This is a genomic window from Rathayibacter sp. PhB1, from assembly GCF_004362935.1.
GTDB lineage: Bacteria > Actinomycetota > Actinomycetes > Actinomycetales > Microbacteriaceae > Rathayibacter > Rathayibacter festucae.
In genome coordinates, this window is sequence record NZ_SNYD01000009.1 from 56,927 (window position 1) to 151,505 (window position 94,579).

Sequence of the window (94,579 nt, forward strand, 5' to 3'; positions counted from 1 at the left end):
CTCCGGCGGCGAGCGCGCTCGGGAGGTAGAGGGCCAGGGCGACCGCGGCTCCGACCGCGCCGCCGACGAGGACGGCGCCGATCAGCAGTGCGGCGGTCACGGACATGATCCGGGCGACCGGGCGCGCGGATCCTTCGGGTTCGAACATCGCGGCTCCATCGACGCGGACCCGCGGGTCGTTCCGCGGGTGGACTTCGGACACTACGCCTCCGACAGCCCTCGCGGGGTCGGCGCGGCGGAGTCCTCGCGGTGCGGCCAGGTCCGCCGGGCCGACGCTCGGGAGCGGTGGCCGATGCTGCGTCCTGCGGCGTCGCGGAGTGAGTGACGCCGGTCCGGCGGCGCGGACTCGGCGGCGCGGACTCGGCGGCGCGGACACCGCGGCCCGGACACAGCCGCGCGGACTCAGCCCCGCAGGCTCAGCGCCGCAGGGTCTCGCTCGGCAGCTCGCCGAAGCGCTGGGTGTAGTGCTGGGCGAACCGGCCGCCGCTGATGAAGCCCCAGTGCGCGGCCACGTCGCCGACGACGAGGGTCTGCGGGCCGCCGGCGACGAGCTCGTCGTGGGCGAGGTCGAGGCGCACGCCGCGCAGGTACTGCCGCGGCGTCATCGAGTAGGCGCGCTGGAAGGCGAGCTGGACGCCCCGCACGGTCAGTCCGGCGGCGTCGGCGATGTCGGCGACGCCGAGCGGCAGGTCGGCGTTCGCGTGCACGAACTCGACCGCCCGTCGCAGCCGCCGGGCGCTGACCGAGTGCGGTGCGGAGGGCAGCGGGACGACCCGGTGCGCGAAGGCCTGCAGCACGGCCGCGGCGGCGACCTGCGACGCGGACTCGCGCTGCAGCAACGAGGGCGCCTTCACTCCGGTGAGCGTGTCGCGGAGCACCCGCACCGCCGCCCACCAGGGGGCGGGCGAGTGCGCGAGCGGGGCGAAGCGGATCGGGCCGGGCGCGGTGCCGTGCCGCTCGGCGGCGGCGCGCTCCAGGTAGGCGGAGTCGAAGTGGACCAGCGCGTCGCGGTACTCGCTCGTCTCGAAGCCGAACGGGCGGCCGGAGGGGAACATCGCCGGCCGGCCGGCGACCAGCCGGTTCTCGTCGCGGCCGAGGTCGAGGCTCGCGCGCCCGTCGTTGAGCCAGAGCACGACGTAGACGCCGGTGGGCTCGACCGTGCCGCGGACCGAGCCGAGGAAGGAGGCCGCGTGCAGGCTCACGGGGCCGGGGCCGGTAGACGCGTAGCGGTAGGCGAACGGGACGCGGGTGTGCTCGGCGCGGAAGCCCGACCCGTTGTAGCCGCGGGAGTAGAACGCGCGCGCCTCGTCGAGGTCGCGGCCGCGCGTCTCCGAGTGCCACACGGGCGACGGCGCGGACGCGGGCTTCATCTCGACATCCTGGCAGCGACGACCGACATCGAGCGCGCCCGGGCGGTCGGCGCGCTCACGAGCCGAGCCCCCGGTCCAGCCAGAACAGCCCGAGCGCGGCGACGTCGGAGGTGCCGACGATCGCGCCGGAGCGGACCATCGCCGCCACCTCGGCGTCCGGGAACCACTGCTGCCGCATGTCCTGCTCGGTCTCCTCGCGCTCGGGCTCGCCGTGCTCGAGGTCCTCGGCGAGGAAGACGTCGCACGACTGCGCGACGAACCCGTCGGCCTCGCTGAGCCGGCCGAGCGGTCGGAGTCGTCCGGCGCGCAGGCCGGTCTCCTCGCGCAGCTCGGCACGCGCGAGCGCCTCGGCGTCGCCGCCGGGCGAGTCGTGAGGCCAGCCGCCGGACGGGAACTCCCAGGTGCGGCGGCCGATCGGGTAGCGGTACTGCTCGACCAGCCAGAAGCCGTCGCGCTCGCGCGGGACGATCAGCGCGTAGTCGGCGCGCTCGACGACCGAGTAGACGCCCTCGACGCCGCCGGGCCAGCGCACCTCGTCCTCGCGGACGCGGATCCACGGGGTCTCGTACGCGACACGGGTGGAGAGCTGCTCGACGCGGCCGTGCTGCCCGGAGTGCTCCGGGAACGCAGGCTGCTCCGGAAGCGGAGACCGCTCCGGGAACGCAGAAGCCGCGGGGTCGCTCGACTGGAGCGGCCCCGCGGCGGAGGAGGGATCAGGCACGCTTCTGGTGCTGCTCCTCGACGAGGTCGGTGTCGTCGCCCTCGTCCTCGTCGTCGATCCACTTCGAGTAGTCCGGCTCGTCCGGGTGGCTGAGCTCGCGCTCGAGCGCACTGTAATCGACCGTTGGGCTGAACGACTTCAGCTCCCGAGCGATCTTGGTGTTCTTTGCCTTCTGACGGCCGCGCCCCATGGGTGACCCCCTCACGATGACAGGCCAGACGGGCAGTGAGCCGGCTGGAGAAAAAGAAGCAGACAGGAAGTATGAAATCTAGCCGGTAGTTTAGCAGACGAGGCACCGGCCCCCCTGTGCGCGAGCAGCGGAGTGAGCGGCGCCTCCCGACCGCGTGGGGAGCACCGTGGACAGTGCGCTCGATCCGCGGCCCGTCGTCGTGGTCGGCGCCGGTCAGGCGGGGCTCTCGGTCGCCTACTACCTCCGCCGTCTGGGCCTGCGCCCGGGCGTCGACTTCGTCGTCCTGGACCGCGGGCCGCGCGCCGGCGGCGCCTGGCAGTTCCGCTGGGAGGCGCTCCGGCTCGGCTCCGCGCACCGCGTGCACGACCTCCCCGGGATGGACCGGCTCGGGCTGTCGTTCGCGACCGCGGACCGCCGTCGGCCCGCCCGCGACGTGGTCACGGAGTACTACGAGGCCTACGAGAGCGCCTACGAGCTCGCCGTCCGGCGGCCGGTGGCGGTGCGCGGCGTCAGCAGCGCGACGATCGGCGACAGGACGGCACCGCTCGTCGTGGAGACCGACGGAGGCAGCGAGCGCGCGCGGATCCTGGTCAACGCCACCGGGACCTGGGGCTCGCCGTTCCTGCCGTACTACCCGGGCCGTGACGGCTTCGAGGGCGTCCAGATCGACACGACCGAGTATCTGCGCGCCGCCGACTTCGCCGGGCAGCAGGTGATCGTGGTCGGCGGCGGGACCTCCGCGATCGGCTTCCTCCTCGAGCTGGAGCGGGTCGCCCGCTCGCTGACCTGGGCGACGCGGCGACCGGTGGTCTACCGGGACGGCGAGCAGCTCGCGCTGGAGTCGGCGGTGGAGGCGGTGGCGGAGCAGGACCGCGCGGCGCGGGCGGGCCGCGCGCTGCCGAGCATCGTCGGCGGCACGGGGGTGCAGCGCACGCGCCGGGTCGTGGCGGGGATCGAGCGCGGCGTGCTGCACGAGCGCGGCATGTTCTCCTCGATCGAGCCGCACGGGGTGCGCTGGCCGGACGGCTCCTACACCCGCGCCGACGCGATCATCTGGGCCACCGGCTTCCGCCCGGAGCTGCGGCACCTCGCGCCGCTCGGCCTGCGCGAGCGCGAGGGCGGGGTCGCGGTCGAGGACGGCGCGTCGCTCACGGACCCCCGGGTCTTCTTCGCGGGCTACGGGCCGACGGCGTCGACGATCGGCGCGAACCGCTCCGGCCGGCGGATCGCCCGCGCGGTCGTGGCGCGGCTGTCCTGACGGCGGGGGCTGCCGACGCGGGCGGATCTCGACACGGCCGCTGCGCGGCCTCCTCGATCAGCATGGACCGCTGCGCGGGCTGCTCCATCCGCATGAGGCGGCGCCGCCCGGTGAGGCGGTGCGCTTGCATGCTGGTCGAGTAGCCCCGGAGGGGCGTATCGAGACCCACCATGGTCGGGACGGTGGTCTGCCGGCCCCGTGTCCTGGTGAGGGTGGATCTCGATACGGCCGCTGCGCGGCCTACTCGATCAACATGCCGCCCGGGGAGGCGGCGCCCTTCCATGCTGGTCGAGTAGCCCTGCAGGGGCGTATCGAGACCCTCCGTCGTCAGGACGGTGGTCTGCAGGGTCTGTGTCCTGGCGATGGTGGATCTCGATACGCCCGCTGCGCGGGCTACTCGATCAGCAGGATTCGGGACGTCCCGGTGAGGCAGTGCCTTTGCATGCTGGTCGAGTAGCCCCGCAGGGGCGTATCGAGACCGGCCGTTGTCAGGACGGTGGTCTGCAGACCCGCGTCCTGATGGTGGTGGATCTCGATACGCCCGCTGCGCGGGCTACTCGATCAGCATGGGCGGGCCCGCTGCGCGGGCTGCTCGATCAGCAGAGGGGACGGCGCGGTCCGCTGCGCGGGCCGCTCGTTCGGTGAGGGCTGCTGGGTCGGCAGGAAGAGCGGAGCCTCCGCCGCTCAGTGGGCGTCGCGCCAGTCAATGGGGACGACGGAGCCGCGGTAGCGGATCCCGTCGACGCGGATCGAGCCGGCGAGGGGCGGCGTGATCGGCGCGACGACGAGCGTCGAGCCGCGGGGGGCGAGGCCGAGGGCGGCCGAGAGCACCGCGATCGAGGCGGCCGCCGACCACGCCTGCGGGCGGCAGGCGGCGGGGTACGGCACGGGGGCCGCCACCTCGGCGGCGGCGTCGCCGGAGTGCAGCTCGGGCATCCGGTAGCCGAAGCCCTCGGCGGCGGCGAGCAGTCCGCGGGAGAGGGCGGTCGCCTCCGCGCCGAAGCCCTCGCGGGCGAGCCCGGTCACGGCGATCGCGGTGTCGTGGGCCCAGACCGAGCCGCCGTGGTACGAGAGCGGCCAGTAGCCGCCGGAGTCGGTCGAGAGGGTGCGCAGCCCGTAGCCCGAGTCGAGCTCGGGGGAGCCGAGCAGCTCCGCCACGCGGGCCGCCTGCTCCGGCTGCAGGATTCCGGTGCCGAGCAGGTGCCCGATGTTGCTGGTGACGGTGTCGACCGGGCGCTTGGCCGCGTCCAGCGCGATCGCGGGGTGCCCGCCATCGGCGTCGTCGATCCAGAAGGCGCCGGTGAAGCGGTCCTTGAGCGCGGCGGCGTACGCGCGCCACTCCGCTCCGTCGCGGCCGAAGTGCTCGAGCAGCGCGGCGCCGCCGACCGCCGCCTCGTGGGCGTAGGCCTGCACCTCGCAGAGCGCGATCGGCCCCTCGGCGAGGCTGCCGTCGCGCCACTGGATCGAGTCGCCCGAGTCCTTCCAGCCCTGGTTCGCGAGGCCGTGGCCGGTGGTGTCGACGTACTCGAGGAATCCGTCGCCGTCGGAGTCGCCCTCGTCGCGGAGCCAGCGCAGCGCCGCGTCGAGCGCAGGCAGCAGCGCCTCGACCTCCTCGTCCGCGAGGCCCCAGCGCCAGGCGTCGTGCAGCAGGCAGATCCAGAGCGCGGTCGCGTCGACGGTGCCGAAGTAGAGCGGCGGCAGCGAGACGCCCTCGCCCGGGATCTCGAGGGTCGTCGAGCGCAGCTCGTGCATGATCTTGCCCGGCTGCTCGGCCGTCTCGGCGACGTGCTCGGTGCCCTGCAGCCCCGCGAGGACCCGCAGGGTCGAGGCGGCCAGCTCCGTGCCGAGCGGGAGGAGCATCCGCGCTGCCCAGATCGAGTCGCGGCCGAAGAGGGTGAAGAACCAGGGCGCGCCGGCGGCGAGGAAAGGCTCGTCCGGCCGCTCCAGGGTCACCATCCGCAGCGCGTCCAGATCGTCGAGCGCGGCGCGGCACCAGGAGGCGAGCCGCGAGTCGCCGGCCTCGACGACGGCGCCGGCCCACTCCGCGGGACCGGGGGCGGCGCCGACGACGGCCGCGGAGTCGGTCATCGCGATGCTCCAGGCGACCTCGACCGAGCCGCGGGCCGGGACGACGACGTCCCAGGAGAGCGTCCCGCCGGGGGAGACCGCGGCGCCCTCGGCCCGCACCTCGGCGCGGGCGCCGGTGTGCGTCCAGACCAGGGAGGAGCCGTCGACGGCGGTCGCCACAGCGGTCTCGTCCCGCAGCCCGGCCTTCACCACGTGCACGAGTGAGAAGTCGGGGTCGAGCGCGAGCTCGACGGTGGTGGCGACGGCGTCCGGCAGCGCCGACTCGAGCCGGATCCGCTCCTCGAGCCCGCCGGCGGTGACCGTGCGGAGGCGCACCACGCGCAGCCGCGGGTCGGCGGCGTCGTCGTCGAGGTGGCGCGCGAGCGCGGTGAAGCGGGCGGAGGAGGCGCCGTCGCGGCCGACCGCGATCGACTCGAGCGGCTCGCCGCCGACGAGCAGGCGCAGGCCCGCCAGGACGCGGACGTCGCCGTGGTAGAGCCCGTGCGCGGGCAGCGCGCCGAGCTCGCCGGCGTCGTCGCTCCAGAGCTGGGTGGGCGCCCGGAGCAGGACGACGGCGTCGTTCAGCAGGGGCTGCCGGGGCGGGCGGGGGTGGTCGTCGTGGTCGGTCGTCACGGTCGACTCCTCACTGGATCGTCGGTACTGGAGCGTACGGCCGGTTGACAGCGCCGTCGCCGCAGGTAACATTACCCAGGAATTTGATCGATCAAATAACGCGCAATGCGGGGATTTGAACGATCAAGATCCCGCACCACCACCGCACACCCGTCGAGGAGGACGCATGGCACTGCCGACCGTCGAGGACGTCGCCCGCGCAGCCGGTGTCTCGCGCCAGACCGTCTCGAACGTGCTGAACAGCCCGCAGATCGTGCGCGAGAGCACGCGGGAGCGGGTGGAGAAGGCGATCGGCGACCTCAACTACCGGCCGCACGCCTCCGCCCGGCGCCTGCGCACCCGCAAGTCGGGGACGATCGGCGTCCGGATGGACCGGGTGCTCGATGGCATCTCGGGCAGCCTGCTCGACCGCTTCCTGCACGCCGTCACCGAGCAGGCCGACGCCCGCGGGATGCGGATCCTGCTCTACACGGCGGCGAGCCCGGAGGAGGAGATCGAGCGGATCGGCAAGCTCCGCGACGGCGCGGACGTCGACGCCTTCGTGCTCACCTCGACCTTCTACGGCGACCAGCGCACGGCCTGGCTGATCGAGCAGGGCGTCCCGTTCGTCACCTTCGGGCGCCCCTGGGGGCTCGACGACCAGGGCGACCCCCAGCACCTCTGGGTCGACGTCGACGGCGCCGCGGGCGTCGCGCAGGCCACCGCGCATCTCGCCGACGAGGGCTGCTCGCGGATCGCGTTCTTCGGCTGGCCGGACGGCTCGGCGACCGGCGACGACCGCCGCAGCGGCTGGGAGCGGGTGATGGCGGAGCGCTTCGCCGGCGTGCCGCTGCTCGTCGCGGAGGCCGAGGACGACGTGCAGCGCGCGCGCTCCGCGGCCATCGCCTTCCTCGAGGCGCACTCCGAGGTCGACGGGCTCGTCTGCGTCTCCGACTCCCTCGCCCTCGGCGCCTCGATGGCGGCCGTCGCGGTCGGCCGACCGAGCCTTGCGATCGTCGGCTTCGACAACACCCCGGTCGCCGGCGCCGTCGGCCTCTCCAGCGTCGAGCAGGACCTCGGCGCGGTCGCGGCCGGCGCCCTCGAGCTCCTCCTCGGCGAGCAGGGCGACGACGTCGTCCACCGCCCCCTCGCACCGGGGGAGGCGCATCGCCTCATCACGCCGCACCTCGTCGTGCGCACTCTGCTCCACCACTCCGAGAGCTGACGCCGCACACCGCGCGCCTCCTTACCCCACGACTCCCCACGACTCCCTCCCGAAACCCATGAAAGGTCAGAACATGACGCACAGCACCAGAACGGCACGCTGGGGTGCCGCGGTCCTCGCCGGCGGCCTCGCCCTCTCCCTCGGCGCCTGCTCGAGCGGCGGCGGCGGCGGATCGGACGACTCCGCCGGGCTCACCGTGATGATCGGCTCGTCCGGCGACGCCGAGACCACCGCCGTCACCGACGCCGTGAACTCCTGGGGCGAGGCGAACGACACCGCCGTCGACGTCGTCGCGGCCAGCGACCTCACCCAGCAGCTCGGCCAGGGCTTCTCGGGCGGCAACCCGCCCGACCTCTTCTACATGAGCTGGGACCAGTTCCAGACCTACGCGAGCAACCGCTACCTCGAGCCCTACGCGCAGGACGCGGACGACGCCGACGCCTTCTACCCGGCGCTGCGCGACGCCTTCACCTACGACGACCAGTTCTACTGCGAGCCCAAGGACTTCTCGACGCTCGGCCTCGTGATCAACACCGACCTCTGGGCGGCCGCGGGCCTGACCGACGCGGACGTCCCGACCGACTGGGCCTCGCTCCAGTCCGCGGCGCAGAAGCTGACTGCGAACGGCGTGACCGGGCTCTCCTTCGGCCCCGAGTACGCGCGCATCGGCACCTTCATGAACCAGGCCGGCGGCTCGCTGCTCTCCGAGGACGGCACCACCGTCACCGCGGACACCCCCGAGAACGTCGCGGGACTCACCGAGGTGAAGACGCTGCTGAGCGACGGCGTGCTGAAGTTCCCGGCCGACCTCGACTCCGGCTGGTCCGGCGAGGCGTTCGGCAAAGGCGCGGCCGCGATGGTGATCGAGGGCCCGTGGATCAACGGTGCGCTCGAGGCCGACTACCCGGACGTGAACTACACGGTCGCCGAGCTGCCCGCGGGCCCCGGCGGCAAGTCGACCTTCACCTTCAGCAACTGCTGGGGCATCCCGGCCGGCAGTACCACGGCTGACCAGGCCGAGTCGCTCGTCGCGTCGCTGACCTCGGACGAGCAGCAGCTCGCCTTCTCGGACGCGTTCGGCGTGATCCCCTCGACCGAGTCGGGCGCGGCGGAGTACGCGAGCAAGTACCCCGAGAACGCCGCCTTCGTCACGGGCAACGACTACGCCGTCAGCCCGGTCGCCTTCGCCGGCGCCGCCACCGTGATCACCGACTTCAACTCGGCCCTCGAGGGCCTGGCGTCGGGCGACCCGGAGGCGATCCTCGCGGACCTGCAGACCAACCTGCAGGACGCGCTCGACACCGCGAACGCGAAGTAGCGCGGGACGACGCCGATGAGCACCGCCACCGCCTCCCGGAGCCGCCGCTCCGGCATCCGCGGGAACGAGGCCCGCTACGGCTGGCTGTTCACCCTCCCCGCGATCCTCGTCGTCGGCGTCTTCCTGGTCGTCCCGATCGCCCTCGCGCTCTGGGTGAGCGTCAGCAACTGGAACGGCCTCGGCTCGCCGCTGGGCCCGACCGCGCAGTTCGTCGGCACCGACAACTACCGGGCGGTGCTCCTGGACTCCGGGCTGGCGCAGAAGGACTTCGGCACGGCGATCCGCAACAACGTCTACTACGTGCTGCTCGTCGTGCCGCTGCAGACCGCGCTCGCGCTGTTCCTGGCGGTGCAGGTCAACCGCCGGGTGCTGCGCGGGCGCGGCTTCTTCCGCACCGCGTTCTACTTCCCCTCGGTGACGTCGTCGATCGCGATCACCGTGATCTTCCTGTTCCTGTTCTCGGCCTCCGGCGTCGTCAACGCGGTGCTCGGCTGGTTCGGTGCGGACGGCCCGACCTGGATGGCGGACCCGACTGGGGTGCTGCACTCGCTGCTCGGGCTCGTCGGCGTCGACGGCGCGTGGTTCGCGGGCGGCGCTCCGCTGGGGCTGACCTGGTGGGACTGGCTGTCCGGTCCGTCGGTGGCGATGTGCGTGCTGATCACCATGGCGATCTTCACCACCTCGGGCACCTTCATGCTGCTGTTCCTCGCGGCGCTGCAGAACATCGGCGCCGAGATCGACGAGGCGGCGCTGATGGACGGCGCGGGACCGCTGCGGAAGTTCTTCTCGGTGACGCTGCCGATGCTGAAGCCGACGCTGTTCACCGTGCTCACCCTGGGGCTGATCGGCACCTGGCAGGTGTTCGACCAGATCTACCTGACCGGAGGCGGGGCTCCGGGCAAGACGCTGCTCACGCCGGCGTACCTCGCCTACGAGTCGTCGTTCACGGACCTCCGCTGGGGCCAGGGCGCAGCGATCGCCTTCATCCTGTTCTTCATCATCGTCGTCCTGACGCTGCTGCAGCGCGCGATCCTCCGCGAGAAGGGCGAGCCGAGCGCCCGCCGGACCCGCCGGGCCGCCCGCGCGGACGCCGCGACGACCCTCACGACGGGAGGAGTGCGATGAGCACCCTGGTCGACTCCGCGCCGCGCACCGAGGCCGAGCCGCCGCCCCAGGCGCCGCTGCCGCACCGCCGCGTGCAGCTCGGTGCCCGCGGCCGCGCCTCGCTGATCGGCGGCTACCTGCTGCTGATCGGCCTCGCGCTGGTCTACATCTACCCGTTCCTGATCTCGGTGGCGTCGTCGTTCAAGACCGACGCCGACGCGACCTCGAACCCGCTGTCGCTGCTGCCGGCGACCTGGTCGTTCGCCTCCTACGAGCGGCTGTTCACCGACGTGCCGCTGCCGCTCTGGACGCTGAACTCGGTGATCGTGACCGTCTTCGTCACGGTCGGGCGGGTGTTCTTCGACTCGCTCGCGGGCTACGCGCTCTCGCGGCTGCGCTTCCGCGGTCGGGGGCTGCTCTTCGCGCTGTTCATCGGCGTGATGAGCGTGCCGGCGGTGGTGCTGCTGATCCCGCGGTTCCTCATCCTCAAGCAGCTCGGGCTCTACGACAGCTACGCAGGAATGATCGTGCCGCTGATCGTCGATGCGGCGGGCATCTTCATCATGAAGCAGTTCTTCGATTCGATCCCCCTGTCGATCGAGGAGGCCGCGCGGATCGACGGGGCCGGCGTCTTCCGGACGTTCCGCTCGATCGTGGTGCCGATGGCGCGGCCGGCGATCGTGACGCTGTTCATCCTGTCGTTCCAGGGCTCGTGGAACGAGTTCTCGCACTTCGTCGTCTCGCGGCAGTCGCCGGAGCTGAACACGCTGACCACGGGCGTCGCCTCGCTGGTCTCGGGGCAGCTGGGCACCGGCAACCAGTACCCGCTGCAGCTCGCGGCGGCCGTGCTGATGTCGATCCCGGTCGCGGTGCTCTTCTTCGTCTTCCAGCGGCGGATCATGAACACCACGGAGGGCGCGGAGAAGGGCTGACGCCGAGGGCGCGCACAGCGCGCTGTGCCTCCGGGTCTCGATACGCCGCGTGCCGCGGCTACTCGACCAGCATGAAAGGGCGCGCGATGCGCGCTGTGCTTCCGGGTCTCGATACGCCGCTCCGCGGCTACTCGACCAGCATGAACGTCGTCGCGCCCGTCAGGGCTGATGGGGCAGCGCGCGCAGCGCGGCCTCCATGCTGATCGAGTAGCGCGCACAGCGCGCGTATCGAGATCCACCATGACCGGGACTGCTGGTGAAAGCGGGTCTCGATACGCCGCTCCGCGGCTACTCGACCAGCATGCAAGGGCGCGCACAGCGCGCTGTGCCTCCGGGTCTCGATACGCCGCGTGCCGCGGCTACTCGACCAGCATGCAGCTCATGCTGATCGAGTAGCGCGCGCAGCGCGCGTATCGAGATCCCGGGAACGCAGAAGGGGCGCCCCGCCGCAGCGGGACGCCCCTTCCTCCGTGCTACTTCTTCAGGAACTCGAGGACGACGCGGTTCCACTCCTCGGCGTGGCTGACGTTGACGCCGTGCGGGGCGCCGGCGACGACGTGGAGCTCGGAGCCGGGGATCGCGGCGTGCGTGCGCGCACCGGAGCCCTCGAAGGGGACGGTGCCGTCGCCGTCGCCGTGGATGACGAGCGTCGGGACGGTGACCTTCGGCAGGTCCTCGCGGAAGTCGGTGCCGGCGAACGCGGCCATGCAGGCCAGCGCGGCGTGCTTGGACGACTGCTTCGCGAGCGCGAGCGCGTCCTGGCGCTGCGCCTCGGTGACCTTGAGCTCGCCGTTCACCGAGAAGAACTCGGTCGTGAACTGCTCGTAGAACGAGTCCTCGTCCTTGGTCAGGCCGGCGGTCATCTCGGCGGCGGCCGACTTCTCGAGCGGGCCGTCCGGGTTGTCGTCGGTCTTCATCAGGTACGGCGGCACGGCCGACGCGAAGACGACGCTGTGCAGGCGCTCGGTGCCGTACTTCGAGAAGTAGCGGGCGACCTCGCCGCCGCCCATCGAGAAGCCGACGAGGGTGACGTCCTGCAGGTCGAGCTCGGTGAGCAGCGTGTGCAGGTCCTCGGTGAGGGTGTCGTAGGTGTAGCCGGTGAGCGGCTTGTCGCTGCGGCCGAAGCCGCGGCGGTCGTAGGTGATGACGCGGAAGCCGGCCGCCGCGAACGCGGGGACCTGCTCGCTCCAGGACTCGCCCGAGAGGGGCCAGCCGTGGATCAGGACGACGGGGCGACCCGAGCCGCCGGTGTCGTCGACGTGGAGGTCCGTGTCCTTGAAGAGGCCGTGGTGGGCGGTGATCTCTGCCATGAGTCGTGCTCCTTCCGGCGCCGAGGATCGGCGTCATGCGTGGTTCGAAGGAGTGTGGCGCTGCGGATGGGGAGCGAGCCGTGAGGGGAGGGGCCCTTGACAGCCCCTCCCCGTGCTGGTTAGGAGAGCGCGTCGACCGCGGCGAGGATCGCCTCGGTCTCGGTGCGCGTCGTGTAGTCCACGTGCACGTCGGCGAAGCGGACCACGCCCTCGGCGTCGATCACCAGGACGGTCGGGAACGGGATCGCCGGGGTGTCGTCGGCGTTCGAGTCCTTCACCGCGAAGCCGAGCGCCGTGTGCGCCTCGATCGCCGCGTCGCTGGGGGCGGTGACGATGCCGAGCTCCGTGGCGAGCGCGTTGCCCGGATCGGTGACGACGGTGAAGCCGAGCTCGCCGCCCAGCGTGGCGGAGGCGTCGGGCGTCTCCGGGCTGACCGCGACGAAGGCGATGCCGCGGCTCGCCAGCTCGGGGGCGAGGGTCGCGTCGTAGTGGCGCAGCGTGATGTTGCAGTAGGGGCACCAGGCGCCGCGGTAGAAGACGAGCACGGCCGGGCCGTCGCCGAGGAGGGAGGAGAGCGCGACGCTCTCGCCGCCCTCGGTGACCACGGTCGCGCTCGGCAGCCGCTCCCCGGCCGCGACGGCTCCGGCGGGGACGCCGTTCTCGACGAGGTCGGCCTGCTCGCTCGCGAAGACCGTGGCGAGCTCGTCGCCGATCGTCTCGTTGAAGCCGGTGGTGAAGTCGGCGGTCTGCGCGCCGATCGTCGCGGTGGTCTGCTCGGTGGGCATCGTCGTCTCCGTCCGGGCGGCCGTGGATCGGACGCTCCGGCGCGATCGTAGGGACGCGGACTCGGAGCGGACCTGGGCGACGTCACGGTTCGTCATGAAGAGCCTCCCGGCGCAGACGAAGACGCCGCCCCGGACCGCGAGATCGCGACCGGGACGGCGTCCGTGCTCCCGTGCGGGAGCGGAGAGGCGCTGCTGCGGACTACTGGAATCCGCCGCCGCGGTCCTCCGGGTCCTCGACGGGGTCGGAGTCGGGGGCGTCGAGCGCGTAGGTCACGTGGACCGACTCGCCGACCTCCTTGGCCGAGACGGACGTGTAGACGAGGTGCGTCTCCTGGCCGTCGACGGCGGCGTAGACGTCGACCGACTTCTCGTAGCCCCCCTCGGTGCTGACACGGGTCTCGGTCTGGCCGTCGAACGGCCCGCCCTGGAAGAAGGCGAGGTAGCTCTCGCCCTCGGAGAGTTCGCGGATGTCGTTGCTCATGGGACAGGTCTACCACTCGGCGTCGGGCGTCCGCCGGGCGGCCCGTGTCCGCGGCTCCCGCCGGGCGGCGAGAACGTAGGATGACGGGGATGACGATCGGACGCCGCCTCTTCCTGTCGGGAGCCGCCTCGGGCGCCGGTCTCCTGGTCCTCGCGGGCTGCACTCCGCCGCGGCCGACCCCCACGCGCTCCGTCACCGAGGCCCCGGTGCCCACGCCCAGCACCACCGCCGTGCCGACGCCGGCCGCGTTCGTCCGCTCCGGCTGGGCCGAGGACCCGTACGCGCTCGGCGCCGTCTCCTACCTCGCGGTCGGAGCCACCCCCGAGCACCGCGACGACCTGGCCGGGAACGTGCTCGACCGCCTGTTCTTCGCCGGCGAGGCCACCGACTCCCAGGAGCCGGGCACCCTGCAGGGCGCCTGGAACTCCGGGGTCCGCGCGGCCGGCGAGATCGCCGCGATCGCCGAGGAGGGCGAGCGGATCGCGATCATCGGCGCCGGTCTCGCGGGCGCCGTCGCCGCCCGCCGCCTGCTCGACGCCGGCTACGACGTCGCGCTGGTGGAGGCGCGCGACCGCGTCGGCGGCCGCATCGCCACCAGCACCCCCGACGGCTGGCCGATCGCCGTCGACAGCGGCGCTTGGGCGCTCGTCGGCGCCGGCCCCGCACTGCGGGAGAGCGTCCTCGACGCCGGGATCACCACCTCCACCGTCGACCTCGCGACCGTCCTCTCCAGCACCGAGGACGGCGACCGGCCCGACGTCGGCGACACCGCCGCGAAGGCGCTCACCCGCGCGCTCGAGTGGGCGGCGGAGCAGCCCACCGACCTCCCGCTCGCCGACGCCTTCGCCGAATCCGGCGCTCCCGACCCGGCGGCCGTCGAGCCCGGCAGCGGGGACGGCGACGCCGCCCGCCTCGCCGCGTTCCTCGCGGGCGGCCCGGTGCTGCGCACGGGTGCCGCGCCCGCCGAGCTCTCCGCCTGGTACGGGCTGGGCGACGCCTCGGCCGCCAGCACCGCGGAGGACGTCGCCGACTCCTCCGACGAGGCCGCCGCGGTCCTCACCGACGGCCTGGCGCCCCTCGTCGAGACGCTGCTGACCGACGTCGAGATCTCGCTGCGCGCGGCCGTCAGCGGCATCGGCTACAGCGACACCGGCGCGAGCATCCGGCTCGCGACGGGGGAGTCGTTCACCGCCGACCGCGTCCTCGTCACGGTGCCGATCGGGGTGCTGCAGAGCGACGCGATCGCGTTCGATCCGCCGTTGCCGTTCGCGCACCGCACCGCGATCGCGGCGATCGGCTCCGGGGTCGTCGAGACGCTCTGGCTCCGCTTCGACGAGCCGTTCTGGGACACCGATCCGGCCCTGCCCGCGCGCTGGTCGCTGGTCGGCTCCGCGGCCGGGATCACGGAGTGGCTGAACCTCGAGCCGACCACCGGCGAGGCGGTGCTCGTCGGGCTCGTCGGCGCCGATCAGGCCCTGTCGCTGCAGTCGCTCAGCGACGACGAGCTGCTCGTGGTCGCGCAGTCGGCGCTCACGCCGTTCGCCGTCGCGGCCGGCTGAGCCGCTCCCGCAGCCGGGCGAGCGGGCCCCGCCACTCCGTCGCGCGCGCCGCACCGAGCGGCCGGACCCGGCTGAGCGCCAGCATGAAGGCGGCGATGCCCGAGATCAGGCCGAGCACGATCACGTCGTAGACCACGAACATCACCGGGCCGTCGACCTGGGCGGGGTCGAGGAAGAAGTAGGGGTACCAGCCGATCAGCGCGCCGCGCACCAGCGTGATCACACCCCAGACGATCGGGAAGCCGAGCACGGTGAGGGTGCCGCGCCAGGCGACGGGGCGGCGGCCGGGGGCGAGGAGCCAGTCGAGCAGCGCGAGCGTCGGGATGACGAAGTGCAGCAGCGCGCTCGACCACGGCACGTCGACGCGGACGCCGCGGTTGTTCGCCTCCACCGCGATCAGCCCGAAGACGATGCCGGAGACGACCATGTAGGTCAGGACCAGCGCGCGCAGGGTGCTGAGCCAGCGCGGCTCGCGCTCGCGGGCGAGGGCGACGATGCCGGAGAGGCCGAGGACGACGACGCCGGCCATGTTCGACTGCGTGGTGAAGTACGCGAAGAAGTTGTCGATCTGGAACAGCCGGAAGCCGAGGGTGTAGAGGAAGTCGCCGACGAGCCCGACGGCCCCCAGCCCCGCGAGCGCGAGACGGAGGATCGCGAACGCCTTCCGCACACCCGCTCCGATCCGTCGCCTCGACCAGCCCGGAGGGCCGGACGTCCGGACGATTCTACGGTCGCCGCGCTCCGAGCTCCCCGGGCGGGGGCCGTGCGGGGGGCGTCCGGTACCGCCGGAGCGAGGTGCGCACGGGATACCGTGCACTATGCCGTTCACGCCGAGCCACGCCGTCGTCGCTCTGGCGTTCACGAACAGCCGCATTCCCGCCGCGGCGGTCGCGATCGGCGCGATGGCCCCGGACATCGGCCTCTACCTGCCGCTGCGCTGGGCGCGGGACGCGACGCACTCGATGCTCGGCATCGTGACGGTCGACCTCGCGGTCGGCGCCGTCGGCCTCGTGCTCTGGCTGGTGCTGCTCCAGCCCGCCTGGCGCGACCTCGCGCCGTGGATCGTCCGGGTGCGCCTGCGACCGCCGGCGGTGCCGCCGCGCACGGCGCGCGCCCGGACGACGGCGATCGTCCTGGCGGTGGTCGGGCTCGTGATCGGCTCGGCGTCGCACGTGCTCTGGGACGCCTTCACCCACGACGGCGGCCCGTTCGTGGCGGCCCTGCCCTTCCTCCGCGACGAGTTCGGCCCGTTCCCGGGCTACAAGTGGGCGCAGTACGGGAGCGGGGTGCTCGGCCTCGTCGGGCTCGGGATCGGCGCCGTCGTCTGGTACGTCGCCCGCCGCCCGCACCCCGTCGCCCTCGACCACCGCGGCCCCGCGCGGGTCGCCGCGTGGACGGCCGTCCTCGCCGCGGCGGTCGTGCCGGCCGGCGTGGTGCTCTCGGGCTCGGGGCTCGATCCGTTCGAGGAGGCGTACCGCTCCTACGTCGTCGACGCTGCCGTCCTCGTGGTGGTCTGGACGACCGCCGCCCTGCTCGCGGTGGCCGTGCTCTGGCACCTCGCGCTCGGCGTCGCACCACGCCAGGGGGCTGACGCGGATCCGTCGTGAGGAGGATGCGCGGGTGCATAGCCCGCCGATAGCGTCGATGACGGCCCGTTGGGGCGGGCCGCCTTCGGGGGAAGGCACAAGGGGAAATCGAGGGCCCGCGGCGAGTCGCCGCGGGCCCTCTACCTGTCTGCGGACGTGGCTTTGTACGATCGCGCCGCTTCAACGGCACATGCTGGTCGAGTAGCCCCGCCAGGGGCGTATCGAGACCCACCGTCCTCAGGAGGGTGGGTCTGCAGACTCGACTTCTGGCGCTGGTGGATCTCGATGCGCCCGCTGCGCGGGCTACTCGATCAGCATGGGGCGGCAGCGGCAGTCGATGGTCCAGCCGCGAGCCGCGGCTCGCGTCCGCCCACTGCATGCTGGTCGAGTAGCCCCGCCAGGGGCGTATCGAGACCCGGCGTCCTCAGCAGGGCGGGTCTGCAGACTCCTGTTCTGGAGCTGGTGGATCTCGATACGCCCGCTGCGCGGGCTACTCGATCAGCATGAGGCGGGAGCGGCAGCCGACGGACCGGCCGCGAGCCGTTGCTCGCGTCCGCCCCGGCGTCGCCGGCGGGCGGCGGGCTAGCGGCGCTTGCCGCCGCCCTTGCCGGCGGGCTTCTTCGGGCGGGTGGCCGCGGCGGTGCGCGAGCCGCTGCGCGGAGCGCCCTCGCCGGCCGCGCCCTTGGGCAGGACGGAGGCGGGCGGGATGGGCCGGCGGGTGACGGGGCGCACGGGCTCGCCGCGGCGGGACTGGCCGGGGATCGGGCGCGAGCGGCGGCCGTAGATCAACTCGGAGGAGTCGAGCAGCCACGGCACCAGCGCGACGGTGACGCCGTGCACGAGCAGCAGCTTCTGGCGGATCCGGCGCGACTTGTGGTTGTGGAGGAAGCCCTCCCACCAGTGCCCGACGATGTACTGCGGCATGTAGACGGTGATGATCTCGGAGCCGTGCTCGAGGCGGTGCGCCTTGATGTACTTGATCAGCGGGTACGAGATGTCGCGGTACGGCGAGGCGATGCAGCGCAGCGGGACCTCGATGTCCATCCGCGCCCAGTCGGCCTTGAGCTGCGCGGTCTGCGCGTCGTCGATCGACGAGTGCACCGCCTCCAGCGACTCGTGCCGCGCGGCGATGGCGTAGTCGAGCGCCTTGAGGGTCGGCTTGTTCATCCGGCCGACGAGGACGACGGCGTGGTCGCCGTTGGCGCCGAAGGTCGTGGTCGGGTCGACCTCGATCTCCTTCTCCACGTCGCGGTAGTAGCGGTAGACGCCCGCCATCAGCACGCCGAGGATCGGCATCACCAGGTAGACGAGCCAGGCGCCGTGGGTGAACTTCGTGATCGTGACGACCACGAGCACGGCGAAGGTGAGCGTGGCGCCGAAGAGGTTGATCGCGAGGCTCGTCTTGACGGTGCGCGAGCCCTCGCCGTTCTTGATCATCCGGATCCAGTGCTTCACCATGCCGGACTGCCCGAGGGTGAAGGAGACGAAGACGCCGATGATGTAGAGCTGCACGAGGCTCGTCAGCGAGGCCTGGTAGACGAGCAGGATGATCGCCGCGACGAGCGCCAGGATGATGACGCCGTTGGAGTAGATGAGGCGGTCGCCGCGGGTGTTCAGCGACTTGGGCGCGTAGCCGTCGCGGGCGAGGACCGAGCCCAGAAGCGGGAAGCCGTTGAACGCCGTGTTGGCCGCGAGCAGCAGGACGGCGGCGGTCGCGGCCTGGATCACGAAGAAGAGGATCGTGTTGTTGCCGAAGGTGGCGGCCGCGACCTGCGCGATCACGGAGCGCTGAGGCGTCGTCGCGCAGTCGGTGAAGCCGACGAGGTGGCAGGCGTTCTCGGCGTAGTGCACGTTCGCGAGCAGGGCGAGGGCGGTGAGGCCGACGAAGAGGACGATGGCGATCGTGCCCATCGCGACGAGGGTGCGCTGCGCGTTCTTGACCTTGGGGACGCGGAAGGCGGGCACGCCGTTCGAGATCGCCTCGACGCCGGTGAGCGCGGCGCAGCCGCTGGCGAAGGAGCGCAGCAGCAGCAGGACGATCGCGGCCTGGGTGAGCTGCTCGCCCTGCACCGTGTAGCCGGCCGACTCCGCGATCGGGGCGTCGCCGAAGGCCGCGCGGCCGAGGCCGACGACGACCATCACGAAGACGCTCGCGACGAAGAGGTAGGTGGGGACGGCGAAGGCCTTGCTCGACTCCGAGACGCCGCGGAGGTTCACGGCGGCCAGGAGGATCACGAAGAGGATCGCGAGCTCGACCCGGAGCGGCGCCAGCGCGGGGATCGCGGAGATGATGTTGTCGACGCCGGAGGCGACCGAGACGGCGACGGTGAGCACGTAGTCGACCAGGAGGGCCGCGGCGACCGTCAGCCCGGCGGTCTCGCCGAGGTTGGTGCGGGCGACCTCGTAGTCGCCGCCGCCCGAGGGGTAGGCCTTGATCAGCTGGCGGTAGCTGAGGACGACGACGACCAGCAGCACCACGACGCAGCCGGCGACCCAGGGCGCGAAGGTGAGGAAGGAGAGGCCGCCGAGCAGCAGGATCATCAGCAGCTCCTGCGGCGCGTAGGCCACGGAGGAGAGCGGGTCGCTCGCGAAGATCGGGAGGGCGAGCCGCTTCTGCAGGAGCTGGCCCTCGAGCTTGTCGCTGGAGAGCGGTTCGCCGATGAAGAAGTGCTTCGCGGTGCGGAGCTCGTTGGCATCGGTGTCGTCCGCACCGGTGGGGGACGCCTTCGCGCCCGAAGGGGGGCCCTCGTGTGTCACGAGCGACGACACTACTCCGTGGCCGGGGGCAGTCAAGCCGCCGGGACGCCCGCCGCGAGAGGGCTGAACCCGCGCTGTGACCGGGCATTTCCGCAGCTGTCGGGCAAGCGGTTCCAACGAGGTCCCCATCTGTGGGACAGGGGGTCAAATCACCCTCGAACTGGGGTCACCCTCGACGCTGTGAAATCGCCTGAAGTCTGTTGAAGTCGAAGACAGGTCACTCCGATGGGGGGAGCCGATGGGTTCCGCCCGTCGACGCTCGGAGGGGCCTGCACCGTTCCGCCGCCTCCCGGCCTCTGACCCGAGCCCCGCTGCAGCGGCGCGGGCGCTCGCTCGGAGTGCCTGCGTCGACCCGCCCGCACCACGACAGGTCGGCCGAGACGCCGACAGAATCGACGGAACCCGTGTCCACTTCCCGCACCGCCGCGCCGCCGGCCCGCTCGCGCCTCTGGCGCGCAGCCGGCCTGGCCACCGCGCTCGCCGTGACCGCCGGCATCGCCCTCGCCGGCTCCGCCCCCGCCCAGGCCGCCACGACCGGCCAGTACCTCGTGTCCGTCGACTCGAGCTCGATCTCGGAGCAGGTCGTCCGCGCGCTCGGCGTCGCCGACGACGTGCAGTTCGAGGGCGGCGTCGCGGGCTTCACCGCTCCGCTCACCGAGCGCCAGAAGGCGGTCCTCGAGGCCGACTCGCGCGTCCTCGGCATCACCCCCGCCGACCAGGTCGTCGACGGCCAGGCTCAGACCACCCCGTCGCACGTGCTCACCGCGGAGGCCGACAAGGCCCCGGTGCGCGCCGGCGACGGAGTGACGAACTACAGCGGTCCGGCCGTCGCGGTCATCGACTCCGGCGTCAGCTCGCACCCCGACTACAACCTGAAGGAGCAGATCAACTGCTTCGGCTCGGGCACCGCCGCCGACGCCAACGGCCACGGCACCGGCGTCTCCGGCTACATGGCCGCGCTGGACAACGGCTCCGGCTCGGTCGGCGTCGCGCCCGGCGCTCCGATCTACTCGGTCCGCGCGCTCGACGCGAACAACCGCGGCAACACGGGCACCCTGATGTGCGCCCTCGACTGGGTGTCCGCGAACGCGGCGAAGTACAACATCAAGGTCGTCAACATGTCGCTCGCCACCTACGGCACCGACGACGGCAACTGCGGCCGCTCGAACGGCGACGTGATCCACCAGGCGATCTGCGACCTCGAGGCCAAGGGCATCGTCTCCGTCGGCTCCGCGGGCAACACCTCCGAGGACCTCGCGGGCTGGATCCCGGCCGCCTACGACGAGGTGCTCGCCGTGACCAACATGGCCAACTACGACGGCAAGCCCGGCGGACTCGGCACGGCGCCCTGCGGCGTCCAGACCAAGGACGACGCGGTCTCGACCAACAGCAACTTCGCAGTCACGGCCGCCGACCAGAAGCACACCATCGCCGCCCCCGGCATGTGCCCGTACACCACCAAGAAGGGCGGGTCGTACGCCTACATCCAGTCGGGCACCAGCATGGCGGCCGCCGGCACCAGCGGCGTCGTCCTCGACTGCATGAGCTCCGGTGGCTCCTGCGCGGGCAAGAGCCCGGCGCAGGTCCGCGCCCAGGTCATCGCGCAGGCGAAGGCGGCGACCGAGCGCGGCCGCACCTTCCAGGGCGACCCGACCCGCCCCGTCGCCGGCCGCTACTTCGGCTACGCGGTGAGCACGATCCCCGTCGGCACCGTTCCGACGCCGGACCCGACGCCGACCGCGACGCCGACCCCCACGGCCACGCCCACCGCGACCCCGACAGCGACGCCCACGTCGACCCCGAAGCCGACGGCCACGCCCACGTCGACTCCGAAGCCGACTGCCACGCCGACGCCGACCGCGACGCCGACCACCCCGCCGGCGGCCGACACGCAGAAGCCGACGGTGAGCATCACTTCGCCCGCGACCAACACCACGGTCGTCGGCTCGATCCGCCTCGTGGCCTCCGCCAGCGACAACGTCGGAGTGACGGCCGTCGCGTTCTACGCGTCCGGCACGAAGCTCGGCAACGGCGTGAAGCAGTCGGACGGGACGTGGGCCCTGACCGCGAGCTCGTCGGCCTACCCGAACGGCGCCTACCAGGTGACGGCCAAGGCTCAGGACAAGGCCGGCAACGTGACCACCAGCTCGGCGATCACGCTCCGCGTCGCGAACTGAGTCCGCGCACTGTATGAGGGGGTCCCGCCTGACGGCGGGGCCCCTTCGTCGTTCCCGGGGCGTCCCTGCTGATCGAACGGCCCGCAGGGCGGCGGCCACTTGCTGATCGAACGGCCCGCAGGGCGGCGCCCCCTTGCTGATCGAACAGCCCGTAGCACGGCGCACCCATGCTGATCGAGTAGCCCGCGGAGCGGGCGTATCGAGATCCAGCGTCCGTACGGTGGTGGGTCTCGATACGCCGCTGCGCGGCTACTCGACCAGCATGCAAGGGGCGTCGCGCGAAAACCGGATCCGTGAACGGCTTCCCGCGGAGGAGAGGCGCGCGGCAGGGCCGCGTCCATGCTGATCGAGTAGCCCGCAGGGCGTATCGAGATCCACCATGGTCAGGACGCGAGTCTGCAGACCCGCCCCGCTGACGGTGGTGGGTCTCGATACGCCCCTCCGGGGCTACTCGACCAGCATGAGTGGGTGCGCCCGCCGCTGGGTGTCAGGGGTGGGTGGCTGCGCCGATCAGGCGGGTGAGGGCGTCGCGGACGGCGGTGAGCTCGTCGAGGGGGAGATCGAGGCGCTCGACGATCTGCGGGGGGACCTGGAGCGCGCGCTCGCGGAGGGCGGCTCCGGACGGGGTGAGCGCGACGTCGAGGCGGCGCTCGTCCTCGGTGCTGCGGGCGCGCGTGACGCAGCCGGCCGACTCGAGGCGCTTCACCAGCGGGCTGAGGGTGGCCGGCTCGAGGTGCAGGGCGGCGCCGAGGTCGGCGAGCGAGCGCGGGGCGCGCTCCCAGAGCGCGAGCATCACCAGGTACTGCGGGTGGGTGAGCCCGAGCGGCTCCAGCACGGGCCGGTAGAGGCCGATGACGGTGCGGGCGGCCACGGCGAGCGAGAAGCAGACCTGGTTCTGCAGGGCGAGCGGATCGGTGTCCACCGGATCGGTCTCCACGGATTCGTCCTCCACGGATTCGTCCTCCCTTTCCCGTCGCACACTGATCATTAGTACACTAAGCATATGGCCAAGCCGACCCGCTCCCTCTACCAGCGCTTCAACGCGCGGCTCTTCCCCTGGCTCGGTCCGCCGCCGCTCGGGCCCTACGACCAGCCCGAGCCCGAGGCTCCCGCCGGCCGCGCCTGCCCGCTCTGCGGCCGTCTGATGTCGGAGCACGTGATCGACCGCAGCGGCCCGCGCACGCAGCTGTACTGCCCCGGCACGGATCCCGCCGCGGACCCCGGCACCGCCGCCTGACGTCCCGATCGGCCCCTCCGGCGTCGCACGTCCCCTTTCGGGGGCCACGGGGTCGCGCCGCCGGGGGCGGATGATGAGCGCATGTCCCGTCTGCGCTCCGACTCCGCCCGTGCCGTCCAGTTCTCCCGCTTCGGCGGCGTGGACGTGCTCGAGATCGCCGACATCGCGCGGCCCCAGCCCGGGCCGGGGGAGGTGCTGGTCGAGGTCCTCGCGGCCGGCGTGAACCACATGGAGGCGTTCATCCGGCGCGGGATGTTCGACTCCGACCACTCCGCGGCCTTCCCGATGCGCCAGGGCACCGACTTCTCCGGCATCGTCGTCGGCCTCGGCGAGGGCGTGAGCGACCTCAAGCTCCGCAGCGACGTCGTCGGCCACGCGCTGGTCGGCTCGCACGCCACCCACATCGTCGTCCCGCGGGAGAACCTGGTCGCCAAGCCCGCCTCGGTGAGCTGGGAGGTCGGCGGCGCGCTGTTCCTCGCCGGCGTCACCGCCTGGCGCGCGATCGAGGCCACCCACATCGGGCCGGACGACACCGTGGTCGTCTCGGCGGCGGCGGGCGGCGTGGGCAGCATGGAGATCCAGCTCGCGAAGCTGCGCGGCGCGACCGTCCTCGGCACCTGCGGCGAGCGCAACTTCGACTACCTCCGCCAGATCGGCGTGAAGCCGATCGTCTACGGCGACGGCATCGCCGACCGCATCCGCGCCGCGGCGCCGAACGGCGTGACCGTCTTCCTCGACAACTTCGGCGGCGACAACGCGGCGCTGGCCGAGGAGCTCGGGATCGAGCCGGCCCGCTTCCACTCCAGCGACGACCGCAAGGAGATCGAGCTGCGTGCCGTCTGGCCCGACGCCGAGACCGCGCGGCGCGACACCGAGATCCTCGGCGAGCTGGTCGCGCTGGTCCGCGACCAGAAGCTGCGGGTGCTGGTCTCCGGCTTCTACCCCTACGGCTTCGTCCAGGACGCGTTCGACGACCTCGAGAAGCGGCACTCGCGCGGCAAGATCGTGCTCGGCATGAACCCGGTCGACGCGGGGCGCGTGACCAAGGCCCGCGACATCCACGAGGCCGGTGCCTAGCGTCGGCCCTCGGGCCTAGGCTCGGCTCTCGGGAGGGAGCCGCGTGGAGGAACCGGTCGTCGCCATCATCTGGATCGTCTCGTTCGTGGTCGTCACCGTGCTGGTGACGGGGCTCTCGGGCAAGGCGGGCTGGTCGGCACCCGTGGCGCTGGTCGCCGTCGGCGCGCTGGCCTCCTTCGTCCCCGGGATCCCCGAGGTGGTGGTCGAGCCGGACGTCGTTCTCTACGGGATCCTGCCGCCGCTGCTCTACGCGGCGGCGATCCGCACCTCGGTGCTGGACGTCCGCGCCCGCGGCGACAGCATCCTGCTGCTCTCGGTCGGGCTCGTGGTCTTCACGGTGCTGGTGGTCGGCTCGGTCGCCTGGGCGGTGGTGCCCGCGATCTCGATCGCCGCGGCCCTGGCCTTCGGCGCGATCGTGGCGCCGACCGACGCCGTGGCGGTGACCGCGATCGCGGGGCGGCTGCGGCTGCCGCGGCGGATGCTGACGGTGCTGGAGGGCGAGAGCCTGCTCAACGACGCGACCGCGCTGGTGGCGCTGAACGCGTCGCTGCTCGCGATCGTCAGCACCGTGACGCCCGGCGGGATCGCGCTCGACTTCGTGCTGGCCGTCGTGGTCGGGGCGGGGGTCGGCATCCTGGTCGCGGTCGTCCTCGGCTTCGTGCGCAAGCAGGTGTCCTCCTCGGTGCTCGACACGAGCCTCTCGCTGGTGACGCCCTACGTCGCGTTCATCCCGGCGCAGCTCCTGCACGGCTCGGGGGTGCTCGCGGTCGTGGTCGCGGGGCTGTTCCTCGGCTTCCGGGCGCCGGTCATCCAGTCGGCGCAGGCGCGGATCGCGGAGTCGCTGAACTGGCGCACCATCCAGTTCCTGCTCGAGAACGCCGTCTTCCTCTTCATCGGGCTGAGCCTGTCCTCGGTGGTCGCGGCGACCGCCGACTCCGACATCGGCGTCTGGCAGGGCATCGGCATCAGCGCCGCGCTGCTCGGGGCGCTGATCGGCAGCCGGGTGCTCTGGATGTGCCTGACCACCGTCCTGTTCCGGCACGGACCGCGGCGGCTGCAGCAGCGCGGCTGGACCTGGCCGACGGCGCTCGGGGTGTCCGTCGCCGGGATCCGCGGCGTCGTCACGCTCGCGGCGGCGTTCCTGCTGCCGGAGGAGACACCGCAGCGGGCGTTCCTGCAGTTCCTGGCGTTCGTGGTGGTCGCGGGGACGCTGGTCGAGGGGCTCGCGCTGCCGCGGGTGGTGCGGCTGCTCAAGCTGCCGGCGCCGAACGAGCAGCAGGAGCACGTCGAGAAGCAGATGCTGCTGGCGGAGGCGCAGTCGGCCGGTCTGGCGCGGCTCGACCAGGAGCCGCAGGACGGCGTCGAGGAGCGGGTGCTCGACCGGCTGCGGCGGAACGCGGTGTTCCTCGCGGACGCGCTGGAGAACCCGCCGGAGGGGGAGGGTGCGGAGCCGCTGACCCACTCCTACAACCGGCTGCGGCGCGTGATGATCGCGGCCGAGCGCGAGGCGGTGCTGAAGGCGCGCGCCGAGGGCCGCTACCAGGAGCCGGCGGTGCGCAGCGCGCTGGCGTTCCTCGACGTCGAGGAGGAGGCGCTGGCGGTGGGGCGGCAGTAGGCGGCCTGCCTCGGCCGCCTGGAGCGAGCGGTGAAAATCCTATAGGATCGACGGGTCCGGCCGGAGGGCCGGCGCACTCGATGATGAGGAGCCGACGAGCATGACCCGTCTCTGGAACGAACCCGCCGACTTCGCCGACGACATGGTCGACGGCTTCGTCCGCGCCAACGGCCGCTGGGTCCGCAAGGTGGTCGGCGGCGTCTCCCGCTCGACCCGCTCCGAGGAGCCCGAGGTCGCGGTGGTCATCGGCGGTGGCTCCGGCCACTACCCGGCCTTCGCCGGACTGGTCGGTCCCGGCCTCGCGCACGGCGCCGCGATGGGCAACCTCTTCGCCTCGCCCTCGGCGCACCAGGTCGAGTCGGTGATCCGCGCGAGCGAGCAGGGCCGCGGCGTGCTGCTCAGCTACGGCAACTACGCCGGCGACGTGCTGCACTTCACCGCCGCGCAGGACGCGGTGCGGGCCGACGGCATCGACTGCCGCACCGTCACCGTCACCGACGACATCTTCAGCGCGAAGCCGGAGGAGGCGCACAAGCGCCGCGGCATCGCCGGCGACCTCACCGTCTTCAAGGTGGCCGGGGCCGCCGCCGCCGCGGGCTACGCGATCGACGACGTGGAGCGGGTGGCCGTGCTCGGCAACGCGCGCACCCGCTCGCTCGGCGTCGCCTTCACCGGCTGCACGCTGCCCGGGGCCGACGAGCCGCTGTTCTCGGTGCCCGAGGGCCGGATGGCGGTCGGGCTGGGCATCCACGGCGAGCCCGGGATCGACGAGGTCGACATCCCGAGCGCCGCGGAGCTGGCCGAGCTGTTCGTCACGCACCTGCTCGCCGACGCCGAGATCCCCGAGGGCGTGAGCGTCGACGGCGCCCGCGTGGTGCCGGTGCTGAACGGCCTCGGCTCGGTGAAGAGCGAGGAGCTGTTCGTCGTCTTCAGCACGATCGCCGACCTGCTCGAGGCGCGCGGGATCACCCTCGTCGACCCGCAGGTGGGCGAGTTCTGCACCAGCTTCGACATGGCCGGCGTCTCGCTGACGCTGTTCTGGGTCGACGAGGAGCTCGAGACGCTCTGGACGGCGCCGAGCGATACCCCGGCCTTCCGCACCGGGGCGGTCGACGGCGGCGCGCTCGTGGCCGTGACCGCGACGCAGGCCGAGGAGGTCGCCGCCGAGGTCGGCGAGGCCTCGGAGGAGTCGCGCGCCGCGGCGGCACGGCTGTCGGACGCGATCGCGGCGATCCGCGACGTGATCGACGCGAACGCCGACGAGCTCGGCCGCCTGGACTCGATCGCGGGCGACGGCGACCACGGCATCGGCATGCAGCGCGGGGCACGGGCGGCCGCGCAGGAGGCCGCCGACGTGCTCGAGCGCGGGGCGGGCGCGCAGACGCTGCTCACCCGGGCCGGCGACGCCTGGTCGGACCGCGCGGGCGGGACGTCCGGAGCGCTGTGGGGCGTCATCCTCCGCAGCGTCGGCGAGGCGCTCGGCGACGACCGCGCCGTGAGCGCGCGCGAGGTGAGCGCGGGAGTGACCGCCGCCTCCGACGCCGTGCGCGGCTACGGGAAGGCGAGCGTCGGCGACAAGACGATGGTGGACGCGCTGGTGCCGTTCGCCGAGACGCTGGCGGAACGGGCCGAGGTGGGCGACGCGCTCGCGGACGCGTGGGGCGCCGCCGCGGTAGCTGCTCGCACGGCCGCCGACGCCACGTCCGATCTGATGCCCGGGCTCGGCCGCGCGCGCTCGCACGGCGAGAAGTCGCTCGGCACGCCCGACCCCGGCGCGATCTCGTTCGCGCTGATCGTCGAGGCGATCGCGCCGCAGCTCGGTGCCGCCTCCGGCGCCGCACCGTCCACGGACGCACCGTCCACAACCGAAGGAGAGAGCGCATGAGCACCACCTGGAGGATCGTCGTCGGATCCGACGACGCCGGCTACGACTACAAGGAGATCCTGAAGCGGGATCTCGAGGCCGACGACCGGGTGGCCTCGGTCGTCGACGTCGGCGTGGACGCGGAGTCGCACACGCCCTACCCGAGCGTCGCGATCGCGGCGGCCGAGCTGGTCGCGCGCGGCGAGGCCGACCGGGCGCTGCTGATCTGCGGCACCGGCCTCGGCGTCGCCATCGCGGCGAACAAGGTCGAGGGGATCCGCGCCGTGACGGCGCACGACTCCTTCTCGGTGGAGCGCGGCGTGCTCTCGAACGACGCGCAGGTGCTCTGCATGGGGCAGCGCGTCGTCGGCATCGAGGTCGCCCGTCGGAACGTGCGGGAGTGGCTCGGCTACGTCTTCGACGAGTCGAGCGCCTCGGCCGCGAAGGTGGAGGAGATCGTCGCGTACGAGCGCTCGGGAGCGACTGCGTAAGCTGAGCCGACCGCTGTGCCGAGCGCCCCGAACCGGGTGATCCGCGGCGCGCCCCTTCCGCACCGACCCGCGAGGCTGTGATGACCGACGCCGTGTTCCGCCTGACCGGCGCGGAGTCGATCGAGCGGCGGGGCCTGCGCGACCACGTCTACGAGCGCGTGCTCGACGTGCTGCTCGGCCCGGACATCGAGCCGGGCATGCGCCTGTCCATCGACGCGGTGGCGCGCGAGCTCGGCGTCTCGCCGACGCCGGTGCGCGAGGCGCTCGTGCAGCTGGAGCGGACTGGCCTCGTCACCCGGGTGGCCAACAAGGGCTACCGGGTGGCGCCGCCGCTCGCCGACGACCAGCTCGATGCGCTCTTCGACGCGCGGCTGGTGCTCGAGAGCGGCGCGGCGGCGCTCGCGTCGGCGCACGAGGCGGCGCTGGTGCCGCGGCTGCAGGAGGCGCTCGCCGCGCACGAGGCGATGACCGCCGTCGTGCGCGCGGCCTCCACCGAGGGCGAGCTGCCGGTGGCGCTGCTGCGCGAGTACTTCGCGGTGGACTGGAACTTCCACCACCTGATCTTCGAGGGCACGCACAACCCGTTCCTGATCGACATGTCCGAGGCGATCTCCACGCGCGTGCACCGGATGCGCCAGACCGTGCAGACCGGCGTCAGCGACGCGGACGACGCCGTGCTGGAGCACCGGGCGATCGTCGACGCGTTCGCGGCCGGCCCGGAGGCGGCGGCGGCGGCGATGCGCGTGCACATCGAGCGGGTGCGCGAGCGCTCGCGCCGCGACTCCGTCCGCTGACGCTGCGGCTGCCGCGTGGGCTGAACTCCCGCTCGCGGAATCGGCCCGGGCTCGTGGAATCGGGTGGTTCCCGCGTGCCGGAGGTCGTTCCGCGTGCCGGAGGTGGCCGGACGGTGCGCTGTCAGGGCGAGAGGTGTGCGCGGATGCCGCGACCCATGCTGGTCGAGTAGCCGCGGAGCGGCGTATGGAGACCCGGCGTCTGCAGGGGGTGGATCTCGATACGCCCGCTGCGCGGGCTACTCGATCAGCATGGACCGCGCACCGCGCGGGCTGTTCGGTCGGCAGGGGGACCGGCCGTCGGCCGGGCTGTCCGATATGCAGGCGATGAGCCGACTCATGCCGGTCGAGTAGCCGCGGAGCGGCGTACCGAGACCCGAAGTCCTGCAGAACGGTGGATCTCGATACGCCCGCGACGCGGGCTACTCGATCAGCAGGGGACCGGCCGTCGGCCGGGCTGTCCGATATGCAGGCGATGAGCCCACTCATGCTGGTCGAGTAGCCGCGGAGCGGCGTATCGAGACCGACCCTCCTGCAGAACGGTGGATCTTGCTACGCCCGCTGTGCGGGCTGCTCGATCAGCCGGAGGGCGGGACGGCGAAGGGCCCGGCCACGGGTGCGGTCGGGCCCTTCACGGTGGCGGCGGGTCAGTGGCCCGCCTGGACGCTCGTGGTCTCGAGCAGCTCGTCCGCCTTGGAGCCGCGGAAGAACTTCGTGCAGAACATCATGGCGGCGGCGAGGAAGGCGAAGACGCCGAGGGAGACGACTCCCCACACGCCGCTGTCGGTGGGGACGGCCTCGTTGAAGCCGTTGCGCATCAGCGGGGCGACGAAGCCGCCCAGGTTGCCGAGCGAGTTGATCAGGCCGATGCCGGCCGCGGCCGCCGCTCCGGTGAGGAACGCGGTCGGGTAGGCCCAGGTGATCGGTCCGACGGAGAGGAAGCTCGCCACCGCGAGGGTGATGAACAGCAGGCCGAGGATCGGCTGGCCGGCCGATCCCGCCCAGGCCGAGCCGAAGATCGACAGGCCGGTGAAGATGTAGAACAGGGCGCCCCAGGAGCGGCGGCGGCGGATCGTGTTCGCGTGCTGGCCGACGTAGTAGCAGGCGAACAGCCCGACGAGCCACGGGATGGCCGAGACGAGGCCGACCTGGAAGCCGACGTCCTGCCCGATCAGGTTCGCGACCTGCTGCGGGAGGTAGAACGTCGTGCCGTAGACCGCGATCTGCAGGCAGAAGTAGATGATCGTGAAGTACCAGACCTTCCAGCTGGCCATCGCCTTCCAGATGCCGGTCGGGCCGTCGGCCTGGCGCACGGTGTCCTCGCGCTCCATCGCCGCCGTCAAGGAGTCCTTCTCGCCCTGCGTCAGCCACTTCGCCTTCTGCGGATGGTTCGTCAGGAACTTCAGCGCCGCTATGCCGGCGAGCACCGCGAGCACGCCCTCGGTGAAGAACATCACCTGCCAGCCCTCCCACGGGGTGATCTGGTTGCCGACGCTGATCAGGCCGCCGCTGAGCGGGGCGCCGAGCATCTGCGAGAAGGGCTGCGCCAGGTAGAAGATCGCGAACATCTGCACGCGCACCTTGTTGGGGAACCACTCCGACAGGAACATGATCACGCCGGGGAAGAGCCCGGCCTCGGTCACGCCGAGCAGGAAGCGCAGGACGATGAACATCGTGTCGCCGGTGGTGAAGGCGAACGCCGCGGCGACGATGCCCCAGGTGACCGCGATGCGGGCCAGCCAGAACCGCGCGCCGAAGCGCTTGAGCAGCAGGTTGCTCGGGATCTCGAAGATCGCGTAGCCGATGAAGAAGATGCCGGCGCCGAGCGCGAACGCACCGTCCGAGATGCCCCGGTCGACCGAGAGCGCCTCCTCGGCGAAGCCGACATTGGTGCGGTCGAGGAACGCGACGAAGTAGAGGATGACGAGCATCGGCATCAGATGCCGCGACGCCTTCGAGATGGCGGATTTCAGCGCGGGATCACGGGTGGATCCGAGGGCTGGGGACGAGGTGGTCAAGGCGCTCTCCTTTGAGTCGGCCGAATGCGGTGAGGGGTGGGAGGGGTCAGGAGCCGAGCGCGGGCAGGATCTGCGCCATGCCGACGGCGACGAGGATCACGCCGACGCCGAGGAAGATCCAGCGGCCGAGCGACCAGGTTCCGGTGAGCTTGTTCATGGGGTGTCCGTTCGAGTCGGGGCGAGAAGGGATCGGGAATCAGTGCATGTAGAGGCCGCCGTCGACGTTCAGGGTCTGACCCGTCACGAAGCCGGCGTCCTCGCTGATGAGGTACGCGATCGCCGCGGCGATGTCGCGGGGCGTGCCGATGCGCGGGAGCACGCCGTCGGCGGCCATGGCCGTCTTGCGCTCCTCGGTGAGGGTGCCGCCCATGATGTCGGTGTCGATCGGGCCGGGGGAGATCGCGTTGACGGTGATCCCCTGCCCGCCGAGCTCGCGGGCGACGCTGCGGGTGAAGCCGATCACGCCGGCCTTGGCCGCGGAGTAGGCGGTCTTGCTGAAGGTGCCGCCGCCGCGCTGCGCGGAGACGGAGGAGAGGCTGACGACGCGGCCGACGCCGCGGGTGACCATCGACTCCACCGCGCGGCGAGTGCTGAAGTGCACGCCGTTGAGGTTGACGTCGAGGACCCGCTGCCACTCCTCCGGAGTGACCTCGAGGTACGAGACGGGGGAGGCGATCCCGGCCAGGTTCACCAGCGCCACGACCGGCGGGAGGGCGGCCTCGAGCGCGTCGAAGGCGGCGCGGACCTGCGCGTCGTCGGCGACGTTCGCGCCGGCTCCCGCGGCCTGGACGCCGTGCTGCTCGGCGATCTCGGCGGCCACCTCCTGCGCGGCCTCGGCATGGAGGTCGATGACGCCGACGTTCCAGCCGAGCTCGGCGAGGTGGTGGGCGGAGTAGCGGCCGATGCCGCGCGGGGACGCGGCGCCGGTGAGGACGACGGTCCGGGACTCGGGGAATACGGTCATGAGGGTGCTCCTTCTCGGTCGGCGCGTCAGGCGATCGGCGCGGGGCCGAGCTCGTCCATCAGCTTCTTGATGGCGACGTAGGCGCGGTTGCGGTACGCGATCAGTTCGGCGGTGCGCTCGGCGGGCACGTCGAGGTAGCCGGCGCCGGACTTGGTGCCGAACTTGCCGGCGTCGACCAGCGCGGCCAGCGACTCCGGGGTGGTGAAGCGCTCGGGCCAGCGGGTCTGCAGCGAGGCGTAGCAGAAGGCGTAGACGTCGAGGCCGGCCATGTCGGCGATCGCGAACGGGCCGAAGACGGGGAGGCGGAAGCCGAAGGTGGTGCGGACGATCGTGTCGATGTCCTCGGGGGTGGCGATGCCCTCCTCGACGATCTGCGTCGCCTCGTGGAAGAGCGCGTACTGCAGGCGGTTGAGCACGAAGCCGGTGGAGTCCTTGACCCGCGCGGTCTCCTTGCCGGTCGCGGCGACGATCTCCTCGGCCAGGGCGATCGCGCTCTCGGCGGTGCCCTCGTGCGGGATCAGCTCGACGCCGGGGATGAACGGCGCCGGGTTGGAGAAGTGCACGCCGAGGAAGCGCTCGGGGTTCGTCACGGCCTCGGCCAGCGAGCCGATCAGGATGGTCGAGGTGTTCGAGCCGATCACGGCGTCGGGACGCGCGGCGGCGCTGATCCGGCGGAGGGTCTCGTGCTTGATCTCGATCTTCTCGGGCACGGCCTCCTCGACGAAGTCGGCGGTCGCGACGGCCTCCTCGATCGAGGCGGCGGGGGAGAGGTTCTGCCGGATGCGCTCGACCGCGTCCTCGGGGAAGAGGCCGTCGGCGACGAACTGCGCGGTCTCGGTGAGCAGTCGCTCGTAGTTGCTGCGGGCGATCTCCTCGGAGATGTCGGCGATGACGACGGTGGCGCCGGAGAGCGCGAGGACCTGGGCCATGCCTCCGCCCATGTAGCCGGAGCCGACGACGGCGATGGTGCGCGCGGTCGGGGTGGTGGTGCCGGTGGTGTCGCTCATGTCTGTCGTTCCTTACTGCGAGGCCCGGGCCGCGCGGGGCAGCAGCGAGCGGATGTAGGTCTGGTTGGTCGAGCACATGCCGAGGCTGTCGCCGCCGTAGTGCTCGGCGAGGAGGATGCCGCGGAAGCCGCCCTCCACCGCGTCGCGCAGGACCTGGCGGTAGTTGATGAGACCGGCCTCCATGGTCGAGGGGACCGAGGTGGCCCAGGAGCCGTCGGCCGACTCGTCGCGGGTGTAGTTCTTCACGTGCATGTAGTTGGCGTAGGGGAGCGTCTTCGCGAACAGCTCGCGCCAGTCCTCGACGGGGCGGTGCAGGCGGATCAGGTTCGCGACGTCGGGGTTGAGGCCGACGTTGTCGAGGCCCACCTCCTCGACGAAGCGGACGGCGCTGTCGGCGGTGCCGAGGTAGGTGTCCTCGTAGAGCTCGAGTGCGAGCGGGAGGCCCACGTCGGCGGCGTGGTTCCCGAGCTCGCGGATGCGGCTGACGGCGGCGTTCCAGACGTCGGGGTCGTCGGGGTCCTTGGGGCCCTCAGCGGTCCAGAACCAGAGGGCGCGCTTCTGCGCGGCGCTGAACGGCTGGTGCAGTCCGGTCGAGAAGACCTGCATGCCCCACTCGGCGGCCGCGTCGATGGTGCGGTGCGCGTAGGCGAGGTTCTTCTCCTCGTGCCCGGGCATGATCACGCTCTGGCGCTGCAGGTGCACGGAGGGGATGCCGATGCCGTGCGACTTCGCGATGCTGAGGAACTCGTCGCGGCGCGACGGCTCGAGGTCCGCCGGGCGGACGTGGCTGTCGGCCAGCTCGGCGAGGGTGAAGCCGACCTGCTCGACCTGGGCGAACATGTCGTCCCAGACCTCGGGGGCCGCGTCGTGCAGGGCGACGCCGTCGCGGCCGACGGGCGGGATGCCGTGCAGGCAGGTGGCGATCGGCCAGGTCTCGGCGGTCCAGCTGTCGGGGTTCCAGTCGACGCCGTCCCAGGACTGCGCCCCCTGGAAGTTCGGCGCCCCCTGGACGGTCCGCGCGGGTGTGCTCTCGCTCATCAGTGCTCCATTGCGCTCGATGCGACCGGCGTTGGTCGCACAAAAGATCCTATAGGAAATATAGTCCCGGAGCGGCGGAGCGCAAGGGGCGGGTGGTGGCGCGGCCGGTGGACCGCCACTCCGGCTACCTCCGGCACGCGGAAACCGCTCCGGCACGCCAATACCGTTCGATTCCGCGAGCCCAGGCCGGAACCGCGAGCCGAGGATTCGCCCGGCTGCCTCCGGCACGCAAAAATCCGTCCGGCACGTCGAAACCGTTCAGTTCCGCGAGCCGAGGCCGACTTTGCGAGCCGAACCTGCGGTCCTGGGCAGTCCGCCCATCCTCGGCGCGTGAGAACCTCCCCCGCACGCCGGAATCACCCGATTCCGCCAGCCGGGGAAGACTTCGCGAGCCCGACCCTGAATCACGAGCCGAACACCCGTCCCGGCCACCTCCGGCACGCGAGAACAGCTCTGGCACGTCAAAACCGTGCGATCTCGCGTGCCCGGGCCGGAACCGCGAGCCGGATTTGCACCCGGGCCACCTCGGGCGCGCGGAATCTGCTCCGGCACGTGGAAACCGTCCGATTCCGCGTGCCCGGGCCGGAACTGGGAGCCGAACATCCGCCACCGGCCTCCTCCGGCACGCGAGAACCGCTTGGGCACGCCGGAACCGCCCGATTCCGCGAGCCCGAGCCGGATCCGCGAGCCGAAGTTTCACCTCGGCCACCTCCGGCACGCGAGAACCAGTACGGCACGTCAGAACCGGCGGATTCCCCGAGCCCGAGTCGATCGAGCGAGCCGAACCTCCGGCCCCGGTCGGTCGGCCCTCTCCGACACTTCGAAACCGCTCCGGCACGTCGGAGCCGGCCGATCCCGACGGACCGGGCCGGAGCCACGAGTCCTTCGTCGTCCAGCGCGGCGGCGGCGGGCGGACAGCCGAACGGCGGGGACCCCCGAGGGGATCCCCGCCGTCAGCGGTGGTGCGGTGGTGCGGTGGGCGTCAGCTCAGCGTGGAGCGGACCGCCGCGCGCGCCTGGTCGAGCGCGCTGCGCAGGGCGTCCGTGCTCGCCGCGGTCACGGAGCCGTGCGCGGCGGCCGTGCGCAGCTCGGCGCGCAGCTCGTCGCGGAACTCGGTGAGCAGCACCTCGGCGTCGCGCAGGGCGAGCCGGGAGGCGGTGCGCGCGTCGACCGGGGCGGTGCCGGCGGCCGGGGACTCCGTGGGCGGGGCGTCCTGCGGGCGCTCGCCCGCGGGCGACTCCGACGACTCCTGCGTCGACTCCGCCGGGGCGGGCGTCCCGGCCGAGTGCTCCGGACCGCCACGCGACGGGCGCGAGTCGCGGGCGGCGCTCGCCAGATCCGCGCGCAGGCTCTTCATCGCCTCCGCGACGCCGAGGCGCACCTCGTCGGCCAGGCGGCGGACGGAGTCGGTCAGCTCCTCCTCGATGTCGCCGAGGTCGGTCGCGCGGTTCGCCAGCTCGTCGCGGCCGGCGTCGGTGATGGAGTAGACGGTCTTGCGGCCGTCGGCCTCCTTGGTGACCAGGCCCTCCTCCTCGAGCTTCGCCAGGCGCGGGTAGACCGTGCCGGCGCTCGGGGCGTAGGTGCCGCCGAAGCGCTCGCTGAGCGCCTGGATCAGCTCGTAGCCGTGCTTGGGCGACTCCGCGAGGAGGTTGAGCAGGTAGAGGCGCAGGCGGCCGTGCGCGAAGACGGGGCTCACAGCGCGCTCGCGTCGGTCAGGCGCTGCGCGGCGGGAGCGGCGGGCGAGCGGCGGACGACGGTGACGGCACCGGTCACCGAGTTGGCGGTGACGTCGACCCACTTCGAGTCGAGCGAGCCGGTGGTCGCGGTGTAGCCGCGGCCGAACGTGCCCTTGACGACCTCGCCGTCGAGCTGGAGCGTGCCGGTGGCGGTGTTGATCCGGTAGCGGGCGCCGAGGCCCTCGTCGATCCGGATGGTGAGGTCGCCGCTGACGGTGTTGCACTGGATCTCGTCCGGTGCGTCCTCGGCGTCGACGAAGACGCTGCCCGAGACGCCGTCGACGGAGAAGCGGGTGAGCGCGCCGGCGGTGGTGACGTCGCCCGAGACGGTGTGCGCGGTGACGCGGCCGGTGTGGTTGCGGACGGAGAGCTCGCCGTGGACGGTGTTCGCCTCGATGTCGCCGCGCAGGCCGTCGATGACGATGTCGCCGCCGACCGTGGAGACGCGGGCGTCCGAGTGCAGACCCGAGACGAGGCCGTCGGCCGAGACGGTGTCGAACTTCAGCGCGACGCCGCGGGGGACGAGCAGGCTGATGTCGGCGCGGTCGCCCTTGCGGCCGAGGCCCTTGGCGACGTCGACGACGGTGTCCCAGCGGAGCTGGATGTGGTCGACCTCGAGGCGGTCGCCGTCCATCGAGACCTTGAGCGGGCGGCCGGAGACGCTGTGCACCTCGACGCGGGCGGTGGGCTCGTCGTGCCCGATGACGTCGATCTGACCGCCGACCAGGGCGATCTTGATCGCGCGGACGACGTCGATGTCGATGACCTTCGTCTCGCCCGCCTGCACGAGCCATTTCTCGAGCGACATGGTGCTCCTCCTCCTGTGCCCTCGTGGGGCGATCGTGCTGCTGGTGATGCCGGGACGACTCGCGATATAGCGCGAGTCGATGGAAGTCACGATATATCGCGTCTTGCTCCGCGGGCAAGGGCGCTCGGCGATCGCTCAGGAGACGCGGTCCGTCTGCTAGACCGGGAGCATGGATCCGCTCGCGGCACTGCAGGAGATCGCCGCCCTGCTCGAGCAGGAGCGGGCGTCGAAGTACCGCGCGAAGGCGTTCCGGAAGGCGCTCGCCGTGCTCGAGGGCATGGGCGAGGGCGAGCGGGCCGATCTCGCGCTGGTCCGCGCGGCGCCGGGGATCGGCGACACGACCTTCACCGTGATCCGCCAGGCGCTCGAGGGGCGCGTGCCGGACTACCTCGCCGAGCTGCGCGGGACCGCGTCCCTGCCCGAGAGCGCGCTGCGGAGCCTCCTCCGCGGCGACCTGCACAGCCACAGCGAGTGGTCGGACGGAGCGACGCCGATCGCGGCGATGGCCGACGCGGCCCGCGCGCTCGGCCACGAGTACCTCGCGCTGACCGACCATTCGCCGCGGCTGCGGGTCGCGCACGGGCTGAGCGCCGAGCGGCTGGCCGAGCAGCTCGAGCACCTGGCCGGTCTCGACACCGGATCGCTGCGGCTGCTCAGCGGGATCGAGGTCGACGTGCTGGAGGACGGCGCGCTCGACCAGTCGGAGGAGATGCTCGCGCGGCTCGACGTCGTGGTCGCGAGCGCGCACTCGAAGCTGCGGATGCCGAGCCGCGAGATGACGGCGCGGCTGGTCGCGGCGGCCGCGCATCCGCGGACCCGGGTGCTCGGGCACGTTACCGGGCGGCTCGTCACGGGGGAGCGCGGCACCCGGCCGCCGTCGACCTTCGACGCCGGCGCCGTCTTCCGGGCCTGCGCCGAGCACGGGACCGCCGTCGAGATCAACTCCCGTCCCGAGCGGGAGGACCCGCCGGACGAGCTGATCGCGCTGGCGCTCGAGGCCGGCTGCCTCTTCTCGATCGACAGCGACGCGCACGCCCCCGGGCAGCTCGGCCTCCTCGACTACGGCGCCGAGCGCGCCGAGCGCCTCGGCGTCCCGCCCGCCCGCATCGTGACCACGTGGCCCCTCCCGCGACTCCTGGAGTGGCTGGAGCCCTGACCCCCGCCGCGAGATGCCACTTGTGCACACTTCTCACGGCGTGTCGCGTGCACAAGTGGCATCTCGCGGAAAGCGAAGTCGCGGGTGGTACCCCCTTGACAGGAGGAGCTAGCGCGGGGGGAGTTCCGGCGCAAGTAGTGATTTCCCAGCGTCGGGAGCGGCATGCTCGTGGGGGCCGTCTCCGAGGCGCGCCCTCCTCCGCTCCGACCAGACCAGGTGATCCCGTGGCCACGCAGACCGTTCTCGACGCCGTGCGCGCAGCGCCCACCCTCCTCGAGGCGATCCGGGCAGCCGACGCCCTGACCATCGCCGCCGTGAGCGACGGGGGTGGACGCGCGGTCCGCCTGCTGACCCGCGCGGCCCTCGACCCCGCCGACCAGCTCACCGCCATCGCCGCGGTGCACTCGCTCGCGCAGGTCTTCGACGAGGAGGCCGACCTCGCGCTGCTGCGGCTGCTCGCCGACGAGCGCGCCTTCATCCGCGAGCACGCCGCCTGGGCGTTCGGAGGCCGCCTGCCCCGGCCGGCCGCGGTCGGCCCGCTGCTGCGCATGGTCCGCGACGGCGGCTTCGCCGGCATGCTCGCGCAGCGCACCCTGCTGCTCTGGGCGTCCTCCACCCCCGACCTCGTGGCGCTCGCACTCGAGGGCGCGCTGATCGGCGAGCGCGACCGCTACGTCCGCGCGCGCTACGTCGAGACGATCGGCCTGGTCCCCGGCGCGATCGCCGAGCGGACCCTCCTGCACACCGCCGCCGACGAGGGCGAGGTGTTCGAGGCGCGCGCCGCGGCCGCCGACGCGCTCGGCGAGCGGCCCTCCGACGACGCCGCGCTGATGCTCGCCCGCCTCGGCGAGATGCCGGAGCCGCTCGGTCCCGTCGCGCGCGTCGCCCTCGCCGACCGCGCTATCGCTCCCGTCGCCGACGCCGGCCCCACCGTCGCGCAGCTCTTCGTGCACGCCGACATCGACGGGACGCTCACCCGCGTCGGCGCGGGCGACAACGGCGGCATCGCCACCCTCCTCGTCCGCCTCGGCGACGCGCTGACGGAGGAGGACTGCATCGAGCGCGTCCTCACCCTCTCCCGCGGCACCTGGGCCGAGGCCGAGCGCGCGCTCGCCGAGCTGCCCGCCGCGGGCCACGGCTTCGCGCCCGTGCCGTTCGTGGGCGCCGCCGTGCCGATGCCGCTCGCCTGGCCCCGCCGCATCGCCGCCGAGCGCGGGATCCGCCGCTACCTCCGCGCGGCCGGCCGCGTCGACGTCGTGCACCTGCGGATGGCCGACGTCGGCTCGCTCGCCGCGGCCGCCGTCGCGCGCGAGCTGGAGATCCCCGTCGTCTTCACCGTCGCACCCGACCCGCACGCCCTGATCGCCGGGCTCGACGAGGCGGGCACGCTCTCGCGCGCCGACTTCGGCGAGCGCGACGCCGTCGAGCACTTCTGGTTCCGGGTGCGCCTGGTGCAGCGGCTCGCCGCCGACGCCGCGCACACCGTGCTCTTCCCGCGCGCCGAGCTCGCCGAGACGATGCGCGACATGCTCGGCATCGACATCACCGCGCACCCCGAGCGGCACACGATCGTCCCCGAGGGGATCGACGTGCGCCTGGTCGAGCGCGGCGAGGAGGCGGCGCGCGATGCCGCCGCCGGCGAGCCGATCGCCCTCGACGCCGGCGACGACCTCTCCGCCCTCGACGCGCTCCTCGCCGAGCTGCCGGCCGAGCGCCGCGGGCTGCCGCTGCTGCTCAGTGTCGGGCGGCTGCACCGGGTGAAGGGCATGGCGACGCTGGCCGAGGCCTGGGCCGGCTCGCCGCTGCGCGACCGCGCGAACCTCCTCCTCGTCGGCGGCGACCTCGACGCGCCGACCCCCGACGAGACGGAGCAGCTCGACCGGATCCGCGCCGTCGCCGCCCGGCCCGGCTCAGCGGGCGGTCTGCTGCTCGCCGGGCACCGCCCCAACGGCACCGTCGCGCGCTGGCTCGGCGCCGTGCGTCACGGCCGCCCCGGGCTCGCCGCGGCCGGCGGCGCCTACGTCTGCGCGAGCGTCAAGGAGGAGTTCGGCATCGCGCTGCTCGAGGCGCTCGCCGCGGGGCTGCCGGTGGTCGCTCCGGCCACGGGCGGCCCGGCGACCTACGTGGAGGAGGGCGTGACCGGCTTCCTGGTCGACACCTCCGATCAGGAGGCGCTCGCCGTCGCCGCCTGCCTCGCGCTCGACCTCGCCGCCGGTCCGCTCGCCGAGTACTCCGCCGAGCGCGGCCGCGCCATGGTGCGCGAGCGCTACACGATCGAGGCGATGGCGCACGCGCTCTCCGCCGTCTACGCGCGGGCGACCGCGGAGCAGGAGCGCCCGCTCGGCTCGGACCTCGTGCTGGGCGCCTCGTGACCCTGCTGATCGTCAGCCCCGACTACGCCTCGCACCTGCTGCCGCTGGCGACCCTCGGCACCGCCTGGCGTGCGGCCGGCGAGCGCGTCGTGGTCGCGACCGGCGACGCGACGCGCTCGATCGTCGACGGCTTCGGCTTCGAGCACGTTCCGCTGCGGCTCGGCCGCGGCTCCAACCCGGGCACCATCCGGGCGGAGGAGCAGGCGCCCGACGAGGGCGACTCGCTCCGCGGCTTCTTCGACGCGACCCGCCGCGGGATGGTGCCGACGCTCGAGTACCAGGCCGGCGAGCGGCTGACCGACCTGCTCTGGGACCCGGCGGGCGTCGCCGCACGGCTGCGCGAGATCCTGGACGAGGTCCGGCCCGACGCGATCGTCGTCGACCACCTCGCCTTCACCGCGCGGGTCGCGCTGCGGGCGCTCGGCGTGCCCTACGGCGACGTGGTGCTCGGGCACCCGAGCGCGCTGACGGTGCCGGGCGAGGTCTACGGCTTCCCGCCGGTCTGGCCCGACGCCTTCGAACCGCCGGCCGAGGATCTGGCTCGGCTGCGGGCGCTCTGCGAGCGGGTCCGCGACTCCTTCACGGCGGAGTGGAACGCCGCGCTCACCGCGCTCGACCCGGCCGCGCCGCTCAGCCTCGACGCCTTCGCCGAGAGCGGCGACGTGCTGCTGCTGAACTACCCCGGCGAGCTGCACGACGCGGCGCGGACGGCGCAGCTCCCGCCGCACGCTTTCCTCGGCTCGGCCGTCCGCGGCGAGCCGCGCGACGCCGAGGTGGAGGAGTGGCTGGCCGGCTCGAACGACCCGGTCGTCTACGTGAGCTTCGGCAGCTTCCTCTCGGTGCGCGACGACGTGCTCGCGCGGGTGGTGGCGGCGCTGGCCGGCGTCTCCGTCGACGGGCGGCCGGTGCGCGTCGCGCTGGCCTCGGGCGCGACCGATCCGTCGGCCCTGGGCGACGTGCCCGCCGGCTGGCTGGTCCGCGGCTTCCTGCCGCAGGTGACGCTGCTCGGGCGGGCCGCGCTGGCGGTCACGCACGGCGGCAACAACAGCGTGACGGAGTCGATGACGGCCGGCGTGCCGCTGGTCGTGCTGCCGTTCTCGACGGACCAGTTCGCGGGGGCCGCGGCGCTGGAGGACGCGGGGGTCGCGGAGGTGCTCGATCCGAACGCGGCCGGGGTGCCCGAGCTGGCGGACGCAGCCCGGCGGATGCTCGCGCTGGGCGGTGCGGCGCGGGCTCGGCTGGACGAGCTGTCCGCGGCGCTCACCGGGACGACCGGCCCCGAGCGGGCCTACGCGGCCCTGGTGCACGCCGCGTCGTGAGCACCGATCAGCCCGGCGCCGACGGACCCGCCGCTGACGGGCCTGCCGCTGCCGGGCGCTCCGCTGCCGGGCGCTCCGCTGACGGGCGCTCCGATGACGGGCCCCTCGCCGACGGACCCACCGACGACGGGCGCTGGCTCGTCGTCAGCGGCCGCCGCTGGCGCCGGACCGACCCGAGCCTCCCCGAGGACGTCGTCGCGGCGCTGAAGTCGCACCTCGGCCGCGGCCGCTCCGGCGTGCGCACGGCGAAGAAGGCCGGCGACGACGCCGCGGTCGCCGCCGCCCGCACGCGGACCGGCCTGGCCAAGCACGGCCTCGGCGAGCGCGGCCCGAAGTGGTGGGACGAGCCCGAGTCCGCCCGCCTCGACCGCGCCCTGGCGGCGCTCCGCGACCTCGACGCCCTGTAGCCCCTCCGCACTTCCCGCGAGATGCCACTTGTGAGCGCCCGCGTCGGCGTGTCGCGCTCATAAGTGGCATCTCGCGGAGGGGGGCAGGGGGCGCGCGTCAGAGCAGGGACTCCGCGAGGGAGAGGGCGCCGCGGACGCCGGCCTCGTCGCCGAGGGCCGGGGGGACCAGGCGGAGGTGGGCGGCGCCGGTGCCGTTCGCGCCGGGGGCGCCCATCAGGCGCTCCACCTCGGCCTCGGTGGCGGCGAGCAGGCCGGGCGTCTTGGCGACGCCGCCCCCGACGATCGCGAGGCGGACGCCCGCGACGTAGGCGAGCGTCGTCACGAGCTGAGCGAGGTAGTAGGAGCTGAAGCGCAGGTTCGCGGCCGCGTCCTCCGCGCCGAGGCTCGAGCCGTCCACACCCCAGCGCGCCGAGATCGCCGGTCCGGCGACGAGCCCCTCGAGGCAGTCGCCGTGGAACGGGCAGGTGCCCTCGAAGCGGTCCTCCGGGTGCCGGCGGGGCAGCACGTGCGCCACCTCGGGCCAGCCGCTGCCGGCGAGGAGACGGCCGCCCGCGACGAGGCCGCCGCCGACCCCGGTGCCGACGGTGAGGTAGACGAAGTCGGGCTCGCCCTGCCCGGCGCCCCAGCGCGCCTCGCCGAGGGCCGAGCCGTTGACGTCGGTCACCAGCGCGGTCCGCGCGCCGGGAGCCGCCGCCTCGAGCGGGGACAGCACGTCGGTGCCCTCCCAGCCGAGCTTGGGCGTGGAGGTGAGCCGGCCGTAGCCGGGGGAGGCGGGGTCGATGTCGAGCGGGCCGAACGAGGCGACGCCGATCGCGGCGACCGTCCCCTCGACGCCGTGGTCGCGGGCGAACGCGGCCAGGTCGCCGAGGGTCTCCGCGGGGCCGCGGGTGGGCAGGGTCGTGGTGGCGAGGATCCGCTCGGGGTCCTCGCGCGCGGCGACCGCGGCGACGACCTTGGTGCCGCCGGTCTCGATGCCGAGGAGGAGGGCGCGGGGCGCGGTGCCGGAGGTCACCGGGTCGGCAGGACGTGCACGGGCGGACGGCGGCGTCGAGGAGTCACGGTGAGGCTTTCCGTTGAGCGCGGCGGGCCGCGGCGGACACGATGCTCGAATGCTAACGGCCGCACCCGGAGGGTGCTCAGCGCGAACCTCGGGCTCCGGGCCGATCGAGCAGGGCGCCGCGGAGCGGTGGCGGCGGAGGTCCTGGTGATGGTGGGTCTCGATACGCCCTTCGGGCTACTCGACCAGCATGGGGTGGCATTGCGGGGTGCTCGACCTGCAGGAGAGCGGATGACCGGGCGCGAGCATCCTCCTTGCTGATCGAGTAGCCCGCGGAGCGGGCGTATCGAGATCCACGCTCCGCCCTGGCGGTGGCGCAGCGACTCCGGTGGTGGTGGGTCTCGATACGCCCTTCCGGATGCTCGACCAGCAGGGGGCGGGCGTCTCTTCCACGGAGATCCGACGTCCCCGGGAGTGGTCGCCGGACTTCCGCCCTCCCCGGGCGTCACGGCCGGCGCCACGGACGGACGGTCCATCCCTTCGGAGGCGTCCTCGCCGCAGTGCCGCGATCCTGCGCGCGAGACCGCGATAGTGAGCGATTCCGTGCGTCTCCTGGCGGAAATCGCAGGATCCGCGCGTGCGAGACTGGCTGCGAGCGTGCTCCACCCGCCTCGCGGGGACGGAGCCACTGGACCCGGTCCGCTCATCCGCATCCTTTCGCAGGAGGACTCGAATGACCGATACCGCCGTGCTCGCCACCGCCCCGACCCGTGCCCCCGTCGCCAAGACCGTCCTGATGTGCCGCCCCGAGCACTTCACCGTCGTCTACCGCATCAACCCGTGGATGGACCCGCAGGTCCCCACCGACACCGCGCTCGCCGTGCGCCAGTGGCAGACGCTGTACGACACCTACGTCGAGCTCGGCTTCGACGTGCAGCTGATCGAGCCCGAGGCCGGCCTGCCCGACATGGTCTACGCCGCGAACGGCGGCTTCGTGATCGACGGCATCGCCTACGGTGCCTCCTTCACGTACCCCGAGCGCCAGCCCGAGGGCCCCGCGTACATGGACTGGTTCCGCGGTGCCGGCTTCGACGTGCGCGTGCCCGAGGAGGTCAACGAGGGCGAGGGCGACTTCCTCCTCGTCGGCGAGCGGATCCTGGCCGGCACCGGCTTCCGCTCCGCCTCCGACTCGCACGCCGAGGTCGCCCGGATCTTCGGCCGCGAGGTCGTCACCCTCGAGCTGGTGAACCCGTCGTTCTACCACCTCGACACCGCGATCGCCGTGCTCGACGACACGAACATCGCCTACCTGCCGAGCGCGTTCAGCGAGGAGGGCAACCGCGTCCTCCGCGAGCTCTACCCCGACGCGATCCTCGTCTCGGAGGAGGACGCGTCCGTCCTCGGGCTCAACTCCTTCTCCGACGGCCTCAATGTCGTCATCGCCTCACGCGCGGCCGGCTTCGAGCGCCAGCTGCGCGAGCGCGGCTACAACCCCATCGGCGTCGACCTGTCCGAGCTGCTGCTCGGCGGCGGCGGCGTGAAGTGCTGCACCCTCGAGCTGCGGCGCTGACCCCCCCCTTCTCCCTCACCCACTCTCCAAAAGTTGTCGTACTCGGCACTCGAGTACGACAACTTCTGAGGAGTCGATCGTCCTCAGGAGGCACGACATGAGCATCACCGAGACCGACCGTTCCGCCGAGCTGATCGCCGCGGAGGAGGCGCACGCCGCGCACAACTACCACCCGCTGCCCGTCGTCGCCGCGACCGGCGAGGGCGCGTGGATCACCGACGTCGAGGGCCGCCGCTACCTCGACTGCCTCGCCGCGTACTCCGCCGTCAACTTCGGCCACTCGCACCCGGTGCTGCTGGACGCCGCGCGCGCGCAGCTCTCCCGGGTCACCCTCACCAGCCGTGCCTTCCACAACGACAAGCTCGGCCCGTTCGTGACGGCGCTCGCCGCGCTCGCCGGCAAGGACATGGTCCTCCCGATGAACACGGGTGCGGAGGCCGTCGAGTCCGGCATCAAGGTCGCCCGCGCCTGGGGCTACCGGGTGAAGGGCGTCGCGCCGGGCCGCGCGAACATCATCGTCGCGGCCGGCAACTTCCACGGCCGCACCACGACGATCATCTCGTTCAGCGACGACGCGGAGGCGCGCGACGGCTTCGCGCCGTTCACGCCCGGCTTCCGGACGGTGCCGTTCGGCGACGCGGCGGCCCTCGAGGCCGCGATCGACGAGGACACCGTCGCCGTGCTGATCGAGCCGATCCAGGGCGAGGCGGGCATCGTCGTCCCGCCGGCCGACTATCTCCCCGCCGTGCGCGAGATCACCGCGCGGCACAACGTCCTCTTCATCGCCGACGAGATCCAGTCCGGCCTCGGCCGCACCGGCGCGACCTTCGCCTGCGACCTCGTCGACGTGGTCCCGGACGTCTATCTGCTGGGCAAGGCGCTCGGCGGCGGCATCGTGCCGGTGTCGGCGGTCGTCGCGAACGCCGACGTGCTCGGCGTGCTCCAGCCCGGCCAGCACGGCTCGACCTTCGGCGGCAACCCGCTCGCCGCCGCCGTCGGCCTCGCGGTCGTCGAGCTGCTCGCCACCGGGGAGTACCAGGCACTGGCCCGCGAGCGCGGCGCCCAGCTGCACGCCCGCCTCACCGCCCTGATCGGCCGCGGTGTCGTCGCCGTCCGCGGCGCCGGACTCTGGGCCGGCATCGACATCGACCCCGCCCTCGCCTCCGGCCGCGCCGTCTGCGAGGCCCTGATGGCTCGCGGCGTCCTCGCCAAGGACACCCACGGCTCGACGATCCGCCTCGCCCCGCCCCTCGTCGTCACCGCCGCCGAGATCGACTTCGCCGTCGACGAGCTGGAGGCCGTGCTCGACTCCCTGCGCTGACCCCCTCCGCGAGATGCCACATGTGCACGCTTTCCACGGCGTGTCGCGTGCACAAGTGGCATCTCGCGGAGGGCGCTGAGCCCCCTCGACCGGCGACGGCGAGGGGGCTCCGTCGTGCCAGGGCTCAGCGCGGATCCGGCGCAGTGCGGGCAACTTCCGGCGGATGCTGTCATGCTGGACGCGGCCGCCGCGGTCCCTGCAGCGATCCGAGCACTCCGGATCCACCTCCTCACCGCGACCCGCGCCCCACCCGCACCGCTCCCGGTGCCGCACGATGCGGCGCGGAGCACGACCCGGGTGGCCGCGGACGAGGCCGTGCAGAGCACCGGAACCACCCGGCGCCTGCGACCACACAGACCACCTGCGCCGAGGCGCTCCGCACGATGCGGGGGCCGCGCGCACCAGCACGACGCCACGTCCCCCACCGGAAAGCACCCATGCGAAACGCCAGAACCGCCAAGCCCGCGCGCCACCACCTCGAACTCCCCGCCCCCAAGCCGCTGGAGAAGGGCGGCATGCGCATCACGCCGCTCGGCGGCCTGGGCGAGATCGGTCGCAACATGACCGTCTTCGAGCACAAGGGCAAGCTGCTCATCGTCGACTGCGGCGTGCTCTTCCCCGAGGAGAACCAGCCCGGCATCGACGTGATCCTCCCCGACTTCGCCGCGATCCGCTCGCGCCTGAAGGACATCGAGGCGATCGTGCTCACCCACGGCCACGAGGACCACATCGGCGGCGTGCCGTACCTCCTCAAGGAGCGCGGCGACATCCCGATCATCGCGTCGACCTTCACCCTCGCGCTGATCACCGCGAAGCTCACCGAGCACCGCATCACCCCGCGCACCCGCCCGGTGAAGGAGGGCGACCGGATCGACGCCGGCGTCTTCGACCTCGAGTTCCTCGCGGTCAACCACTCCATCCCCGACGGCCTCGCGGTCGCCATCCGCACCGAGGCCGGCCTCGTGCTGCACACGGGCGACTTCAAGATGGACCAGTTCCCGCTCGACGGGCGCACCACCGACCTCCCCGGCTTCGCGCGCCTCGGCGACGAGGGCGTCGACCTCTTCCTGGTCGACTCCACCAACGCCGACGTCCCCGGCTTCGCGATCTCCGAGGGCGACCTCGCCCCCGCGATCGACCAGGTCTTCCGCACCGCCCCACGCCGCATCGTCGTCTCGAGCTTCGCCAGCCACGTGCACCGCATCCAGCAGGTTCTCGACGCCGCGCAGAAGCACGGCCGCAAGGTCGCCTTCGTCGGCCGCTCGATGGTCCGCAACATGGGCATCGCCGCCGAGCTCGGCTACCTCAAGATCCCGGCCGGCCTCGTCGTCGACATGAAGGTGCTCGAGAAGCTGCCCGCGACCCAGATCGTGATGATCTGCACCGGTTCGCAGGGCGAGCCGATGGCGGCGCTCTCGCGGATGGCCAACAAGGACCACATCATCGACATCGGCCCCGGCGACACGGTGCTGCTCGCCAGCTCGCTGATCCCCGGCAACGAGAACGCGATCTACCGGATCATCAACGCCTTCACCCGCTGGGGCGCGACGGTCGTGCACAAGGGCAACGCCAAGGTGCACGTCTCGGGCCACGCCAGCGCCGGCGAGCTCGCCTACTGCTACAACATCCTCCGCCCGACCGCGGTCCTGCCCGTGCACGGCGAGTGGCGCCACCTCACGGCGAACGCCGCGATCGCGACGCGCACCGGCATCGACGAGAAGAACGTCTTCGTCGTCGAGGACGGCGTCTCGATCGACCTCGTCAAGGGGCGCTCGCGGATGAGCGGCCGCATCCCGGCCGACCTCGTCTTCGTCGACGGCACCACGATCGGCGTCGCGACCGAGGACGCGATGATCGACCGCCGCGTCCTCGCCGAGGAGGGCACCATCACGGTGCTCGCCATCGTCGACCTGGACCGCGGCACGCTCGGCGAGCCGGTCGAGTTCTTCACTCGCGGCTTCGTCGAGGAGCCGAGCTGGAAGGAGAACGCCAGCAAGGCGATCGACGACGCGGTGCTGCAGGCCGCCGGCCAGCCGACCGACCGCGACGCGATCGAGAAGCTGATCACGCGCACCCTCGGCCGCTGGCTGACCCGCCGTCACCGCCGCAACCCGGTCATCACGACGATCGTCGTCGAGGAGTAGTCCTCGCACCCCGTGCACAACTGAGGCTGGATGGCCGCGATCGCTCGTTTCTCGGGCCGATCCGGCCATCCAGCCTTATCTGTGCACGCGTCGCGGCGGTGAACCGCGTCCCTCGGGCCACCCGCCCGCGAACTGCCCGTTAGGGAACCGTATGGATCCGGGCGTTCTCGGCTCCGGAGCCGCCTCCGCCGAGTAGACACGTCCAGTGACCTCCTCTCTCGTCCGCGGTGACGCCGACGCCCTCGAACCCTCGCCCCTCTCCTCTGCGTCCTCCTCCGGGCGCCGCGGCGGAGTGAAGGCGTGGCTGCTCGAGGGGCTGCGGAGCGACTCCGGCGCGCACCCCGGGCCGCACTCCACCACCGAGAAGACGCACTCCTGGTGGCGCGTGATGTGCCTGACCGGCGTCGACTACTTCTCCACCCTCGGCTACCAGCCCGCGATCGCGGCGCTCGCGGCCGGCCTGGTCTCGCCGCTGGCGACCATCGTCCTGGTGCTGCTGACCCTGTTCGGCGCGCTGCCGGTCTACCGCCGGGTCGCCCGCGAGAGCTTCCGCGGCGAGGGCTCGATCGCGATGCTCGAGCGGCTGCTGCCCTGGTGGGGCGGCAAGCTCTTCGTGCTGGTGCTGCTCGGCTTCGCGGCGACGGACTTCATGATCACCATCACCCTGTCGGCGGCCGACGCCACCGCGCACGCCGTCGAGAACCCGTTCGCGCCGGCCTGGTTCCACGGCGCGGAGGTGCCGCTGACGCTGGGGCTGGTCGCGCTGCTCGGGATCGTCTTCCTCCGCGGCTTCAAGGAGGCGATCTCGATCGCGGTCGTGCTGGTCGCGGTGTTCCTCGCGCTGAACGCGGTCGTCATCGTCGTCGCGATCGCGCACGTCGCCGAGAACCCGGTCGTGATCGGGAACTGGTGGTCGGCCCTGACGACGCAGCACGGGAATCCGCTGATCATGGTCGGCATCGCGCTGATCGTGTTCCCGAAGCTGGCGCTCGGGCTCTCCGGCTTCGAGACCGGCGTGGCGGTGATGCCGCAGATCCGCGGTGACGCGAGCGACACCGACGCGGCCCCGCTCGGCCGGATCCGCGGGGCGAAGCGGCTGCTGATCACCGCCGCCGTGACGATGTCGGCGTTCCTGATCACCTCGAGCTTCGTGACGACGCTGCTGATCCCGCAGGCCGAGTTCCAGCCGGGCGGGCAGGCCAACGGCCGCGCCCTCGCCTACCTCGCGCACGAGTACCTCGGCGACGCCTTCGGCACCGCCTACGACGTCAGCACGATCTGCATCCTCTGGTTCGCGGGCGCCTCGGCGATGGCCGGGCTGCTCAACATCGTGCCGCGCTACCTCCCGCGCTACGGGATGGCGCCGCAGTGGGCCGCGGCGGTGCGCCCGCTGGTGCTGGTCTTCACGGCCGTCGCGTTCCTGATCACGATCCTCTTCCGGGCCGACGTCGACGCTCAGGGCGGCGCCTACGCGACCGGCGTGTTGGTGCTGATCACCTCCGCCTCCGTCGCCGTGTTCCTCTCGGCCAAGCGCAAGAAGCAGCGCAAGCGGGCTGTCGGCTTCGCGGTGATCGCGCTCGTCTTCGTCTACACGACGGTCGTGAACGTGGTCGAGCGGCCGGACGGCGTGCGGATCGCGAGCCTGTTCATCCTCGGGATCCTCGTGGTGTCGCTGATCTCGCGGGTGCAGCGCTCGTTCCAGCTGCGGGCGACCTCGGTGACCTTCGACGCGCAGGCGCTCGACTTCCTCAGCACCGACGCCGACGACTACGGCGTGATCCGCGTCCTCGCGAACGAGCCCGACGACGGCTCCGAGCGCGAGTACCGCGACAAGCTCGCCGAGGAGCAGCGCGACAGCAACCTGCCGATGCGCGGCCCGGTCCTCTTCCTCGAGGTGCACACCACCGACTCGTCCGACTTCGAGGAGGACCTCGTGGTGCAGGGGCGCGTCTGCCACGGCTTCCGCGTGCTCACGGTGACCAGCGGCAACATCCCGAACACGATCGCCACCGTGCTGCTCGAGATCCGCGCCCTGACCGGCGTCGTCCCGGACGTCTACTTCGAGTGGACCGAGGGCGGCCCGCTCTCCAACATGTTCCGCTTCCTGATCACCGGCACCGGCGAGGTCGCCCCCGTCACCCGCGAGGTCCTCCGCCGCGCCGAGCCCCGCCGCGAGCGCCGCCCGGGCGTCCACGTCGGCTGACCCGCGCCCGCCCCTCCCCGCCGCGAGATGCCACTTGTGCGCGCGACACGCCGTGAGAAGCGTGCACAAGTGGCATCTCGCGGGAGGGGCCGACCCTGAGCGCACCCGACGTTCGGCGACGGGGAGTCGACGGGGAGCGTGGATCGGTCGGTAGCCTCCCGCGATGATCGTCCTCCGTTCACCCGGCGTCGCGACGGACGAAGCGCGACCGACGGCCTCCGTCTACGTCGACGGGTTCAACCTCTACCGGAGAGTCCTCCAGTCGGAGCCGACGCTCAAGTGGCTCGACCTCGCACGCCTGCGCGATCTCCTTCTGCCGACCTTCGACGTGGTCCGGGTCCGGTACTTCACGGCCATGATCCGGGCGACGCTCGGGACCGACCCGCAGGCGCCGGTCCGACAGCAGACGTATGTGCGCGCGCTGCGGACTTCTCCGCGGATCACCGTCCACGAGGGGACGTTCCGGATCGATCGTCGGATCATGCCGGTCCATCCTGCGCGGCTCGACGACGGCGGCCGGCTCGTGACGGTCGGAGTGCGCAAGACAGAGGAGAAGGGGTCCGACGTCAACCTGGCCGCCCACATGCTCGTCGACGCGTTCCGGGGCGAGGCGGAGACGTTCTTCCTGCTCTCGAACGACTCGGACTTCACTGAGGCCTTCCGAATGGTGCGCGACGAGGCAGGCGGGGAGATCGGCTTGATCTCGCCCACGGAGAGGCCCTCGGCCTCGCTGCTCGCGGTGGCTCCCGCGCACATCCGCAAGATCTGCCGTGGTGCGCTCGAGCGGAGCCGGTTCCCGGAGGTGCTTCACGACGACCGCGGCGTCCTCCGCCGCCCCGCTGCATGGGGCGGAAAGAGCTGAGGCCCCTTCCGGAGAAGGGGCCTCGCGCCCGGTAGCCGAAGCGTCCGGGGGTGTCCCCTCAGCGTACGCGCCTCCCCCTGCTCCCCGCCGCGAGATGCCACTTGTGCGCGCGACACGCCGCGAAAGGCGTGCACAAGTGGCATCTCGCGGGAGGGGCGGGTCAGTCGCGGACCGTGGAGAGGGGCTCGGTGATGCTCTCGAGGCTGCGGCGCTCGGCGTCGACGCCGAAGATCAGGGCGACGACGCCGCCGACGATCATCACGGCCGCGCCGACGAAGTAGCCGACGGTGAGCGGTCCGCGGTCGCTGCCGTCGCCGATCAGCACGCCGTAGAGGGTGGGCGCGACGGCGCCGGCGATCTGGCCGAGCGTGAAGAAGTACGAGATGGCCTGGCTGCGCAGCTCCAGGGGGAAGATCTCGCTCACCGTGAGGTAGGCGCTCGAGGCGCCGGCGGAGGCGAAGAAGAACGACACGCACCAGAGGATCGTCTGGGTCGTCGCGGTCAGCACGTCCATGCTGAACAGCAGCGCCGACAGCGCGAGCACCGCGCCGGAGACGCCGTAGGTCAGGAAGATCATCTTCCGCCGGCCCCAGACGTCGAAGAGGTGGCCGAGCACCAGCGGCCCGACGAGGTTGCCGATCGCGAACGGGAAGAAGAAGTACGAGACGGCGTTCTGCTCCACCCCGTAGAAGTTCTCCAGCACCAGCGCGTAGGTGAAGAAGATCGCGTTGTAGAGGAACGACTGGGTGATCATCATGGTCGCGCCGACCAGCGTCCGCTTCGGGTACTGCTTGATCAGCACCCGCGCGATGGTGCGGAACGGGATGCTCTCGGTCGCCTTCACCGTGATCGCCTGCGAGTCGTCGACCGGCTCGAGGACACCGCCCTCCGACTCGACGCGGCGCTCGATCTCGTCGACGGTGCGCTCCGCCTCCTCCTCGCGGCCGTGGGTCATCAGCCAGCGCGGGCTCTCGGGGATGTGCCGACGGAGGTAGATGATCGCGAGTCCGAGGATCGGGCCGAGGAAGAAGCCGAGGCGCCAGCCGACGTTCTCGGCGAAGAGCTGGTCGTTGAGGAAGAAGAGGTTCGCCGCGGAGCCGAGCGCCGCGCCGCCCCAGTAGGTGCCGTTGATCGCGATGTCGACCCGGCCGCGGTACTTGGAGGGGATCAGCTCGTCGATGGCGGAGTTGATCGCCGCGTACTCGCCGCCGATGCCCATCCCCGCGAAGAAGCGGAAGACGGCGAGGAAGAGGTAGTTCGGCGCGAGGCCCGCCAGGCCGCTCGCGACCAGGTAGATGACCAGCGTCAGGATGAAGAGCTTCCGCCGCCCGAGCCGGTCGCTCAGCCGCCCGAAGATCAGCGCGCCGACGATCTGGCCGACCAGGTAGACCGTGCCGAGCACGCCGACCTGCGCGGCCGAGAGGTCGAACTCCTTCGCGAAGCCGGCGCTCGCGACGATCTGGATCTCGAGCCCGTCCAGCACCCAGGAGAAGCCGAGGCCGACGACGATCGACCAGTGGAACCGCGTCCACGGCAGCCGGTCGATGCGGGCGGGGACGAGGCTCCGGACGGGGCCGCGCTCTTCGGTGTCGGTGGACATGGCTCGCGCCTTCCTGTCGCCCCGGCTGCGCTGCTGATGCGCGCGGTCCCGGACGCGGCGAGACGACGATAGACCCGTGCATCGCCGGGCTATGCACCCCTTGCCACGGCGCCGCTGCCGGGTGTATCCGGCGACGTGCGCGCCTGCCCGCTTCCGCGAGATGCCACTTGTGCACGCCTTTCACGGCGTGTCGCGTGCACAAGTGGCATCTCGCGGAGGGGGAGGGGCGGGGTGGGCGCGCGGGGGCGGCGTGGGTAGCGTGGGGGGATGATCGATGCGACACCCGCCGGAACGCCCGCCTACGTCCTGAGCGAGGGGCCCGTCTGGGACGGGGAGACCGGCCGGCTCACCTGGGTGGACATCGAGGCGGGCGCGGTGCTGTCGGCGCCCCTCACCGCGGACGGGCTCGGGGCGATCACCCGCACGGACGTCGGCGAGCAGGTCGGCTGCGCGCTGCCGCTCGGCGACGGCCGGGTGCTCGTCGCACTCACCCGCCGCCTCGCGATCCTGGAGGTCGACGGCTCACTGACCCGCGGCTCCGAGCTGCTGCCAGAGGGGCACCGCTTCAACGACGGCTCCATCGACCCGCAGGGCCGGCTGGTCGTCGGCTCGCTGACGCTGGGGGAGTCCGTCGGCGACGACGTGCTGCTGCGCCTCGAGCACGACGGAGCGGTCACCGTCCTCGACCACGACCTGCGGCTCTCGAACGGCCTCGGCTGGTCGCCCGACGGCTCGGTGATGTACTCGGTCGACACGGAGTCGGGCGTCGTCTACCGCCGCCCGTACCTCGACGGGGTGAACGGCCCGCGCGAGACCTTCCTCGAGCCGGAGGAGGGTGTCTTCCTCGACGGCATGACCGTCGACTCCGAGGGCCGGCTGTGGTGCTCGGTCTGGGGCGGGAGCGGCGTGCGTGTCTACGACTCCGAGGGCCGACGGCTGGAGGGCGAGGGCATCGCGATCGACGCGCCGCACTCCTCCAGCATCGCCTTCGCGGGGGAGGCGCTCGACGTCGCCGTCGTCTCGTCGGCCTCGCGCGACCTGTCGGCGGACGAGCGGGCGCGGTACCCGCTCGCGGGCGGGCTGTGGCTCGCACGGCCGGGCGCGACCGGGCTGCCGGCGCCGCGCTGGGTCGAGGCGCCGCTGCCCTGACGAGGTCGAAGGTCGCTTCGGGGCGGGGCTCGTTCCAGGTTGGGCCGGCGACGGATCGGGGCCGGACTTCCGGACCCGTGGTCAGTCGGCGTCGACCGGCGCGGCCGGCTCCGACGCGGGCTGCGGCGTCAGGGTGACCCGCGAGATCCGGTAGCGGTCGGTCTCGGCGACCCGGAGCACGTGGTCGCCGACGACGAGCGTGTCTCCCACGACCGCGACCCGGCCGATGCGGTCGAGCACGTAGCCGCCGACCGTCTCGTAGGGGCCCTCGGGCAGCTCGATGCCGAGCAGCTCCTCCAGGTCCTCGAGGATCATGCCGCCGTCGAGGTCCTGCAGCTGCTCGGCGGCCTTCGCGTCGACGTCCTGGCGCGCGCCGTCGTACTCGTCGTAGATCTCGCCGACGAGCTCCTCGAGCAGGTCCTCGAGGGTGATGATGCCGTCCGTCCCGCCGTACTCGTCGATGACGACCGCGATCTGGTGGCCGTCCTGCCGCATGGTGCGCAGGGCTGCCAGCACCTTGGTCGTGCCGGGGACCGCCAGGATCGGGCGGGTGATGTCGGCGACGCTGCTCGCGGTGCCGTCGCGGCCCGCCTCCGGGAACGCGGCCATCAGGTCGCGCACGTGCACGAAGCCGAGGACGTCGTCGCGGTTCTCGCCGACGACCGGGTAGCGCGAGTGCGGCCGGCCGAGCACCTCCCCGTAGCCCTCGGCGACGGGCAGATCGCCGCGGAGGAAGTCGACGTCCGGCCGCGGGCGCATCACCTCGGCGACCCGCCGGTCGTCCGCGCGGAAGACGTCGGCGAGCAGCTGCCGGCTGTCCTCGGCGATCTCGGTGTTGCTGGAGATCATGTCGCGCACCTCGTCCGCCGAGACGCTCTCGCCCTTCTCGCGCGGGTCGGCACCGAGGAGGCGGACCACCGCGTCGGTGGAGACCGACAGCAGCCAGATGATCGGGCGCATCAGGCGGGCGAGCGTGTTCAGCGGCGGGGCGAGCACCCTGGTGAACGCGACCGACTTCTGCATGGCCAGGCGCTTGGGGACGAGCTCGCCGAGCACGAGCGAGAGGTAGGCGATGACGAGGGTCATCAGGATCAGCGCGACCGTCGACGCCGCGCCGGTCGACAGACCGAGCGACTCGAGCGGCGGCACGAGGTCCGGCGCGATCGTCGAGGCGCCGTACGCGGAGGAGAAGAAGCCGGCGAGCGTCACGCCGATCTGCACCGCCGAGAGGAAGGTGTTCGGGTTCCGCACCAGCTCCGCGATGCGGCGGCCGCGCTCGCTGCCCGCCTCGATCGCGCGCACCTGGCTCTCGCGGAGGCTGACGATCGCCATCTCGGTGCCCGCGAACACCCCGCCGATGAGCACGAACAGCACGACGAGGCCGATGTTGAGGAGGGTGTCCAGATCCACGGTGCTCAGAGTACGGACGCCCGCTCGGAGAACGCCTCGCGCCGTCTCAGGCGGCGGCGCGCCCGCGCCCACCCTCACTCCTGAAAAGTTGCGGTAGTCGCGCCCGACTACCGCAACTTTTCGAGGGTGGGGAGGGACGCTCATGGTCGGGACGCCGCCATTCCTCCGAAGTTGCGGTAGTCGGCGACGAATACCGCAACTTCTGAAGAAACGGCGGGCGCGCGTCCCTCGCCGAGCGTCCGCTGTCTGGAAGTTGTCGTACCCGTAGGTCGACCACGACGACTTCTGGAGGCCGGGCGACTGCCCGGCCTCCGGCCCGCTCGAACCCGCAGAAGTTGCGGTAGTCGCGCTCGACTACCGCAACTGTTGGAGTGTGGCGAGGGACGCTCGTGGGTGGGATGCTGCCATTTCTCAGAAGTTGCGGTACTCGGCGGCGACTACCGCAACTTTTGGAGAGTGGGCGGGTGCGCGTCCGTCGCTGAGCGTCCGCTGACCACAAGTTGTCGTACCCGTAGGTCGACTACGACGACTTTCGGGGGGCCGGGCGACTGCCCGTCTTCCGGCCTGCCTCAATCCTCAGAAGTTGCGGTAGTCGCGCCCGACTACCGCAACTTCTGGAGGCTGGGGAGGGGGGGGCTCGTGGTCGGGGCGGGTCCACTCCTCAGAAGTTGCGGGAGTCGGTGGCGACTACCGCGACTTCTGGAGGGTGGGTGGCGGAAGGCGGCGCGGTCAGGCGTCGCCGGGGCGGACGCCGATCGTCAGGATGAGGTTCGCGTAGATGCGGCGGTCGCCGCTGGCGATGGTGAGGGCGACGTCGTCGGTGCGGGCCTCGGCGTAGAAGGCGTGGCGCTCGACGGAGGTGAAGGGGACGCCGTCGAGGGTGGCGCGGAAGGCGTCCTGCGCGGGCACGTCGAGGCCGGGCGCGGGCGTCATCACGGTCGCCTCCTCGACGACGATCGCGGTCAGCAGCGCCTCGAGGATCTCGTCGACGGTGAGCGTGTCCGGGCGCAGGTTGAGGTGCACGAGCGCGGAGTTCTTCCCGAGCGTGGTGCCGACGGGGTAGTTGCCGTCGGCGATCAGGATCCGGGAGCCGTGGCCGGCGCGGGCGAGCGCGTGCAGGATCTCGGGGTGCAGGAGGGTCGTGGTCAGCATGGTGCTCCTCGGTGAGGGGGGTGGATGTCAGTGGTGGACGTGGGCGACGGAGGCGCCGGCGATCAGCCGGCCGGGAAGGGTGCGCGTCTCGAACGGCTCGGGGCTGCCGTCGAGCCGGCGCTCGATCAGCGCGGCGGCCTCGGCGGCGATGGCGTCGGTCGGCTGCTCGACGATGGTCAGCCGCGGTCGGACGACCCGCGCGAGCTCGACGGTGTCGAAGCCGACGATCGAGAGGTCGGCGGGCAGGCGCAGGCCGGAGTCGCCGAGCGCGGTCAGCGCGCCGACGGTCAGCTCGCGGTTGCTCGCGAAGACGGCGGTCGGCCGGTCGCGGCGGGCGAGGATCCGCTCCATCGAGGCGATGCCGCTCTCGACGCTCAGCGGGCCGAGCTCGACCTCGGCCGGCCCGAGGCCGCGGGAGGCGAGCTCGTCGAGGACGCCCGCGGTGCGCTCCCGGGTGGTCGACACGTCCGGATCGCCGCCGAGCACCGCGATCGCGCGGTGGCCGTGGTCGGCGAGGTGCCGGGCGGCGGAGGCGCCGGCCGCGCGGTTGTCGAGCACCACGCGGTCGGTCTCGAGCTCGTCGTCGACCCAGTCCACGGTCACGACGGGGGTGCCCTGCTCGGAGGCGCTGCGGAGCGCGTCGACGTCGCCCCGGGTCGGGACGGCGACGATCCCGTCCACCATCTTCTCGAGCAGCAGCCCGACGGCGGCTCCCGGCTCGGGCAGGCTGACGCCGATCAGCACGCCGATGCCGTCGCCGCGCAGGGCCCGCTCGAGCCCGGCGATGATCGACAGGTGGAACTCGTTGTCGAGGGCCGGCAGCAGCACGCCCACCGTGCGGGAGCGCCGCGAGCGCAGTCCGCGCGCGAAGCCGTTGACGCGGAAGTCGAGCCGCTCGGCCGCCGCCTCGATCGCGGCGGCGTTCTCGGGGCGCACCGGCAGGCCGTTGTAGTGCTTCGAGATCGTCGAGAGCGACAGCCCGGTCAGCCGCTGCAGGTCCTTGTACGTCGCCATCTCAGAGCGCGGGCGAGCCGTAGCCGTCCCAGCCGGGGATCGTGCCGTCGGCGTCCCAGAGGTCGAGCCAGTCGGTGCTGCCCGGCCAGAGGAAGACCTGGCCCTTGATCAGCCGGTTGTTGCGCTCGGCGCCGCGCAGCGACTCCTGCTCGGCGGCGGTGAGGGCGAGGGAGGCGGCGGCCAGGTTGGTCTCGATCTGCTCGGGCTTCACCGCGAACGGGATCGGGATCTGGCCGCGGTTGACGGCCCAGGCGAGGCAGACGACGACCGGGTGCACGCCGCGCTCGCGGGCGATGGCCTGCACGGCGGGGTGCTCGATGTCGACGAGGTCGCCGTCGACGCGGTCGCGCTCGGGGCGGGACGGCGAGCCCAGCGGCGAGTAGCCGATCGGCTGGATGCCGTGATCGAGGCAGTAGCGGAAGAGCTCCGGCTGCTGGAAGCAGGGGTGCAGCTCCATCTCGTTGAGCGCGGGCGCGATGCGGACGTCGGCGAGGATCCGCTCGAGCTTCGCGATCGTGACGTTCGAGGTGCCGAGGTGGCGGACCAGACCGCGGTCGACGAGCGACTCGAGCGCCGCCCAGGTGCGCAGGAACGCGGCGTGCTCGTAGGGGCGCGCCTCCGGGTCGCGGGCGTCGGTCTCGGCGTGCGGCGGGTGGTGGTTGGGGAACGGCCAGTGCACGAAGACGGCGTCGAGCACGTCGAGGCCGAGGTCCTCGAGCGAGCGCTCGACCGACGCGACCGCGGCGTCGGGCTCGTGCGCGTCGTTCCAGATCTTCGACATCACGAAGAGCTCCTCGCGCGGCACGCCGGAGTCGGCGATCGCGCGGCCGACGCGCGGCTCGTTGCCGTACACCGTGGCGCAGTCGAGCAGGCGGAACCCGGCCCGGAGCGAGTGCTCGACGGCGAGGCCGACCGTCTCCGCGTCGTAGCGGTCGGAGCCGAAGGTGCCGGCGCCGATCGAGGGGATGCGGCGGCCGCTCGCGAGGGTGCGGTGCGCCGGCGGAGCGGCGGTGCGGGGGTCGGCGGCGGTGACGGCGGCGTCCATGCCACTCCTCGGGGTCGTGAGGCGAAACGATTCGCAGTCAGCCTAGGTGCATCCCCACTCGTCGGACCAGGGCCGGGAGGCGAAACGACGCGAATCGTTTCGCCTCCCGGCGTCCACGGTCTCGATCGCTACTTGCCGGTCACCGCGTCCTTCACGGCGCCGACGGCCTTCTCGACGATGTTCGGCTTCGGCGAGGTGCCGTAGAAGCGCTCGTCCGGCTGGGTGGGCGGCGGCATCGGCACGCCGTCGTCCGGGCTCGCCGTGCGGTAGCTGAACTCGCCCTTGCCGTCGGGCGTGGGGCCGGAGGCCCAGCTGCCCTCGGCGGCCGCGGCGCCGTCCGAGAAGTTGATGTACTCGTACGACACCGAGCGCTCCTCCTTCGAGAGCGGGAAGTTCGAGGGCACCGGCAGGTCCTCCGCGCCCTCCGCGCGCAGCTCGGCGGCGGCGGCGATCCACTGGTTCTGGTGCATCGTGTCGCGGGCCAGGAGGAACGAGAGCAGGTCCCGCACGCCGTGGTCGTCGGTCATGTGGTACAGCCGCGCGACCTGCAGGCGGCCCTGCATCTCGGCGTTCGAGTTGGCGGTGAAGTCGGCCAGCAGGTTGCCGCTCGCCGTGATGTACGAGCCCTGCCAGGGGTTGCCGTTGCTGTCCACGGGGCGGACGCCCGCGCCGGCGACGATCGCGGCCTGGATGTCGGTGCCGCCGATGACCGCGCCGAGGACCGGGTCCTTCTTGATGGCGTCCTCGGACTGCTCGACGGGAGCCTTCTCGAGCAGCTGGGCGATCATGATCGCGATCATCTCGGCGTGGCCGAACTCCTCGGCGCCGATGCCGTAGAGCAGGTCGCGGTACTTGCCGGGCTCGTGGGCGTTCCAGGCCTGGAAGCCGTACTGCATGGCGACGGTGATCTCGCCGTACTGGCCGCCGAGCACCTCCTGGAACCGGCGGGCGAAGACGGCGTCGGGCTTGGAGGGGGAGGACTTGAACTGGAGCTCTTGACGGTGGAAGAACATGCGGTCGTACCTTTCCGGGAGCAGTCGGTGCGGACCTCGTCGCCCGCCTTTCGACGGTAGGCAGGGCCCTCCGGCACTCAGAAGGGGCTTGACCTCTCCTGCCGCTGCTCCCGGATCGGCGCACCCGGCGCTCCCGGATCGGACCAGCCGCGCTCCCGGATCAGACCAGGCGGCGCGACCCCTCCGTGACCACGCGGAACCAGCGGGCGCCGTAGCCGTCGACGCCGACCGTGACCGTGCCGTCGTCGCCGATCGGCTGCGACTCGCCGCCGAGGGAGTCGACCAGGCGCGAGCGCGGCTCCGAGTCGGGCAGCGTGATCGTCACGGTGCGCGGGCTCGAGGCGAAGCTGTGCACGGCGACGGTCGTGCCGGTCGACGCGGACATCCGGTGCGCGAAGACGCAGGACTGGTCGGCCGGGAGGTGGGTGTACTCGCCCCAGCCGATCTCGGGCGAGCGGCGGTAGAGCCAGGCGAGGCCCTTGATGTGCGCGAGCAGCGAGCCGGGGTCGCGGAGCTGGGCGGCGGCGTTGACGTGCTCCGGGCCGAAGCCGCCTCCTGGCGGGGCCGCGATCAGGTCGCCGGCGTCGGCGCGCGAGAAGCCGCCGTTCGCCGCGGAGGTCCACTGCATCGGCGTGCGCACGCCGCTGCGGCCGGGGATGTCGGCGTTCTCGCCCATCCCGATCTCCTCGCCGTAGTAGAGCACGGGCGCGCCCGGCAGCGAGAACAGCAGGCTGTAGACCATCCGGATGCGGCGCGGGTCGCCGTCGAGCATCGGCGGGAGGCGGCGGACGATGCCGCGGCCGTGGATCCGCTGCGACTCCTCCGGCGCGAACGCGGCGAAGACCTCGTCGCGCTCGTCGTCGGTGAGCTGGGACAGGGTCAGCTCGTCGTGATTGCGGACGAAGTTCGCCCACTGGCTGCCGACGGAGATCGGCGGGCGGCTCGCGATCGCCTCGACGAGCGGCGTCGCGTCCTCCCGTGCGAGCGCCAGGTAGAGGCGCTGATTGCCGATGAAGTCGAACTGCATCGACAGCTCGTCGGCGTCCTCGCCGCCGAAGAAGGCGAGCTGCTCGCCGCGGGTCGTGTTGACCTCACCGAGGAGCATCGCCTCGCCCGAGCGGCGGCTGATGAAGCGGCGCAGCAGGCGCAGCCACTCGTGCTCGTCGCGGGCGCCCGGCTCGATCAGGTAGGGCACCGCGTCGACGCGGAAGCCGTCGACCCCGAGCTGCAGCCAGAAGCCGACCAGCTTCGCGATCTCGTCGCGCACCGCCGGGTTGTCGGTGTTGAGGTCCGGCTGGTGCCGGTAGAAGTTGTGCAGGTAGTACTGCCCGGCCTCCTCGTCGTGGAACCAGACGCCGTCCTCGACGTCCGGGAAGACGTTGGCCGGCTGGTCGGCCGGCGGCTCGTCGCGCCAGACGTAGTAGTCGCGGTAGGGGCTGTCGGGGGAGGAGCGCGCGGCCTGGAACCACGGGTGCTGGTCGCTGGTGTGGTTGACGACCAGGTCGACGATGACGCGCATCCCGCGGTCGTGCGCGGTGCGGATCACCTCGACGACGTCGCCGTGGTGGCCGTAGCGCTCGTCGACGCCGTAGAAGTCGCTGATGTCGTAGCCGTTGTCCTTGCCGGGCGAGGAGTAGAACGGCGCGAGCCAGAGGCAGCCGACGCCGAGCTCGGCGAGGTAGTCGATCCGGTGCGCGAGGCCCTCGAGGTCGCCGACGCCGTCGTCGTCCCAGTCCATGAAGGTCTTGACGTCGAGGTTGTAGTAGACGGCGGCGCGCCACCACAGGTCGCTGGTGTCGGTGACCCTCATGCGGACGCCTCCGTGGTGGCGGCCGGGCGGATATGCGCGGGGGCGGTGCCGCCGGTGAGGGCGGTGGGGGCGAGGGGGGTCATGGCGCTCCGGGGTCGGTCGGGGAGGGTCGCCCTCGACGCTAGGTGCGCGATGGATCTGCGTCTGCTCGTTGATTTCTCAGGGAGCGGGTGCGTCTCTCTGCACGACAGGCTCCAGGCGACCCACTGGGTGCTTGGGAAGGACGGAGAAGCCGCACATGGCCGCCCTGCTGTCCACCGACGGGCCGTCGATGGGGCGACGGACGAGAACCTGCCAGGAGAACCGCTGCGTCAGAGGTCTTCCTCGCTAGGAAGTCTCGCCCGCGATGATCCTCAAGGCGAGGTGGAGGGCGGACGCCTCGATCACCTCTCCGGTGATGGCCGAGAGAAAGCCCGCCACGGTGAGGTGAGCCGCTTCGGAGGCGGGGTAGTCGATGGTGCTCAGTCGAGGCACCATGACCTGCCCGACTGGTGTGTTGTCCATGCCGATGACCGCGAAATCCTCCGGGATCCGGCGCCCACGAATCGTGGCTGCCGAGACCAGTGCTGCTGCGACATCGTCGTTGTAGCAGGCGACCGCGATCGGCATGCCCGCCAGGGAGTCGACGACAGCCAGTGCCTCGTCTCGGTCCACGCCCAGCTTCACGATCGCCGGCTCGGGGAGGCCCAGCTCCTGGCACTCGTCGCGCACACCCGACTCGCGCTCGTCCCCGAACACGTCTTGACGTGTGTCTCGAAGACGAGCGAAGGCGATCCGGCGATGCCCTCGCTCGCTGAGGTGACGCACCTGGAGCCGTCCGATGTCGACGTTGGCTCCGCTGTGACTGTCGAGAGGGGAGGATGCGATGAACTGCACTCCCCGCGCACGCATGATCTCCTGCTCCATCATGGAGAAGGGCATGAACGAGAGCACGCCGCGCGGACTGGCCGTCGTGATCATGCGGTCGAACATCTCGGACGACGGCGTCGAGAAGCGCAGCAGCAGGGTCAGGCCGTGCCCGGCGAGCTCCTCGGTCGCCTTCTCGAGGATGTCCTGCAGGTTCACGCCGAAGGTCGTGTCGGGGATGAGCGCGATCACGAGGTCGCTGGTTCCGCGTACGAGACTCCGTGCGGCCGCGGACGGCTGATACTTCAGCTCCTGCACCGCCCGTTCGACCTTCTCGCGCGTAGCTGCCGCGAACTTCGCGCCGCGCCCGTTGAGGATCTCACTCACGGTCGAGCGCGACACGCCGGCATAGAGGGCGACGTCGCGACTGGTGGTCGGCATGCGCTCTCCTTTTCTCTCCGGTGCGGGCGTTCCCTCAGGGTACCGATGCCGCGCAGCGTCGGAGGGCGGTGCCGCGTGACAATCGAGTCGGTGGGCTGTATTGTCTCGTAACAATCCCACCAACAGTCACTGGTGTGCAGATTCTGGCCGCGCGTCCCGCTCGGCGTTCACAACAATGGAGTTCTGATCTATGACTGGAAAGTCTTCTGACGGCGCCTCGTCGCCCTCCGCTCCCGACCCTCGGTTCGACGAGCTCCCGCTCAATCAGCCGGCGACGATCCAGGTCGGAGCGGAGCGCATCACGGACGCGATGGCCGGCGACGCCGATGCCAAGCTGCCGAAGCTGCGCGCGGGATACCTGCTGGCGATCTACTTCGCCCAGCTGACGCTGTACGTGGCGTTCATCGTCCCGATCGCGTTCTCACTCGCCATCCGGGTCGCCCAGGTGGCCCCGGACAACCGCGACGCGGTGCTGGCCATCGCCGTCGGCCTCCCGGGTCTGTTCGTGGTCCTGGGCACCCCGCTGGTCGGCATCTTCAGCGACCGGACCCGCTCCCGCTTCGGTCGCCGTCGTCCCTGGCTCCTCTTCGGAAGCCTCCTCGGTCTCCTCGGATCCGCGGCGATCGCCCTGATCGACGGCGTCCCGGGACTCGTCATCGGCTGGTGCGTCGCGTACACCGGTTACGGCATCGTCTCCTCGATGCTCAACACCCACCTCGGCGACTCCCTGCCGGCGCTGCAGCGCGGACGGGTCATGGGCATCCTCGGCGCGATCACCCAGATCGCCCCGATCCTCGGCATCACCGTCGCAGGCGGGTTCGTCGAGAGCCCGATCGGCCTGTTCCTGCTGCCGGCCGGCATCGCGTTCGTCGGCGGTGTCTTCTTCACTCTGGTGATGCGCGACCCCCAGGTGACCGGCGAGCGTCCTCCGCTGAATCTGGGGAAGGTGTTCCAGGGCTTCTACTTCAACCCGCGCCGCTACCCCAACCTCGCCTGGGTGTGGATCAGCAAGGCCCTCGTCTTCCTCGCCATCTCGATGTCCGGGCTCTACGGCGTCTACCTCCTGACGAGCCGCCTCGGACTCGCCCCGGCCGAGGTCGGCGCCCTCCTGGCCGCCATCGGCATCCCCGGCGTCGTCGCCGGCATCCTCGGCGCGGTCGGGTCCGGCTACCTCTCCGACAAGCTGAAGACGCGCAAGCCGTTCCTGATCTTCAGCGCCGTCACTCTCGGAGCGAGCATGATCGTCACCGGCACCGCGACGACCATCCCGCAGTACGTCATCGGCGGGCTCATCCTCGCGCTCTCCATCGGCTGCTACGGAGCGGTGGACCAGGCGCTCGCGCTCGACGTCCTTCCGCGCGACACCGACGAGAACGGGCGCTTCCTCGCGATCATCGGCATCGGCAGCACCCTGCCGCAGGCCATCGGCCCCTTCATCGCCGGCCTCGTCCTCGCTCTCGGCTCCGGGGACTACACGGTGGTCTACATCGCCGGCGCCGCCATCGCCGTGCTCGGTGCGGTCGCCATCGCGCCCATCACCGCCGGCCGACGCGCCGACCTCGCCACCCACAGCATCAAGGTCATGGACTGACCGGGGTGACCGCATCCGCGACTCCACTGGCGTGGGGGATCGTCGGCACCGGAGCCGTCTCACGGTTCCTCTGCTCCGACCTCGCGCAGGTGGACACGGCGCGCTTGCGCGCGGTGTGCTCGCGGAGCCTCGTCACCGCCACCGAGTTCCGCGACGAGCACGCGGCTGAACGGGCCTACGGAGACCTCGACCGGATGCTCGAGGACGACGAGCTGGACATCGTCTACATCGGCACCCCGCACGCGACTCACCTGCCGATCGCGCTCGCCGCGCTCCGTGCCGGCAAGCACGTCCTGATCGAGAAGCCGATCGGTCTCGACGCGGAGGAGGCGCGGATGATCGCGGACGCCGCTCGTCGAGCGGACCGGTTCGCCATGGAGGGGATGTGGATGAAGTTCGCCCCCGCCTACCGGCAGCTGCTGTCCGAGGTGCGGGCCGGCGCGATCGGGGAGGTGCGCAGCATCCGCGCCTCCTTCGGGCTCCCGTTCGATGTGGCGGAATCGACGCGATGGTCCACCGAACGCGCGAGCAGCACGCTGCTGGATCAGGGGATCTACCCGGTCACCCTCGCGCTCGACCTGCTCGGAGCTCCGTGGCGCATCCGCGCAGACCGGACGCTCCGCCACGACGGCGTCGACCTCACCACCCGAGCGAGCTTCGAGTACTCGGGCGGGCGGTTCGCCGACCTCGCCGCCTCGATGGTCGAGTACATCGACCCCACCGCCTCCATCAACGGCATGACCGGCTGGATCGACATCGCAGCGCCCTTCTGGGCGACGACCCGGTTCACCACCCACACCGGGAGCATCCCGGAGGCGCTCGGATCACCGACGACGACCCTCCTCGAGGCGGAGGGATACGGCTACGTGCCGATGCTTCGCGCAGTGACCGAGGCCGTCACCTGCGGAGCGCTCGAGCACCCTCTGCACACGCTGGAGGCCTCGGTCCGGACCCTCGCCGTCCTCGACCGCATCCGGTCCGCCGCCCGGGCCGCCTGAACACGTCCACCACCCAGAGCCGGCCCCCTTGCCGCTCACCGGGGCGACAGCCCCTCACGAAGGAGCAGACCCATGACGACCACCTCGTTCAACGACGACTGGAGCGTGCGCGACAAGACGAGCATCTTCGAGAGCCTCCAAGGGGCCGCCGAGACGGAGACCGTCCGGCTCCCGCACGACGCGCTGATCCACCGCGACCGCTCCAGCGCCGCGGGACGCACCTCGCACACGGGCTACTTCCCGAGCGCTGTCGTCGAGTACTCCAAGACGATCGACGTCCCCGAGGAGTACCGGGACAAGCGCGTCACGCTCGAGCTGCAGGGCGTCCACCGCGACGCGATGGTCTACGTGAACGAGGAGTTCGCCGCGCAGCGCCCGTTCGGCTACTCCACCTTCTACGTCGAGCTGGACCCCTTCCTCCACTACGGCGCCGCCAACACGATCCGCATCGAGGCCCGCGCCCACGAGGACTCCCGCTGGTACACCGGCGTCGGCCTCCACCGCGACGCGCTGCTGCACGTCACCGAGCTCGTGCACGTCACGCCGACAGGCGTGCAGATCACCACCCCCGACATCGACGCCCGCCGCGCCGTCGTCGAGGTCGTCACCACCGTCCGCAACGAGAGCACCGGCACCGCGCAGCGCTCCGTCACCACCGTCCTGCGCAGCCCCGACGGACGGAGCGTCGCCACCGACACCGCCCCGATCACCCTGCGCGCCGGAGCGACGTCCGTCACCCGCCAGCGGCTCTACGTCGCGGCCCCGCAACTGTGGGACGTCGACAGCCCCTTCCTCTACACGGCGGCCACCACCCTCGCCGACACGGGCACCGCGGTCGAAGAGCGCGAGACCCGCTTCGGCATCCGCACCCTCCAGCTCGACCCGATGGAGGGCCTGCGGATCAACGGGACGAGCGTCAAGCTGCGCGGCGCCTGCATCCACCACGACAACGGGATCCTCGGAGCCGCCACCATCGGCCGCGCCGAGGAGCGCCGCGTGCAGCTGCTCAAGGACGCCGGCTTCAACGCGATCCGCAGCTCCCACAACCCGCTCAGCCAGGCGATGCTCGACGCCTGCGACCGCCACGGGATGCTCGTGATGGACGAGACGTTCGACATGTGGACGATCGGCAAGTCCGCCTTCGACTACTCCCTCTCCTTCCCGGAGTGGTGGGAGCGCGACGTCGAGGCGCTCGTCGCCAAGGACTTCAACCACCCGTCCGTGATCTTCTACTCCATCGGCAACGAGATCCCCGAGACGGGGAACCCCCTCGGCACCGACTGGGGCCGCAGGATCGCGGAGAAGATCCGCTCGCTGGACGAGACCCGCTTCGTCACCAACAGCATCAACGGATTCGTGGCCGCGATCACCGACGTCGCCCGGATGATGGCGGCGCAGCGCGAGGGCGAGGCCCCCGCGGGTGTGAATGCGGCGGGTGACTTCATGGGTGCGATCAACGCCTCCGACATGGTGACGCAGCGGACCGCGGAGTCCTTCGCCGCCGTCGACGTCGCCGGGATCAACTACGGCGAGACCCGCTACGTCGCCGACCGGGACGCGTTCCCGAACCGCATCATCGTCGGCACCGAGACGTTCCCCCGCAACATCGACGTCAACTGGCGCCTCGTCGAGGAGAACCCGCACGTGATCGGGGACTTCACCTGGACCGGCTGGGACTACCTGGGCGAGGTCGGCATCGGGCGGGTCCAGTACCTCGCCGAGGGGGACATGCCCGCGTTCGCGGCCCCCTACCCGTGGCTCGCCGCCTGGTGCGGCGACCTCGACATCACCGGATTCCGCCGCCCGATGTCCTACTACCGCGAGACGGTCTTCGGGCTCCGCCACGAGCCCTACCTCGCGGTGCGGCCCCCGCAGCACCACGGCGCCGTCGTCTTCCCCAGCCCGTGGGCCTGGTCCGACGCGGTCGCCGACTGGAGCTGGGACGTCCCGACCGGTTCCCCGACCACAGTCGAGGTCTACAGCGACGCCGACGAGGTCGAGCTGCTTCTCAACGGCGTGAGCGTCGGCCGCGCGCCTGCAGGCCGCGACAACAGCTTCCGCGCGCTCTTCGAGGTCGGCTACGCGCCTGGTGAGCTCACCGCCGTCGCCCGCACCGCCGGAGCCGAGGTCGGCCGGGCGACCCTGCGGACGGCGACCGGAGACGTCCAGCTGTACGCGGAGTCCGACCGCGACCGCCTGGTCGACGACTCCGCGGACCTCGCCTTCGTCACCATCGAGCTGCGCGACACCGAAGGCGTCCCTGTCATCGGTGCCGACCGGCTCGTCAGCGTCGAGGTCGGCGGCGCCGCGATCCTCCAGGGCCTGGGCAGCGGGCGCCCCGACCCCTCGGAGAAGTACGACGCGGCCGAGCACACCACCTTCCAGGGGCGCCTGCTCGCCGTCGTGCGGCCCGCCGGCGCCGGACCCGTCACCGTCACCGTGACCGCCGAAGGGCTGGAGCCCGTCGTCCTCAGCCTCGAGGTCGGCACCGCGGGGGAGCGGAGCCGCGAGGACGTCCTCGACCACCAGGGCGCACCGCTCTCGTGACCCCGCGGCACCGTCCGCTCACCCCCACCATCAGCTCGGCCGCAGGCCGATAACCACTCAGGAGAAGCACATGTCGACCTTCCGTCCCGGATTCCTCTGGGGAGCCGCCTCGGCCCCCCACCAGATCGAGGGCAACAACCTCGCCAGCGACTGGTGGCGGAACGAGGGGATCATCCCCGGTCTCGAGCCCAGCGGCGACGCCGTCGACAGCTACCACCGCTACCGCGAGGACATGCAGCTGCTCGCCGACTCAGGGCTGGACACCTACCGCTTCGGCATCGAGTGGGCCCGGATCGAGCCGCGCGCCGGCCAGGTCTCGCGAGCCGAGCTCGCCCACTACCGGCGGATGATCGACACCGCCCTCGAGCTGGGCCTCACCCCGGTGATCACCCTCAATCACTTCACGGTCCCGCTGTGGTTCGCGGAGGAGGGCGGCTGGACCGGCGACACCGCGCACGAGCGCTGGAGCAGCTTCGTCGACACCGTGATCCCGATCCTCACCGGAGTCGAGTGGATCATCACCTTCAACGAGCCGAACATGCTCTCGATGATGCTCAACGCGCAGAACGTCTTCGCGGACGCGGACGCGGACACCGGCGACTGGGTCAGCCCCACCGTCGAGGACCAGGAGAACACGGGGCGGGCCGCGATGCTCCCCGACCCGGACCCGGAGATCGGACGCCGTCTCGCCGAGCTTCACCACGCCGTGAGCGACCGGCTGCGCGAGCGCACCGGAGCGAAGGTCGGCTGGAGCATCGCCTGCCTGGCCCTGACCGCCGCGCCCGGCGGCGAGGACGCCCTCGAGCAGGTCCGCTACGTCTGGGAGGACCTCTACCTCGAGGCGTCCCGCGGGGACGACTTCCTCGGCGTCCAGGCCTACTCCTCGCAGGCCGTCGACAGCAACGGCCTCGTCGCTCACCCGCCGCACCCGGACAACACCCTCACCGGCGCGGCCTACCGCCCCGACGCGCTGGGCATGGCCGTCCGCCACGCCGCCGACGTCGCAGGGGTGCCGATCCTGATCACCGAGAACGGCATCGCGACCGCGGACGACTCCCGCCGCATCGACTACATCGAGGGAGCGCTCGCAGGACTGGCCTCGGCCGTCGCCGACGGCATCGACGTCCGCGGCTACCTGCACTGGAGCATTCTCGACAACTACGAGTGGGGCCACTGGGGACCCACCTTCGGGCTCATCGCGGTCGATCGGGAGACGTTCGTGCGGACCCCCAAGCCGAGCCTCGCCTGGCTCGGCCGGCGCGCCGCTGCCGAGAGGGACGCCTCTTGACGGCTGAGACACGACGCACGTCCGCAGACGACCGAAAGGACCTCGTGTCCACCTCTGAGCTCTCCTCCGGCACCGCCGGCGTCGCCACCGACGAGCGCCTCCCCAGGAAGGCGAAGCTGATCATCGGGCTGCTCCTGGCCTCGGCGTTCGTGGTGATCCTCAACGAGACGATCATGGGAGTCGCACTCCCGAGTCTCATCCGCGACCTCGGCATCACCGCCGCGACCGCCCAGTGGCTGACCACCGCCTACCTCCTGACGATGGCGATCATCATCCCCACCACCGGGCAGGTGCTCCAGCGGTTCGGCACGAAGTCGGTCTTCATCGCCGCGATGACGCTGTTCACCCTCGGCACCCTCCTCGCCGCGGTCGCCCCCGGCTTCGAAGTGCTGCTGGCCGGCCGCGTCGTGCAGGCCAGCGGCACGGCGCTGATGATCCCGCTGCTGATGACCACCGTGCTGACCTTCGTCCCGGCCTCCCGACGCGGCCGGATGATGGGCCTCATCTCGATCGTGATCGCTGTCGCTCCGGCGGTCGGCCCGACCATCTCGGGACTCATCCTCAACTCGCTGTCCTGGCGCTGGCTGTTCATCGTCGTGCTCCCCATCGCGCTCGTCGCCCTGATCCTCGGCGCGATCCTGATCACGGACATCGCCGAGACCCGCAGGAGCCGGTTCGACGTGCTCTCGATCCTGCTCGCCGCGGTCGGCTTCGGCGGCCTGATCTTCGGGCTCAGCAGCCTGGGGGAGGCCGCGGCCGGCGAGGTCCTGCTCCCGCCGGCGGTGCCCGTGGCCGTCGGTGTCCTCGCCCTGGTCGTCTTCGTGCTCCGCTCGCTGGCGCTGCAGAAGCAGGACCGGGCGCTGATGGATCTCCGTCCCTTCCGCTCGCGGGCGTTCTCGATCTCCACGCTCCTGGTCATCGTCAGCATGGCGACCCTCTTCGGGTCGCTCATCCTGCTCCCGATCTACCTCCAGGACGTGCTCGGCCTCGACACGCTCCAGACCGGCCTGACGCTGCTCCCGGGCGGAGTCGCCATGGGCGTCGCGGCCCCGATCGTCGGCCGGCTCTTCGACCGGTTCGGACCCAAGCCGCTCGTCACCCCCGGCGCCGTGCTCCTCAGCGCCTCCCTCTGGGGACTGACCACCGTGAACGAGACCACCGACGTCGCCCTGGTGATCGCGGTCCACGTCGCCCTCAACATCGGCCTCGGCTTCATGCTCACCCCGCTGCTCACCTCGGCTCTCGGGTCGCTCCCCAAGAACCTGTACTCCCACGGCTCCGCGATCGTGAACACCCTGCAGCAGGTCGCCGGCGCGGCCGGCACCGCCCTGTTCATCACGCTGATGACCACCGGGACCGTCGATGCGACAGCAGCCGGCTCCGACGCGGTCGCCGCACAGGTCTCCGGCGTGCACACGGCGTTCGTGTGGGGCGCGTGGATCTCGCTCCTCCCGGTGCTGCTGTCCCTCTTCGTCCCGCGGCCGCCCGCCGTCGACCGCGGCGACACGATTTTCGCGCACTGATCCGACGATCACCCCCTGACGACAGCCGCGGACACCGCGGCGTCCCATTCGCAGAAGGAGAACGACATGGCACTCACGCCCAGCACCACCGCCCCCGAGGGATCCGCCCCGCAGCGCTTCGCGGGAAGGACGATCATCGTCACCGGGGCGGGCTCCGGCATCGGACGCGCCACCGCTCGACGCATCCTCGATGAGGGCGGGCGGGTGATCGCCGTCGACGTCGTCCCGGCGGGCATCGACGCGCTGGCCGAGGCCGCCGCCGAGGGCTCGGTCGTCGCCGTCACCGCCGACATCACCTCGTCGGACGGGATCGCGTCGATCGTCGACGCGGCGGGGCCGAACATCGACGGCCTCGCGAACATCGCCGGGATCATGGACGGGATGACGCCGCTGCACGAGACGGACGACGCGCTCTGGCGCCGGGTCCTCGCCGTGAACGTCGACGGCACGTTCGCGCTCAGCCGCGCCGTCCTGCCGTCGATGCTGGAGCGCGGCCGCGGTTCGATCGTCAACATCGCCTCGGAGGCCGCCCTGCGCGGAAATGCGGCCGGCACCGCCTACACCGCGTCCAAGCACGCGGTGGTCGGCATCACCAAGAGCTCCGCGTTCCTGTACGGCCCCTCCGGCATCCGCACCAACGCGGTCGCCCCCGGACCTACGGCGACGGGCATCGAGGGAACAGCGGCCTCCGAGTTCGGCATCGGACGGCTCGGCCCCTTCTTCGCGCAGATCCCGCCGATCGCGACGGCCGAGACCATGGCCGCGTCCATCACCTGGCTCCTCAGCGACGACTCCGCGAACGTCAACGGCGTCGTGCTCGCCTCCGACGGCGGCTGGTCCGTCCAGTGATGCCGTCCAGGAACGACGACCACCACGCGCCCCACCGACTCGACGGAGAGATCACCCCCGCATGACCGACACCACCGCTCCCAGCACGCCGACCACCGACACCGAGACGGCCCTGCTGCGCCTGCGCACCGGTACGCCGACCACCCCGATCAGCCCGACCCTCTACGGCCTCTTCCTCGAGGACATCAACTTCGGCTGCGACGGCGGGCTCTCGGCCAACCTGGTCAACAACCACAGCTTCGAGGGCGTCTACCTCACCAACGGCACCCTGCCGTACGCGCCCCTGGATCTGATCCCCGACGGCGCGCGCGAGCGGTTCGCCGCCATGGCCCCCGAGGATCTGCCCCTGCAGGCCACCACGCCCGCCGGCCGGCACCTCGACCGGCTCCGGCACTGGCGCGTCACCGGCGGGCGCCTCGAGTCCGCCAGGAACGGTGCCGCTTCACCGGGAGCGTCCTTCGCTCGACTGCGTCTGGACGAGGAGACGGGCACGCTCGAGAACCAGGGCTACCCGGGCGAGCTGCCGGGCATGGCCTTCGACCCCGAGCGGCCGATGCTGCTGAGCCTGCTGCTGCGCACCGACGCGTTCGACGGAGCGCTCGAGGCCCGCCTCGTCGGCGCCGACGGCACCGTCCTGGCGAGCGGAGCACTGCAGCACACCGCGGGCGGGTGGCAGGAGTGCCGGGTCCGGCTCGTCCCCACGGCCACGGCGCTCGGGTCGCTGCAGATCGTCGCCACCGGCGCCGGAGCGATCGACCTCGACGAGGTGCGCCTCGTGCACGAGGACCACTGGGGTGCGGGCGACCCGCGCTGGAGCCAGGGCCTGCTCCGCCGCGACCTCGTCGAGGCGCTCGGCGCGCTCGCCCCGCGCTTCCTCCGCTTCCCCGGCGGTTGCATCGTCGAGGGCTGCGGCGACGGCAGCCACTACGACTGGAAGAAGACCGTCGGCCCCGTCCTCACCCGCCGCGCCGAGTACAACATGTGGGGTCAGTCGCGCGCGGACGGCGACTACAGCCAGAGCAACCAGATCGGCTTCTACGAGTACTTCCTGCTCTGCGAGGACCTGGGCATGGCACCCATCCCGGTGGTCTGGGCGGGCGACAGCTGCCAGACCCGGCAGGACGAGCACCTGCCGCTGGAGAGCGCCGAGTTCGCCGCCGTGATCCAGGACACCCTCGACCTGATCGAGTGGGCGACCGGCGACGCGACCACGAACCACTGGGCCGCTCTCCGCGCCGCCGCCGGCCACCCGGAGCCGTTCCCGCTGCAGCACCTCGGCATCGGCAACGAGAACTTCGGCCCGGAGTACCTGGCCCACTTCGCGCGGATCAGGGACGCCGTGGACCGAGCGCACCCCGGCCTGACCGTCATCGTCAACGGCGGAGTGATCCGGCCGGGGGAGACCGCCGACCCCGCGTGGGAGATCTACGGCGAGGACGAGAACGTCCTGGTCGACGAGCACTTCTACAACTCGCCGGCCTGGGTGTTCAACGCGACCGAGCGCTACGACTCCTACCCGCGCGGTGGTGCGCGACTCTTCCTCGGCGAGTACGCCGCCTACCTCGGCTACGACCTCGGCGACCGGCACCCGACCGTCCCGGAGAGCATGCTGGCGCCCGAGCCGAACACCTGGCTCAGCGCGCTGGCCGAGGCGGCGTTCCTCACGGGCGTCGAGCGCAACTCCGACGTCGTCGCGTTCAGCTGCTACGCCCCGCTGCTCAACCTCGTCGAGCACGGGCAGTGGCCGCACTGCCTGATCGACTTCAGCCCGAGTCGCGTCGTGCGCACCGCCAACTACCTCGTGCAGCAGCTGTTCGCCACCCGCATCGGCGAGCACGTCGTGCCGATCGACGGCGCACTGCCCGAGGGCGTCTTCGCCTCCGCCAGCCGCGGCGACGGAGTCCTGCACCTGAAGCTGGTCGCGATCGGCGCGGAGCCGGTCGCGCTCACCCTCGCCATCGACAAAGCACGGGACGGCTCGGTGCCCGCCACCGTCATCGGCGCTCCGCTCGAGGCGGTCAACCGACTCGCGTTCGACGGAGAGCCGCGGATGGAGGTGGAGCCGCGCACGGTCGACGTGGACGTCCGCGGAGGATCCGTCGATCTGATCCTGGAACCGACCAGTGTGCTCGCGGTCTCGTTCCCCGTCGTCGCAGCTCAGGACATCCGATGAGCACGTTCGATGCCGCCCGCATGGTGGAGAAGCTGACCCTCGAGCAGAAGGTCGCGCAGCTCCGCGGCCTGTTCGCGACGGAGTTCTTCACCGCCTCGGGCCTCGATCCGGCCCGCGCGTCGGTCCTCCGCCCGCACGGAGTCGGCCACATCTCCATGGCCTGGTTCCTCGCCGAGACAGCCGACGAGCTGCGCTCGCAGCTCGACGCGATCCAGGAGTACGTGCGCGAGAGCTCCCCGTTCGGGATCGGCGCGATGGTGCACTTCGAGGCGATCAACGGGGTCGTCCACGACTCCGGACCGCAGTTCCCGACGGCCTGGGCGCAGGCCGCCTCTTGGAACCCCGCGCTCATCCGTCGCGCGGCCGCCGTCAGCTCCGCGCTGACCGAGCGGATCGGCGGCCACGCCGTGTTCTCTCCGGTCATGGACCTGGCACGCGATCCGCGCTGGGGCCGGGTGCACGAGACCTACGGCGAGGACACCGAACTCGTGGCGCAGTGCTCCGTCGCATTCGTCCAGGGCATCCAGGGCCACGACGGCGAGCGTCCCATCCTCGCCACGGGGAAGCACTTCCTCGGCTACGGCGCCTCCGAAGGCGGTCTCAACCAGGCCGTCACGCAGCTGGGCCGTCGAGCGCTCGTCGACGAGTACGCCGAGCCGTTCCGCCGTGCCATCGCCGAGGCCGACCTCGCGCTGATGATGAACTCGTACAACGAGGTCGACGGGGTTCCGGCAGCGGCGAACCGGTGGATGCTGACCGATCTTCTGCGCGGAGAGCTCGGGTTCTCCGGCCCCGTCGTCAGCGACTACTCGTCGATCGCGATGCTGCGCACCGTCTATCACACCGCTCCGGAACCCGGCGAGGCAGCCCGTCGAGCGCTCGACGCCGGGCTCGACGCGGACCTCCCGGGCGGCGAGGAGTACGCGCTGCTCGAGGAGGAGGTCCGGTCGGGACGCCTGGACGAGCGCGTCGTCGATGTCGCGGTCGAGCGCACCCTCGTGGCGAAAGCACGCGCCGGACTCGTCCCGGAGTTCCGCCGGACGAGCAGCGCTCCCCCGGTGGACCGCGAGGAAGCCACCGAGGTCCGGAAGACCCTCGCGGATGAGTCGCTGGTGCTCCTCAGCAACGACGGTGTGCTCCCTCTCTCGGACGAGAAGGTGAAGATCGTGGTCGTCGGGCCCGCGACCGACGAGCTCCGCCTCCACTTCGGCGCCTACACCTCGGTGTCGAACATCGAGATGTTCCGCGGCTCCATGGCGCTCCGGGCCGGGGAGATCCCCGGGATCACCGCCGAGGAGGCCATCTTCACCGACATCTTCCAGGCCCGGATGCCCGGGATCGAGCCGACCTTCGAGGAGGCCGCGAAGAGGCTGCACCCGGACGCACCCACTCTTCTCGGAGCCCTTCGCGCCCGGCGCCCCGACGTCGCTTTCGTCGAGCTCGGCGATCTGACGCCAGATGCCGCCGTCCTCGACGAGGCCGTGGTGGCCGACGCCGTCCGCGGAGCAGATCTCGTGATCGCCGCGGTCGGCGAGCGCACCGGCTGGGTGGGCAACAATACCGCCGGCGAGGGCCAGTCCACCAGCGAGCCCCGCCTTCCCGGGAACCAGGAGCAGCTCGTCGCGCTCCTGGCCGACACGGGAGTACCCGTGGTGAGCGTCATCGTCACCGGCAGGCCCCTGCTGCTCACCGAGATCGTGGCGCAGTCGAGCGCCGTCCTCCTCGCACCTCTCCTCGGCGAGGAGGGCGGAGAGGCGATCACCCGCGCGCTGTTCGGCGAGGTGAACCCCAGCGGCAAGCTTCCGAGCACCTTCCCGCGCTCGATCGGGCAGATCCCGATCTACCACGGGCACCACTTCGGCAGCGGGTACGACCACCCGACGGGCATCCGCCACGGCTACAACGACCTCGCCTCGCAGAGCCCCCTGTTCGCCTTCGGACACGGGCTGTCCTACACCGAGTTCGAGCTGACCTCCGAACCGCCCGAGCCGACGGTGGAGCCCGACGGCCGGTTCGCGCTGACGGTCACGGTCCGCAACACCGGGTCCCGGGCCGGCGACACCGTGGTCCAGCTCTACGCCCGCGACGAGGAGGCCTCGGTCGTGCGCCCCGTCCGCCAGCTCGTCGCCTTCGAGCGAGTCGCACTCGACGTCGGGGAGGAGAAGACGATCGAGCTCTCGGCACCGGTGGCGCGACTCGCCTTCACCGGCCTCGACGACCGACGAGTGATCGAGGCCGGACGAGTGACCCTGACCGTCGGCTTCGCCTCGGACGACATCCGTGCGACCTCCGAGGTGGAGATCCTCGGTTCCGTCCATCTGCTCCGCTCTTCACCCGCAGCTCTGCCTGCCGAACCCCGAGGACGACACTCATGACACTTCTCGACAGCGGTCCTCTCGGACCCGAAGCCGGTGTGGTCTCGTACCGCCGCCTCCCAATGACGGCCCTCCGCCGCACGCCGGACCTCGACCTGGACGGGGCCTGGTCCTTCCAGCTGCTTCCCTCGTGGGACGCCGACCTCACCGACGAGTGGGCCGACGTGATGGTGCCCGAGCTGTGGACGATGCGAGAGGCGAGCGATCGCCCGCACTACACCAACATCACGATGCCGTTCGATCTGGTCCCGCCTCAGGTTCCGAGCGCGAACCCGACCGGCGTCTACCGCCGCTCGCTCCAGCTGACCGGGATCGGCGAGGACCGAGTCGTGCTCCACGTGGGCGCTGCGGAGGGGTATCTGCAGGTCCGCGTCAACGGGAGGACGGCGGGGGAGAGCACCGACTCCCACCTCGCCGCCGAGTTCGACATCACCGCCGACGTGCGGGAGGGCGCGAACGAGATCGAGCTGCGCGTCGCGAAGTGGTCCGTCTTCACCTACCTGGAAGACCAGGACCAGTGGTGGCAGTCGGGCCTCAGCCGTTCGGTGCAGCTCCACCGGCTCCCCCGAGCACGACTCCAGGACATCAGACTCGTCGCGGACTACGACCCCGACACCCGCCTCGGATCAGCCCGGATCGTCGCCACCGTCAACGGCGCGGACCAGAGCTTCGAGAGGACGCACTCGGTCCGGGTGAGCGTCGCCGGCAACGTGGTCGAGAGCCCTGTCGGCACGCGCCAGACCGCGCTCACCATCCCGCCCAGCTCCGCGGACCGCACCCGACCCCCGGCACCGCTGATGCCCGACGGGATCATGGACCTGATGAGCCTGCATGCGGCCGGGGCGACGCTGTCGCCCGAGGCGGCGGCCGGTGCCGCCGCCTCGCATGCGGCGATGCATCCTGCCGAACGCCCCGGTGCCGCGACGATCAAGCTGGCCGACCTCGCCGTCCAGCCGTGGTCCGCGGAGACGCCTCACCTGGAAGCCGTCCTCGTCGAGCTCGTCGACGCGAACGGCGTCGTCGCCGACCGCACCGAGATCCGAGCGGGCTTCCGCCGAGTGGAGATCGCTGGGCGGGACCTGCTGGTGAACGGTCGCCGGATCTGGATCCAGGGAGTCAACCGTCACGACTTCCACCCGGAGACCGGTCGCGTCCTCAGCCGTGAGGACTACCTCGCAGACCTGTCGCTTCTCAAGCGCTTCAACGTCAACGCCGTGCGCACCTCGCACTACCCCAACGACCCCGTGTTCCTCGACCTCTGCGACGAGCTCGGCCTCTACGTGTTCGATGAGGCCGACATCGAGGGTCACGCGTTCGCCAACCAGATCTGCAACGACCACCGCTATCTGGAGGCGTTCGTCGACCGCGTGTCACGCATGGTGATCCGCGACAAGAACCACCCCTCGGTGATCGCCTGGTCCCTGGGGAACGAGACCGGCTACGGAGTGAACCACGACGCCGCGGCCGCCTGGGTGCGTGGCTACGATCCCACCCGCCCTCTGCACTACGAGGGCGCCATCGCGGCCGACTGGCACGGGGGCCGCGCCGCCACCGACATCGTCTGCCCGATGTACCCGCCAATCTCCGCCCTCGAGGCGTTCTCCGCGCACGCGGACGCCGACCGGCCGCTGATCATGTGCGAGTACGCGTACTCGCAGGGCAACTCCACCGGAGGCCTGGCGGACTACTGGCGCGCGATCGAGTCGCTCCCCGGCGTGCAGGGCGGATTCATCTGGGAGTTCAAGGATCACGCGCTCGACATCGACGGCGACCGCCACTACCGATACGGCGGCGACTTCGGCGACGAGCCGAACGACGGCCCCATCGTGCTGAACGGCGTCGTCTTCGCCGACGGCACCCCCAAGCCCGCGCTCTACGAGGCCCGCGGGCTATTCAGCCCGGTGCGCATCGTCTCCTCGATCCAGGAGGCGCTCGAGGGCAGGGTGACGGTCCTGAACCGTCAGACGTTCGCCGATCTGTCCTCGCTCACGTTCGCGTTGGCCACGGAGACGACGGAGGGTTCGACAGAGCGGTTCACGGTGGAGGTCCGAGCCGATGCGGGGGAGACGGTGACCGTCGAGGTTCCCGACGCGCTGCGTCGCAGGCTCGTTGACGACGACGCCCTCGCCCTCACGCTCGACGTCCTGACCGCCGAGGACACGGTCTGGGCTCCGGCCGGGACCGTTCTGGCGCAGCACCAGCTGACGCTGCCGCTGCCCCCCGGGAACTCCGCGACCAGGCCGTCGTCGGGCCGTCCGGTCGGAGCCGACGGCCGACTCGCGCACCCCCTGCTGGCGGTCGCTCCGCGCCTGAACCTGTGGCGCGCGCTCGTCGACAACGACACGTCCTTCTTCCTGGACCAGCGCTTCATCCGCACCGGCTTCTTCGAGCTGACGGAGGACTCCGTCTCCCTCGACGACGAGCCCGACGGTGCCGTCCTGGTCCGCACCCGCTACAAGACGGCCTTTGGGGACGAGGTCATGCACTCGCAGCGCATCACCCGGGTCTCGCCCGACGAGTTCGAGTTCGTCGAGACCGTCCAGCTGCCCGAAAGCACAGTGGACGGGCTGCGCGTGGGAATCGAGTTCGAACTGGCCGGCGCCTTCGACGACCTGCAGTGGGTCGGGCTCGGGCCGTGGGAGAACTATCCCGATCGCCGGGCCTCCGCGCTGCTCGGCCGATGGTCCTCCACCATCGACGACGCGGCAGTGCCCTACGTGCTCCCGCAGGAAAACGGCGGGCGCGGCGAGGTGCGGTCGGCGCGCCTCTCCGGACCGGCAGGAGTGGTGACCACGACGCACGATTCGCCACTGCAGCTCACCGTCTCCCGCCACACGGTCCCGGAGCTCGAGGCCGCTCAGCACTGGTGGGAGCTGCCGGAGAGCCGCCGGACCATCGTGCAGCTGGACATCGTGCACCGGGGCCTCGGCACTGCCCAGCTCGGACCCGACACTCCCCTCGAGTACCGGTTGTCCGATCTCGAGTACCGCTGGTCCTGGAGCCTGCGACTCGGAACCGCCGCGGACTCGTGACCCCCCTCGGGCACTCGTGAGCGCTCCCGCCAGGAGCGCTCACGAGTGCCCTTCCTCATCCCCTCAACCAGCCCCTAGGAGCACTCCGTGTCAGCACGCTTCCCGATTCCGACCACCCTCTCGCCCGAAGCACGGGCGGTCCTCGCCGCCGTTCATGAGCGTCCCCCGCTGCCCACCCCCACCCCGTCCGACACCGAGGGCTGGGCGTTCCTCGAGGCAGCGGCCGCATCGACGGAACCCGAGGTCCTCGAGATCATGGCCCTGTCCACCGTCGGAGCCGTCCCGTCCGACGAAGAGGTCGACGTCGTCGACCGCACGGTCGGTGACGCCACGTTCATCGTCGCCACCCCGCGATCCACGACCTCCGAGGACCGCCGCGTCCTGCTCAACATGCACGGAGGAGGCTTCACCTTCGGCGGAGGCGCGACCGCACGACGATCGACGCAGCTGCTGGCCGGGAACATGGGGCTGACGACCTGGGGGATGGATTACCGGCAGCTGCCCCACCACCCCTTCCCGGCCGGGCTCGACGACTGCATGACGGTCTACCGCCTCCTCCTCGAGGATCGCGCTCCGGAGGACGTCGTCGTCGTCGGGCAATCGGGCGGGGCGAATCTCGCCGCCGCTCTGATGCTGCGGATCCGGGACGAAGGACTCCCCACTCCCGCCGGTCTCGGACTGGTATCGCCGCCGACGGACTTCACCTTCCAGGGAGAGACCTGGTACACCAACGCCGAAGGCACCTCCTCCGACGGGTTCGTCAACATGCTCGCTCTGTACAAGGGGGAGTACCCGGCGGAGCATCCCTACATCTCGCCGCTGTTCGGCGAGTGGGACGACAGCTTCCCCCCGATGATCATCACCTCCGGCACCCGCGACATGCTCCTCTCCGACGCCGTCCGGCTCCATCGGACACTCGTGAAGGCCGGCGTGAAGACAGAACTGCACGTCTGGGAAGGCGCACCGCACGGCTTCTTCATGGGGCGCGCGCCGGAGGACCACGAACACGTCCAGCAGGTGCGCACCTTCCTGCACGCCCAGCTCCAGTAACGGGCAGCACACCACCCGCGGACGGCCTTCCGGCGGCATCGCGGAAGAGCTATGGACTTTGTTGTCACGTGTCGGCTAGCATCCAGTGTCGCGTGTCACTAACTCGCCGGAGGATGCTCGAGCCCCGGTGATCGAAGGCGCCGACACCCACACCACGACAAGGGAGTCAACGAATGAAGGTTGCGTCAGCACTCAAGGCGGTGGCGGTCGCTGCCGTCGTCGCGATCGCACTGGCGGGCTGCACCGCCGGTGGATCGTCGGGAGGATCGGGCGGCGGGGAGCAGACCCTGCACCTGTCGCAGGGCGGTACTCCCTCGAACTTCACGATCGGCGAATGGGGCGGTGGCGAGAACCTCCTCTCCACGGCGGTCTACGACACGCTCATCACGATGAGCCCCGACGGTGAGCTGCTCCCGGGGATCGCCGAGTCCTGGGAGTACGACGACAGCCGAACCGCTCTCACCCTCGACATCCGCAGCGGCATGACGTTCACCGACGGTGAGAAGCTCGACGCCGAAGCCGTGGCGGGATCGCTCGAAGCTCTGAGGAAGGGAACCGTCAGCCAGGCCGCGTGGGCGAGAGTCGCGTCGGTGGAGGCCACGGACGAGTCGACCGTCGTCGTCACCCTCTCCGCTCCGGATGCCGCGTTCCTCCCCGCTCTGACCAACTCGAACGGCGCTGTCGGTGCTCCCGAGGTGCTGACCGACGCGAGCTCACAGCTGGAGCCCGTCGGATCAGGTCCGTACATCCTCAACACCCAGAAGACGGTGGCGGGCTCGAAGTACGTCCTGGACCGGAATCCGGACCACTGGAACGTCGATTCCTACCCCTTCGAGCACGTCGAGGTCTCGATCCTCGCCGACCCCACGGCGACGCAGAACGCGCTCCGCTCGGGTCAGCTCGATGTGCTCGGCGCGGCCGAGAACGCGGACCAGTACCCCGCCGCTCAATTCGACTCCGGACCGAACAAGCCGACCTCCATGGCTATCCTCTGGCTCTCCGACCGCGCAGGAACGATCGTGCCCGCTCTGGCGGACATGCGCGTCCGCCAGGCGATCAACCTCGCGTTCGACCGCGACACGATCGCGTCGAACCTGATCGGCGACGGATCCTCGGCAACGAACCAGGTCGTCAGCGACATCGACTCCGCCTACTCAGAGGACCTTCTCGATTTCACGCCCTACGACGTCGAGAAGGCCAAGGCGCTGATGGCGGAGGCCGGCTACGCGGACGGGTTCACCGTGACGATGCCGAGCACGCCCTATTCGCTTCAGTACGAGTCCGTCATCACGCAGTCGCTGGCCGACATCGGCATCACGGTCAATTACGAGTCCGTCGCGCTGACCGACTTCTTCACGAAGGTCGCCACCAAGAACTACGCGATGTACTTCATGTACAACGGCACGAGCGGCGACAACGCCCTCGACATCAAGAACTCGCTCGGCGGCATCTTCGACCCGTTCACCAGCGCCACGCCCGAGCTCACTCAGCTGATCGCCACGGCAGACGCTGCGCCCGACGAGGACCAGGCAGCGGCCTGGGGTGATGTGAACGAGTATCTGGTGCAGAACGCCTGGAACGCGCCGCTCAACCAGGTCAACGGTTTCTGGGTCGCCTCGAAGAAGGTCACGTACACCGCTCCCACGCAGTACAACCTCAACCTGCTGCCCTACGCGCCGGCCGGCGAGTAGCACTCATTCCGATCGAGTGGCGCGGGGAGGTCCTCCCCGCGCCACTCCGGGGGTCATCATGCTGACATACCTGCTGCGTCGCCTCCGCGACGGGCTCATCCTCATCTTCGTCGTGACGGGCATCACGTTCTTCATGACCTACGGCGCGAACCTGCCGGTCGCGTTCAACATCCTCGGCCCGTCGGCCACACCGGAGCAGATCGCTCAGCTGAACGGTCAGCTCGGTCTCGACCGGCCGGTGATCGAGCAGTACTGGAGCTGGCTCACCGGCGTGTTCCAGGGAGATCTCGGCACCTCGTACTTCACGAGCGAGCCGGTCGTGACGTCCCTCTCGACCCGACTGCCGGTCACCCTCTCCGTCGTCCTCGTCGCCTCGGTCCTTGTGATCCTGCTCAGCACGATCCTCGGAGTGGTGTCCGCCGCCCGAGGCGGGATCGTGGACACGATCCTGCAGGGCATCTCCACGATCGCGTTCGTCTTCCCGGGGATCGTCCTCGCGATCGTGTTCGTCTACGTGTTCGCCATCCAGCTGGCGTGGGTGCCGGCGGTGGGGTTCACGCCGCTGGCGGAGTCGCCGTCCGCCTGGTTCTCGTCCATCGCGCTCCCCTCCCTCCTGCTCGCCATCGGCGGAGTCGCGTCCCTGGGCGCGCAGATCCGCGGGGCGATGGCAGACCAGCTCGAGCGGGACTACGTCCGGACCCTCCGGACCCGTGGTGTCTCGGAGGGGAAGATCCTCCTCAAGCACGCGCTGCGCAACGCCGCCGCTCCGGGGCTGACCGTCTTCTCCCTCGAATTCATCGGCATGTTCGGCGGAGCGCTCTTCATCGAGAAGATCTTCGCGCTCCCCGGCTTCGGAACGTTCGGTTACCAGTCGTCGATCCAGGGGGACCTCCCCGCGATGATGGGCGTCGCGCTCTTCGCCGTCGGTCTCCTCGTCATCGTCAATCTCGTCGTCGACATCCTCAACGGATGGCTCAATCCCAAGGTGAGGACCCAGTGACCACCGCAGCCGACCTCGCAACCGTTCTTCCCGATGCGCCCGGTACCCGACGCCCGGCGGGGGCGTTCACCCGCCTCCTGCGCAAGCCGATGGGGATCATCCCACTGCTCATCCTGGCCGTGCTGATCGTCCTCGCGATCCTGGCCCCTGTCCTCAGCACGCACTCACCCACCTTCGCCTCGCTCGAGCAGGTCAATGCCCCTGCAGGCACCCCCGGTTGGCCCCTCGGCGCTGACCAGTACGGTCGCGACATCTGGGCGCGCGTCCTCACATCTCTGCAGGTGTCGTTCATCTCCGCCATGCTCGGAGCCGGCATCGCCGTCGTCGTCGGAACGACCTTCGGCCTCATCGCCGGGTACGTCGGCAAGCGGACCGACGCGGTGTCGTCCTGGGTCTTCAACCTGGTCATGAGCTTCCCCGGGATCGTTCTGCTCATCGTGCTGTTCCCGGTGACAGGTGGCACCTATCAGGCGACGATGCTCGTCTTCGGCTTCCTCCTGTCTCCCGGCATCTACCGGCTCGTCCGCAACCTCGTCCAGGGCGTTCGCAACGAGCTGTACGTCGACGCGGCCCGCGTCGCCGGCCTGTCGAACCGCAGGATTCTCACGCGTCACGTCCTCTACGTGGTGCGCGGTCCGATCGTCATCGCCCTCGCCTTCCTCGCCTCAGCAGCGATCGGCGTGCAGGCGGGCCTCGCCTTCCTCGGCTTCGGTGCGGTCAGCCAGCCGAGCTTCGGCAGCATGACCTCGGACGCCTTCACCAACATCTACACCGCCCCTGAGCAGCTCATCTGGTCCGCCGGCGCCCTGGCTCTTCTCAACGGATCACTCGTTCTTCTCGCCAACGCCTACCGCGACGTCCTCTCAGCTCCGCAGGCGAAGGCCAAGCGTCGGCGCGTCAAGACGGGAGAGGCCGTCGTCGAGAAGGCCGACACATCAACAGCCGCTCCCATCGCTCCGTCCGACCACGGTCTGCTCCGGGTGCGAGGACTGCGCGTGAGCTATCCGCAGGCGGACGGGAGCAGGAAGGACGTCGTCCGCGGGGTCTCGCTCGACATCGCGCCCGGCGAGATCGTCGGACTCGTCGGCGAATCGGGCTCGGGCAAGACGCAGACGGCCTTCTCGATCCTCGGTGTCCTCCCCAAGCAGGCCTCGGTCGTCGCGGACGCCCTCGATCTCGCGGGAGAGTCGTTGCTGAGCAAGGACGCCACGGCGATGCGCCGGCTCCGACGCGGAGTGATCTCCTACATCCCGCAGGAGCCGATGTCGAACCTGGATCCGTCGTTCACCGTCGGCAGTCAGCTCATCGCCGGTATCTCCGCCGGAATGTCGCGCAAGGAGGCGAAGGACACGATCATCGGTCTGCTCGCGCGAGTGGGCATCACCGATCCCGAGCGGACCTACAACTCCTATCCGCACCAGATCTCCGGCGGCATGGCGCAGCGTGCCCTGATCGCCGGCGCGGTGGCCTCGCGTCCCAAGCTCCTCATCGCCGACGAGCCCACGACGGCGCTCGACGTCACCGTGCAGGCGGAGATCCTGGATCTCCTGCGTGATCTGCAGGCCGAGTACGGCATGGGCGTGCTTCTCGTCACCCACAACTTCGGAGTCGTCGCAGACCTCTGCGACCGCGTGATCGTGATGCGGGAGGGCGAGCTCGTCGAGTCCGGCGACGTTCGAGAGATGTTCCACCACCCGCAGCACCCGTACACCCAGCAGCTCATCGGGGCGATCCTCGACGAGGACACCGTTCGCACCGATCCTCCGCGCGTTGCGACGGAGACCACAGGGAGCACAGAATGAGTCCACTTCTCACTGTCGAGGATCTTCGACTGCGCTACCCGAGCCGAGGCTTCCGGTCCAAGGGGACGGAGGTGCTCAAGGGCGTCTCGCTGGAGATCGCCGCGGGAGAGACGCTCGGCCTCGTGGGCGAGTCCGGGTCCGGCAAGACGACCCTCGGCCGCGCCATCCTCGGTCTGGCGCAGCCGACGAGCGGCGCGATCCATTTCGACGGACAGGACATCACGCGCCTCGATGCCGTAGGACGCCGGAGTCTCGCGAAAGACGTCCAGGTGATCTTCCAGGACCCGTACACGTCACTCAACCCCACGCTGCGCATCGACGACATCCTCAGCGAGCCCCTGATCGGGCAGGGAGCCGACCCCAAGGAAGCCCGCGCCTCGGTCGGTGGACTCCTGGCCCGCGTCGGGCTGCCGGCGGATGCTGCGCACCGCTACCCGAGGGAGTTCAGTGGGGGGCAGCGCCAGCGAGTCGCCATCGCACGAGCGCTGGCGCTGAAGCCGCGACTCGTCATCTGCGACGAGCCCGTGTCGGCGCTCGATCTCACGACGCAAGCTCTTGTCCTCGATCTGATGATCGAGCTGCAGCGCAGCACCGGCGTCGCCTATCTGTTCATCACCCACGACCTCTCGGTGGTGCGCCACATCAGCCACCGTGTCGCGGTGCTCTACAAGGGCGAGATCGTCGAGACCGGACCGGTCGCCGCGGTGACGGACACTCCGCAGAACGACTACACGCGGCGCCTGATCCTGGCCGCGCCGACGGCCGACCCGGACCGCCAGCGGGAGCGTCGCGAGGCGCGCCGGCGCTTGGCGGCGGAGACGCACTGAGCGGTTCGCCTTCCTCCCGGATGTGACGAAGGCCGCCGCCGGACCCCGGAGAGAACGTGTCGGAGAACCTGTCGAGAGGACAGGTCTCGTGACGGGTCCTCTCCGGGGTTCCGTCGTTTCCCGTATCGGGTCGACTCGCCGTCGTGCGCTCGAGGCAGCGGCAGGGGCCGGGCCCCGCCCGGGATCCGTCGTCAGACCGGGGCCTCGGAAGGGTCCGCCGCCTCGTCCGACACGCGGGTGGCGAGCGGGATCTCCTTGACGAAGCACATCAGCAGGGCGGACAGCACCATCAGCGGGACGAGGAACAGGAACACCGGCGCGAGCGCGTCGGTGTACGCGTTCACGACGAGCAGGTGCTCGGCCGGCGGGAGCGCGTTGATGGCCGCGGGCGTGAGGCTGTTCGCCCCCGCGACACCCTCTCCGGAGGAGGTCTGCAGGTTCGCGGTCAGCCGCGCGACGAAGAGGCTGCCGACGAGGGCCGACCCGACGAGGGCGCCGACCTCGCGGAAGAAGCTGTTGGACGCCGTCGCCACGCCGAGCATCGAGTGCGGCAGCGAGTTCTGCACGATCAGCACCAGAACCTGCATGCCGAGGCCGATCCCCACGCCGAGGATCCCGACGTAGATCGCGGCGAACACGGGTGGCGTCGCCGCGTTCATCGTCGAGAAGAGCAGGAGAGCGACGATCACCGTCAGTGAGCCGGTGATCGGCATCCACTTGTAGCGACCGGTCCGCGTCACGAGGTTGCCGCCCACGATGCTCGTGATCATCAGCATGCCGATCATGGGGAGCATCAGCAGGCCGGACTCGGTCGCGTTGATCCTGTTCACGATCTGCAGGAACGTCGGGATGTAGCCGAGCGCGCCGAACATGGTGAGCCCGAGCATCAGGCCCGCGACCGTGGGCAATGTGAAGGCGCGTGCGCGGAATAGTGCGAGCGGGATGACCGGCTCCGCCGCTCGGTGCTCGGTCCAGACGAACAGCGCCGCGGCAACGACGAATCCGGCGATGAGACCGAGGATGACGGGGGAGTCCCAGTCGTACTGCGTCCCGCCCCACGAGGTGACGAGCACGAGGCAGCTCACCGCCGCGGCGAGCAGGGCGATGCCGGCGACGTCGATGCGCGGGCGCCGGCGGGGCTTCCGGGGCAGGTGGATGAGGCGCCAGGAGATGAGGAAGGCGGCGGCGCCCAGGGGGATGTTGATCCAGAGGGCCCAGCGCCAGGTCAGAGCATCGGTGAACCAGCCGCCGAGGAGCGGGCCGAGGACCGACGACAGGCCCCAGACGGCCGCGATGTAGCCACCGTACTTGCCTCGCTCGCGAGCGGGGATCACGTCGGCGATGATCACCTGCGACAGGAGCATCATTCCTCCGCCGCCGACCCCCTGGATCCCCCGTCCCAGGATGAGCATCTCCATCGAGGTCGCCGCACCGCCCACGACCGAGCCCAGGACGAAGATCGCGATGGCCGTGAGGAACAGGCCCTTCCGGCCGACCGCGTCGCCGAGTCGGCCGTACACCGGCATCGTCACGGTGACTCCGAGGATGTAGGCGGTCGCCACCCACAGCATGTGATCGACACCGTCGAGCTCTCCGACGATCGTCGGCAGCGCAGTGCCGAGGATCGTCTGATCCAGTGCCGCGAGGAGCATGGTGACCAGCACGGCGATGAACACCCACACGACACGCGGCCGGGCCGCCTCCTGGTCGCCGGGAAGGTTCGGGGCGACAGTCCTGGACGTCATGAGGCGCGCACCCGCGACGCGATCTCGGCGATCGAGTCGAAGGCGGTGTCGAAGTGCTCGGCCAGAGTCCTCGTGCCCGTGATGTCCCCGCTCCAGAGCTGGGCCGCGATGGTGTACGCGGCGCCGATGACGGCGATGCTCGTGACGGCCCGGAGGTGCACAGTGGTCGGCGGAGCGCTCGGTTCCTCGACCGAGAGCAGCTCCTCGAGAATGGCGAGCAGCTCGTCGCTGACGTCGCTCATCCGACGGTAGTCGCGGGCGATGAGCTGCGGGCAGCGGCCCATGGCCTCCCGGCGGAGGCAGGTCCGCTCGGCCTCTCCCGGCCCGGTGTCGGCGAGCGAGTCGCGGATCGTCTCGCGGACGCGATCGAGGGCGGAACCGGTGCGGGCCACCATCGCACCACGATCGAAGTGGGCTCCGGCGCTCCTGACGTTCCCCAGGGCGGCGTCCTCCTTGCCCGAGAAGTAGTTGAAGAAGGTCCTGCTGGTCACGTCCGCGCGATCGCTGATCGCCTCGACCGTCGTCTCTTCCAGTCCGCGCTCTCGGACGAGTTCGAGGGTCGCCCTCTGGATCGCCACCGCGGTGGCCTGCTTCTTGCGCTCGCGGCGCCCCGATTCCATCACTGGTGAATCATTGCACGATGTAAAACTTTTCTCGATGTAAACCTTTGCCGACTGTCCGCGCCTCGCAGCGGACGGGGCCTGCTCAGCTGGATTCGCCGGGCACCAGTGCCACGAGCGACTCGGTCGCGACCGACACGTCGGCCTCCAGGTCGGATTCGGGCCGGCCGAGAAGGCGCTTGAGCTCCACGACGAACTGCGCGTCGATCCCGGCCAGGTTGATCGCGATCGTGGTGAGCCGGGGGGAGATCAGCTGTCCGACGTCAATGCGGTCCACTCCCACGACCGCGACCTGATCCGGAACGCTCCATCCCATCCGCCGGACGACGGCCAGCACGGCGATCGCGACCTCGTCGTTGTAGCAGGCGATGCCGACCGGCCCGTCGATCCCCTGCAGAATCGGCGCGAGAGCAGCGACCGCCCCCTCCGGATCGAGAGGGACCGGAACGACCTCGGGTGCCTGGGCACCCGCCGTCGCCGCACCCTCTGCGACCCCCTCGGCACGGCGGATGCCGAAGGGACCGACCCGATCATCGGCGAGGATCGCGTAGAGGAGGCGGCGTTCGGGCCCCTTGAGGAGCTCCTGTGCCTGCATCCGGCCGACGAGGTGATCGAAGCTGCTCGAATCGCCGGGGTCTCCCGACGTCCTCGGCAGAACGGGGGTGCCTGCGGCTTCGAGCTCCGCGATCGTCTCGCGATCGAAGACGGAGAGGTGGAAGACGGCGGCGGGGCGGAGGTCGAGGATGGTGGTCAGCGTCGCTCCGATGTCGCTTCCGACGTAGCGGACGACGGCATTGAGGCCCAGCCGTTCCGCCTCGGCGGAGAAGCGCTCGATCGTCTGCTGCAGGCGGGTGCCGAAGGTGATGTTCGGCACCACGATCACGATCAGATCACTGACTCCCGACACCAGCGCCCGCCCGGCCCGGGACGGTCGGTACTGGAGCTGGGCGGCGGCGGCTGCCACCCGGTCGCGGGTCTCCTGAGGGAATCGCGCGTCGTTCCCGTTGAGGATCTGGCTGATCGTCGTCCGGGACAGTCCCGCGAGCTTGGCGACGTCCCTGCTCGTGGCGCGAGGGCTCGATCTCTCCGTGGGCACGCTGGGAGTCTCCCATACGGTCCGTGCCCAGAAAGGGCGGCATTGCGAAGTCGAGGCTCGGTCTCCATACTGAGTGACACGTGACACCGGACAGCTTCTGACCGGACGCCTGCAGCCCCACCCCTCGACAGCGACGCCGACGGAGTTCAGCGATCACCCTTCGGGAGATCAGGCGCAATCGGCGCTCAGCATCACGAGTCAGGCACGACGCCGAGTCCTTCCCGTCCGACCGACGTCCCACTATCGGAGACCCCATGACCACTCCTCTGTACCGTGACGCCTCGGCGTCCTTCTCAGACCGCATCGACGACCTCCTCGGGCGGATGACCGTCGAGGAGAAGGCCGGGCAGCTCACCCAGTACTTCTATTTCGGGGCTCCCGAGATGCCCGCGGACTTCGATATCGACGCCCTTCCTCCGGAGCATCGTGCTTTCCTCGAACAGCCGAAAGCAGTCGACAGGGTGCTGGAGAAGGGCGCGGTCGGATCGATCCTCTTCGTCACGGACGTGAGGCTGACCACCCGGCTGCAGAAGGTCGCGGTGGAGGAGACCCGGCTCGGGATCCCGTTGCTGTTCGGCTTCGACGTCATCCACGGCTTCCGCACCGTCTTCCCCGTTCCGATCGCTCTGGCCGCGAGCTGGAACCCGGCGATCATCGAGCGGGCACAGACGGTCGCCGCCCGTGAGGCGCGCGCCGTGGGCATCCACTGGGCGTTCGCGCCCATGATCGACATCGCCCGCGACCCCCGCTGGGGACGCATCGTCGAGAGCGCCGGAGAGGACCCGGTGCTCGGAGCGGCTGTCGCAGCGGCCCAGGTCCGTGGATTCCAGGGAGACCTCGGAGAGGACCGCGTCCTCGCCGGCCCGAAGCACCTCGCCGGCTACGGCGCCGCCCGAGGCGGACGCGACTACGACGACGCAGAGGTCTCCGACTCCGAGCTGCGCAACGTCTACCTCCCCCCATTCCGCGCGGCGATCGACGCCGGTGCGGCGAATGTGATGAGCGCCTACATGGACCTCAACGGTGTCCCCGCCTCGGCCAACCGCTGGCTGCTGACCGAGGTCCTGCGAGACGAGATGGGATTCGAGGGCTTCGTCGTCTCCGACGCGAACGCGGTGCGCTCTCTCGAGACGCAGCACTTCGCCAGCGACCTGACCGACGCTGCGGTCCGCTCCCTCGAGGCCGGACTCGACATGGAGATGGCCATCTCGGACGCTGCCTTCTCCCGTCTTCCCGAGGCCGTCGCCCAGGGGCGCATCGACGAGAGCGTCCTCGACACCGCTGTCCGCCGCGTGCTCGAGGCCAAGTTCCGCCTCGGCCTGTTCGAGCGGCCCTACGCCGACGCCTCGACCGTCGACGACGTGCTCGACGCGAGCGACCACAGGGAGATCGCTCGGATCGCCGCGGCGCAGTCCTTCGTCCTCCTCAAGAACGCCGACAACGCGCTTCCGCTGTCCTCGGAGCGCGTCGGCACGGTCGCGGTCGTCGGGCAGCTCGCCGACAGCCCCCGGGACATGCTCGGGCCGTGGGTCTTCAACCACGACACCGCAGAGACGGTCACCGTCCTGGACGGTCTCCGCTCCCGGCTCGGAAGCGACGCCGTGATCCACGCGCCCGGCGCGGGAATCCTCGAGCGCATGTTCCCCACAGCGATGGACCAGGCGGATCCGAGCATCGCCTCGACCCCGGACGACTGGGACGACGACAGCGAGATCGAGCGCGCGGTCGCCGCTGCCGCCGCGGCCGACGTCGCGGTCGTCGTGGTCGGCCATCGACAGAACCAGGCCGGCGAAGGAGCCTCCACGTCGACGCTCGATCTGCCCGGCCGCCAGCAGGAGCAGCTCGAGCGGATCGCCGCCACCGGCACGCCCGTCGTCCTCGTCGTCGTCACCGGACGCCCCGTCGACCTGCGCTGGGCGGACGCGAACGTCCCCGCGATCCTGCAGGCCTGGTACCCCGGCACGCGGGGCGGTGACGCCATCGCCGCGACCCTGCTCGGCGAGGACTCGCCGGCCGGCCGTCTTCCGTTCACCTGGCCGCGCCACGTCGGGCAGGTGCCGATGATCCACTCCCACCTGCGGACCTTCGCGCCCCAAGATCAAGGGAAGCGGTACTTCGAGGAGGAGAGCACGCCGCTCTACCCCTTCGGGCACGGCCTCTCCTATGCCGAGTTCGAGTACTCCGGCCTGCGCCTCGACCGCGACACCATCGCGGTCGGCGACACCGCGTCGGTCTCGGTCGACATCCGCAACACGTCGGATCGCACGGCGGACGACGTCGCGCAGCTCTACATCCACCAGCGGCACGGTGCATCCTCCCGTCCGCTCCGCGAACTCAAGGGCTTCGAGCGCATTACCCTCGCGCCCGGCGAGCAGCGCACCGTCACCTTCCCCGTCGGCCCCGACCAGCTGCGCTACTGGAGCGCCGCCACGCGCTCCGACACGCAGGACGCGACCACGGTCGACCTCGGCGTCGGCCCCTCGTCGACGGTCCCTCTCGACATCTCTCTCACCATCACCCCGGCCCGCGCCCGATGAGCACGCAGGAGCAGCACATGACGACCCCCCGACCCGCAGTACTGTGCAATCCGCTGGATCTGGCCTACCGGTTCCAGGAGATCCACGAGGGCGGGCCCGATCGAGCAGGCCGAACGGTGCACCGCGAAGCGGCGGACCCGTCGATCGTGCGGTTCCAGGACCGCTTCTTCCTCTTCGCATCGCAGTCCGGCGGGTTCTGGCACTCGAGTGATCTCGTCTCGTGGGAATTCCGTGCGACGACGAAGCTGCCCGAGTTCGACTACGCACCGGATGTCCGCGAGGTCGACGGTTCCCTCGTCATCTGCGCCTCTCGCGCGGGCGACAGCCCGTACTTCCGCAGCGAGAACCCTCTCGAGGACGACTTCGTCGAGATCAGTGCCGGCTTCCCGTTCTGGGACCCGCACGTCTTCCAGGATCGGGACGGTCGCACCTACTTCTACTGGGGATGCTCGAACAAGGAGCCGATCAGAGGCACCGAGGTCGACAGAGTGACCTTCGCCCCCCTCGGGGAGACACTCGACCTCATCAGCGCCCACACGGATCAGCACGGCTGGGAGCAGAGCGGCGAGGACTACATCATCAAGCCCCCGACGACCGAGCGTGAACGGCTGATCCTGCAGCACGTCGGCACGGAACCGTACATCGAGGGTGCGTGGATGACTCCGCACGCCGACCGCTACTACCTGCAGTACTCCGCTCCCGGTACCGAATGGAACACCTACGCCGACGGCTACTACGTGGGGGAGACCCCGCTCGGACCGTTCGCTTACTCCCCGCACAGTCCGTTCTCACTGAAGCCCGGAGGCTTCATCACCGGCGCCGGTCATGGGAGCACCTTCCAGGACGCGCACGGGAACTGGTGGCACGCAGCGACCATGCGCGTCTCGGTGAACGAGTCGTTCGAACGCCGGATCGGACTCTTCCCGGCCGGGTTCGACGCGGACGGTGTGCTGTTCTGCAATCAGAACTTCGGCGACTACCCGACGCTCGTCCCGAACGGCCCCGCCGATCCCTGGACGGACACCTTCGCAGGGTGGATGCTGCAGTCACTCGGGGCAGCGGCCACGGCCTCGTCGTCGAAGACTGATCGCGATCCCGCCTCGGCGGTCGACGAGGACATCCGCGACTGGTGGGTCGCAGGTTCGGCAGAACCCGGAGAGTGGCTGCACCTCGATCTCCGCTCGGAGCGCACCGTTCACGCGATCCAGGTGAACCTCGCCGACGACGACCTCGCCGCCATCGCACCCCTGCCGGACTCGGGTCAGCAGTTCGATTACCAGTACCGGGGGCACTTCGCGGGGGATCAGCCGACCGAATTCCGCATCGAGCTCTCGGTCGACGGAGTGGACTGGACGACCGTCGTCGACCACGGTGCGGGTTCGGCTGAGGCACCCCATGCCTTCGCGGTCCTGGATGAGCCCGTGCGGGCGCGCTTCGTCCGCCTGACCGGTGGGCGCATGCCGTTCGGCGGCCCGCTGGCCGTCAGCGGACTCCGGGTGTTCGGGCTGGGCGACGGAGACGCGCCGGCCCCCGTGATTCCCGCGGCCTCTCGTGTCGACGAGCTCACCGCGGACCTGGAGTGGAAGCCGAGCCACGGCGCCCAGGGCTACAACGTCCGCTACGGGATCGCTCCCGACAAGCTCTACAACAGCTGGCTGCTCTACGGGCAGACCTCACTCCGGCTCCCCACCCTCAACGCGGGTCACGACTACTGGGTCGCCGTCGACGCCTTCAACGAGAACGGGATCACCCCCGGCGCAGCGACGCCGCTGCGGGTCGGACCGTGTCGGTCGGCAGAGGAGTCGTGACCGTGGATCTTCCCCGGGAGGACTCGCCGCCACTGGTCCGCACGACGGCAGGAGCGGTGCGCGGGGAATGGGTGGACGGTGCTGCCCGCTTCCTCGGCATCCCCTACGCAGAACCGCCGTTCGGCGAGCTCCGCTTCCAGAGCCCGGTCCCCCGGCGACCCTGGGAAGGAGTCCTCGACGCGCGGCAGTACGGTCCCACTCCCCAGCGGGAGGCGCCGGGAGGGGCGACCACCATCCCGGAGCCGAGCATCCCGGGTGACGACATCCTGAGCGTGAACGTCTTCACGCCGCGTCCGGGTGACCCTGATGCCGCGCTGCCCGTGCTCGTGTGGATCCACGGCGGCGGGTACGTCTCAGGGTCGCCCGCGAGCCCCTGGTACGACGGACGCTCCTTCTCGAGGGACGGAGTCGTGACCGTGACGCTCGGCTACCGGCTCGGCTTCGAGGGATTCGGCTGGTTGCCCGATGCGCCTCAGAACCGCGGCGTGCGCGACTGGGTCCTCGCTCTCGAGTGGGTGCGCGACACCATCGCCGACTTCGGCGGGGATCCCTCCCGGGTCACCCTCGCCGGGCAGTCGGCGGGCGGCGGCGCCGTCATGACGCTGCTCACGCTGCCTGCGGCCGAGGGGCTCTTCTCGCAAGCGGTCTCGGTCTCGGGAGCACCGGCAGACATCTCGGTGGACGACGCGAGGTCGAAGGCCGAGGACATCGCCGGCCGTCTCGGCGTCCCCCTCACGGCCGCTGCGTTCGCTGCCGTCCCGGAAGCCGATCTGATCGCGGCACAGGTTCTCGGGTTCGAGGGCCGGGCGATGTCGAATCTCGTCGAGGTGCTCGCCCTGATAGGCGAGCTGAACGGGAGCCTCGATCTCGGACCGGTCGTCGACGGCGAGTACGTGGTCGACACGGTGGAGAACGGGATCGCCGCCGGGAGAGGCTCCGGCGTTCCGCTCATCATCGGTGCCACGCAGGACGAGTTCAGCGGAGCCTTCACCGCCCTTCGCGACAGCGTCGACCTTCTTCCCGCTCACGACGTCCTGACTCACCTGGGCGTCGACGGCGCGATCATCGACGACTTCATCGCCTGCCAGCCCGGTCGCTCCTCGAGCCGGATCGCCGGGCAGTACATCACCGATGTCATGTTCCGCGCCCGGATCATCGACTGGATGCGTCTGCGCGAGGGGGAGCCGACCTGGACCTACGACTTCACGTGGAGATCCGCGGTCTCAGGGCTCGCCGAGCACTGCATCGACGTGCCGTTCCTCTTCGACGTCCTCGATGCGGACGGAGTGGAGCGCGTGCTCGGGCCACGACCTCCGGCTGCTCTCGCAGACGCCGTGCGCGGCGCCTGGGTGCGCTTCATCGGGAGCGGTGATCCCGGCTGGGATGCCGAGCGGGTCACCGTGCTCGATGTCATCGGGCGGACGGAGGACACGATGGTCAGCGCACGGGTGCTGGCTGCTGCAGCTCGACACCCGCGCTCGATGCCGGAGGATCCCGATGCCGACGTCAGCGCCGGGCGCGCATGATGCCGAGCGCGTCCCAGCCGGCCTCCGCGTCTTCGACGAGGGCCGGGGTACCAGACGCCGGTTCTTCAACCGCCCGGCAACATGTTGAATCCCGATGCCCAGCCATCGCCCTTGCCAGACTTGATCTTTCAGACGGACAGTCGGCGGTCACCCGCGGCTCGTGCGAAGTTCCCGGCTGATCGCGCGCAGTCCGGTCTCGAGGGCTTCGAGCTCCGCGAGCGAGAGGCGCGAGAGCACGTCCTCGCCGAGCTCGGGGCGGGCGGCCATCAGCTCGCGGACGACGGCGCGGCCGAGGTCGGTGGCGTGGATGCGGCGGACGCGCTGGTCGGCGGCGTCGGTCTCGCGGACGACCAGGCCGCTCGCGGCGAGGCGATCGATGAGCTTGGACATCGACGGCATCGAGACGCCGAAGCTCTGCGCGAGGCCCGCGCCGGTCGCGCCTTCCTCGGTCGTGACGATCACCGAGAGCGCCTTCAGCTGCTGGATCGTGAGGTCGGTCGTCAGCAGCGGAGCGAGCACGCGGGGGATCGAGCGCACCGTGATCGCGATCGACAGGCGCTCGATGTCCGAGA

General features: G+C 71.3%; 70 protein-coding genes and 1 pseudogene (1 of these 71 only partly in view). 41 read left to right on the forward strand and 30 right to left on the reverse strand.

Annotated elements, in window-relative coordinates; translation table 11 throughout:
• From EDF17_RS18265 to EDF17_RS18280, 4 genes are all read right to left on the reverse strand, one after another.
• Nucleotides 1–148, reverse strand: partial view of a hypothetical protein gene (locus EDF17_RS18265; protein WP_123448067.1) — the 5' portion only. The gene continues 401 nt to the left of window position 1, outside the view; only the first 148 of its 549 coding nucleotides appear in the window; it begins with the start codon at nucleotides 146–148; the stop codon falls past the left edge of the window.
• Nucleotides 149–416: 268 nt separating this feature from the next.
• Nucleotides 417–1,370 carry a helix-turn-helix transcriptional regulator gene (locus tag EDF17_RS18270; protein WP_123448068.1) on the reverse strand — a complete coding sequence of 318 codons (954 nt, stop codon included), beginning with the start codon at nucleotides 1,368–1,370 and terminating at the stop codon, nucleotides 417–419.
• Nucleotides 1,371–1,425: 55 nt separating this feature from the next.
• Nucleotides 1,426–2,091: an NUDIX hydrolase gene (locus tag EDF17_RS18275; RefSeq protein WP_166649741.1), complete on the reverse strand. Its 666-nt coding sequence runs from the start codon at nucleotides 2,089–2,091 to the stop codon at nucleotides 1,426–1,428.
• The gene (locus EDF17_RS18280) at nucleotides 2,084–2,281 is read right to left on the reverse strand and encodes a DUF3073 domain-containing protein (protein WP_123448069.1); all 198 of its coding nucleotides are present in this window, start codon (nucleotides 2,279–2,281) and stop codon (nucleotides 2,084–2,086) included. Before EDF17_RS18280 ends, EDF17_RS18275 begins: the two co-directional genes overlap by 8 nt.
• Before the next feature lie 166 nt (nucleotides 2,282–2,447).
• Here EDF17_RS18280 and EDF17_RS18285 point away from each other — a divergent pair, with 166 nt between their 5' ends.
• Complete coding sequence (locus tag EDF17_RS18285; protein WP_243732966.1) at nucleotides 2,448–3,539, forward strand: NAD(P)-binding domain-containing protein; 1,092 nt, start codon at nucleotides 2,448–2,450, stop codon at nucleotides 3,537–3,539.
• 684 nt (nucleotides 3,540–4,223) lie between these two features.
• Here EDF17_RS18285 and EDF17_RS18290 read toward each other — a convergent pair.
• Nucleotides 4,224–6,239 carry a glycogen debranching N-terminal domain-containing protein gene (locus EDF17_RS18290; protein WP_243732967.1) on the reverse strand — a complete coding sequence of 672 codons (2,016 nt, stop codon included), beginning with the start codon at nucleotides 6,237–6,239 and terminating at the stop codon, nucleotides 4,224–4,226.
• A gap of 166 nt (nucleotides 6,240–6,405) precedes the next feature.
• Here EDF17_RS18290 and EDF17_RS18295 point away from each other — a divergent pair, with 166 nt between their 5' ends.
• The 4 genes from EDF17_RS18295 (at nucleotide 6,406) to EDF17_RS18310 (ending at nucleotide 10,797) form a co-directional block, all read left to right on the forward strand.
• Nucleotides 6,406–7,443 carry a LacI family DNA-binding transcriptional regulator gene (locus tag EDF17_RS18295; RefSeq protein WP_123448072.1) on the forward strand — a complete coding sequence of 346 codons (1,038 nt, stop codon included), beginning with the start codon at nucleotides 6,406–6,408 and terminating at the stop codon, nucleotides 7,441–7,443.
• A gap of 73 nt (nucleotides 7,444–7,516) precedes the next feature.
• Nucleotides 7,517–8,761 carry an extracellular solute-binding protein gene (locus EDF17_RS18300; protein WP_123448073.1) on the forward strand — a complete coding sequence of 415 codons (1,245 nt, stop codon included), beginning with the start codon at nucleotides 7,517–7,519 and terminating at the stop codon, nucleotides 8,759–8,761.
• Nucleotides 8,762–8,776: 15 nt separating this feature from the next.
• Nucleotides 8,777–9,886, forward strand: a complete 1,110-nt coding sequence (locus EDF17_RS18305) for a sugar ABC transporter permease (protein ID WP_123448074.1) — start codon at nucleotides 8,777–8,779, stop codon at nucleotides 9,884–9,886.
• Nucleotides 9,883–10,797, forward strand: coding sequence for a carbohydrate ABC transporter permease (locus EDF17_RS18310; protein WP_123448075.1), 915 nt, complete (start codon nucleotides 9,883–9,885; stop codon nucleotides 10,795–10,797). Before EDF17_RS18305 ends, EDF17_RS18310 begins: the two co-directional genes overlap by 4 nt.
• Before the next feature lie 473 nt (nucleotides 10,798–11,270).
• Here EDF17_RS18310 and EDF17_RS18315 read toward each other — a convergent pair whose 3' ends face one another.
• The 3 genes from EDF17_RS18315 to EDF17_RS18325 all read right to left on the reverse strand — a co-directional run bounded on the left by EDF17_RS18315 (nucleotide 11,271) and on the right by EDF17_RS18325 (nucleotide 13,373).
• A complete protein-coding gene (locus EDF17_RS18315; protein ID WP_123448076.1) occupies nucleotides 11,271–12,107 on the reverse strand; it encodes an alpha/beta hydrolase in 837 nt (278 codons plus the stop codon).
• A 119-nt stretch (nucleotides 12,108–12,226) separates the two neighbouring features.
• Nucleotides 12,227–12,892 carry a peroxiredoxin-like family protein gene (locus EDF17_RS18320; protein WP_123448077.1) on the reverse strand — a complete coding sequence of 222 codons (666 nt, stop codon included), beginning with the start codon at nucleotides 12,890–12,892 and terminating at the stop codon, nucleotides 12,227–12,229.
• 199 nt (nucleotides 12,893–13,091) lie between these two features.
• On the reverse strand, nucleotides 13,092–13,373 hold the full coding sequence (locus tag EDF17_RS18325) for an oligoribonuclease (RefSeq protein WP_123448078.1): 282 nt from the start codon (nucleotides 13,371–13,373) through the stop codon (nucleotides 13,092–13,094).
• An 89-nt stretch (nucleotides 13,374–13,462) separates the two neighbouring features.
• On the opposite strand from EDF17_RS18325, the gene EDF17_RS18330 reads away from it, so the two are divergent.
• Nucleotides 13,463–14,932: an NAD(P)/FAD-dependent oxidoreductase gene (locus EDF17_RS18330; RefSeq protein WP_123448079.1), complete on the forward strand. Its 1,470-nt coding sequence runs from the start codon at nucleotides 13,463–13,465 to the stop codon at nucleotides 14,930–14,932.
• Here the strand turns inward: EDF17_RS18330 and EDF17_RS18335 are convergent.
• On the reverse strand, nucleotides 14,904–15,602 hold the full coding sequence (locus tag EDF17_RS18335) for a Pr6Pr family membrane protein (protein ID WP_123448080.1): 699 nt from the start codon (nucleotides 15,600–15,602) through the stop codon (nucleotides 14,904–14,906). The genes EDF17_RS18330 and EDF17_RS18335 overlap by 29 nt on opposite strands.
• A gap of 148 nt (nucleotides 15,603–15,750) precedes the next feature.
• Here EDF17_RS18335 and EDF17_RS18340 point away from each other — a divergent pair, with 148 nt between their 5' ends.
• Complete coding sequence (locus EDF17_RS18340) at nucleotides 15,751–16,539, forward strand: DUF4184 family protein (RefSeq protein ID WP_123448081.1); 789 nt, start codon at nucleotides 15,751–15,753, stop codon at nucleotides 16,537–16,539.
• A gap of 561 nt (nucleotides 16,540–17,100) precedes the next feature.
• Here EDF17_RS18340 and EDF17_RS18345 read toward each other — a convergent pair.
• Nucleotides 17,101–19,179 carry an APC family permease gene (locus EDF17_RS18345; protein ID WP_243588079.1) on the reverse strand — a complete coding sequence of 693 codons (2,079 nt, stop codon included), beginning with the start codon at nucleotides 19,177–19,179 and terminating at the stop codon, nucleotides 17,101–17,103.
• A gap of 500 nt (nucleotides 19,180–19,679) precedes the next feature.
• Here EDF17_RS18345 and EDF17_RS18350 point away from each other — a divergent pair, with 500 nt between their 5' ends.
• Entirely contained in the window at nucleotides 19,680–21,452 is a 1,773-nt protein-coding gene (locus EDF17_RS18350) for an Ig-like domain-containing protein (RefSeq protein ID WP_123448083.1), read from the forward strand.
• 487 nt (nucleotides 21,453–21,939) lie between these two features.
• On the opposite strand, the gene EDF17_RS18355 is transcribed toward EDF17_RS18350, so the two are convergent.
• Nucleotides 21,940–22,404, reverse strand: a complete 465-nt coding sequence (locus EDF17_RS18355; RefSeq protein WP_243732968.1) for a MarR family transcriptional regulator — start codon at nucleotides 22,402–22,404, stop codon at nucleotides 21,940–21,942.
• A 51-nt stretch (nucleotides 22,405–22,455) separates the two neighbouring features.
• Here EDF17_RS18355 and EDF17_RS18360 point away from each other — a divergent pair, with 51 nt between their 5' ends.
• From EDF17_RS18360 to EDF17_RS18385, 6 genes are all read left to right on the forward strand, one after another.
• Nucleotides 22,456–22,689 carry a hypothetical protein gene (locus EDF17_RS18360; protein WP_123448084.1) on the forward strand — a complete coding sequence of 78 codons (234 nt, stop codon included), beginning with the start codon at nucleotides 22,456–22,458 and terminating at the stop codon, nucleotides 22,687–22,689.
• A gap of 81 nt (nucleotides 22,690–22,770) precedes the next feature.
• On the forward strand, nucleotides 22,771–23,766 hold the full coding sequence (locus EDF17_RS18365; RefSeq protein ID WP_123448085.1) for an NADP-dependent oxidoreductase: 996 nt from the start codon (nucleotides 22,771–22,773) through the stop codon (nucleotides 23,764–23,766).
• A gap of 43 nt (nucleotides 23,767–23,809) precedes the next feature.
• A complete protein-coding gene (locus EDF17_RS18370; RefSeq protein WP_123448086.1) occupies nucleotides 23,810–25,381 on the forward strand; it encodes a cation:proton antiporter in 1,572 nt (523 codons plus the stop codon).
• A 100-nt stretch (nucleotides 25,382–25,481) separates the two neighbouring features.
• Entirely contained in the window at nucleotides 25,482–27,266 is a 1,785-nt protein-coding gene (locus tag EDF17_RS18375) for a dihydroxyacetone kinase family protein (protein ID WP_123448087.1), read from the forward strand.
• Nucleotides 27,263–27,736: a ribose-5-phosphate isomerase gene (locus tag EDF17_RS18380; protein ID WP_123448088.1), complete on the forward strand. Its 474-nt coding sequence runs from the start codon at nucleotides 27,263–27,265 to the stop codon at nucleotides 27,734–27,736. The genes EDF17_RS18375 and EDF17_RS18380 overlap by 4 nt, the downstream gene beginning before the upstream one ends.
• A gap of 80 nt (nucleotides 27,737–27,816) precedes the next feature.
• Complete coding sequence (locus EDF17_RS18385; protein ID WP_123448089.1) at nucleotides 27,817–28,530, forward strand: GntR family transcriptional regulator; 714 nt, start codon at nucleotides 27,817–27,819, stop codon at nucleotides 28,528–28,530.
• 644 nt (nucleotides 28,531–29,174) lie between these two features.
• On the opposite strand, the gene EDF17_RS18390 is transcribed toward EDF17_RS18385, so the two are convergent.
• From EDF17_RS18390 to EDF17_RS18415, 6 genes are all read right to left on the reverse strand, one after another.
• Nucleotides 29,175–30,545 (reverse strand): MFS transporter, encoded by a 1,371-nt coding sequence (locus EDF17_RS18390; protein WP_243732969.1) that lies wholly within the window; start codon nucleotides 30,543–30,545, stop codon nucleotides 29,175–29,177.
• 196 nt (nucleotides 30,546–30,741) lie between these two features.
• Entirely contained in the window at nucleotides 30,742–31,509 is a 768-nt protein-coding gene (locus EDF17_RS18395) for an SDR family oxidoreductase (RefSeq protein ID WP_123448091.1), read from the reverse strand.
• A gap of 26 nt (nucleotides 31,510–31,535) precedes the next feature.
• Nucleotides 31,536–32,516 (reverse strand): 3-hydroxyacyl-CoA dehydrogenase family protein, encoded by a 981-nt coding sequence (locus EDF17_RS18400; RefSeq protein ID WP_123448092.1) that lies wholly within the window; start codon nucleotides 32,514–32,516, stop codon nucleotides 31,536–31,538.
• A gap of 12 nt (nucleotides 32,517–32,528) precedes the next feature.
• On the reverse strand, nucleotides 32,529–33,554 hold the full coding sequence (locus tag EDF17_RS18405) for a sugar phosphate isomerase/epimerase family protein (RefSeq protein WP_123448093.1): 1,026 nt from the start codon (nucleotides 33,552–33,554) through the stop codon (nucleotides 32,529–32,531).
• Nucleotides 33,555–34,536: 982 nt separating this feature from the next.
• Nucleotides 34,537–35,250, reverse strand: coding sequence for a PadR family transcriptional regulator (locus EDF17_RS18410; RefSeq protein WP_123448094.1), 714 nt, complete (start codon nucleotides 35,248–35,250; stop codon nucleotides 34,537–34,539).
• The gene (locus tag EDF17_RS18415) at nucleotides 35,247–36,098 is read right to left on the reverse strand and encodes a hypothetical protein (RefSeq protein WP_123448095.1); all 852 of its coding nucleotides are present in this window, start codon (nucleotides 36,096–36,098) and stop codon (nucleotides 35,247–35,249) included. Before EDF17_RS18415 ends, EDF17_RS18410 begins: the two co-directional genes overlap by 4 nt.
• Before the next feature lie 169 nt (nucleotides 36,099–36,267).
• Here EDF17_RS18415 and EDF17_RS18420 point away from each other — a divergent pair, with 169 nt between their 5' ends.
• The 4 genes and pseudogenes from EDF17_RS18420 to EDF17_RS18435 form a co-directional block, all read left to right on the forward strand.
• Nucleotides 36,268–37,254 (forward strand): PHP domain-containing protein, encoded by a 987-nt coding sequence (locus EDF17_RS18420; protein WP_123448096.1) that lies wholly within the window; start codon nucleotides 36,268–36,270, stop codon nucleotides 37,252–37,254.
• A gap of 224 nt (nucleotides 37,255–37,478) precedes the next feature.
• Entirely contained in the window at nucleotides 37,479–39,626 is a 2,148-nt protein-coding gene (locus EDF17_RS18425) for a glycosyltransferase (protein WP_123448097.1), read from the forward strand.
• The gene (locus EDF17_RS18430) at nucleotides 39,623–40,945 is read left to right on the forward strand and encodes a glycosyltransferase (RefSeq protein WP_123448098.1); all 1,323 of its coding nucleotides are present in this window, start codon (nucleotides 39,623–39,625) and stop codon (nucleotides 40,943–40,945) included. The genes EDF17_RS18425 and EDF17_RS18430 overlap by 4 nt, the downstream gene beginning before the upstream one ends.
• A gap of 122 nt (nucleotides 40,946–41,067) precedes the next feature.
• Nucleotides 41,068–41,352, forward strand: a pseudogene (locus tag EDF17_RS18435) (biopolymer transporter Tol); the annotation flags it as partial.
• A 97-nt stretch (nucleotides 41,353–41,449) separates the two neighbouring features.
• Here EDF17_RS18435 and EDF17_RS18440 read toward each other — a convergent pair.
• On the reverse strand, nucleotides 41,450–42,364 hold the full coding sequence (locus EDF17_RS18440; protein WP_166649742.1) for an ROK family protein: 915 nt from the start codon (nucleotides 42,362–42,364) through the stop codon (nucleotides 41,450–41,452).
• Nucleotides 42,365–43,082: 718 nt separating this feature from the next.
• Between EDF17_RS18440 and ddaH the strand changes: the two genes are divergently transcribed.
• The 5 genes from ddaH to EDF17_RS18465 all read left to right on the forward strand — a co-directional run bounded on the left by ddaH (nucleotide 43,083) and on the right by EDF17_RS18465 (nucleotide 50,449).
• Nucleotides 43,083–43,919 (forward strand): dimethylargininase, encoded by an 837-nt coding sequence (gene ddaH / locus EDF17_RS18445; RefSeq protein ID WP_123448100.1) that lies wholly within the window; start codon nucleotides 43,083–43,085, stop codon nucleotides 43,917–43,919.
• A gap of 97 nt (nucleotides 43,920–44,016) precedes the next feature.
• Complete coding sequence (rocD, locus tag EDF17_RS18450; protein WP_123448101.1) at nucleotides 44,017–45,240, forward strand: ornithine--oxo-acid transaminase; 1,224 nt, start codon at nucleotides 44,017–44,019, stop codon at nucleotides 45,238–45,240.
• Between the two features lie 515 nt (nucleotides 45,241–45,755).
• Nucleotides 45,756–47,384 carry a ribonuclease J gene (locus tag EDF17_RS18455; RefSeq protein ID WP_207901707.1) on the forward strand — a complete coding sequence of 543 codons (1,629 nt, stop codon included), beginning with the start codon at nucleotides 45,756–45,758 and terminating at the stop codon, nucleotides 47,382–47,384.
• Nucleotides 47,385–47,772: 388 nt separating this feature from the next.
• On the forward strand, nucleotides 47,773–49,587 hold the full coding sequence (locus EDF17_RS18460) for an amino acid transporter (RefSeq protein ID WP_243588078.1): 1,815 nt from the start codon (nucleotides 47,773–47,775) through the stop codon (nucleotides 49,585–49,587).
• Nucleotides 49,588–49,750: 163 nt separating this feature from the next.
• Nucleotides 49,751–50,449, forward strand: coding sequence for an NYN domain-containing protein (locus tag EDF17_RS18465; RefSeq protein ID WP_123448103.1), 699 nt, complete (start codon nucleotides 49,751–49,753; stop codon nucleotides 50,447–50,449).
• A 160-nt stretch (nucleotides 50,450–50,609) separates the two neighbouring features.
• Here EDF17_RS18465 and EDF17_RS18470 read toward each other — a convergent pair whose 3' ends face one another.
• Nucleotides 50,610–52,049, reverse strand: coding sequence for an MFS transporter (locus tag EDF17_RS18470; RefSeq protein ID WP_123448104.1), 1,440 nt, complete (start codon nucleotides 52,047–52,049; stop codon nucleotides 50,610–50,612).
• A 267-nt stretch (nucleotides 52,050–52,316) separates the two neighbouring features.
• On the opposite strand from EDF17_RS18470, the gene EDF17_RS18475 reads away from it, so the two are divergent.
• The gene (locus EDF17_RS18475; RefSeq protein WP_123448105.1) at nucleotides 52,317–53,198 is read left to right on the forward strand and encodes an SMP-30/gluconolactonase/LRE family protein; all 882 of its coding nucleotides are present in this window, start codon (nucleotides 52,317–52,319) and stop codon (nucleotides 53,196–53,198) included.
• 81 nt (nucleotides 53,199–53,279) lie between these two features.
• Here EDF17_RS18475 and EDF17_RS18480 read toward each other — a convergent pair whose 3' ends face one another.
• The 7 genes from EDF17_RS18480 to EDF17_RS18510 all read right to left on the reverse strand — a co-directional run bounded on the left by EDF17_RS18480 (nucleotide 53,280) and on the right by EDF17_RS18510 (nucleotide 61,929).
• Complete coding sequence (locus EDF17_RS18480; protein ID WP_123448106.1) at nucleotides 53,280–54,608, reverse strand: hemolysin family protein; 1,329 nt, start codon at nucleotides 54,606–54,608, stop codon at nucleotides 53,280–53,282.
• A 729-nt stretch (nucleotides 54,609–55,337) separates the two neighbouring features.
• Nucleotides 55,338–55,760, reverse strand: a complete 423-nt coding sequence (locus tag EDF17_RS18485; RefSeq protein WP_123448107.1) for an RbsD/FucU family protein — start codon at nucleotides 55,758–55,760, stop codon at nucleotides 55,338–55,340.
• 27 nt (nucleotides 55,761–55,787) lie between these two features.
• Nucleotides 55,788–56,774 carry a LacI family DNA-binding transcriptional regulator gene (locus EDF17_RS18490; protein ID WP_123448108.1) on the reverse strand — a complete coding sequence of 329 codons (987 nt, stop codon included), beginning with the start codon at nucleotides 56,772–56,774 and terminating at the stop codon, nucleotides 55,788–55,790.
• Nucleotide 56,775: 1 nt separating this feature from the next.
• A complete protein-coding gene (locus EDF17_RS18495; protein WP_123448109.1) occupies nucleotides 56,776–57,819 on the reverse strand; it encodes an aldo/keto reductase in 1,044 nt (347 codons plus the stop codon).
• A 128-nt stretch (nucleotides 57,820–57,947) separates the two neighbouring features.
• Nucleotides 57,948–58,832 (reverse strand): manganese catalase family protein, encoded by an 885-nt coding sequence (locus EDF17_RS18500; RefSeq protein WP_123448110.1) that lies wholly within the window; start codon nucleotides 58,830–58,832, stop codon nucleotides 57,948–57,950.
• Between the two features lie 160 nt (nucleotides 58,833–58,992).
• Nucleotides 58,993–60,642, reverse strand: a complete 1,650-nt coding sequence (locus EDF17_RS18505) for an alpha-amylase family protein (protein WP_123448111.1) — start codon at nucleotides 60,640–60,642, stop codon at nucleotides 58,993–58,995.
• 327 nt (nucleotides 60,643–60,969) lie between these two features.
• Nucleotides 60,970–61,929, reverse strand: a complete 960-nt coding sequence (locus EDF17_RS18510) for a LacI family DNA-binding transcriptional regulator (RefSeq protein ID WP_123448112.1) — start codon at nucleotides 61,927–61,929, stop codon at nucleotides 60,970–60,972.
• Nucleotides 61,930–62,119: 190 nt separating this feature from the next.
• Here EDF17_RS18510 and EDF17_RS18515 point away from each other — a divergent pair, with 190 nt between their 5' ends.
• From EDF17_RS18515 to EDF17_RS18580, 14 genes are all read left to right on the forward strand, one after another.
• Nucleotides 62,120–63,520: an MFS transporter gene (locus EDF17_RS18515; RefSeq protein ID WP_123448113.1), complete on the forward strand. Its 1,401-nt coding sequence runs from the start codon at nucleotides 62,120–62,122 to the stop codon at nucleotides 63,518–63,520.
• Between the two features lie 5 nt (nucleotides 63,521–63,525).
• Complete coding sequence (locus EDF17_RS20025) at nucleotides 63,526–64,518, forward strand: Gfo/Idh/MocA family oxidoreductase (protein ID WP_166649743.1); 993 nt, start codon at nucleotides 63,526–63,528, stop codon at nucleotides 64,516–64,518.
• A 72-nt stretch (nucleotides 64,519–64,590) separates the two neighbouring features.
• On the forward strand, nucleotides 64,591–67,065 hold the full coding sequence (locus EDF17_RS18525; RefSeq protein ID WP_123448114.1) for a glycoside hydrolase family 2 TIM barrel-domain containing protein: 2,475 nt from the start codon (nucleotides 64,591–64,593) through the stop codon (nucleotides 67,063–67,065).
• A gap of 70 nt (nucleotides 67,066–67,135) precedes the next feature.
• Nucleotides 67,136–68,353, forward strand: a complete 1,218-nt coding sequence (locus EDF17_RS18530) for a family 1 glycosylhydrolase (RefSeq protein ID WP_123448115.1) — start codon at nucleotides 67,136–67,138, stop codon at nucleotides 68,351–68,353.
• Between the two features lie 44 nt (nucleotides 68,354–68,397).
• Nucleotides 68,398–69,876, forward strand: a complete 1,479-nt coding sequence (locus EDF17_RS18535; protein WP_243732970.1) for an MDR family MFS transporter — start codon at nucleotides 68,398–68,400, stop codon at nucleotides 69,874–69,876.
• Nucleotides 69,877–69,942: 66 nt separating this feature from the next.
• A complete protein-coding gene (locus EDF17_RS18540; RefSeq protein WP_123448117.1) occupies nucleotides 69,943–70,725 on the forward strand; it encodes an SDR family NAD(P)-dependent oxidoreductase in 783 nt (260 codons plus the stop codon).
• A 61-nt stretch (nucleotides 70,726–70,786) separates the two neighbouring features.
• The gene (locus tag EDF17_RS18545) at nucleotides 70,787–72,898 is read left to right on the forward strand and encodes an alpha-L-arabinofuranosidase C-terminal domain-containing protein (protein WP_123448118.1); all 2,112 of its coding nucleotides are present in this window, start codon (nucleotides 70,787–70,789) and stop codon (nucleotides 72,896–72,898) included.
• On the forward strand, nucleotides 72,895–75,273 hold the full coding sequence (locus EDF17_RS18550; protein ID WP_123448119.1) for a glycoside hydrolase family 3 N-terminal domain-containing protein: 2,379 nt from the start codon (nucleotides 72,895–72,897) through the stop codon (nucleotides 75,271–75,273). The genes EDF17_RS18545 and EDF17_RS18550 overlap by 4 nt, the downstream gene beginning before the upstream one ends.
• Before the next feature lie 62 nt (nucleotides 75,274–75,335).
• Complete coding sequence (locus EDF17_RS18555; protein WP_208110652.1) at nucleotides 75,336–78,305, forward strand: glycoside hydrolase family 2 TIM barrel-domain containing protein; 2,970 nt, start codon at nucleotides 75,336–75,338, stop codon at nucleotides 78,303–78,305.
• 87 nt (nucleotides 78,306–78,392) lie between these two features.
• Nucleotides 78,393–79,355, forward strand: coding sequence for an alpha/beta hydrolase (locus tag EDF17_RS18560; protein ID WP_123448121.1), 963 nt, complete (start codon nucleotides 78,393–78,395; stop codon nucleotides 79,353–79,355).
• A gap of 173 nt (nucleotides 79,356–79,528) precedes the next feature.
• Nucleotides 79,529–81,046 (forward strand): ABC transporter substrate-binding protein, encoded by a 1,518-nt coding sequence (locus EDF17_RS18565; RefSeq protein ID WP_123448122.1) that lies wholly within the window; start codon nucleotides 79,529–79,531, stop codon nucleotides 81,044–81,046.
• Nucleotides 81,047–81,104: 58 nt separating this feature from the next.
• Nucleotides 81,105–82,046 carry an ABC transporter permease gene (locus tag EDF17_RS18570; protein WP_123448123.1) on the forward strand — a complete coding sequence of 314 codons (942 nt, stop codon included), beginning with the start codon at nucleotides 81,105–81,107 and terminating at the stop codon, nucleotides 82,044–82,046.
• Nucleotides 82,043–83,848: a dipeptide/oligopeptide/nickel ABC transporter permease/ATP-binding protein gene (locus EDF17_RS18575; RefSeq protein WP_243732971.1), complete on the forward strand. Its 1,806-nt coding sequence runs from the start codon at nucleotides 82,043–82,045 to the stop codon at nucleotides 83,846–83,848. The genes EDF17_RS18570 and EDF17_RS18575 overlap by 4 nt, the downstream gene beginning before the upstream one ends.
• Entirely contained in the window at nucleotides 83,845–84,675 is an 831-nt protein-coding gene (locus EDF17_RS18580; RefSeq protein ID WP_123448125.1) for an ATP-binding cassette domain-containing protein, read from the forward strand. The genes EDF17_RS18575 and EDF17_RS18580 overlap by 4 nt, the downstream gene beginning before the upstream one ends.
• A gap of 191 nt (nucleotides 84,676–84,866) precedes the next feature.
• Here the strand turns inward: EDF17_RS18580 and EDF17_RS18585 are convergent, their stop codons facing one another.
• The 3 genes from EDF17_RS18585 to EDF17_RS18595 all read right to left on the reverse strand — a co-directional run bounded on the left by EDF17_RS18585 (nucleotide 84,867) and on the right by EDF17_RS18595 (nucleotide 88,136).
• Nucleotides 84,867–86,420, reverse strand: coding sequence for an MDR family MFS transporter (locus EDF17_RS18585; protein ID WP_123448126.1), 1,554 nt, complete (start codon nucleotides 86,418–86,420; stop codon nucleotides 84,867–84,869).
• Entirely contained in the window at nucleotides 86,417–87,040 is a 624-nt protein-coding gene (locus tag EDF17_RS18590) for a helix-turn-helix domain-containing protein (RefSeq protein ID WP_123448127.1), read from the reverse strand. The genes EDF17_RS18585 and EDF17_RS18590 overlap by 4 nt, the downstream gene beginning before the upstream one ends.
• Nucleotides 87,041–87,125: 85 nt before the next feature.
• A complete protein-coding gene (locus tag EDF17_RS18595) occupies nucleotides 87,126–88,136 on the reverse strand; it encodes a LacI family DNA-binding transcriptional regulator (RefSeq protein ID WP_133672155.1) in 1,011 nt (336 codons plus the stop codon).
• Nucleotides 88,137–88,390: 254 nt separating this feature from the next.
• On the opposite strand from EDF17_RS18595, the gene EDF17_RS18600 reads away from it, so the two are divergent.
• The 3 genes from EDF17_RS18600 to EDF17_RS18610 are packed head-to-tail and all read left to right on the forward strand — an operon-like array spanning nucleotide 88,391 to nucleotide 94,007.
• Nucleotides 88,391–90,673: a glycoside hydrolase family 3 N-terminal domain-containing protein gene (locus EDF17_RS18600; protein WP_123448129.1), complete on the forward strand. Its 2,283-nt coding sequence runs from the start codon at nucleotides 88,391–88,393 to the stop codon at nucleotides 90,671–90,673.
• Between the two features lie 17 nt (nucleotides 90,674–90,690).
• Nucleotides 90,691–92,481 carry a family 43 glycosylhydrolase gene (locus tag EDF17_RS18605; protein ID WP_123448130.1) on the forward strand — a complete coding sequence of 597 codons (1,791 nt, stop codon included), beginning with the start codon at nucleotides 90,691–90,693 and terminating at the stop codon, nucleotides 92,479–92,481.
• A 2-nt stretch (nucleotides 92,482–92,483) separates the two neighbouring features.
• Nucleotides 92,484–94,007 carry a carboxylesterase family protein gene (locus EDF17_RS18610; protein ID WP_166649744.1) on the forward strand — a complete coding sequence of 508 codons (1,524 nt, stop codon included), beginning with the start codon at nucleotides 92,484–92,486 and terminating at the stop codon, nucleotides 94,005–94,007.
• 147 nt (nucleotides 94,008–94,154) lie between these two features.
• Here EDF17_RS18610 and EDF17_RS18615 read toward each other — a convergent pair.
• The coding region (locus EDF17_RS18615; protein WP_123448132.1) for a MarR family transcriptional regulator at nucleotides 94,155–94,579 on the reverse strand (425 nt) is incomplete at its 5' end.

Bases quoted from the DNA above. Each gene is read 5' to 3' on its own strand.
- EDF17_RS18360 (WP_123448084.1), top strand. From the start codon at position 22,456: ATGGCCAAGCCGACCCGCTCCCTCTACCAGCGCTTCAACGCGCGGCTC.
- EDF17_RS18315 (WP_123448076.1), bottom strand. From the start codon at position 12,107: ATGGCAGAGATCACCGCCCACCACGGCCTCTTCAAGGACACGGACCTC.
- EDF17_RS18475 (WP_123448105.1), top strand. From the start codon at position 52,317: ATGATCGATGCGACACCCGCCGGAACGCCCGCCTACGTCCTGAGCGAG.
- EDF17_RS18365 (WP_123448085.1), top strand. From the start codon at position 22,771: ATGTCCCGTCTGCGCTCCGACTCCGCCCGTGCCGTCCAGTTCTCCCGC.
- EDF17_RS18395 (WP_123448091.1), bottom strand. From the start codon at position 31,509: ATGACCGTATTCCCCGAGTCCCGGACCGTCGTCCTCACCGGCGCCGCG.
- EDF17_RS18500 (WP_123448110.1), bottom strand. From the start codon at position 58,832: ATGTTCTTCCACCGTCAAGAGCTCCAGTTCAAGTCCTCCCCCTCCAAG.
- EDF17_RS18280 (WP_123448069.1), bottom strand. From the start codon at position 2,281: ATGGGGCGCGGCCGTCAGAAGGCAAAGAACACCAAGATCGCTCGGGAG.
- EDF17_RS18605 (WP_123448130.1), top strand. From the start codon at position 90,691: ATGACGACCCCCCGACCCGCAGTACTGTGCAATCCGCTGGATCTGGCC.
- EDF17_RS18270 (WP_123448068.1), bottom strand. From the start codon at position 1,370: ATGAAGCCCGCGTCCGCGCCGTCGCCCGTGTGGCACTCGGAGACGCGC.
- EDF17_RS18565 (WP_123448122.1), top strand. From the start codon at position 79,529: ATGAAGGTTGCGTCAGCACTCAAGGCGGTGGCGGTCGCTGCCGTCGTC.
- EDF17_RS18505 (WP_123448111.1), bottom strand. From the start codon at position 60,642: ATGAGGGTCACCGACACCAGCGACCTGTGGTGGCGCGCCGCCGTCTAC.
- EDF17_RS18600 (WP_123448129.1), top strand. From the start codon at position 88,391: ATGACCACTCCTCTGTACCGTGACGCCTCGGCGTCCTTCTCAGACCGC.
- EDF17_RS18320 (WP_123448077.1), bottom strand. From the start codon at position 12,892: ATGCCCACCGAGCAGACCACCGCGACGATCGGCGCGCAGACCGCCGAC.
- EDF17_RS18590 (WP_123448127.1), bottom strand. From the start codon at position 87,040: ATGGAATCGGGGCGCCGCGAGCGCAAGAAGCAGGCCACCGCGGTGGCG.
- EDF17_RS18295 (WP_123448072.1), top strand. From the start codon at position 6,406: ATGGCACTGCCGACCGTCGAGGACGTCGCCCGCGCAGCCGGTGTCTCG.
- EDF17_RS18485 (WP_123448107.1), bottom strand. From the start codon at position 55,760: ATGCTGACCACGACCCTCCTGCACCCCGAGATCCTGCACGCGCTCGCC.
- EDF17_RS18310 (WP_123448075.1), top strand. From the start codon at position 9,883: ATGAGCACCCTGGTCGACTCCGCGCCGCGCACCGAGGCCGAGCCGCCG.
- EDF17_RS18300 (WP_123448073.1), top strand. From the start codon at position 7,517: ATGACGCACAGCACCAGAACGGCACGCTGGGGTGCCGCGGTCCTCGCC.
- EDF17_RS18580 (WP_123448125.1), top strand. From the start codon at position 83,845: ATGAGTCCACTTCTCACTGTCGAGGATCTTCGACTGCGCTACCCGAGC.
- EDF17_RS18545 (WP_123448118.1), top strand. From the start codon at position 70,787: ATGACCGACACCACCGCTCCCAGCACGCCGACCACCGACACCGAGACG.
- EDF17_RS18420 (WP_123448096.1), top strand. From the start codon at position 36,268: ATGGATCCGCTCGCGGCACTGCAGGAGATCGCCGCCCTGCTCGAGCAG.
- EDF17_RS18490 (WP_123448108.1), bottom strand. From the start codon at position 56,774: ATGGCGACGTACAAGGACCTGCAGCGGCTGACCGGGCTGTCGCTCTCG.
- EDF17_RS18415 (WP_123448095.1), bottom strand. From the start codon at position 36,098: ATGTCGCTCGAGAAATGGCTCGTGCAGGCGGGCGAGACGAAGGTCATC.
- EDF17_RS18400 (WP_123448092.1), bottom strand. From the start codon at position 32,516: ATGAGCGACACCACCGGCACCACCACCCCGACCGCGCGCACCATCGCC.
- EDF17_RS18465 (WP_123448103.1), top strand. From the start codon at position 49,751: ATGATCGTCCTCCGTTCACCCGGCGTCGCGACGGACGAAGCGCGACCG.
- EDF17_RS18495 (WP_123448109.1), bottom strand. From the start codon at position 57,819: ATGGACGCCGCCGTCACCGCCGCCGACCCCCGCACCGCCGCTCCGCCG.
- EDF17_RS18530 (WP_123448115.1), top strand. From the start codon at position 67,136: ATGTCGACCTTCCGTCCCGGATTCCTCTGGGGAGCCGCCTCGGCCCCC.
- ddaH (WP_123448100.1), top strand. From the start codon at position 43,083: ATGACCGATACCGCCGTGCTCGCCACCGCCCCGACCCGTGCCCCCGTC.
- EDF17_RS18515 (WP_123448113.1), top strand. From the start codon at position 62,120: ATGACTGGAAAGTCTTCTGACGGCGCCTCGTCGCCCTCCGCTCCCGAC.
- EDF17_RS18455 (WP_207901707.1), top strand. From the start codon at position 45,756: ATGCGCATCACGCCGCTCGGCGGCCTGGGCGAGATCGGTCGCAACATG.
- EDF17_RS18510 (WP_123448112.1), bottom strand. From the start codon at position 61,929: ATGCCGACCACCAGTCGCGACGTCGCCCTCTATGCCGGCGTGTCGCGC.
- EDF17_RS18550 (WP_123448119.1), top strand. From the start codon at position 72,895: ATGAGCACGTTCGATGCCGCCCGCATGGTGGAGAAGCTGACCCTCGAG.
- EDF17_RS18375 (WP_123448087.1), top strand. From the start codon at position 25,482: ATGACCCGTCTCTGGAACGAACCCGCCGACTTCGCCGACGACATGGTC.
- EDF17_RS18460 (WP_243588078.1), top strand. From the start codon at position 47,773: ATGTGCCTGACCGGCGTCGACTACTTCTCCACCCTCGGCTACCAGCCC.
- EDF17_RS18305 (WP_123448074.1), top strand. From the start codon at position 8,777: ATGAGCACCGCCACCGCCTCCCGGAGCCGCCGCTCCGGCATCCGCGGG.
- EDF17_RS18585 (WP_123448126.1), bottom strand. From the start codon at position 86,420: ATGACGTCCAGGACTGTCGCCCCGAACCTTCCCGGCGACCAGGAGGCG.
- EDF17_RS18555 (WP_208110652.1), top strand. From the start codon at position 75,336: ATGACGGCCCTCCGCCGCACGCCGGACCTCGACCTGGACGGGGCCTGG.
- EDF17_RS18470 (WP_123448104.1), bottom strand. From the start codon at position 52,049: ATGTCCACCGACACCGAAGAGCGCGGCCCCGTCCGGAGCCTCGTCCCC.
- EDF17_RS18385 (WP_123448089.1), top strand. From the start codon at position 27,817: ATGACCGACGCCGTGTTCCGCCTGACCGGCGCGGAGTCGATCGAGCGG.
- EDF17_RS18540 (WP_123448117.1), top strand. From the start codon at position 69,943: ATGGCACTCACGCCCAGCACCACCGCCCCCGAGGGATCCGCCCCGCAG.
- EDF17_RS18380 (WP_123448088.1), top strand. From the start codon at position 27,263: ATGAGCACCACCTGGAGGATCGTCGTCGGATCCGACGACGCCGGCTAC.
- EDF17_RS18330 (WP_123448079.1), top strand. From the start codon at position 13,463: ATGACGATCGGACGCCGCCTCTTCCTGTCGGGAGCCGCCTCGGGCGCC.
- EDF17_RS18325 (WP_123448078.1), bottom strand. From the start codon at position 13,373: ATGAGCAACGACATCCGCGAACTCTCCGAGGGCGAGAGCTACCTCGCC.
- EDF17_RS18525 (WP_123448114.1), top strand. From the start codon at position 64,591: ATGACGACCACCTCGTTCAACGACGACTGGAGCGTGCGCGACAAGACG.
- rocD (WP_123448101.1), top strand. From the start codon at position 44,017: ATGAGCATCACCGAGACCGACCGTTCCGCCGAGCTGATCGCCGCGGAG.
- EDF17_RS18405 (WP_123448093.1), bottom strand. From the start codon at position 33,554: ATGAGCGAGAGCACACCCGCGCGGACCGTCCAGGGGGCGCCGAACTTC.
- EDF17_RS18340 (WP_123448081.1), top strand. From the start codon at position 15,751: ATGCCGTTCACGCCGAGCCACGCCGTCGTCGCTCTGGCGTTCACGAAC.
- EDF17_RS18570 (WP_123448123.1), top strand. From the start codon at position 81,105: ATGCTGACATACCTGCTGCGTCGCCTCCGCGACGGGCTCATCCTCATC.